At 64.6% G+C, this 110,225-nt stretch carries 119 protein-coding genes, 2 pseudogenes and 1 riboswitch (1 of these 122 running past the window's edge); of the genes and pseudogenes, 60 read left to right on the top strand and 61 right to left on the bottom strand.

Annotated features, from left to right (window positions below; translation table 11 throughout):
- From VGM61_RS09240 to VGM61_RS09230, 3 genes are all read right to left on the bottom strand, one after another.
- Positions 1-1,134, bottom strand: the beginning of a protein-coding gene (locus VGM61_RS09240; protein ID WP_331522491.1) for a ribonucleoside-diphosphate reductase subunit alpha. The gene continues 1,386 nt to the left of window position 1, outside the view; 1,134 of the gene's 2,520 nt are visible here — the first part of the coding sequence; its start codon is at positions 1,132-1,134; its stop codon lies beyond the left edge, outside the window.
- 156 nt (positions 1,135-1,290) lie between these two features.
- Positions 1,291-1,501, bottom strand: a riboswitch (cobalamin riboswitch).
- A gap of 27 nt (positions 1,502-1,528) precedes the next feature.
- Positions 1,529-2,464, bottom strand: a complete 936-nt coding sequence (locus tag VGM61_RS09235; RefSeq protein ID WP_331522490.1) for an alpha/beta hydrolase — start codon at positions 2,462-2,464, stop codon at positions 1,529-1,531.
- 38 nt (positions 2,465-2,502) lie between these two features.
- Positions 2,503-3,210: an SDR family oxidoreductase gene (locus VGM61_RS09230; protein WP_331522489.1), complete on the bottom strand. Its 708-nt coding sequence runs from the start codon at positions 3,208-3,210 to the stop codon at positions 2,503-2,505.
- 102 nt (positions 3,211-3,312) lie between these two features.
- Here VGM61_RS09230 and VGM61_RS09225 point away from each other — a divergent pair, with 102 nt between their 5' ends.
- Genes VGM61_RS09225 through VGM61_RS09215 form a run of 3 tightly spaced genes read left to right on the top strand, consistent with a single transcriptional unit; the run spans position 3,313 to position 7,354 of the window.
- Positions 3,313-3,912 carry a TetR/AcrR family transcriptional regulator gene (locus tag VGM61_RS09225; protein WP_331522487.1) on the top strand — a complete coding sequence of 200 codons (600 nt, stop codon included), beginning with the start codon at positions 3,313-3,315 and terminating at the stop codon, positions 3,910-3,912.
- 47 nt (positions 3,913-3,959) lie between these two features.
- Positions 3,960-6,584 carry a bifunctional lysylphosphatidylglycerol flippase/synthetase MprF gene (mprF, locus tag VGM61_RS09220; protein ID WP_331522486.1) on the top strand — a complete coding sequence of 875 codons (2,625 nt, stop codon included), beginning with the start codon at positions 3,960-3,962 and terminating at the stop codon, positions 6,582-6,584.
- Positions 6,581-7,354, top strand: coding sequence for an AcvB/VirJ family lysyl-phosphatidylglycerol hydrolase (locus VGM61_RS09215; protein WP_331522485.1), 774 nt, complete (start codon positions 6,581-6,583; stop codon positions 7,352-7,354). Before mprF ends, VGM61_RS09215 begins: the two co-directional genes overlap by 4 nt.
- On the opposite strand, the gene VGM61_RS09210 is transcribed toward VGM61_RS09215, so the two are convergent.
- The gene (locus VGM61_RS09210) at positions 7,355-7,885 is read right to left on the bottom strand and encodes a gluconokinase (RefSeq protein ID WP_331522483.1); all 531 of its coding nucleotides are present in this window, start codon (positions 7,883-7,885) and stop codon (positions 7,355-7,357) included.
- A gap of 148 nt (positions 7,886-8,033) precedes the next feature.
- Between VGM61_RS09210 and ltaE the strand changes: the two genes are divergently transcribed.
- Positions 8,034-9,053 (top strand): low-specificity L-threonine aldolase, encoded by a 1,020-nt coding sequence (ltaE, locus tag VGM61_RS09205; RefSeq protein ID WP_331522482.1) that lies wholly within the window; start codon positions 8,034-8,036, stop codon positions 9,051-9,053.
- Here the strand turns inward: ltaE and zapE are convergent.
- A complete protein-coding gene (gene zapE / locus VGM61_RS09200) occupies positions 9,050-10,159 on the bottom strand; it encodes a cell division protein ZapE (protein WP_331522481.1) in 1,110 nt (369 codons plus the stop codon). The two genes, ltaE and zapE, sit on opposite strands and share 4 nt — an antisense overlap.
- Positions 10,156-10,842 carry an alpha/beta hydrolase gene (locus VGM61_RS09195; RefSeq protein WP_331522480.1) on the bottom strand — a complete coding sequence of 229 codons (687 nt, stop codon included), beginning with the start codon at positions 10,840-10,842 and terminating at the stop codon, positions 10,156-10,158. The genes zapE and VGM61_RS09195 overlap by 4 nt, the downstream gene beginning before the upstream one ends.
- Positions 10,843-10,893: 51 nt before the next feature.
- On the opposite strand from VGM61_RS09195, the gene VGM61_RS09190 reads away from it, so the two are divergent.
- Positions 10,894-11,469, top strand: a complete 576-nt coding sequence (locus tag VGM61_RS09190) for an ACP phosphodiesterase (protein ID WP_331522479.1) — start codon at positions 10,894-10,896, stop codon at positions 11,467-11,469.
- A gap of 19 nt (positions 11,470-11,488) precedes the next feature.
- On the opposite strand, the gene aceA is transcribed toward VGM61_RS09190, so the two are convergent.
- Together aceA and aceB are read right to left on the bottom strand one after the other, a co-directional pair.
- Positions 11,489-12,781: an isocitrate lyase gene (gene aceA / locus VGM61_RS09185; RefSeq protein ID WP_331522477.1), complete on the bottom strand. Its 1,293-nt coding sequence runs from the start codon at positions 12,779-12,781 to the stop codon at positions 11,489-11,491.
- A 34-nt stretch (positions 12,782-12,815) separates the two neighbouring features.
- The gene (gene aceB / locus VGM61_RS09180; protein ID WP_414694839.1) at positions 12,816-14,414 is read right to left on the bottom strand and encodes a malate synthase A; all 1,599 of its coding nucleotides are present in this window, start codon (positions 14,412-14,414) and stop codon (positions 12,816-12,818) included.
- Between the two features lie 111 nt (positions 14,415-14,525).
- Here aceB and VGM61_RS09175 point away from each other — a divergent pair, with 111 nt between their 5' ends.
- Entirely contained in the window at positions 14,526-15,533 is a 1,008-nt protein-coding gene (locus VGM61_RS09175; RefSeq protein WP_331522476.1) for a LysR family transcriptional regulator, read from the top strand.
- Between the two features lie 3 nt (positions 15,534-15,536).
- On the opposite strand, the gene VGM61_RS09170 is transcribed toward VGM61_RS09175, so the two are convergent.
- Positions 15,537-16,124, bottom strand: coding sequence for a 1-acyl-sn-glycerol-3-phosphate acyltransferase (locus tag VGM61_RS09170; protein WP_331522475.1), 588 nt, complete (start codon positions 16,122-16,124; stop codon positions 15,537-15,539).
- Entirely contained in the window at positions 16,121-16,543 is a 423-nt protein-coding gene (gene arfB / locus VGM61_RS09165; protein WP_331522474.1) for an alternative ribosome rescue aminoacyl-tRNA hydrolase ArfB, read from the bottom strand. Before arfB ends, VGM61_RS09170 begins: the two co-directional genes overlap by 4 nt.
- Positions 16,544-16,699: 156 nt before the next feature.
- Between arfB and VGM61_RS09160 the strand changes: the two genes are divergently transcribed.
- Both VGM61_RS09160 and VGM61_RS19525 read left to right on the top strand, forming a co-directional pair.
- Positions 16,700-17,401: a hypothetical protein gene (locus VGM61_RS09160; protein WP_331522473.1), complete on the top strand. Its 702-nt coding sequence runs from the start codon at positions 16,700-16,702 to the stop codon at positions 17,399-17,401.
- Positions 17,322-18,224: pseudogene (locus VGM61_RS19525) on the top strand (EamA family transporter); the annotation flags it as partial. The gene VGM61_RS09160 and the pseudogene VGM61_RS19525, both read left to right, overlap by 80 nt.
- 40 nt (positions 18,225-18,264) lie before the next feature.
- Here the strand turns inward: VGM61_RS19525 and VGM61_RS09155 are convergent.
- The 6 genes from VGM61_RS09155 to VGM61_RS09130 form a co-directional block, all read right to left on the bottom strand.
- Positions 18,265-18,963 (bottom strand): pseudouridine synthase, encoded by a 699-nt coding sequence (locus VGM61_RS09155; protein WP_331522472.1) that lies wholly within the window; start codon positions 18,961-18,963, stop codon positions 18,265-18,267.
- Positions 18,964-18,967: 4 nt separating this feature from the next.
- A complete protein-coding gene (gene ubiB, locus VGM61_RS09150; protein ID WP_331522471.1) occupies positions 18,968-20,623 on the bottom strand; it encodes a ubiquinone biosynthesis regulatory protein kinase UbiB in 1,656 nt (551 codons plus the stop codon).
- Positions 20,620-21,267 (bottom strand): ubiquinone biosynthesis accessory factor UbiJ, encoded by a 648-nt coding sequence (locus VGM61_RS09145; RefSeq protein WP_331522470.1) that lies wholly within the window; start codon positions 21,265-21,267, stop codon positions 20,620-20,622. The genes ubiB and VGM61_RS09145 overlap by 4 nt, the downstream gene beginning before the upstream one ends.
- Positions 21,268-21,289: 22 nt before the next feature.
- Positions 21,290-21,754, bottom strand: a complete 465-nt coding sequence (gene trmL, locus VGM61_RS09140; RefSeq protein WP_331522469.1) for a tRNA (uridine(34)/cytosine(34)/5-carboxymethylaminomethyluridine(34)-2'-O)-methyltransferase TrmL — start codon at positions 21,752-21,754, stop codon at positions 21,290-21,292.
- A 7-nt stretch (positions 21,755-21,761) separates the two neighbouring features.
- Positions 21,762-21,950: a hypothetical protein gene (locus VGM61_RS09135; protein WP_331522468.1), complete on the bottom strand. Its 189-nt coding sequence runs from the start codon at positions 21,948-21,950 to the stop codon at positions 21,762-21,764.
- Between the two features lie 205 nt (positions 21,951-22,155).
- Positions 22,156-23,331, bottom strand: a complete 1,176-nt coding sequence (locus VGM61_RS09130) for an ATP-binding protein (protein WP_331522467.1) — start codon at positions 23,329-23,331, stop codon at positions 22,156-22,158.
- 192 nt (positions 23,332-23,523) lie between these two features.
- Between VGM61_RS09130 and VGM61_RS09125 the strand changes: the two genes are divergently transcribed.
- From VGM61_RS09125 to VGM61_RS09100, 6 genes are all read left to right on the top strand, one after another.
- Positions 23,524-26,376 carry a pitrilysin family protein gene (locus tag VGM61_RS09125; RefSeq protein ID WP_331522466.1) on the top strand — a complete coding sequence of 951 codons (2,853 nt, stop codon included), beginning with the start codon at positions 23,524-23,526 and terminating at the stop codon, positions 26,374-26,376.
- Positions 26,377-26,423: 47 nt separating this feature from the next.
- Positions 26,424-26,828, top strand: a complete 405-nt coding sequence (locus VGM61_RS09120) for a DUF4156 domain-containing protein (protein ID WP_331522465.1) — start codon at positions 26,424-26,426, stop codon at positions 26,826-26,828.
- A gap of 140 nt (positions 26,829-26,968) precedes the next feature.
- The gene (locus tag VGM61_RS09115) at positions 26,969-27,463 is read left to right on the top strand and encodes a MarR family winged helix-turn-helix transcriptional regulator (RefSeq protein WP_331522464.1); all 495 of its coding nucleotides are present in this window, start codon (positions 26,969-26,971) and stop codon (positions 27,461-27,463) included.
- 16 nt (positions 27,464-27,479) lie between these two features.
- Positions 27,480-29,609, top strand: coding sequence for an FUSC family protein (locus VGM61_RS09110; protein WP_331522463.1), 2,130 nt, complete (start codon positions 27,480-27,482; stop codon positions 29,607-29,609).
- Positions 29,599-29,796: a DUF1656 domain-containing protein gene (locus tag VGM61_RS09105; protein WP_331522462.1), complete on the top strand. Its 198-nt coding sequence runs from the start codon at positions 29,599-29,601 to the stop codon at positions 29,794-29,796. The genes VGM61_RS09110 and VGM61_RS09105 overlap by 11 nt, the downstream gene beginning before the upstream one ends.
- 11 nt (positions 29,797-29,807) lie before the next feature.
- Entirely contained in the window at positions 29,808-30,812 is a 1,005-nt protein-coding gene (locus tag VGM61_RS09100; RefSeq protein ID WP_331522461.1) for an HlyD family secretion protein, read from the top strand.
- Here the strand turns inward: VGM61_RS09100 and VGM61_RS09095 are convergent.
- On the bottom strand, positions 30,784-31,398 hold the full coding sequence (locus tag VGM61_RS09095; RefSeq protein WP_414694837.1) for a GNAT family N-acetyltransferase: 615 nt from the start codon (positions 31,396-31,398) through the stop codon (positions 30,784-30,786). The genes VGM61_RS09100 and VGM61_RS09095 overlap by 29 nt on opposite strands.
- Entirely contained in the window at positions 31,391-31,597 is a 207-nt protein-coding gene (locus tag VGM61_RS09090; protein WP_250625864.1) for a YdcH family protein, read from the bottom strand. The genes VGM61_RS09095 and VGM61_RS09090 overlap by 8 nt, the downstream gene beginning before the upstream one ends.
- A gap of 111 nt (positions 31,598-31,708) precedes the next feature.
- On the opposite strand from VGM61_RS09090, the gene ttcA reads away from it, so the two are divergent.
- Positions 31,709-32,563, top strand: coding sequence for a tRNA 2-thiocytidine(32) synthetase TtcA (gene ttcA, locus VGM61_RS09085; protein ID WP_331522458.1), 855 nt, complete (start codon positions 31,709-31,711; stop codon positions 32,561-32,563).
- Positions 32,564-32,613: 50 nt separating this feature from the next.
- Positions 32,614-33,810, top strand: coding sequence for an amino acid aminotransferase (locus VGM61_RS09080; protein WP_331522457.1), 1,197 nt, complete (start codon positions 32,614-32,616; stop codon positions 33,808-33,810).
- A gap of 46 nt (positions 33,811-33,856) precedes the next feature.
- Here the strand turns inward: VGM61_RS09080 and VGM61_RS09075 are convergent, their stop codons facing one another.
- On the bottom strand, positions 33,857-35,269 hold the full coding sequence (locus VGM61_RS09075; RefSeq protein ID WP_331522455.1) for a PLP-dependent aminotransferase family protein: 1,413 nt from the start codon (positions 35,267-35,269) through the stop codon (positions 33,857-33,859).
- A gap of 79 nt (positions 35,270-35,348) precedes the next feature.
- Here VGM61_RS09075 and VGM61_RS09070 point away from each other — a divergent pair, with 79 nt between their 5' ends.
- From VGM61_RS09070 to VGM61_RS09060, 3 genes are all read left to right on the top strand, one after another.
- Positions 35,349-36,392 (top strand): hypothetical protein, encoded by a 1,044-nt coding sequence (locus tag VGM61_RS09070; protein WP_331522454.1) that lies wholly within the window; start codon positions 35,349-35,351, stop codon positions 36,390-36,392.
- 91 nt (positions 36,393-36,483) lie between these two features.
- Positions 36,484-37,395 carry a recombination-associated protein RdgC gene (locus tag VGM61_RS09065; protein ID WP_331522453.1) on the top strand — a complete coding sequence of 304 codons (912 nt, stop codon included), beginning with the start codon at positions 36,484-36,486 and terminating at the stop codon, positions 37,393-37,395.
- An 87-nt stretch (positions 37,396-37,482) separates the two neighbouring features.
- Positions 37,483-38,247: a SprT family zinc-dependent metalloprotease gene (locus VGM61_RS09060; protein ID WP_331522452.1), complete on the top strand. Its 765-nt coding sequence runs from the start codon at positions 37,483-37,485 to the stop codon at positions 38,245-38,247.
- 554 nt (positions 38,248-38,801) lie between these two features.
- On the opposite strand, the gene VGM61_RS09055 is transcribed toward VGM61_RS09060, so the two are convergent.
- From VGM61_RS09055 to VGM61_RS08915, 29 genes are all read right to left on the bottom strand, one after another.
- Entirely contained in the window at positions 38,802-39,803 is a 1,002-nt protein-coding gene (locus VGM61_RS09055; RefSeq protein ID WP_331522451.1) for an alpha/beta hydrolase, read from the bottom strand.
- 2 nt (positions 39,804-39,805) lie between these two features.
- Complete coding sequence (locus tag VGM61_RS09050; protein WP_331522450.1) at positions 39,806-41,671, bottom strand: M1 family metallopeptidase; 1,866 nt, start codon at positions 41,669-41,671, stop codon at positions 39,806-39,808.
- Positions 41,672-41,960: 289 nt separating this feature from the next.
- Entirely contained in the window at positions 41,961-42,404 is a 444-nt protein-coding gene (locus tag VGM61_RS09045; protein WP_331522449.1) for a hypothetical protein, read from the bottom strand.
- Positions 42,405-42,480: 76 nt separating this feature from the next.
- Positions 42,481-43,230, bottom strand: coding sequence for a bifunctional demethylmenaquinone methyltransferase/2-methoxy-6-polyprenyl-1,4-benzoquinol methylase UbiE (gene ubiE, locus VGM61_RS09040; RefSeq protein ID WP_331522448.1), 750 nt, complete (start codon positions 43,228-43,230; stop codon positions 42,481-42,483).
- 35 nt (positions 43,231-43,265) lie between these two features.
- A complete protein-coding gene (gene plsB, locus VGM61_RS09035; RefSeq protein WP_331522447.1) occupies positions 43,266-45,863 on the bottom strand; it encodes a glycerol-3-phosphate 1-O-acyltransferase PlsB in 2,598 nt (865 codons plus the stop codon).
- Positions 45,864-45,895: 32 nt separating this feature from the next.
- Entirely contained in the window at positions 45,896-46,867 is a 972-nt protein-coding gene (locus VGM61_RS09030; RefSeq protein ID WP_331522446.1) for a hypothetical protein, read from the bottom strand.
- Between the two features lie 220 nt (positions 46,868-47,087).
- Complete coding sequence (locus tag VGM61_RS09025; RefSeq protein WP_331522445.1) at positions 47,088-47,990, bottom strand: 5'-nucleotidase, lipoprotein e(P4) family; 903 nt, start codon at positions 47,988-47,990, stop codon at positions 47,088-47,090.
- Between the two features lie 159 nt (positions 47,991-48,149).
- Positions 48,150-48,503 (bottom strand): Mor transcription activator family protein, encoded by a 354-nt coding sequence (locus VGM61_RS09020; protein WP_331522444.1) that lies wholly within the window; start codon positions 48,501-48,503, stop codon positions 48,150-48,152.
- On the bottom strand, positions 48,503-48,970 hold the full coding sequence (locus tag VGM61_RS09015) for a regulatory protein GemA (protein ID WP_331522443.1): 468 nt from the start codon (positions 48,968-48,970) through the stop codon (positions 48,503-48,505). Before VGM61_RS09015 ends, VGM61_RS09020 begins: the two co-directional genes overlap by 1 nt.
- Positions 48,954-49,187 carry an ArsR family transcriptional regulator gene (locus VGM61_RS09010; protein WP_331522544.1) on the bottom strand — a complete coding sequence of 78 codons (234 nt, stop codon included), beginning with the start codon at positions 49,185-49,187 and terminating at the stop codon, positions 48,954-48,956. Before VGM61_RS09010 ends, VGM61_RS09015 begins: the two co-directional genes overlap by 17 nt.
- A gap of 2 nt (positions 49,188-49,189) precedes the next feature.
- Positions 49,190-49,873: a DUF7168 domain-containing protein gene (locus tag VGM61_RS09005; protein ID WP_331522441.1), complete on the bottom strand. Its 684-nt coding sequence runs from the start codon at positions 49,871-49,873 to the stop codon at positions 49,190-49,192.
- On the bottom strand, positions 49,870-50,079 hold the full coding sequence (locus VGM61_RS09000; protein WP_331522440.1) for a hypothetical protein: 210 nt from the start codon (positions 50,077-50,079) through the stop codon (positions 49,870-49,872). Before VGM61_RS09000 ends, VGM61_RS09005 begins: the two co-directional genes overlap by 4 nt.
- 137 nt (positions 50,080-50,216) lie before the next feature.
- Positions 50,217-50,432, bottom strand: a complete 216-nt coding sequence (locus tag VGM61_RS08995; protein WP_331522439.1) for a hypothetical protein — start codon at positions 50,430-50,432, stop codon at positions 50,217-50,219.
- Positions 50,429-50,617 carry a hypothetical protein gene (locus tag VGM61_RS08990; RefSeq protein WP_331522437.1) on the bottom strand — a complete coding sequence of 63 codons (189 nt, stop codon included), beginning with the start codon at positions 50,615-50,617 and terminating at the stop codon, positions 50,429-50,431. Before VGM61_RS08990 ends, VGM61_RS08995 begins: the two co-directional genes overlap by 4 nt.
- A gap of 89 nt (positions 50,618-50,706) precedes the next feature.
- Entirely contained in the window at positions 50,707-51,321 is a 615-nt protein-coding gene (locus VGM61_RS08985; RefSeq protein WP_331522436.1) for a DUF3164 family protein, read from the bottom strand.
- A 107-nt stretch (positions 51,322-51,428) separates the two neighbouring features.
- Positions 51,429-51,725, bottom strand: coding sequence for a hypothetical protein (locus VGM61_RS08980; RefSeq protein ID WP_331522435.1), 297 nt, complete (start codon positions 51,723-51,725; stop codon positions 51,429-51,431).
- Between the two features lie 209 nt (positions 51,726-51,934).
- Positions 51,935-52,237 carry a hypothetical protein gene (locus VGM61_RS08975; RefSeq protein ID WP_331522433.1) on the bottom strand — a complete coding sequence of 101 codons (303 nt, stop codon included), beginning with the start codon at positions 52,235-52,237 and terminating at the stop codon, positions 51,935-51,937.
- The gene (locus VGM61_RS08970) at positions 52,234-52,581 is read right to left on the bottom strand and encodes a hypothetical protein (protein ID WP_331522431.1); all 348 of its coding nucleotides are present in this window, start codon (positions 52,579-52,581) and stop codon (positions 52,234-52,236) included. The genes VGM61_RS08975 and VGM61_RS08970 overlap by 4 nt, the downstream gene beginning before the upstream one ends.
- Before the next feature lie 25 nt (positions 52,582-52,606).
- Entirely contained in the window at positions 52,607-52,900 is a 294-nt protein-coding gene (locus VGM61_RS08965) for a hypothetical protein (protein ID WP_331522430.1), read from the bottom strand.
- Entirely contained in the window at positions 52,897-53,115 is a 219-nt protein-coding gene (locus VGM61_RS08960) for a hypothetical protein (protein WP_331522429.1), read from the bottom strand. The genes VGM61_RS08965 and VGM61_RS08960 overlap by 4 nt, the downstream gene beginning before the upstream one ends.
- Positions 53,112-53,339 carry a hypothetical protein gene (locus VGM61_RS08955; RefSeq protein ID WP_331522428.1) on the bottom strand — a complete coding sequence of 76 codons (228 nt, stop codon included), beginning with the start codon at positions 53,337-53,339 and terminating at the stop codon, positions 53,112-53,114. The genes VGM61_RS08960 and VGM61_RS08955 overlap by 4 nt, the downstream gene beginning before the upstream one ends.
- Complete coding sequence (locus VGM61_RS08950; RefSeq protein WP_331522426.1) at positions 53,339-53,806, bottom strand: hypothetical protein; 468 nt, start codon at positions 53,804-53,806, stop codon at positions 53,339-53,341. Before VGM61_RS08950 ends, VGM61_RS08955 begins: the two co-directional genes overlap by 1 nt.
- Positions 53,806-55,068, bottom strand: coding sequence for an ExeA family protein (locus tag VGM61_RS08945; RefSeq protein ID WP_331522543.1), 1,263 nt, complete (start codon positions 55,066-55,068; stop codon positions 53,806-53,808). Before VGM61_RS08945 ends, VGM61_RS08950 begins: the two co-directional genes overlap by 1 nt.
- 2 nt (positions 55,069-55,070) lie before the next feature.
- Positions 55,071-55,361 carry a hypothetical protein gene (locus VGM61_RS08940; RefSeq protein ID WP_331522425.1) on the bottom strand — a complete coding sequence of 97 codons (291 nt, stop codon included), beginning with the start codon at positions 55,359-55,361 and terminating at the stop codon, positions 55,071-55,073.
- 36 nt (positions 55,362-55,397) lie between these two features.
- A complete protein-coding gene (locus VGM61_RS08935) occupies positions 55,398-55,850 on the bottom strand; it encodes a hypothetical protein (protein ID WP_331522424.1) in 453 nt (150 codons plus the stop codon).
- Between the two features lie 25 nt (positions 55,851-55,875).
- On the bottom strand, positions 55,876-57,639 hold the full coding sequence (locus VGM61_RS08930) for a hypothetical protein (RefSeq protein ID WP_331522423.1): 1,764 nt from the start codon (positions 57,637-57,639) through the stop codon (positions 55,876-55,878).
- A gap of 3 nt (positions 57,640-57,642) precedes the next feature.
- Positions 57,643-58,488 (bottom strand): hypothetical protein, encoded by an 846-nt coding sequence (locus VGM61_RS08925; protein WP_331522422.1) that lies wholly within the window; start codon positions 58,486-58,488, stop codon positions 57,643-57,645.
- A 17-nt stretch (positions 58,489-58,505) separates the two neighbouring features.
- Positions 58,506-58,820 (bottom strand): helix-turn-helix domain-containing protein, encoded by a 315-nt coding sequence (locus VGM61_RS08920; RefSeq protein WP_331522421.1) that lies wholly within the window; start codon positions 58,818-58,820, stop codon positions 58,506-58,508.
- A gap of 193 nt (positions 58,821-59,013) precedes the next feature.
- Positions 59,014-59,481 (bottom strand): hypothetical protein, encoded by a 468-nt coding sequence (locus VGM61_RS08915; RefSeq protein WP_331522420.1) that lies wholly within the window; start codon positions 59,479-59,481, stop codon positions 59,014-59,016.
- Positions 59,482-59,595: 114 nt separating this feature from the next.
- Here VGM61_RS08915 and VGM61_RS08910 point away from each other — a divergent pair, with 114 nt between their 5' ends.
- Positions 59,596-59,985 carry a hypothetical protein gene (locus tag VGM61_RS08910; protein ID WP_331522419.1) on the top strand — a complete coding sequence of 130 codons (390 nt, stop codon included), beginning with the start codon at positions 59,596-59,598 and terminating at the stop codon, positions 59,983-59,985.
- 38 nt (positions 59,986-60,023) lie between these two features.
- On the opposite strand, the gene VGM61_RS08905 is transcribed toward VGM61_RS08910, so the two are convergent.
- Positions 60,024-60,698, bottom strand: a complete 675-nt coding sequence (locus VGM61_RS08905; RefSeq protein WP_331522418.1) for a hypothetical protein — start codon at positions 60,696-60,698, stop codon at positions 60,024-60,026.
- Between the two features lie 370 nt (positions 60,699-61,068).
- On the opposite strand from VGM61_RS08905, the gene VGM61_RS08900 reads away from it, so the two are divergent.
- The 20 genes from VGM61_RS08900 to VGM61_RS08805 all read left to right on the top strand — a co-directional run bounded on the left by VGM61_RS08900 (position 61,069) and on the right by VGM61_RS08805 (position 75,469).
- Complete coding sequence (locus VGM61_RS08900; protein WP_331522417.1) at positions 61,069-61,656, top strand: helix-turn-helix transcriptional regulator; 588 nt, start codon at positions 61,069-61,071, stop codon at positions 61,654-61,656.
- Positions 61,657-61,683: 27 nt separating this feature from the next.
- Positions 61,684-62,115 (top strand): hypothetical protein, encoded by a 432-nt coding sequence (locus VGM61_RS08895; RefSeq protein ID WP_331522416.1) that lies wholly within the window; start codon positions 61,684-61,686, stop codon positions 62,113-62,115.
- 181 nt (positions 62,116-62,296) lie between these two features.
- Entirely contained in the window at positions 62,297-62,650 is a 354-nt protein-coding gene (locus VGM61_RS08890; RefSeq protein ID WP_331522415.1) for a hypothetical protein, read from the top strand.
- A gap of 146 nt (positions 62,651-62,796) precedes the next feature.
- Positions 62,797-63,102: a putative holin gene (locus VGM61_RS08885; protein WP_331522414.1), complete on the top strand. Its 306-nt coding sequence runs from the start codon at positions 62,797-62,799 to the stop codon at positions 63,100-63,102.
- Positions 63,099-63,791 carry a transglycosylase SLT domain-containing protein gene (locus tag VGM61_RS08880; protein WP_331522413.1) on the top strand — a complete coding sequence of 231 codons (693 nt, stop codon included), beginning with the start codon at positions 63,099-63,101 and terminating at the stop codon, positions 63,789-63,791. The genes VGM61_RS08885 and VGM61_RS08880 overlap by 4 nt, the downstream gene beginning before the upstream one ends.
- Positions 63,788-64,240, top strand: a complete 453-nt coding sequence (locus tag VGM61_RS08875) for a hypothetical protein (protein ID WP_331522412.1) — start codon at positions 63,788-63,790, stop codon at positions 64,238-64,240. Before VGM61_RS08880 ends, VGM61_RS08875 begins: the two co-directional genes overlap by 4 nt.
- The gene (locus VGM61_RS08870; protein WP_331522411.1) at positions 64,134-64,457 is read left to right on the top strand and encodes a hypothetical protein; all 324 of its coding nucleotides are present in this window, start codon (positions 64,134-64,136) and stop codon (positions 64,455-64,457) included. The genes VGM61_RS08875 and VGM61_RS08870 overlap by 107 nt, the downstream gene beginning before the upstream one ends.
- A 1-nt stretch (position 64,458) precedes the next feature.
- The gene (locus VGM61_RS08865; RefSeq protein ID WP_331522410.1) at positions 64,459-64,863 is read left to right on the top strand and encodes a hypothetical protein; all 405 of its coding nucleotides are present in this window, start codon (positions 64,459-64,461) and stop codon (positions 64,861-64,863) included.
- Complete coding sequence (locus tag VGM61_RS08860) at positions 64,863-65,159, top strand: hypothetical protein (protein ID WP_331522409.1); 297 nt, start codon at positions 64,863-64,865, stop codon at positions 65,157-65,159. The genes VGM61_RS08865 and VGM61_RS08860 overlap by 1 nt, the downstream gene beginning before the upstream one ends.
- Before the next feature lies 1 nt (position 65,160).
- Entirely contained in the window at positions 65,161-65,745 is a 585-nt protein-coding gene (locus VGM61_RS08855) for a DUF3486 family protein (RefSeq protein WP_331522408.1), read from the top strand.
- Entirely contained in the window at positions 65,742-67,391 is a 1,650-nt protein-coding gene (locus tag VGM61_RS08850; RefSeq protein WP_331522407.1) for a hypothetical protein, read from the top strand. Before VGM61_RS08855 ends, VGM61_RS08850 begins: the two co-directional genes overlap by 4 nt.
- A 136-nt stretch (positions 67,392-67,527) precedes the next feature.
- On the top strand, positions 67,528-68,913 hold the full coding sequence (locus tag VGM61_RS08845) for a hypothetical protein (protein WP_331522406.1): 1,386 nt from the start codon (positions 67,528-67,530) through the stop codon (positions 68,911-68,913).
- 3 nt (positions 68,914-68,916) lie between these two features.
- Positions 68,917-69,783 (top strand): hypothetical protein, encoded by an 867-nt coding sequence (locus VGM61_RS08840; RefSeq protein WP_331522405.1) that lies wholly within the window; start codon positions 68,917-68,919, stop codon positions 69,781-69,783.
- An 85-nt stretch (positions 69,784-69,868) separates the two neighbouring features.
- Positions 69,869-70,192 (top strand): hypothetical protein, encoded by a 324-nt coding sequence (locus VGM61_RS08835; RefSeq protein ID WP_331522404.1) that lies wholly within the window; start codon positions 69,869-69,871, stop codon positions 70,190-70,192.
- Positions 70,189-72,783: a hypothetical protein gene (locus tag VGM61_RS08830; RefSeq protein WP_331522403.1), complete on the top strand. Its 2,595-nt coding sequence runs from the start codon at positions 70,189-70,191 to the stop codon at positions 72,781-72,783. The genes VGM61_RS08835 and VGM61_RS08830 overlap by 4 nt, the downstream gene beginning before the upstream one ends.
- A 61-nt stretch (positions 72,784-72,844) precedes the next feature.
- Entirely contained in the window at positions 72,845-73,528 is a 684-nt protein-coding gene (locus VGM61_RS08825; protein ID WP_331522402.1) for a hypothetical protein, read from the top strand.
- Positions 73,528-74,040, top strand: a complete 513-nt coding sequence (locus tag VGM61_RS08820; protein ID WP_331522401.1) for a hypothetical protein — start codon at positions 73,528-73,530, stop codon at positions 74,038-74,040. The genes VGM61_RS08825 and VGM61_RS08820 overlap by 1 nt, the downstream gene beginning before the upstream one ends.
- Positions 74,037-74,498, top strand: coding sequence for a hypothetical protein (locus VGM61_RS08815; protein ID WP_331522400.1), 462 nt, complete (start codon positions 74,037-74,039; stop codon positions 74,496-74,498). The genes VGM61_RS08820 and VGM61_RS08815 overlap by 4 nt, the downstream gene beginning before the upstream one ends.
- Before the next feature lie 16 nt (positions 74,499-74,514).
- Complete coding sequence (locus tag VGM61_RS08810; RefSeq protein ID WP_331522399.1) at positions 74,515-74,709, top strand: DUF7210 family protein; 195 nt, start codon at positions 74,515-74,517, stop codon at positions 74,707-74,709.
- 4 nt (positions 74,710-74,713) lie between these two features.
- A complete protein-coding gene (locus tag VGM61_RS08805) occupies positions 74,714-75,469 on the top strand; it encodes a hypothetical protein (protein ID WP_331522398.1) in 756 nt (251 codons plus the stop codon).
- Positions 75,470-75,561: 92 nt separating this feature from the next.
- On the opposite strand, the gene VGM61_RS08800 is transcribed toward VGM61_RS08805, so the two are convergent.
- A complete protein-coding gene (locus VGM61_RS08800) occupies positions 75,562-75,879 on the bottom strand; it encodes a hypothetical protein (RefSeq protein WP_331522397.1) in 318 nt (105 codons plus the stop codon).
- Positions 75,880-75,911: 32 nt separating this feature from the next.
- On the opposite strand from VGM61_RS08800, the gene VGM61_RS08795 reads away from it, so the two are divergent.
- On the top strand, positions 75,912-76,427 hold the full coding sequence (locus tag VGM61_RS08795; protein ID WP_331522396.1) for a DUF6631 family protein: 516 nt from the start codon (positions 75,912-75,914) through the stop codon (positions 76,425-76,427).
- Between the two features lie 180 nt (positions 76,428-76,607).
- Here the strand turns inward: VGM61_RS08795 and VGM61_RS08790 are convergent, their stop codons facing one another.
- Entirely contained in the window at positions 76,608-76,871 is a 264-nt protein-coding gene (locus VGM61_RS08790) for a hypothetical protein (RefSeq protein WP_331522395.1), read from the bottom strand.
- Positions 76,872-76,912: 41 nt separating this feature from the next.
- On the opposite strand from VGM61_RS08790, the gene VGM61_RS08785 reads away from it, so the two are divergent.
- The 10 genes from VGM61_RS08785 (at position 76,913) to VGM61_RS08740 (ending at position 89,814) form a co-directional block, all read left to right on the top strand.
- The gene (locus VGM61_RS08785; RefSeq protein ID WP_331522394.1) at positions 76,913-80,251 is read left to right on the top strand and encodes a phage tail length tape measure family protein; all 3,339 of its coding nucleotides are present in this window, start codon (positions 76,913-76,915) and stop codon (positions 80,249-80,251) included.
- Entirely contained in the window at positions 80,251-81,450 is a 1,200-nt protein-coding gene (locus VGM61_RS08780; RefSeq protein WP_331522392.1) for a hypothetical protein, read from the top strand. The genes VGM61_RS08785 and VGM61_RS08780 overlap by 1 nt, the downstream gene beginning before the upstream one ends.
- On the top strand, positions 81,440-82,258 hold the full coding sequence (locus VGM61_RS08775; protein ID WP_331522391.1) for a phage BR0599 family protein: 819 nt from the start codon (positions 81,440-81,442) through the stop codon (positions 82,256-82,258). Before VGM61_RS08780 ends, VGM61_RS08775 begins: the two co-directional genes overlap by 11 nt.
- Positions 82,259-82,262: 4 nt before the next feature.
- Complete coding sequence (locus VGM61_RS08770; RefSeq protein WP_331522390.1) at positions 82,263-82,478, top strand: hypothetical protein; 216 nt, start codon at positions 82,263-82,265, stop codon at positions 82,476-82,478.
- Complete coding sequence (locus VGM61_RS08765) at positions 82,475-82,699, top strand: hypothetical protein (protein ID WP_331522389.1); 225 nt, start codon at positions 82,475-82,477, stop codon at positions 82,697-82,699. Before VGM61_RS08770 ends, VGM61_RS08765 begins: the two co-directional genes overlap by 4 nt.
- Positions 82,686-85,355, top strand: a complete 2,670-nt coding sequence (locus VGM61_RS08760; protein ID WP_331522388.1) for a hypothetical protein — start codon at positions 82,686-82,688, stop codon at positions 85,353-85,355. The genes VGM61_RS08765 and VGM61_RS08760 overlap by 14 nt, the downstream gene beginning before the upstream one ends.
- Positions 85,352-85,774 carry a hypothetical protein gene (locus VGM61_RS08755; RefSeq protein WP_331522387.1) on the top strand — a complete coding sequence of 141 codons (423 nt, stop codon included), beginning with the start codon at positions 85,352-85,354 and terminating at the stop codon, positions 85,772-85,774. The genes VGM61_RS08760 and VGM61_RS08755 overlap by 4 nt, the downstream gene beginning before the upstream one ends.
- Positions 85,771-87,501, top strand: coding sequence for a hypothetical protein (locus VGM61_RS08750; protein WP_331522386.1), 1,731 nt, complete (start codon positions 85,771-85,773; stop codon positions 87,499-87,501). The genes VGM61_RS08755 and VGM61_RS08750 overlap by 4 nt, the downstream gene beginning before the upstream one ends.
- 225 nt (positions 87,502-87,726) lie before the next feature.
- Positions 87,727-88,746, top strand: coding sequence for a hypothetical protein (locus VGM61_RS08745; protein ID WP_331522385.1), 1,020 nt, complete (start codon positions 87,727-87,729; stop codon positions 88,744-88,746).
- Between the two features lie 48 nt (positions 88,747-88,794).
- Positions 88,795-89,814 carry a hypothetical protein gene (locus tag VGM61_RS08740; protein ID WP_331522384.1) on the top strand — a complete coding sequence of 340 codons (1,020 nt, stop codon included), beginning with the start codon at positions 88,795-88,797 and terminating at the stop codon, positions 89,812-89,814.
- Between the two features lie 225 nt (positions 89,815-90,039).
- Here VGM61_RS08740 and VGM61_RS08735 read toward each other — a convergent pair whose 3' ends face one another.
- Positions 90,040-92,034 (bottom strand): UvrD-helicase domain-containing protein, encoded by a 1,995-nt coding sequence (locus tag VGM61_RS08735; RefSeq protein WP_331522383.1) that lies wholly within the window; start codon positions 92,032-92,034, stop codon positions 90,040-90,042.
- Positions 92,035-92,177: 143 nt separating this feature from the next.
- Between VGM61_RS08735 and VGM61_RS08730 the strand changes: the two genes are divergently transcribed.
- Together VGM61_RS08730 and VGM61_RS08725 are read left to right on the top strand one after the other, a co-directional pair.
- Positions 92,178-92,831, top strand: a complete 654-nt coding sequence (locus VGM61_RS08730) for a thymidine kinase (protein WP_331522382.1) — start codon at positions 92,178-92,180, stop codon at positions 92,829-92,831.
- On the top strand, positions 92,828-93,601 hold the full coding sequence (locus VGM61_RS08725; protein ID WP_331522381.1) for a hypothetical protein: 774 nt from the start codon (positions 92,828-92,830) through the stop codon (positions 93,599-93,601). The genes VGM61_RS08730 and VGM61_RS08725 overlap by 4 nt, the downstream gene beginning before the upstream one ends.
- A 13-nt stretch (positions 93,602-93,614) precedes the next feature.
- Here the strand turns inward: VGM61_RS08725 and VGM61_RS08720 are convergent, their stop codons facing one another.
- The 6 genes from VGM61_RS08720 to VGM61_RS08695 all read right to left on the bottom strand — a co-directional run bounded on the left by VGM61_RS08720 (position 93,615) and on the right by VGM61_RS08695 (position 98,823).
- The gene (locus tag VGM61_RS08720; RefSeq protein WP_331522380.1) at positions 93,615-94,526 is read right to left on the bottom strand and encodes a hypothetical protein; all 912 of its coding nucleotides are present in this window, start codon (positions 94,524-94,526) and stop codon (positions 93,615-93,617) included.
- Positions 94,527-94,670: 144 nt separating this feature from the next.
- Positions 94,671-95,483: a bifunctional DNA-formamidopyrimidine glycosylase/DNA-(apurinic or apyrimidinic site) lyase gene (mutM, locus tag VGM61_RS08715; protein ID WP_331522379.1), complete on the bottom strand. Its 813-nt coding sequence runs from the start codon at positions 95,481-95,483 to the stop codon at positions 94,671-94,673.
- A 38-nt stretch (positions 95,484-95,521) separates the two neighbouring features.
- Entirely contained in the window at positions 95,522-96,007 is a 486-nt protein-coding gene (locus VGM61_RS08710; protein ID WP_331522378.1) for a hypothetical protein, read from the bottom strand.
- A 1-nt stretch (position 96,008) separates the two neighbouring features.
- Positions 96,009-97,355 (bottom strand): GldG family protein, encoded by a 1,347-nt coding sequence (locus tag VGM61_RS08705; protein WP_331522377.1) that lies wholly within the window; start codon positions 97,353-97,355, stop codon positions 96,009-96,011.
- Positions 97,355-98,110, bottom strand: coding sequence for an ABC transporter permease (locus VGM61_RS08700; protein ID WP_331522376.1), 756 nt, complete (start codon positions 98,108-98,110; stop codon positions 97,355-97,357). The genes VGM61_RS08705 and VGM61_RS08700 overlap by 1 nt, the downstream gene beginning before the upstream one ends.
- Positions 98,107-98,823: an ABC transporter ATP-binding protein gene (locus VGM61_RS08695; protein ID WP_331522375.1), complete on the bottom strand. Its 717-nt coding sequence runs from the start codon at positions 98,821-98,823 to the stop codon at positions 98,107-98,109. Before VGM61_RS08695 ends, VGM61_RS08700 begins: the two co-directional genes overlap by 4 nt.
- A gap of 249 nt (positions 98,824-99,072) precedes the next feature.
- On the opposite strand from VGM61_RS08695, the gene VGM61_RS08690 reads away from it, so the two are divergent.
- Positions 99,073-100,266, top strand: a complete 1,194-nt coding sequence (locus VGM61_RS08690; RefSeq protein WP_331522374.1) for a DesA family fatty acid desaturase — start codon at positions 99,073-99,075, stop codon at positions 100,264-100,266.
- A 241-nt stretch (positions 100,267-100,507) separates the two neighbouring features.
- Here the strand turns inward: VGM61_RS08690 and rpmG are convergent, their stop codons facing one another.
- The gene (gene rpmG / locus VGM61_RS08685) at positions 100,508-100,672 is read right to left on the bottom strand and encodes a 50S ribosomal protein L33 (RefSeq protein WP_036109728.1); all 165 of its coding nucleotides are present in this window, start codon (positions 100,670-100,672) and stop codon (positions 100,508-100,510) included.
- Between the two features lie 12 nt (positions 100,673-100,684).
- Positions 100,685-100,921, bottom strand: a complete 237-nt coding sequence (rpmB, locus tag VGM61_RS08680) for a 50S ribosomal protein L28 (RefSeq protein WP_036109731.1) — start codon at positions 100,919-100,921, stop codon at positions 100,685-100,687.
- A gap of 304 nt (positions 100,922-101,225) precedes the next feature.
- On the opposite strand from rpmB, the gene secB reads away from it, so the two are divergent.
- The 4 genes from secB to VGM61_RS08660 all read left to right on the top strand — a co-directional run bounded on the left by secB (position 101,226) and on the right by VGM61_RS08660 (position 107,231).
- On the top strand, positions 101,226-101,717 hold the full coding sequence (secB, locus tag VGM61_RS08675; protein WP_331522373.1) for a protein-export chaperone SecB: 492 nt from the start codon (positions 101,226-101,228) through the stop codon (positions 101,715-101,717).
- 3 nt (positions 101,718-101,720) lie between these two features.
- Positions 101,721-102,755: an NAD(P)H-dependent glycerol-3-phosphate dehydrogenase gene (locus VGM61_RS08670; RefSeq protein WP_331522372.1), complete on the top strand. Its 1,035-nt coding sequence runs from the start codon at positions 101,721-101,723 to the stop codon at positions 102,753-102,755.
- 125 nt (positions 102,756-102,880) lie between these two features.
- The gene (locus tag VGM61_RS08665; protein WP_414694835.1) at positions 102,881-105,889 is read left to right on the top strand and encodes a DEAD/DEAH box helicase; all 3,009 of its coding nucleotides are present in this window, start codon (positions 102,881-102,883) and stop codon (positions 105,887-105,889) included.
- Positions 105,890-106,217: 328 nt separating this feature from the next.
- Positions 106,218-107,231 carry a hypothetical protein gene (locus VGM61_RS08660; protein ID WP_331522371.1) on the top strand — a complete coding sequence of 338 codons (1,014 nt, stop codon included), beginning with the start codon at positions 106,218-106,220 and terminating at the stop codon, positions 107,229-107,231.
- A gap of 133 nt (positions 107,232-107,364) precedes the next feature.
- Here VGM61_RS08660 and glk read toward each other — a convergent pair whose 3' ends face one another.
- On the bottom strand, positions 107,365-108,405 hold the full coding sequence (glk, locus tag VGM61_RS08655) for a glucokinase (RefSeq protein ID WP_331522370.1): 1,041 nt from the start codon (positions 108,403-108,405) through the stop codon (positions 107,365-107,367).
- A 212-nt stretch (positions 108,406-108,617) separates the two neighbouring features.
- On the opposite strand from glk, the gene VGM61_RS08650 reads away from it, so the two are divergent.
- Together VGM61_RS08650 and VGM61_RS08645 are read left to right on the top strand one after the other, a co-directional pair.
- Positions 108,618-109,712 carry a sn-glycerol-3-phosphate ABC transporter ATP-binding protein UgpC gene (locus tag VGM61_RS08650; protein ID WP_331522369.1) on the top strand — a complete coding sequence of 365 codons (1,095 nt, stop codon included), beginning with the start codon at positions 108,618-108,620 and terminating at the stop codon, positions 109,710-109,712.
- An 89-nt stretch (positions 109,713-109,801) separates the two neighbouring features.
- Positions 109,802-110,225 (top strand): annotated as a pseudogene (locus VGM61_RS08645) (porphobilinogen synthase); the annotation flags it as partial.

Below are 110,225 nucleotides of genomic sequence, written 5' to 3'. Positions count from 1 at the left end.
GAGGTTGTGCGTGCGGCGCGCATCGTCGCCGGTGTTCTCGCGCAGCTCCAGGAATTCCTCGATGTCCGCGTGCCAGGGTTCAAGATAAACGCAGGCCGCGCCCTTGCGCTTGCCGCCCTGGTTTACCGCGGCCACCGAAGCATCGAGCGTTTTCAGCCAGGGCACCAGTCCATTGGAATGGCCATTGGTGCCGCGGATCAGCGAGCCGCGCGAACGGATGCGCGAATACGAAAGGCCGATGCCGCCGGCAAACTTCGACAGCTGGGCTACATCGCCGTACTTCTGGTAGATCGATTCGAGCGCATCCTGCGGCGAATCGAGCAGGAAGCATGAGGAAAGCTGTTCGTGCGAGGTGCCGGCGTTGAAAAGCGTGGGCGAACTTGCCAGGTATTCCAGCGCCGAGAGCATGCGATAGAGTTCCAGCGTCTCTGTGATGTCATTGCCGCCAAGCGCGCAGGCGATGCGCATGAAGAAGTACTGCGGAGTTTCGATCACCAGGCGCTTCTGCGGATGGCGCAGCAGATACCTGTCGTACACGGTGCGCAGGCCGAAGTATTCAAAACGGCGCGATGCCGGGGCATCGATGGCGTCGTTGAGCTTGCGCGCATTGGTGGCCACGAAACTGCGCAGCCGCTCGTTCAATATCCCCAGTTCCGCGCCGCGCCCGATCGACTGCGAAAAGCTCTGGATTTCCTGGCCCGACACCTCCTTGTCGATGAAGGCCGACAACAGGCGCGCAGCGAGCTGGCCGTACTCGGGCTCTTCGGCGGTGAGCGCGGCGGACGTACGGATGGAAAGCTGGTCGAGCTCCTGCGTGGTGGCGCCGTCATACAGGCCGCCAATGGTCTTCAGCGCCACGCGCATCGGATCCACGCCGAACAGGCCTTCGGCGCTGCGGGTGACCGCGCGCACGATCTTGTTCACGTCCACGCTTTCGGTGCCGCCATTGCGCTTGGTCACGCGCATCTGGCCAGGGCTGTGGGGAGGCGTCAGGTTGAAATCAGGCGGCGTGGCCCCGGACGGCGCCGGGCTTCGGTATGGAGCCGCGAGCGGTCGGTCGGTGGTGGAGGTGGCGTTGGCGGCGACGATGGGGTCGGCCGCGCTTTCGCGCGTGGAAAGATCAAGTGGCTGCATGGCAAGGCCCTGGCAAGACGTTCGATGGCCTGCTCCCGCGCGCAGGGACCGCAACGTGGCGAGAAGCAACACGCGGAAGGGACGCGCAAGTGCAGGCAACGGCGCCCGCCTCGCAACGCGCTTCCCCGCGGAAGCCGTCACCACTAACCATCGCCGCTCTGGCGCTGGTTGCTGGCAGGTCTTCGGACTCGTGGCGGGCCCCTTCAAGGGGTTTTCCTAGCCGTCGCTTCCCGATCCGATCGCGGACCAGTGCTTGTGACGGGTTCGTTTCCACTTACCGCTGCGGGGCAGTCCCGGATTCACACCGGATTCCCTATTAAGCCATGGCCGAGAAACTGGACAGGGCACCAACGGATCACAAGATATAGGTGACCGATGGTAGGGTCAACACAAGTTATGGTGTTTTTGCGCCGCGCGCCGGAGGTGCTTGATGGATAAAGGAAACCACGTCGCCGAGTACCGGCTTCTTCGCCTGCAGAGGGGTAGACAACGCCAGTACGAGGCCCGAGTGACTTATCCCCGGATATAATTTCAGCAATACCGGCTCCCCATGGGCCTTCATGACATCGGCCAGCGAGTTGGAGTTGTGTACGTCCACTTCCTTATCGGCCAGGCCATGCAGGAGCAGCATCGGCGGTTCATCTCCGTCCACGAAATCGATCGGCTGGGCGCGATGCTGCTCAGATGGCAAATGGCCGAACATGCCCAGCATGTCCTTCTCGTTTGACGCGATGGGCACGAAGTCGTACACCCCGGCCAGGCCGATGAAGCCGGCCAGCTCCCGCGTGGTCATGCCCTGCGCCTGTAACCAGTGGCCATCGGTGGCAAGCAATCCGGCGATGTGTCCGCCAGCGGAGTGGCCCATGATGAACAAGCGCGAGGCGTCGCCGCCGAATTCCCCGGCATGGGCATGCGTCCATGCAACGGCGCGGGCTGCGTCAGCCATGAAGCCGTCCATCTTCACCCGGGGATATTTCCGGTAATCGGGAATCACCGCGACGATGCCGCGCGAGGCCAGCGCCGTACCGACGAAGCGATACCACTGCCGCTTGCCGCCGGTCCAGCTTCCGCCGTAGAAGAACACCACGACCGGTGCATTGACCGCGTCGGCCGGCCGATAAACGTCCAGCTTCAGGCCAGTGGACGGGTCGAAGGTAATGTCGCGCGTGGGCTCAATGCCATGACGGTGGTCGGTAGCGTTGAGCCCGGCGAAAAGCGTTGCCTCGCAACCGGTCAGGCAGGCGAGGAACACAAGGAGCATTCCTGCGCGCAAGAAAATGCCGCTTGCGCGGTGGCAGGTGGGCATGGCGTCACGCGCGATAGGCTTCATCCACCGAGCATGCCCGGTCACGCGTAGGCCATGCAATGTCAGCTGAGCTTTTCGCCCAGGTATGCCGCACGCGGGGCGTTGAAGCCGGCCTTGACCTGGCGGGCGGTTTCATCGATCAGCACTTCTTCCTCGCCCGCTTCAAGCGCCTTGAGCACCGCGTCTACTACGACCTGCGGATGCGTCTTGGGAGCCGTGACATTCTTCACCATGTCGGTATCGATGTAGCCCACATGCACGCCCAATACCTGCACACCGTCGGCATGCAGCTCGCTGCGCAGGCCATTGGTCAGGGCCCAGGCGGCGGCCTTGCTGACCGAATAGACCAGCGAGGTCGGCAGCGAGATCCAACTCAGCGCCGAAAGTACATTCACCACGGCGCCGTGGCGCTTGCGCAGCGACGGTGCGAAGGCCTGGCTTACCGAGAGCACGCCGAACAGGTTGGTGGCGAACTGGGCATCCAGTGCCGACCGTGCGCCGTCATCGAGCAGGCTCGACTTTGGCTCGGAGACGCCGGCATTGTTGATCACGATATCCACGTCCGGGTGGGCGCGGGCGGCTGCGGCGACGGTGTCGGGGTCGGTGACGTCCAGCCGCACCGGGATGGCGCCGGGGAGGTCCACCGTGGAGGGGTCCCGAGCACCGGCATAGACTTTGGCGGCCCCCAGCTTGAGCAGGGTCTGGGCGAAAGTGCGGCCGAGGCCGCGGTTGGCGCCGGTGACCAGGACGTTCTTGCCTTTGATTTCCATGGTGGTTCCTTCAGTTGAATGATGACCATCATTTAATAGGGCGCCCTGCCGGTTCTTCAACCCCCTTGCGCAGGTATTGCTTCATCTGCGGCATGCCATCATATGTCAGGTGTCATCCAACAGGCGTTCGCCATGCGTTACGACAAGGGACATAAAGAAGCCACTCGGGAGAAGATCCTGGTCGAGGCCGCCCGCCGCTTCCGTGAGGAGGGTATCGATGCGGTGGGTGTGGCCAACCTGATGGGGGGCATCGGCCTCACCCAGGGCGGCTTCTATAACCACTTTGATTCCAAGGACGCCCTGGCCCGCGAGGCCATGGCCAACGCCCTGGAGGCCACCAAGGCCCGCTTCGAGAAAGATGGCTCACTGGTGGCCCTGGTCGAGCGCTACCTGTCCACCGCCCACCGGGACCACCCGGGAAGGGGCTGCCCGGCGGCCACCCTCTCGCAGGAAATTGCGCGCGCCTCCGATGAGGTGCGCGAAGGCTTCACCGACGAGCTGGGTGAGATCCTGGCAACTATCCGTGGCGCCCTTCCTGATGCGATGTCCGCCCGGCAGAAAAAGGCAATCGCGATGGCAGCCTTCAGTTCCATGGTGGGTAGCATGACGCTGGCGCGGGCCGTCAGCGATCCGGCCTTGTCCGACGACATCCTCGCCGCGGGCCGGAAAGCCGTGCTCGCCATGCTGCAGAACCCGGCCTGATCCCACGTGGTGACGCTATTGGCATGGCGCCTGTGGCACCCTATCGCGTGAGCGACGGGTTCGGGAGCAATCGCCAGGTGGTGGAGCAGGTCGGGCAGGACGCATTGGTGGTGCGTTCGAGCCATTTCATGGCGGTCATGCGCCGTCTGGCGGGGCCGCTATTGTCGGCGGTGTTGCTGTGCCTGGCACTGTGGGCGCTGCATAGCCTTGCCAGCGAAGTCAGCTATAGCGAAGTCTCGCATTACGTTCACGACCTGCAGGGCTGGCAGATCGTGGTGGCCATGGCGCTCACCGCCGTCGGCTACATGGTGATGACTCTCTACGACTGGTATGGCCTGAAGTCGGTGGATGTCGCCTTGCCCCGGCGTGAGGTGTCGCTGATCTCATTCATCAGCTATGCCTTCAGCAATGTGCTTGGCATGTCGCTGCTGATCTCCGGCTCCATCCGTTACCGCTACTACATCCAGGCGGGCCTCACCAATACGCAGATCGCGCGGGTGGTGTTGTATTGCACCGGCGCCTTCTGGCTGGGCCTATGCGCACTTACCGGCGTCACCTTGCTGCTGGTGCCGTTGCCGGACGAACTTCCTTTCGCCAATTTGCGCATCCCTGTGGCGATCGTGTTGGCGCTGGTGCCGCTCACCTGGATTTTCGGTAGCCGGATCATCCGCCGGCCGATCAAGCTGTGGCGCTGGCACGCGATATTGCCCAAGCCTGGTCCTGCCTTCCGCCAGGTGGCCATCGGCGCGGTGGACTGGTGGCTGGCAGCGAGCGTGCTGTACGTGCTGATGCCCGATGATGCGAACTCCGGCTTCGGGCATTTCCTTGCGGTGTTCGTGCTGGCGCAGATGGCCGGCCTGATCAGCCACGTGCCCGGCGGCCTGGGCGTGTTCGAGGCGGTGATGCTGGCGGGCTTCGGCGCCGCCGGTAATGAAGGCCTGGAAGCGCCGATCCTGGGCGCGCTGGCCGCTTTCCGCGTGGTTTATTACCTGTTGCCGCTATGCGCCGCCACCTTGATGGTGCTGCTGCGCGAAGCGCGGACGCTGACCAAGAAAAGCATGGTGCCGCCCTGGTTCGCTGGTCTCCTGCCACCGTTCTTCGCCGGCCTCACCCTGGTGTCCGGCGCGGTGCTGCTGTTCTCCGGCGTCACCTCCGCCTCGCCCGGCCGCATGGACATGCTGCGCGGCGTACTGCCTTTGCCGGTGCTGGAGGCCTCGCATTTTCTCTCCAGCGTGATCGGCATGATGCTGCTGATCCTGGCCCGCGGCCTGCAGCGTCGCCTGGACGCGGCCTACGTGCTGACCCTGGTGCTGCTGGTGATCGGCGCGGTGCTCTCGGTGCTCAAGGGCGTGGCCTATGCCGAAGCGGCACTGCTGAGCCTGCTGGCCCTGGCCCTGGCGCCGGCGCACCGGCATTTCTACCGCCGCGCGTCGCTTTTCACCAGTACGTTCTCGGTGGGCTGGATCCTCGCCATCATCGGGGTGCTGGGCTGCACCACCTGGCTTGTGGTGTTCAGCCTCAAGCACGTGGAATACAACAGCAACCTGTGGTGGGAATTCTCCTTCCGCCACGGCAACGCGCCGCGGGCCCTGCGCGCCCTGGTGGGCGCGGCGGCGGCGGGCCTGATATTCGCCCTGGCCAAGCTGATCCGTCCGATGCGTACGCGGCCGCTGCCACCGAGCGATGCCGACATCCAGCGCGCCCTGCCGCTGGTGAAGTCGTTCAACTCATCCCAGGCCCACCTGGCCCTGATGGGCGACAAGACGTTGCTGTTCGCACCAGACGACAAAGCCTTCGTGATGTACGACATCGAAGGCCGCAGCTGGGTGGCGATGGGCGATCCGGTAGGCATCGATGAGGCGGCCCGACGCGAGATCGTCTGGAGCTTCCGCGAGTTGTGCGAGCAGGCTGGCGGATGGCCGTTGTTCTACCAGGTGCGGCCGGACGACCTGGACCTGTACCTGGATATGGGCATGCACCTGATGAAGATAGGTGAAGAGGCGAGGGTAAAACTTGCCGACTTCAACCTCGATGGAAAATCGCGCAAGAGTTTGCGCAACATCGTCAACAAGCTGCATCGCGATGGCCTGACCTTGCAGATCGTGCCACCTGAGGGTGTGGCCGCCCTGCTGCCGCGGCTCAAACCCGTGTCCGATGCCTGGCTGCATGACAAGCACGTGCGCGAGAAGGGCTTCTCACTTGGCGGTTTCGACGAAAGCTATCTGGTCCGCACGCCGATGGCGGTAGCATGGCTCGATGGCAACCCGGTTGCCTTCGCCAACCTGTTGCTGACAGACAGCAAGGAAGAGGCTTCGGTGGATCTCATGCGCCATCTTCCCGATGGACCGGCCGGCATCATGGATTACCTCTTTATCGAACTCATGATCTGGGCCCGCGGCGAAGGCTACTGTTGGTTCAACCTCGGCATGGCGCCGCTGTCGGGCCTGCGCAACCGGCGCATGGCACCGTTGTGGAACCGCTTCGGTGCCATGGTGTTCGGCCGTGGCGAACGCTTCTACAACTTCCGCGGCCTGCACCAGTACAAGGAAAAATTCGGGCCCGAGTGGGAACCGCGCTACCTGGCGGTATCCGGCGGCATCGGCCTGCCGGTGGCGCTGACCAATGTGGCCAGCCTGATTTCCGGCGGCCTGACCGGCGTGGTGCGTCGATGAGGCGAAGTACCCGCTGGAGCCTGGGCGTAGTCGGGCTCATCGTGGTTGCCGGTGTGCTGTGGTGGCAGCCGTGGAGGCATGTGTCGCTCGATGAAGCAGCCGTGGTGCTGGACGGCGCGCGTGGCATCACGCCGCCGCCGGAGCTTGCCGATGTGATGGTGGTGTTCTACAGCGGCGACGGCGGCTGGTCGGACCTGGACAAGGGCCTTGGCCAGGCGATGGTCGATCGCGGCGTGCCGGTACTGGGCATCAATTCCTTCAAGTATTTCTGGCGCAACAAGCCGGTAGAAATGGCCGGACCTGAGCTCGACGCTGCCGTGAAACAGTACCTGGCGCGCTGGCACAGGAAGCGTGTGCTGTTGATGGGCTTTTCCTTCGGTGCGGACGTGGCGCCATCCATCCTGGAACAGGCTTCGCCGGAAACCCGGGCAACCGTGGCGCAGATCGTGCTGCTATCGGGCAGCCGCGATGTGAACTGGGAGATCGAGATGGAGGACTACATGGTCGCCAACTGGTTCACCACCAAGGCGCGCATCGTCACCCAGTGGGTGAACCCGATCCCGCATACGCCGGCCATGCCACCCATCGCGGCCCTGGACGGCAAGCCACCGGTGGCCTGCTACTGGGGCGCGGACGACTTCGACGATTCGATCTGTACGGACAAAAGCCTGCCGACATGGGTGGTGGTACATCCGATGCCCGGCACGCATCACTTTGACGAGAAATATCCGGCGCTGGCCACGCGCATCATCAACGACTTCCCGAAATAATCAGCTAGGCCGGTGGGTGAGCCAGGCCAGGAAGCCGTCGACGATGTGCGCGGCGGTCTGGTCGATTTCCGCACGGTAAACGTCATCGCCATGGGGTTCTTCCAGCGTTGCCAGCTGGCTGTCGAGCAGGTGCGGATCGAAGAAATGACCCTTGCGGGTAGCCAGGCGCTCACGCAGCAAGGCGGGTGTGCCATGCAGGAACAGGAATACCGTGCCCGGGCCTGAGAGGCGTTCGCGATAGACGGCCTTCAATGCCGAGGCCGCCAGCACCAGGTCGCGTCCGGTGTCGCGGTGTCTGTTGATCACACCCTCGATGGCCTCGAGCCAGGGCTCGCGGTCGTCGTCGGTAAGGGGGATGCCCTCGCGCATCTTCGCCACGCTTTGGGGCGTATGCAGCTGGTCGGAATCGACGAAGTCGCGTTCCATCCGCGTGGCCAGCAACTGACCGATGGTGGTCTTGCCGGAACCCGAGACGCCCATCACCACGACGATGGGCGTGCCGGTATGGCTGTTGGATGATTCTGTCGTCATCGAAAGCATCCCTGGGGAAGCCCGGCCAACGTACACCCTAACCAATTCGCCAGGCACGATAAATATCCCTGGTCATGAAGTCTGTTTGCGTTGTGCCGATGGGTGGCCGGCCGTAACATCGACTGTTTTCAGCGATCAGGGCCCCGCCATGGCGATCATCGACCTGCGTAGCGACACCGTCACCCGGCCCACCCGGGCCATGCGCGAGGCCATGCTCGATGCGCCCGTGGGCGACGATGTGTATGGCGAGGATCCCACCGTCAATGCCTTGCAGGAGCGCCTGGCTGCCGACCTCGGTTTCCAGGCGGGGCTGTTCGTGCCCAGCGGTACGCAAAGCAACCTGCTCGGCCTGATGGCGCATTGCGAGCGGGGCGATGAGTACCTGGTAGGCGCCGATGCCCACACCTATAAATTCGAAGGTGGCGGCGCGGCCGTGCTTGGGTCGATCCAGCCGCAACCGATTGCGCACCAGCCCGACGGTTCGCTTGCCATCACCGACCTGGAAGCGGCGGTGAAGCCGGTGGATCCGCACTTCGCCCGTACCCGCCTGCTGGCGCTGGAGAACACCTGGCATGGCCGGGCATTACCGCGCCCCTATGTGCGCGAGGCTCAGGATTTCGCCCGGCGCCACGGGCTTGGCGTGCATCTGGACGGCGCGCGGCTGTTCAACGCCGCCACGGCGTACGGTGTAACGGCACGTGAGGTGGCCGACGGCTTCGACAGCGTATCGGTGTGCTTCTCCAAGGGCCTGGGTGCACCGGTGGGCTCGGTGTTACTGGGGAGCACCGCCTTCATCGACCGCGCCCGCCGCTGGCGCAAGGTTGCCGGCGGGGGCTGGCGCCAGGCAGGCATGCTGGCCGCTGCATGCCTGCATGCGCTCGATCACCACGTGGCGCGGCTGGCGGACGACCACGCGCGTGCGGCGCGGTTGGCCGAAGGCTTGCGCGGGCTTGAGGGCATGACGGTGGATGCACAGCACACCAACATGGTGTTCGTCCGCGTGCCGGTGGAGCGCCTGCAGGCGCTCGACGCGCACCTGCGTGCCGCCGAGGTGCGCGTAAGTATCGGCTACCTGCCTACCGTGCGCCTGGTGACGCACCTGGACATCGACGACGACAGTGTCGAACGCTCCATCGCCGCGTTCGCTGGTTTCTTCGGCCGGAACTAAACCGGGCGATGCTCGCGCGCGAGGTATTCCTCGCTTTGCATTTCGATCAGGCGTGATTCGGTGCGGGCGAACTCCGCACGTACGCGCTCGCCATCGTAGAGCTCGGTAATGGGCGCCGCGGCCGACAGCACCAGCTTGACCTGGCGATCGTAGAACTCATCCACCATCATCACGAAGCGCTTGGCCTCGTTCTCGGTATACATGGTGAACTGCGGCACGTTGGACACCATCACCATCGGATAGCGTCGCGCCAGTTCGATGTAGTCGGCCACGCCACGCGGCCCTTCGCACAGGGCGGCGAAATCGAACCAGGCGATATTCGCCGCGCTCTTGCGCATGGGAATCTGGCGGGCGTGGATCTCAAGCGTGCCGCCATCGACGACATCGCCCGTGGCCTGGGCGCTGAAAATGCGAGCGAGCGAGCGTTCGGCTTCGGCGCCCGGCGGAACCAGATACACCGGCGCCTGGGCGAGGGCGCGCAGGCGCCAGTCGCGCGGGGAGATCATCTCGTGCACCTTGCAGTGCTTCTCGATCAGGGCGATGGCGGGGAGGAAACGCGCACGTTGCAGCCCGCCCTTGTACAGGTTGCCAGGCGGGGTGTTGGAGGTGGTGACCAATGACACGCCGCGCTCGAACAGTGCCTCGAGCAGGTTCGCAAGGATCATCGCATCGCCGATGTCGTTCACCAGGAATTCGTCCAGGCACAGCACGCGCGCCTTCCCGGCGATGCCGGCGGCCACCTCCACCAGCGGATCGGAGCGCTCGCCTAGCGCGCGCATGGCCTCGTGGGTTTCGCCCATGAAGCGATGAAAGTGACGTCGCAGCACCATGCCCTGGGGCATGCTCGCCACGAACATGTCCATCAGGAAGGTTTTGCCGCGGCCGACGCTGCCCCACAGGTACAGGCCCTGCACCGGCTCGGGGGTTTCCCCGAGGAGGGTCTTAATCTTCCCGAAGAAGCCGCCGTTATCCTGCTTCTGGCAAAGCGCCGCGTGCATGCGATCGAATTCGGGCAGCACGCTCAGCTGCGCCGGATCGGATTCCCAGCGGTGGCCGGTCACGCCCTCGCGGTAACGAAGGCTTGGTGTTACGTCGTTGCAACTCATCCCTGGCGCGCTGGCGGCAGCCAGTCCTTCACCCCGTGCTTCACCGCACCTCGCAGGTCCATCAGGCGGCGGTGGAAGAAGTGGCTGGTTTCGGGCATGCGTACCAATGCCGGCTCGGCATCGAGGCTGTCGATCCAGTCGTAGACGGTTTGCGGGTCGACGATTTCGTCTTCCTCGCCCTGTACGATCAGCCAGTGGCAGGTGGGTGTGCGCAGGCTGGAGAAATCCCAGCGGCCAGCGGGCGGCGCGATGGAAACCAGGGCGTCCGCGTGCAGGCGCACCGCGTTCGAGATCGACACGAAGCTGCCGAAGGAGAACCCCGCAAGCCACAGGGCATCGCCTGGATGAACGCGCCGCGCCCATTCGACCACGGCGGCGAGGTCGTCGCCCTCGCCCAGGCCATTGTCGAACTCGCCCTCCGAAGCGCCGACGCCACGGAAGTTGAAGCGTACGGTGTCCAGGCCCGATTCGCGCAGGGAGCGCTCGAGCATGGTCACCACCTTGTTGTGCATCGTGCCGCCCTGCAGCGGGTGCGGATGGCAGATCACCACGGTGCCGCGCCGGGCTTCGGCGGGGTCCGCAGGGTCGGCGGCCACTTCGAGCTTGCCGGCAGGCCCGGGGAGGGCGAAGCTCAGGGCTTCGGCCGGGAAGATGTCCGGTGCATCGGCGAGAGGTTCGTTCATGGCGCCCATTCTACTAGCTGCGGCCGGATCCTTCCGGCCGGATGCGACACCGTGAACATCCTTGCCCATGCCTTCCTTGGTGGCGCCAACGACGACCTTCGCCTGGGCGGCATGATGGGTGATTTCGTGCGGGGCGTACCCGATCCTTCGCTGCCTGAGGCCGTGCGGCGCGGGATCGTGCTGCACCGGGCCGTCGATACCTTCACCGACCGTCATCCGCTGGTGGTCCAGGCGCGCGGATGGTTCCATGCGCCGTTCCGGCGTTACGCCGGGATCCTGCTGGACATGTGGTTCGACCATTGCCTGGCGCGGGATTTCGCCGCGTGGAGCGATATTCCGCTCGATGAGTATTCCGACGGGGTGCACCAATTGCTGCGCCAGCGCCACGCGCTCATTCCCGAGCGCATGCGCGGATTCATCACATACATGGAACGGGAGGGCCTGCCCGCCGCCTATGCCGACCGCGACACCCTGGGCCGCGCTTTCGTCGGCATGTCACATCGCCTCAGCCGCGAGAATCCGCTGGCCGAGGCGATGCCGGTATTGCTGGCACTGGAGGAGGAGCTATGGCGGTGCTTCCGTGGCTTCTTCCCGGACTTACTGGCCTTTGCCAGGGGCCATGGATGAAGGCGTTGCCGCGTCTTCTTCAGGCCGCCGTGGCATGGGGGTGGAACTGGTCTTCCTCGGTGGATCCCGAGAGCGCCGAGAGCGAACTCAAGCCGCCCGCGATCACCTGGTTCACCTGGTCGAAGTAGCCCGTGCCCACTTCGCGCTGGTGCTTGGCGGCGGTATAGCCGTCTTTTTCCGCCGCGAACTCGGCCTCCTGCAGTTCCACATAGGCTTCCATCTGTCGGTCGCGATACCCGCGGGCCAGCTGGAACATCGAATGGTTCAGCGCGTGGAAGCCCGCCAGGGTGATGAACTGGAAGGTGTAGCCCATCGCGGCCAGGTCCTTCTGGAAAGTGGCGATGGTGTCGTGGTCGAGGTTCTTCTTCCAGTTGAAGCTGGGTGAACAGTTATAGGCAAGCATCTTGCCGGGAAACTTCGCCCTGATCGCTTCGGCGAACTGGCGTGCCTGGGCGAGGTCCGGCGTGGAGGTCTCGCACCAGATGAGGTCGGCGTAGGGCGCATAGGCCAGGCCACGGGCGATGGCCTGCTCGATGCCCTGCGTGCTTTCGTAAAAGCCTTCCACCGTGCGCTTGCCGGTCAGGAACGGTTTGTCGTGGTCGTCGATGTCACTGGTCACCAGCGAAGCGCCCATGGCGTCGGTGCGGGCCACGATCAGGGTGGACACACCGGCGACGTCTGCGGCCAGGCGCGCGGCCACGAGTTTCGGCACCGCTTCCTGCGTGGGCACCAGCACCTTGCCACCCATGTGGCCGCACTTCTTGGCGCTGGCGAGCTGGTCTTCGAAATGCACGCCGGCGGCGCCCGCCTCAATCATGTGCGACATCAGTTCGTACGCATTGAGCACGCCGCCGAAACCTGCCTCGGCGTCGGCTACGATGGGCAGCATCCAGTCGATGTCGTCCTTGCCTTCGGCGTGATGGATCTGGTCGGCGCGCAATAGCGTTTTGTTGATCTTGCGCACCACGTTGGGTACGGAGTCCACCGGGTACAGCGATTGATCGGGATACATGGTGCCGGCCGTGTTGGCATCGGCCGCCACCTGCCAGCCGGAGAGATAGATTGCCTTCAGACCGGCCTTGGCCTGCTGCATGGCCTGGTTGCCGGTGAGAGCGCCCAGTGCGTTCACGAAGGGCTCTTTCTTCAGGCTATGCCACAGGCGTTCGGCGCCTCGGCGGGCGAGCGTGTATTCCACCTGCACGTTGCCGCGCAGGCGCAGGACATCATCGGCGCCGTAAGGGCGCGTCACGCCTTCCCAGCGGGCATCGTGGTTCCAGGCCTGGTTGATTTCAGCGGCGGTGTTCTTCTTCATGAATGGCTCCTGGAAAGAGTTTTTCCGGCGGTGGTCAGGCGAGCTGGTCGTAGGCGGGCAGGGTGAGGAAGTCGGCCAGGGCATCGGCGTGGGTAAGTCGGCCGATCAATCCGGCAGCTTCCATGGCGTATTCATGGCCCGGGTCGTTACTGCTGGCCAGCAAATGCGCGTGGCGGTTCAGGGCGTGGTCGAACAGGGCGAAGTCGATCACCGCATGGTCGGAGAATTCCACAGGACCGCGATGCAGCCACTGCCACAGCTGGGCGCGCGCGATCTCCGCGGTGGCGGCGTCCTCCATCAGGTGATGGATGGGCACGCAGCCATTGCCACCCAGCCAACTGGCCGTGTAGCGCAGGCAAACCTCCACGTTGTTGTCGAAGCCCGCGCGGGTGACCGTGCCGATCGCAGGCACGATCAGCTGGTCGCGGGTGACCTCGACGTTGCCACGCAACACATGCAGCTGGTTGGGTGTCGGCATATGGGCATCGAAGATTTCCTTCGCCACCGGCACCAGGGCCGGGTGCGCCACCCATGTGCCGTCATGGCCGGCCATGACTTCGCGCAGTTTGTCGGCGCGTACTTTGGCCATCGCCGCTTCGTTGGCAACGTCGTCGTTGCGAATGGGAATCTGCGCGGCCATGCCGCCCATGGCGAACGCGCCGCGGCGATGGCAGGTACGGATCAGCAGTTCCGAATAGTGCTTCAGGAACGGCACCGTCATCACCACCTGGCCGCGCTCGGGAAGCAGGCGGTCGCGATGGTCGCGGAAGGTCTTCAGGTACGAAAAAATATAATCCCAACGGCCGCAATTAAGCCCGACGACACGCGTGCGCAGTGCATGCAGGATTTCATCCATTTGAAACACGGCCGGCAGCGTTTCAATCAGCACCGTGGCCTTCATGCTTCCGCGCGGCAGTTCCAGCTCGCCCTCGGCCAGGTCCATCACGGCGTTCCACAATGCCGCTTCTTCCATCGACTGAAGCTTCGGCAGGTAGAAATAGGGGCCGCGGTCGCGTTCGTGCAGGGCGCGGGCGTTGTGGAAGGCGAACAGGCCGAAGTCGAAAAGGGCGCCGGCAATCGCCGTGCCGTCGATCTTCAGGCTGCGCTCGGGCAGGTGCCAGCCTCGGGGACGGATGACCAGAACGGCGGGGTCCGGGCCCACGCGGTAGGCCTTGCCCTCGGGGCTGGTGAATTCGATGCTGCCATCCACTGCGTCGCGCAGGTTCGCCTGGCCGCGCACCTGGTTGTCCCAGGTCGGTGAGCTGGAATCCTCGAAATCGGCCATGAACACCTTCGCGCCGGCATTGAGCGCGTTGATGATCATCTTCCGCTCCACTGGCCCTGTGATCTCAACGCGGCGGTCCTGCAGCGCCGAGGGAATCGTTGCCACTGACCAGGCGCTCTCGCGAATGGCCCGGGTGTCGTCGCGGAAGTCGGGCAACTGGCCCTGGTCGAAGCTGGCCTGGCGGCGGATGCGCTCGGCCAGCAATTCCCGGCGGCGACCGTCGAAACGGCGATGCAGGGTGGCCAGGAAGGCCAGGGCGTCGGGGGTCAGGATCGCCTCGAAGCCATCCTGCATGCTGCCCTTCAGTTCGATCGATTCGCTGGCGATGTATTCGGCTGCTGCGGCCATGGCCCTTGGTTCCGTGTCGTTGCGTTGACTGGCACGCTACGATCAAAAGAGCTAAGTTGACAAAGCAAATGTTTCAATTCGTTACATTGATGCTGTTAAAGTAATAGGCAAATGCCAGAATCTAAAAGGAAAAAGGTCACCGGTTCGCGCCTGAACAAGGCAACGGAGGATGTCGAACGCCTGTACTACAAGGGCAACCGGCAGAAGCAGCTGCGTGCTTTCGTGGCAACGGTGAAGTTGGGAACGCTCAGCCGCGCGGCGGAGTCGCTGTTTCTGTCCCAACCGTCGATAAGCCTGCAGATCAAGGCGCTGGAGCGAGAGCTGGGCACCCGGTTGCTCGAGCGAACCCGTCGGCGCATCACTGTCACCGATGCCGGGGAGATCCTCTATGACCTGGCCCGGCCCCTGATCGAAGGCATGGACACGCTCGACCGGGATTTCCACGCCCGCACTCGTGGCGTACAGGCGGGCAAGCTGACGGTGGCGGCAGGCACGTCTACCATTCATTACCTGCTTCCGGACATCGTGCACGCCTACCGCGAACAGTATCCGGCCGTGCAGTTGCAGCTGGCCAACGTCACCGGCCGCGATGGCCTGGCCATGCTCCGCGCGGACGAGGCGGATTTCGCCATTGGTTCGATGCTGGACGTGCCCAACGACATCGCGTGGGCACCGGTGTACCACTACGACCCGATGCTGATCATGCCACTGGGCCACCCGCTGGCGGCGAAGGAAAACATTCGCCTGGAAGATCTCTCACCCTATGGCTTGATCCTGCCGCCGCAACGCCTTACCACCCACCGCATGGTCGACATGGTGTTCCAGCAGCGCCAGGTGCCTTATACGGTGGCGATGGAAGTGGGTGGGTGGGACGTGATCAAGCAATACGTGGCCAAGGGCATGGGCATTTCCATCGTCACCAGCATCTGCCTGTCCGAGGCCGACAAAGCGAACCTCGCCATCCGCAACATGCGCCAGTTCTTCCCGCAGCGGAGCTACGGCGTGGTGATGCGCAAGGGGAAATACCTGAGCGACGAAGCCCGGGCCTTCATCGACCTCATTCGCCCAGGCCTGCTCGGCCACCGCGACTACGACGAGCCCGGCCACTCGCAGCGGTAAACCTTACTCGGTGTTGCGGTGCTTGCCGATGTAAGGGCGGAAGAGCGCGCGGATAGTCGCCATGTCGGCTTCCTGATTTCCCGTCGGGTAGAAGGGTTCGCCCAGGGTGAAGCTCTTGGACGGGTAGTCAATGTATAGCGGAAGCAGCGGCACGTTGGCGGCCTCGGCGATGCGAAGGAATCCCGACTTCCAGTGGACGACCTTCTTCCGCGTGCCCTCCGGTGTGATACCCAGCCACATGCGCTCGTGCGTGCGGAAGCGTTCCTTCATCTGGTCCACGATATTGGTGGCCGCCGAGCGGTCGATCGGCACCGCTCCGAGCGGACGGAGGATGACCCCCAGCGGGCCGTCCACCACTTCGCGCTTGATCATGATGCCGATGTCGATGCCGTGGTAGACCTTCAGCAGCACGCCCCACACACCGTCCCAATAGGACGAATGCGGTGCGCCGATCACGATCATTTTCGGCAGGTTGGGGAACCTGCCTTTCAGCTCCCACCCGCTAATCGACAGGATAAAACCGCACACGCGCCGCCAGAAGTTGCTGCGGATCCGCGGCACGTTGTCCGGTACGGTAGGTAAGGGTTTCACTCGTCGCCCTTGGGCCGCGAACGACCGGCCTTGACCTGCCCGCGCTGCTGTTTGCCAGCCAGGCGGCGTTCCTTCGAAGCGCGGGTCGGCCGAGTGGCCAAGCGTTTTTTCGGCACGATCGTGGCGCCTCGGATCACCTCGGCCAGGCGCTCCCGGGCATCGTCGCGGTTACGCCCCTGATCGCGAAAGCGACGTGCCTGGATCACCAGCACGCCCTCGGTGGTAAGCCGACGGTCGGCCCGTGCCAGCAGGCGCTCTCGTACTTCATCGGGGAGGCTGGGCGAATGGACTACGTCGAAGCGCAACTCCACCGCACTCTCTGTGCGATTTACATGCTGCCCGCCAGGGCCGTCGGCACGCAGGAAGCGTTCGACCAGCTCTGGTTCGGGAATGACGATGGAACGCGTGACGGAGAGCATGGGGCGGGATTCTAGCAGGGCGGTTGTAGGGGCGTCTCCCGGCGGGTTGTATCGATTCCGGTGTCTCCGCCCTGGATCTGGGTGGATTCTTACAGCGCGTCGGAAACGGCCCTCCTACGGTTGGAACTCTTCAAGCCGAGGGATCGGAACTTGCCTATGACTACATCCGAATTCAATCTCTCGAAACATGCTCGTGCTTACCAGTACGACTACATGACAGTGATCGACAACGTAATGCCCTCGACCCTATGCGATGTCCTGCGGTGCAGGATCAACAAAATTATCGAGGATGGGAAGGTCGCATGGGTAAGCCACGAGGGCAAAGGTAACGCCGACGTCTCTGATGCAGGGGGTCGCTATTTGCATCATATCTTCCAGGGAGATGATGTCAGGGAGCATCTTCCAGAACTAACCACGCTGTATCACGCGGTTCTACCCCTGGTTACTGCGATCACGAATCAGGATGTCGTCGTGTCTCCCCATCGACGGTCCGATGTGAACATCAAGGTTTACCCGGCAGGTGGTGGCACGCTCGGCGAGCACTATGATTCGAATGGAATTACAGCCTTGCTTTTCCTGACAAGCAACAAGGAAGCTCCGCTGCGCGTGCAACTTCCCCGCGCCCATCCGAGCAAGCAGAACCCATGGGTCGAACGTCGGAATGTGTATGCGACTGCCGGCTCATTGCTGTTGATGAAAGACAGGGAGGTTCTGCACGACTGCGAGCCCACCGTCACGGAGCAGAAGATCACGGCGGTACTGAATTTCTATACCAGGGATGACACCTGGCGCCATGAGAGATTCGATGCGTTCGTTTATGAAGGCGCGAACCCGGCTGGGACGACTTATGCCGATTAAAAAAGCCGACCTCGCGCTGGGAATTCTGGTAACGCTGATGTGGGGAAGCAATTTCTCTGTCATCGGATTTGGGCTGAGGTACATCGACCCGTACATCCTGACTGCGCTCAGGTTCGTCCTTACGGCATTCCCATTAGTCTTCTTCTTCAAGAGGCCAAAAAATATACCCATAAGGATCCTTGTGATCTACGGAAATATTTTTGGGCTGGGGTTGTGGGGAGTGGTAAATATAGCCATGTCGGCCGGCCTGTCTGCCGGCCTGTCGTCTGTTCTCCTGCAACTTAGCGCGTTCTTTACCATCATCCTGTCAGCGCTGCTTTTTCGAGAGAGGATCAGTGTACCCAGCGCTATCGGCATGCTGGTCTCGCTTATTGGACTGATCCTGGTCTTTCGGACGACAACCGAGGCGTCAGGCTTACCCGGGATAGGCCTTGTGCTCCTGGCAGCTTGTAGCTGGAGCGTCTGCAACATCATTGTCAAGAAGAACAAGCCGGGCGATATGGTTGCATTTATCGTGTGGTCGAGCGCCTTCTCCGTGCCTGGCTTACTCGCGCTTGCATACATCGCGCGTGGTGGGCAGGCATTTTACGAAGCTGCTGCGAACTTCGGCTGGCCCGCAGCCTTTTCGATCATTTTCCAGGCGTACATTACGACGATTCTCGGGTATATGACCTGGAACAACCTGATCAAGAAATATCCAGCGTCAACCGTGGCTCCGCTATCGCTGCTTGTCCCTGTCACGGGAATACTTACATCCTGGATCTTCTTGCATGAACGGATGTCCGCACAGATGCTGTTGGCGATCACGGTCGTCCTTTGTGGGGTGGCGATATTCGTCAACTCAACAAAAATATCAGCCGTAGCTAGCCGGGTGCGTTCCAACCAAACCGCTCCATCAAGGCTACCCAAGTCCCGTCCAGCCCCGCTTTCACCACCATCCTCTCCCCACTCAACGGATGGTCGAATTCCAGCGCCATCGCATGCAACAACATCCGGTGACACGAAAAGTACTGCTTGAACAGCCGATTATGATCCCCACGACCATGCTGGCTGTCGCCAATGATCGGGTGATGGATATGCGCGAAGTGCTTGCGTATCTGCCGGAAACGCCCTGTGCGCGGTGACGCCAGCATCAGCGCATAGCGCTGGCTTTCATACCGCCCAAGGGCAATCGGTACTTCGATCACACCAAGCCGCTGATAGTCTGTCACCGCGTCCTTCCGCGGGCCGGTATCGCGCGAGCCGGGCAGCGCGTAGTCGATACTGCCGCTCTCTGGGTCCGGCCACCCGCGCACCACGGCCAGGTAGCGCTTTTGCACGCTGCGCCCCATGAACTGCTCACCCAAAGCCCCGGCGATTTCCTTGCTGCGCGCAGAGAGCAACACGCCACTGGTGGCTCGGTCCAGCCGATGCGCCAGGTACACGTCACCGCCGACCTGCTCACGCAGCATATCAATCAGGAACGCATCATCAGGCCCGACGAACTTCGACCGGTGCACGGCAAGGTTGGCAGGCTTGTTGACGGCGATGATCTCGTCGTCCTGGTACAGGATCTCAAGCACTGCTTTAGCGCCGCCGGCGCGGCCAGCCCACCACGAAGGCGAGCACGCCAGCCACAGCGGCAACCGCCGCGGGCCAGCCACCGTTCTGCGGCTTCAGGCCGAAGGCGAGCGTGGCGCAGACCAGCAACACGCCACCGAGCAGGCAGAAGGCCATGCTGCGCCGCGTACGCTGGCTGTCATCGGCACGCAGGGCCAGTTCGGCGGGATCGGCCACCATGCGATGCGTGCCGCGGCCGCCCTCGCGCAGGAATGCGTGGACCAGTTCGGGCAGTTCAGGCGCGGTATGCAACCACTGCGGCGCACGGCGGCGAAGCTGCTTCAACGTGTTGCGCAGGCTGTAGCGCTCGCGAAGGATGCGCTTCAACACCGGGTGCGCCACGGCCCAGATATCGATGTCCGGATCGAGCGTGCGACCCACGCCTTCGATATTCAACAGGGTCTTCTGCAACAGGATGAGCTGCGGCTGCAAAGTCAGTTCAAACTGCCGCGCGGTCTGGAACAGCTTCACCACGAGCTCGGCGATCGATATCTGTGAAAGCGGCCGGGTGAAGTAGGGCTCGCACACCGTGCGCACGGCGGCTTCCAGTTCGTCCAGGCGCACATTGGCGGGCATCCAGCCGGCTTCCACGTGCAGCGATGCAATGCGCGCGTAATCGCGTTCGAACAGCGCGATGAAATTCTCAGCCAGCCAGTACTGGTCGGCTTCGGGCAGCGAACCCATGATGCCGAAGTCCAGCGCGATGAAGCGCGGTTCACCCACGCGAGCGGTGTCCACCCAGATATTTCCCGGATGGGCATCGGCGTGGAAGAAGTTGTCCCGGAACACCTGTTCGTAGAACAGGCGCACGCCTTTTTCGGCCAGGCGCTTGCGGTCGATGCCGGCAGCGTCGATGGCGGCGATGTCGTCGGCGCTCACGCCATACACGCGCTCGAGCGTCAGCACTCCCTGGGTGGTGAATTCCCAATGCACCTCGGGCACGTAGAGGTCGTCGCCGATGATGAAGTTGCGGCGAAGCAGGCTGGCGCTTGCGCCTTCGCGCTGCAGGTCCAGCTCGTTGGCCAGCATCTTTTCCACTTCCGCCACTACGTCCAGTGGACGGATCTTGTCGGCGTTCGGATGCCAGCGCTGGGCCAGTTCGCCCAGTGCGCGGATCAGGTTCACATCACGGGCGATCCGCTTCTCGATGCCCGGGCGCAGTACCTTCACCACCACGGCGCGGCCGTCGTGCAAGGTGGCCGCATGCACCTGGGCGATCGACGCCGAGGCCAGGGCGGTTTCGTCGAAGGATGAAAATGCCTCAGTCACCGGCATGCGCAGTTCGCGCTCGACGATGGCGCGGGCCTCACCGCCGGGGAAGGGCGGTACCTGGTCCTGCAGCAGGGACAATGCGTCGGCGATGTCGGGCGGGATCAAGTCCCGCCGGGTGGACAGCACCTGGCCCGCCTTGACGAAGATCGGCCCGAGTTCGGTCATGGCCAGGCGCATGCGCGTGCCACGGTCCATGCCTTCGATGCCCGAAGGCGGCTTACCTGCGAACGGACGTAGCCACCGTAGCGGAGCGAGCATGCGGTCGCTGCCGCCGCCGACGTCATCCAGGCGGTAGCGGAACAGTACGGCGATGACGCGAAGCAGGCCCGGTGCCAGGCGCACCGGCATCATGCGGCGGGCTTCCCGTGGCTGCGTTCAAAGCGGGCCAGGCGTGCCTCGAGGCGGTCGCTGCGCTCGCGCAAGGCATCCACGCCATCGAGGAATTCATCCAGCTCGCCCGGTGCCACGGCCACGCGGGTTTCATCGCGCAGCCATGCCGCGGTGTCTTCGGCGAATTGCGCCGCACGCTCGCGGCCATGGTCGAAGGCGCCGCGGAAGGCCCGTGCCACCTGTACCCCTATGACATCACCGAACACGCCGGTGAAAGCTTCTTCAACGTCAGGGGAATATCCGCCGATGAGTTTCTCCAGCCGGCGGGCGAGGTCGGCGTCGCCGGCGATATCCACCTTGCCTGGCGCCACGCTGTCGTCGTTCTTGCGCATGGCCATGGCCAACAGGCTTCCCGGGCTGGCGGACACGCGCAGCGAGGAGGTTTCCTCGCCCGGTCCCACCACCAGTGCACCGTCGGCGACGGTAATGCGGAAGGTAAGTTCGGGCCCCGCCAGGTGTACCTGCACGCTGCGCCCATCGAGCGCACGCAGGCGCAGGCCGGTTTCGGGATCCAGCGAGACGGCGCGGTTCAATGCGCGCTGCAGGGCGGTTCCGGCGAGCTTGCGCAGTGGCCGGGGCAGGAAGGACGGGGCGGCATCGGTCATGCCAACGATTGTAGCGCGGCGGCTAGCTGGAACCGGCAAAGCCAAGCTGGCGCCAGGCCTCGTACACGGCCACCGCCACGGTGTTGGACAGGTTCAGGCTGCGGCTATGCGGCTGCATGGGCAGGCGCAAACGGTGATCTGGGGCAATGGCGTCCAGGACCTCGGCGGGGAGACCGGCCGTTTCGCATCCGAAGAGCAGGGCGTCGCCTTCCTCGTAGCGGGCATCCACATGCCGGACGGTGCCGCGGGTGGAGAAGGCAAAGACGCGATTGGCGTCAATCTGGCCAAGGCAGTGGTCCAGGCTGTCATGGACCTGCATGCGGGCGTATTCGTGGTAGTCCAGCCCGGCGCGGCGCATGCGCTTGTCGTCGAGCTCGAAGCCGAGCGGTCGGATCAGGTGCAGCGTCGCGCCGGTATTGGCGCACAAACGAATGGCGTTGCCAGTGTTCGGTGCGATTTCGGGGCGGAAGAGGATGACATGCAGCATCCGTCCATTATGAACGGACTTGCGGGCAGATCAGGCCATCAGCCGGCAACACGCAAGCGGACGGGACGGTGGCGAGGGCGGTACCGGCGACGCCGTTGGCGATCGGGTGCGAGAACAGCATGGAGCCGAGGATCAGGCCACTGGCCATCAGGCAGGCTGCGAACAGGCCACGGAGAAGGAGCATTTCGTATTTCATGGGGGTGAACCTTTTTTGGAAGTTGTCCGGGCTTTCTTTCCCCGGGCATGACTACCAATGCATCCGCCGTGCCAGCCTCCCGTTCTATCATAACAAATTGAAATTAAATGAGAAAAATACTCGTCATGGCATGTAAGTGGCTGTCCGCGGACAACGGTCCCAGCGACCGGACATTGTCCGGACGGATGCCCATCGTGTCGCGGACTCAGCCGGGCATCACCCGATGCATAAAGGCATCGAATAGCGGCACGGTAAACGCCACCAACCCGTGTTCCGGCGAAAAGATCATGCCTTTCTTGATCAGGCTATCCCGGATCGTACCCAGGCTTCGCACCGTCTTCTGCGCGCGGGCGGCTACGTCGGACGTGCGTTGGGGACCTTCGCCAAGATCCGCCAGATGCCTCATGTATTCCCGTTCAGAGGGAGTGAGTCGATCAAATCGCACGCGGAAAAATGATCCATCAAGCTTGGCAATGGAACGCGCGGTAGCGCGCCGGGCAGCATCCAGGGTGATCCCATCGAAATCTGCCAGGTTCCAGGCGTTATAGCCCCATTCCTGAAGGAAATACGGGTAACCGCGAGTGTGCGTGAACACTTCGGCGAGCGCTTCGTCCGTGATGGTCGCCAACTCGCTTTCGACGGGACCTCGAATAGCCGCGTAGGTGTCTTCTTCGCTTAAGTGATCGAGCGGAATGAATTCGAAGAGGCGCTCGGCATAGCTTTTGGCTTCGCCAGACTGCCCGGCCAACTGGGGCAGGCCTGCACCGAAGAAAACGAGAGGGAGTTCTTCCTGATTGACGGCGTGGATACCCCGGAAGAGTGAAGCGAGATCTTCCTTGGCTAGATACTGCATTTCATCGATCAGGATGCTCACGGGCTTGCCAGCCGCTTTTGCCGCCTCCCCCACCGACAGAAGAAGATCCGCGATGTCCTGCTCAAGGTTCCCCGAATCGGCTTTGCCAGGTTCGGGGTCGACATCGAGCGAGACGCTGATGGCGCCAGCGTCGATCTCGATGCTTCCCATGAAGCTTCGAAGTACCCGCAGACTTCGTTTGACGGCCTCTACCGTCCTGGAGGCCCGGTCGATCTCGAGCAGTGCGCTACGGATCGCCGGAATCAGCAGGTCCGCCAGTCGTTGGCCATCCCGGGCTTCGAGCATGTTCGCCTGGTAGCCCATCGCACGCGCCTTGTTGCGTATCTCGCGCAGCAGGACGGTTTTTCCCACACCTCGAAGGCCGGTGTAGACGAACGATCGCTCATATCGGCCGCGTCTGATGCGATTGAGCGTCAGGATTGCTCCTTCAAGAGCGTCGTAGCGGCCCGCCAATTCGGGTGGCATCACCCCTGCGCCTGGATTGAAGGGGTTGCGGTTGGGATCCACGGCTCGGGCAAGGTATAGGAAGGTATAGCGAAGTATAGCCGTGTATAGCAAGATGGGGCTATACATGGGTATATATATCTATATTCGGGCCGCCAGATGCGGTATCCCGAGGCCCGCCCACCAGCATTTGCGTCCCCAACCCCGCGCGGGCTAACTTCGCAGGGGTATACCCAAGGACAGGATGCACCCCCCATGAAGAAATCCGTTGCCCTGCTTGCCGCCGGGCTGCTCGGGCTAGGCGTTGTCGCCAGCCCCGCCGTATTTTCCGCACCCGCCACCCAGGCCGTGCCGGACATTCCCTTCCAGCGCTTCACCCTGCCCAACGGCCTGACGGTCGTGGTGCACGAGGATCACAAGGCGCCGGTGGTGGCGGTGAGCATCTGGTACCACGTGGGCTCCGGTGACGAGCCGGCGAAGAAAACCGGCTTCGCCCACCTCTTTGAGCACCTGATGTTCTCAGGCTCGGAGAACCACAAGGGCACGTACTTCACGCCTTTTGAGCTTGCCGGTGCCACCGATCAGAACGGCACCACCTGGTTCGACCGCACCAACTACTTCGAGACAGTACCCACCACCGCGCTGGACATGGCGTTGTGGATGGAGTCGGACCGCATGGGCCACCTGCTTGGTGCCATCGGCCAGAAGGAACTCGATACCCAGCGTGGCGTGGTGCAGAACGAAAAGCGCCAGGGCGAGAACCGCCCCTACGGCCGCACGGATGAAAACATCCTTCTCAACACCTACCCGGCCAACCATCCCTACCACCACGACACCATCGGATCGATGGCGGACCTCGATGCCGCGTCGCTCGCCGACGTGAAGCAGTGGTTCCACGATTACTACGGCGCCGCCAACACCACCCTGGTGCTCGCTGGCGACATCACCCCGGCGCAGGCCCGCGCCAAGGCCGAGGAATATTTCGGCGACATTCCCGCAGGTCCCCCGGTGCCGCGTCAGCAGCCGTGGATCACGCCGCTGACCAAGAGCACGCGCGGCGTACAGCACGACCACGTGCCGCAGACCCGCATCATCCGTACCTGGGTCGTACCGCAACTGGGTACCGACGACGCCGTGCAACTGGACCTCGCCTCCACCGTGCTTGGCAGCGGCAAAACCTCCCGCCTGTACCAGCGCCTGGTCTACAAGGACAACCTCGCCGACGACGTCTCGGTCACCATTGCGCCCTTCGCACTGGCTAGCCAGTTCCAGCTCACGGTCGACGTGAAGGACGGCGTGGACCCGGCCAAAGTGGAAGCGGCCGTTGCCGACGAATGGAAGCGCTTCCTGGCCGATGGCCCCACGGCCGATGAACTTGAGCGCGCCAAGGTCGGTAGCCGTGCCGGCTTCATCCGCGGTCTTGAGAAAGTGGGCGGTTTTGCCGGCAAGGCCGTGATCCTGGCCGAGGGCCAGGTCTATCGCGGCGATCCGGCCGCCTACAAGAAGGACTTCGCCCGCATGGAGGCGGCGACCCCCGCCAGCGTCAAGGCGGCTGCCGACAAGTGGACCTCGAAAGGGGACTACACGCTCACCGTGCTTCCTGCCGGCAAGGATTTCGATCCTGCGGTGGAAGACAAGGCCGTTGTCGGCCTGGGTGATGCGCCAGGTCGTCCGAAGGCCGTCATGCCACAGGCGAAGACCTACACCGTAGACAAGTCGACGGTCGACCGCGCCAAGGGCGTGCCCGAAGTCAACACCTTCCCCGACTTGAGTTTCCCCAAGGTGCAGCGCGGGAAACTTAAGAACGGCATCGAAGTGGTGCTGGCTGAGCGCCATACCATCCCGGTGACGCTGGTGAACCTTCAGTTCGATGCCGGCTTTGCCGCCGACCAGGGCCGCAAGCTCGGTACCGCAAGCTTTACCGCCGCATTGATGAACGAAAGCACCAAGTCGCTCGATTCGGTGGAAGTGGCCCAGCGCAAGCAGCGCCTTGGTGCGTCGCTGGGCATGGGCTGCGGCATGGACGCCTGCTCGGCGGGCCTGGATGCACTCAACAGTGAGTTGAAGCCGTCGCTCGAACTCCTGGCCGACGTGGTCCGCAACCCGGCTTTCAGCAGCGCCGACATCGAGCGCGTACGTGGCCAGTGGCTGGCCGGCATCGCCCAGGAGAAATCGCAGCCCGTAGGCCTTGCCCTGCGCACCTTGCCGCCGCTCCTGTACGGCAAAGACCACGCCTATGGCATCCCTGCCACCGGCACCGGTACGGAGGCTTCGATCAAGTCGCTGACGGCGGCAGACCTTGCCAACTTCCAGAAAGATTTCTTCCGTCCGGACAACGTGCGCATCCTGGTCACTGGCGATACCACGCTGGCGGCGATCATCCCGCAGCTCGACGCCGTGTTCGGTGACTGGAAGGCGCCGACCTCGGCCATTCCGAAGCGGAACCTGGCCCACGTGGCGCCGCAGTCGAAGCCGCGGGTGTACCTGATCAACCGACCCGATGCCCCGCAATCGCTGATCCTGGCGGGCTTGCTGGCACCCTCGTCCAAAGCCGCCGACTACATCGACCTGGACGTTGCCAACGGTGCCTTCGGCGGCAGCTTCACCTCGCGCCTGAACATGAACCTGCGCGAGGACAAGCGCTGGGCCTACGGCGCCGGCAGCTTCATGCGGGACACCATCGGTCAGCGTCCCTTCCTGATGTATGCACCGGTGCAGACCGACAAGACGGCCGAATCGGCTGCCGAGATCCAGAAGGAAGTGGAGGCAGTCGTGGGCTCGAAGCCACTGACGCAGGCGGAGATCGACAAGATCAAGGCCTCCAACGTGCGTAGCCTGCCGGGCAGTTTCGAAACCTCCAACGCGGTGCTTGGTGCGTTGACTGAAATCGTCCGTTACGGCCGTCCGGATGACTACGTGCAGACGCTCAAGGCCAAGACCGATGCGGTAAGCCAGGCGGCCGCCGAGAAGGCGATCCGCGAAGTGATCGTGCCCAAGGCGCTGACCTGGGTGATCGTGGGCGACTTCCGCCAGATCGAGAAACCCGTGCGCGCCCTGAACCTGGGCGAGGTACACGTGATCGACGCCGACGGGAATCCGGTGAAATGACCGACGGAAGGATTAACATCGCCAACCACCACCACCGGAGCCCCGCCATGCGTCACGCCCTTCTCTTCGTGCCTGTGTTGCTGCTGGCTGGCTGCACCTGGGGCATCAACCTCGACGAGGGGGCGAAGAACGTGCGCACCGCGTGGAATGGCGATGTATCGAGCTGCCAGAACGTAGGCAAGATGACGGTATCCGTGCAGAGCCGCGTGGGCCCGATCGACCGTAACGACATCAAGGTGCGCGACGAGCTGGAAGTGCTCGCCCGCAACCAGGCGGCGGAGTTGCACGCCGATACCATCAAGCCGCTGGGCGAGCCCACCGATGGCAACCAGGCCTGGGGCGCGTACAAGTGCGGCGGCGGTCCACTGCCCTCGTCCGGCCAGCGCCAGGCGCCACGGCAGGACAACCCGCCGGCCGCCAACGGCGTGGAGACTTTCCCGACCAAGGGCTAGCCCATTCAAGCGGGGGAATTTTCACGGGAACAAGAAGGGACGCCCAGTGGCGTCCCTTTTTTTGCCAGGAAGCCAGGTCTATTTACAAATAAATATTACATAACTAAACTATATCGGTCAACCCACACGGCCCCAAACCGATGACTTCCAGCTTCGCGCCCACCGAACGCCGCCTCGCCGTCACCTGCGAGCGCTACCCCGCGTTCCCACGCGAGCCGGCCGTGCTGGTGCGCCTGGTCAAGCACATCTACAAAGTCGTCCACGACGACGCCAACGCCACGCTCAAGCCCTATGGCGTGAATCATCCGGAGTACAACCTCTTGATGATGATGTACGGCACCCCGGGCGGGGAGATGACCCCTTCGGACCTGGCCGACGCCGCCGGTGAGAAGTCGGCCAACATCACACGGCTTACCAACCAGCTGTGCGAGAAGGGGCTGATCCATCGCAAGGGCAGCAATGATGACCGTCGCAAGGTGGTACTCACCCTCACCGCCGGAGGGGAGGCGCTGATCGAAAGCTTCCTGCCGGAGATCTGTGGATTGCTCGGCCGGCAGACCGACAAGCTTGGCGTCGACGATCAGCATCAGCTTGAGCGGCTGCTGAAGAAAATGCTCGACGGCTTGACCGACTGAACGGGACGCTTGGCCGATGTCCATGACCGATACAGGCACACCGTTGCCGCCGGCCGCCAGCAAGGTGGTGATCGACACCCTGCAGGAGGAAGCCGGCACGTGGCTGTTCGTCTTCAAGACCCTGCTGGCGTTCTACATCACCGGCTGGCTCGCCATGCGGCTGAGTTTGCCGGCCCCCACCAGCGCCATGCTCACCACCATCATCGTGGCCAACCGGCAATCGGGCCAGGTGCTGGCCAAGAGCTTCTACCGGGCCATCGGCACGGTGGCCGGCGCGGTGGTGGCCCTGCTCATCTTCGCCGCGTTTCCCCAGCAGAGGGAATGGTTCCTGGTGGCGATGTCGCTCTGGCTGGGGATATGCGCCGGCGGTGCCACGCTCTACCGTAATTTCACCGCGTACGCGTTCGTGCTGGGTGGCTACACCGCGGCGATCGTCGGCCTTCCGCTGATCAACAATCCCCTGGGCGTGTTCGATTCGGCCGTGGCACGCCTGAGCGAAGTGCTGCTGGGCCTGCTGGTAAGCGGCGTGGTGAGCGACCTCATTTTCCCCTCGAAGGTGCGCGACCTGCTTCGCCGCACGGCACGTGACCAGTTCGTGCACTTCATGGCCTTCGTGCAGGGCGTCACCTGCGGCGCCATTGCCCGCGAACAACTCGAGCGTGCCCACCTGCGCTTCGTGCGCGATGCGGTGGCCCTGGAAGACCTGCGCAGCTCGGTGATCTTCGAAGATGCCGAGGCTCGCGCCCGCAGCGGTCAGATGGAGCTCTACAACCAACGCTTCATGGCAGCCTCGACCACGTTCCAATCACTCCATCACCTGATCAATCGCCTTGTGAAGGCGGGGCGCAAGGCGTCGTCGGAGGCGTTGATCGGCCTTTATGCCCCCATCGGTACGGCCCTGGCCGCGCCGATCGAAGCCGGCGCGGCGGCGAAGGTATTCCTGCCGCGGCTCGTGCAGGCGCGCGAGGCGATGCAAGCCAATACACCGGCGTTACGCGAGGCGATCACCGACTCCGCCGACCGCCGCGACTTCGATACGGGCGCCGCGTTGCTGCGTCGATTCTGCGGCGAACTGCATGCCTTCGTTGACGCCGCAGCCGCGCTGCAGGCGCCGCGGCTTGTAGCCAGTTCCGCCGAGCGCGTCCGGTTCGTGCGTGGCAACGACTTCGCCGGCGCACTACTGGCCACGGCGCGTACCACCGCCACGATGTTGATCCTTGGCACGTTCTGGATCGAATCGGCGTGGCAGTCGGGACCCAGCGCGATGCTGCTGGCCACGGTGTTCGCCGGTCTCTTTGCCGCCATCCCCAATCCCGTCGGGGTCACGCGTTCGGTGCTGCTGGGCTACATACTGGGCGTATCCATGGGCTTCGCCTGTGTGTTCTTCGTCCTCACCCAGGTCGACGGATACGGCCTGCTGGTGGCGGGAAGCGCGCCGTTCGTGATCGTTAGCCTGGTGATGATGGCGCGACCGTCGATGGCCTTTTTTGGGCTGGGTTGCGCTTTCGGCTTTGTCAATTTCCTGGCCCTGAAGAACCCCATGGTTTTCGATCCGGCGGGGCTGATCAACGACGGGATCGCGCAGCTCGCCGGCGTGGGCGCCGCCGCGATAGCCTTCATGATCGTGCCACCGGCCGTCGGCAGTGCGTGGCTGCGCCGGCGACAGCTGGAGCGGCTGCGCCGGCAGGTGGCGCTGGCTGCCGAAGCGGCGCTGCCGGGGCTTCGTAACCGCTTCGAAAGCATCAACCATGATCTCTTCAGCCAGGTGGTATCGCAAACGCAGCCGGGCAGCGCCGACTCCCGCGCGCTGATCGCCTGGGCTTTGGCAGTGCACGAGACCGGCCGCGCGATCATCGAACTGCGCTACGCGATGATGGAACTGCACATGTCGGCCAACACGCAGCGCATCATGGATGGGGCGGTGCTGGCACTGGCCCGCTTCTACGAACGTCCCGATACCGAGCGCTATCTGATGGCCCGCGATACGGTGGCCACCGCCATCGCCGCCACCAGCGAGGTCGAGCAGACCTGTGTGCTGCTGGATCACCTGCACCTGATCCGTCTGGCCCTGCTGGATGGTGAATCGGTATTGGCCGCCTATATGCCGCAGATGCCCAACCCCCGGGAGATTGCCCATGCCCCGTGAAATCGCCCTTGGCGACGCGCTGGTCCCCAGTCTTCTGCTGGTGTTCCTTGGCTCCATGGCGCTGCTATGGGCGCTGGACTGGGTGGCCGGCCGCTATGCGCTGTACCGCCATGTGTGGCACCCACCACTCTTTCGCATCGCCGCTTTTGTCTGTGTCTTCGGCGGCCTCGCGCTGCTCCTCCTTTAGGTCACGTCGCCATGAAACTCGCAAGTCTCGTTCGCCTGGCCATCACCGCGGTGGTGGTGGTGCTGGCCATCCTCATCGGTCATGCGCTGTGGAAGCATTACATGTACTCGCCGTGGACGCGGGACGGCCGCGTGCGTGCGGAAGTGGTACGCATCGCACCGGACGTCGCAGGCCTGGTCACCCTGGTGAATGTGCGGGACAACCAGACGGTAAAGAAGGGTGACCTGCTGTTCGTGATCGACCGGGCGCGCTACCTCAACGCCGTGGCGCAGGCCGAAGCGAACCTTGCCGCCGCTGAAGCCGCGGCACGCGCCGCCGGTGCCAGCATCAACGCTGCGTCGGCCGGTGCCAACCAGACCAAGGCGAACTACGACATGCTCGCCGCGCAGTCCGATCGCCGGCAGAAGTTGATCAACAACGTGATTTCGGTAGAGGATCGCGCCAATGCTCAGGCGGCCGCCAACGCCGCGCGCGCCGCCTGGCAGCAGTCCCAGGCCAGTACCAAACAGGCCGGCGCCGGCCAGCAGCAGGCGCTGGCCGCCGTCACCCAGGCGCAGGTGGAACTGGCCGCCGCACAACTGAACCTCGATCGCACCGAAGTGCGCGCACCGGTGGATGGCTATGTGACCAACCTGGACATCCGCGTGGGCGACTATGCCAGCACCGGCACCCCGCGGCTGGCCCTGATCGACAGCCATAGTTACTGGATCTACGGCTACTTCGAGGAAACCAAGCTGCCCACATTGCGCGTGGGCGACAAGGTGGACATCCGCCTGTTGGCTGGTGGTGCGCGCCTGACCGGCACCGTGGAAAGCATCGCCCGCGGCATTACCGATGCTGACAATCCCACCGGCACCGATTTGCTATCGGATGTGAACCCGACCTTCAACTGGGTACGCCTGGCCCAGCGTGTGCCTGTGCGGGTGAAGATCGATACCGATCACATGCCCCAGGGCACGGTGCTCGCCGCCGGCATGACGGCAACGCTTATCGTGCACCCGAGCCAGGTGCGGTAAGCCGCTCCACGCGAAGCTCGAGCGATCGCTTCACGCCGTCCCATTCGCTGGCCAGGATGCTGAAGCAGACGGTATCGCGCACGGTGCCGTTGGGGCGCTTCTGATGAGCACGCAGGATGCCCTCCTGCGTGGCGCCCAGGCGTGCAATGGCCCGCTGGGAATCAACGTTATAGCCGTCCGTATGAAATTGAACGGAGGCGGCGCCGACGGTTTCGAAGGCGTACTGCAACAGCAACCGCTTGCAGCAGGTATTGAGATGGGTCTTCTGCCAGCGCACGGCATACCAGGTGTAGCCAATGGCCATGCGCGGGACCGTGGCCTCGATATCGTAGAAGCGCGTACTGCCGACGATCTGGCCGCTGCTGGCCTCGCGGATCACGAAGGGCTGCATGCGGCCTTCCGCCTGGGCGGCAAGGGCTTTCTCCACGTAGGTGTTCATCTGGCCCGGCGGTGGCACCGAGGTAAACCACAGGTTCCATAGTTCCCCATCGGCGGCTGCCGCTTCCAGGGCCTGGATATGGTCGATGGCGAGCGGCTCGAGCGCAACGTATTCGTCACGCAGGGTCACGGGCATGATGTCAGGCATCCAGGTCGGGGATGAGGCGGCTTTCGAGCCGGGAAATCGCATCTTTCAACGCCAGCCTTCGCTTCTTCATGCGCGTCAGCTGCAGTTCGTCGCCCGCGCGGGCGGCGATCAGCTGGTCGATCGCCGAGTCGAGGTCACGATGCTCGCTACGGAGTTCGGCCAGTCGGCGGGCAGTCTCGGCGGGATCCTGGACCTGCATGCGAACCACGGCGGCTAAGGGGGAAGCGTCGAGTGTAGTCCGCTGAACGTGACACGGGGAAGCTGGAGCGAAGGCGCTGTTACAATGCGACGTCCAGCCCGCATCGCACCCATGCCAGCCCCTGTCCCCGTCCCCCGCAAAGAAGCCTACGAGGCCGCCAAACTGGCACGGCGGTTGCGTCGCCAGGTGGGGCAGGCGATCTCGGATTTTTCCATGGTGGAAGCCGGCGACAAGATCATGGTGTGCCTGTCCGGCGGCAAGGATTCCTACACCCTGCTCGATATCCTGATCCAGCTCAAGGCCAGGGCCCCGGTGCCGTTCGAGCTGGTGGCGGTGAACCTGGACCAGAAGCAGCCGGATTTTCCCGCACACGTACTGCCTGGCTATCTGCAGTCGCTCGGCATCGCATACCACGTGATCGAGCAGGACACCTATTCGGTGGTCACCCGCGTGATCCCGGCCGGCAAGACCATGTGCAGCCTGTGCTCGCGCATGCGCCGTGGCGCGCTGTACAAGTGGGCAGGCGAGAACGGCGTGACCAAGATCGCACTGGGCCATCACCGCGATGACATCCTGGGCACCTTCTTCCTGAACATGTTTTATCAGGGAAGCCTGAAAGCCATGCCGCCGAAGCTTCGCTCCGATGACGGCGCACATACTGTGATCCGGCCCCTGGCTTACTGCCGCGAAGACGACATCGCAGCCTACGCTGAGGGTCGGCAATTTCCGATCATCCCGTGCAACCTGTGCGGTTCGCAGGAAAACCTGCAACGCAAGGCCGTGAGGCGCATGCTGGACGACTGGGAGCGCCAATTCCCCGGCCGCGCCGAAACGATCTTCCGGGCCCTGGGCAACGTGGTGCCCTCCCAGCTGGCAGACCGCGCATTGTTCGATTTCTCCTTCGGTGCCACGGCCGGCGCCGATGCCCATGCCTGGCTTGCCGGGCAAGACGATGCCACGGTGTAAACCAAGTGTTCCCCATTCCTCAAGTTCCAGCAGCTGAAGGCTTTGATTCCATGACCCCGTTCACCCACGTCGAAATGGCTCCCCGCGATCCCATCCTGGGGCTCAATGAGGCCTATGGCAGCGATACTCGCGAGCACAAGGTGAACCTTGGTGTAGGCGTTTATTACGACGCCGACGGCCATGTGCCACTGCTGCGCGCCGTGCGCGCGGCCGAAGAGGCGCGCCTTGGCTACCTCACGCCCCGGGGATACCTGCCGATCGATGGCATCGCCGCTTATGACGCAGCGGTACAACGCCTGCTTTTCGGCGCGGATTCACCGCTGATTACCGAGCGCCGCGTGGTAACCGCGCAAGGCCTGGGCGGCACCGGCGCGCTGAAAGTAGGCGCGGATTTCCTGAAGTACCTCAACCCCGGCGCGCCTGTTGCCATCAGCAACCCCAGTTGGGAGAACCACCGCGGGTTGTTCGAGGCGGCTGGCTTCAAAGTGGTGAACTATCCCTATTACGACGCCTCCAGCCACGGCCTGGATTTCGCCGGCATGCTGTCGTCGCTGTCAGGCCTGCCACGGGGTGCCGTCGTCGTGCTGCACGCCTGTTGCCATAATCCCACGGGTGTGGACCTGGATACTGCGCAATGGCGCCAGGTGGTGGAGGTGGTGCGCGACAAGGGCCTGCTTCCCTTCCTGGATATTGCCTACCAGGGCTTTGGCGACGGTATCGAGGAGGACGCCGAGGCGGTACGCCTGTTCGCCGATGCTGGCGTGCCTATGCTGGTGGCAAGTTCCTTCTCCAAATCGTTCTCGCTCTATGGCGAGCGCGTGGGCGCGCTGTCGATCGTGGCGGCGAGCCACGAAGAAGCCTTGCGGGTGCAGTCGCAAGTCAAGCGTGTGATCCGCAGCAACTACTCCAACCCGCCCACGCACGGCGCGTCGGTGGTGTCAGCGGTGCTGCATTCAGACGAACTGCGCGCCATGTGGCACGAGGAACTGGGTCAGATGCGCAGCCGCATCCGCGCCATGCGCCTGGGGCTGGTCGAGCGCCTGAAGGCCCATGGCGTGCAGGCCGATTTCGATTTCATCGTGCGCCAGCGCGGCATGTTTTCGTATTCGGGCCTGTCGTCCGCCCAGGTCGACCGCCTGCGCGAGGAATTCGCCATCTACGCGGTGGGCACCGGGCGCATCTGCGTGGCGGCCCTCAACGACCGCAACATCGATGCCGTGGCCGTGGCCATCGCTGCAGTGTCCTGAGTTGCGCGAACCGACGACGGGTCAGATTGATCCGTCGTCGCTTCGATCAGGGATGGGAGGCAATCGCTCGCTTCAGGGCAGCGACGTGCTTCGCCGCCTCCTGTTCCGGGATGTTCGCAAATCCCAGCATCAGGGCATCACCTGCCGGATGAACCGTCGACTGTGCCGACAAGGCTGATACCCATAGCCCGCTGGCCCTGGCCCTGGCCATGATGTCGATATCCGCGCCATGGCCATGGAACTGGGCGATGAGGTGAAGGCCACCGCCCTGGTTTCGAATCTCTACCGTATCGCCGAAGGCCGACGTCAATGCCGTCGCCAGGGCGCGGCGACGTGCGTCGTACCGGGCGCGCATGCGTCGCAAATGCCTTGAAAAATGCCCCTCCGCGATGAAGGTGGCCACGACTTGCTGCATGAATGCCGCCTCGCCGCGGTGCATCGCCGTCGCCTCCTCCCCGGCGGCGGCAATGAAAGTTTCAGGGACGACCAGGAATCCCAGGCGCAGGCTCGGTAGCAAGGTTTTGCTGAAACTTCCGGCGAAGAACACCCGGTCGGCGGCATCGATGCTCTTAAGCGCTGCAGGCCTGAACCCTGCGTAGTGGAACTCGCTGTCGTAATCGTCTTCGACGACCCAGCTACCGGCGCCCTCCGCCCAATCCAGGAGCAACTGGCGGCGCGCCTGGGACATCGTTACCGTCAGTGGGCTCTGGTGGGACGGTGTGACGATGGCAAGTCGAGCCTGGGGTGCCAGGGCGATGCCGTCATCCACGCGCAAGCCCTCCCCGTCCACGGGGACGGGAACCACCCGTACGGGTTTTGCAGCCAGGGCATCCCGGGCGAACGAATAACCAGGATCTTCGAACCAGACGCTGTCCTTCTCCCGAAGGACCAGACGTGTCGCGAGATCCAGGGCTCCCTGGTAGCCGGCGGTGATGAAAACCTGGGCTGGATGGCAGGCGAAGCCCCGGGCCACGGCCAGATACCCGACGATGGCCTCTCGCAACGCCGGCAACCCGGCCGGGTTGGGATGATGCGGGCCGATCGGTGAAAGCTTCCTGGCGTGTTGCGATACCAGTCGCGCCCAACGGGTGTAGGGAAAGAGATCCAGCGAGGGCAGGCCGATATGAAATCGTATCGGCATGGCTGCCGTGATAAGCGAACCTGATGGTGGCGATACGGGCGGTGCGCTTCTTCGCATGACAACGGTTGGCGAAACGATCGTGCCCGCCGAGCCGCGGCCGACGATGTATCCCTCGCCCGTCAGCCGGGCATAGACGGCGTCGACCGTTCCCCTCGCCACGCCCAGTTCAGAGGCCAGGCTTCGGGTTGAAGGCAGCCGCGCGCCTGGCGCCAGCCGACCGGCCTGGATCGCCTGGCGAATGTCGTTGTGGATCCTGGATTGGAGCGAGCCTTCCCCCTGTCTGCTGATGGCAAAGGGAAGACGCCGGAGGGTGCTCATGGCCCAATCCGCGTATATGAAAATGGCCCAATACTATAGGCCAAGCACATGCTTTACTGGCACCAGGGAGGATCGCCAAATGACCAGTACCGTAGCTTTAAAGGCCAGACCATTCATCGCTCCCCGAGCCACGGTGGCTGTGGTCATCGTCGCGATGTTGCTGTACCCGGTATGGCTTGAGCTGTTCCACTTCGCCGGTCGGGTGGCGGTGGGGGCCGGAACCGTATCGGCCCAATCGCTGGCGTGGGCCGGTGTCGTGCTGTTCCTGCTACTCGCCTTCGCGCTGCCGGTGCTCGGGTTTGTCCTGGCGCGCGCCAACAGCAAGCTGCCTTTGTCACGGAGGGAGCTCTTCAGCCGCAGGATCGCGCACCTGGCCTTCGCTACGCCGTCGCTTTACGTGGCGGCCGGCGGGTACCGTGGCCTTCTGGGGCTCAAAACCCAGGAGCTGATCCTTTGGGCGATCCTTTGGCTTGCCTTCGCTGCGATCGCGCTCATGAGGGTTCCGTCCCACGAACGCCCCGCGGTGGTCCCGTCCACTCCGGCATGGCTTGCTGCCCTCCACGGTTCGGTCGCCGCGGGCCTCGTCCTGGTGTTCCTTGGCTGGCACCTGGCCAACCACCTGAGCGCCCTGCTTGGCTCCGAGGTCCAGCACCGGGTGATGACCGAACTGCGGCTTTGGTACCGGTCGGCCGTCGTGCAACCGGTGCTGATCATTGGAGTGGTCTTCATGATGGGCAGCGGCCTGGTTCTGGCACGCCGCGCCACGGCCACCCGTACGGATGTACTGGGAACGTTGCAGACCCTCACTGGCGCCTACCTGGCGGCTTTCCTCTTCTCGCACCTGACGTCCACCTTCTCCACGCGATCGCGGGGTGTGGACACCGACTGGCTTTGGGCAACGTCGGCTCCCGAGGGCCTTTTTGCCGGCTACGTGAGGCTGATTCCGCACTACGCGCTGGGTGTCGCCTGCCTGGTGGCGCATTTGGGGTGCGGCCTGCGACTCATTCTTCTCCAACACCAAGTGTCGCAGGGCACGGCCGACAGGGTCGCCTGGACGATCGCCGGCGGCGGGGTGCTCCTGGCCACCGCGATCATGGCCGGCATGCTCGGACTGCGGTTGTAGTCGAAGGTGGCGTCTCGTCAGGGCCGAGACCCCGAACAGGCGGCGGGTCGGTATCATTCGTCGTTTGCCCACGACGCAATCCAAGGCATCCATGTTCTTTCGTAACCTGACGCTGTTCCGCTTCTCCGCCACTGTTGCCGACGACCTGCAAAAACTCGATGAAGCCCTGGCTGAACATCGCCTTCGGCCGGTCGGCCCCATGGAAATGTCCACCCGCGGTTTTGTCTCCCCATTGGGCCGCAACGAGGAAGCCCTCACCCACACGGTGAAGGCATCCACCCTGGTGATGGTGGGCAGTGAGGACAAGCTGCTGCCGTCCTCGGTGGTCAATGACGAACTTCACAACCGCGTGCAGAAGATCGCAGAGGAAGAAGGCCGCAAGGTCAACGGCCGTGAGCGTAAGCGGATCAAGGACGATGTCCTGAACGAACTGCTGCCGCGGGCCTTCGTCCGCAGCTCCCGCCTGGCCACGTACGCCGATCGTAAGCACGGCTGGCTGGTGGTGGATAGCTCCAGTCGCAAGTCGGCCGAGAACGGCGTGACGCAGATCCGCGAGGCCCTGGGTAGTTTCCCGGCCGTCCCATTGGCCCCGGAGGAATCCCCCCGGGCCCTGATGACCGATTGGCTGGCTACCGGCAACCTGCCCGCGGGGCTGGCGCTGGGCGACGAAGTGGAGCTCAGGGATCCGGCTACCGCCACCGGCGCCATCGCCCGCTGCCGCCGTCAGGACCTGGAGACAGAGGAAGTCCGCGAACACCTGCGAAACGGTAAGCAGGTATTCCAGCTTGGCCTGACCTTCGACGACCGCATGACCTTCGTCCTGGGGGAAGACCTGGTGGTCAGGAAGCTGAAGTTCCTCGACGTGGTACTGGACGAAATGGGCGATAGCCCCCACGATTCACCTGCGGCCGAGATGGATGCCCGCTTTGCCCTGCTGACGCTGGAGCTGGAGCGCCTGTTGGGCAAGCTCGACGAATGGTTCAAGCTGCCCCGCCCGGATTGATCGGGCGGCGGGGAATCTCAGTCGCAGCATCCGCGACGGCCGTGGCCGAAACTCAGGTTCCACGGTGGCAACGGGTAAACGACAGCAATGTTCGAGCAGGGCGACTGGCTAGAATTGCCTACCGCCGCGGGGGCAACGATCCGCGTGCTGAAGTCCGTGCATCCGCGTGCCCGTCGATTGCGGCTCACCGTGACCGCCAAGGGCGCGCGCATCACCTGTCCACGCGGCACGCATCCTTCGCAGGTCAGTGCTTTCCTGCGCACCAATGTCGACTGGCTCGAACGCAAGCTCGACGAGCTCAATCTTGATGGGGAACGTCCGCCACCGTTGCGCGTGGGCGTGCCCACCACGTTTCCCTTGCGTGGACAGGAGACCGACCTCTTCTGGGCCGATGGCCCCTATCCGCGTATCGAGCACGTGGGCGAATCACTGACCCTGGTGTTGCCGCGTCCGTCCAGCCGCACGATGCCGGTGGCGCGTGGGCTTATCGCTTCCTTCCTTGAAGCGCAGATTCGCCGTGATGTCTCACGCTGGCTCGCCACCTTGGTGCCACTGGTGGGCGCCGCGCCCACGGGGCTGCGCGTGCGTCCGCTCAAGAGCCTGTGGGGCAGCCTGGATGCGCGCGATCGCGTGAATCTCGACCTTTCGCTGGCGCTGGCGCCGCCCGCCGCGCTCCGCTACGTGCTGGTGCACGAACTATGTCACCTTCGCCAGCGCAACCACTCGCGCAAATTCTGGGCCTGGGTGGAATCCATCACCCCCGACTGGCGCGACCAGCGCGACTGGCTGCGTGCGAACGGGTCGGGGTTGAAGGCGGAGCTTGAGCGGCTCGTAGCGGACGTTGCGGACTAGAAAGAAATAGATGGGCGGCTCAGATGGCGTCCCAGGGATAGCACGTATTCGATAGCGACAAAGCTGTCGACGTCACGCACCCATTGAGATGGTCACATCCCAGTAAATAGCCGGCTGCCTGGTTGCCGGCGTTCAACCGACAATCGTGTGCCGCTTCCATCAAGCCGTCGGCATACCCCGCGTTATAGCCCTCGCCCCAGAATCGATAGGCCATGGTCGATATCGACGTCACCATATACGCCGCGACGAATCGAGGATCCTGGAAGGTGTTGCGAATGGATTCAAGCGCCGACGCAAGAACCCCGCGTGCTGAATAGTGGCGGTCGTCCTGGCGCGGTGTTTCAGCCGGTCCCTGAGCTACATCGTGAGGAGTGAATGGAGTGAAAGTAAACGGAGGGGCGGGCTGAGGTGGCGTAGGTGGTGCACACATGTCGAGATCTCCGGAGGAAAATCCCAGCCTAGCCACGATGCGACAGGAGCGCTTCAAGTTCCCGGTCATCTCAAAAAAAAGGGTCCCAATGGGACCCTTCTCGTGCCTGGGTTAGGCTACCGGATCAATGCGCCATCACGAATCCGGTAATGACCTTCGAGAACTCATCCGGCTTCTCCATCTGCGGCATGTGATTGCAGCCGTTCAGTATGGTGCTGCTGATCGCCTTGGCGTTGGTCAGGCCATTGCGCAGGGTATCCAACGCTGAGATGTCGATCACCTTGTCGTCGTGGCACCACAGGCCAAGCACCGGCACGGTGAGTTTCGACAGCCGTGAATCCAGCGCCAGCGATTGTGACTCTGGCTTCAACTCATCGAACGTATGCTCGATGAAGGCGCGGTTGTCCTTGTTCTGCTGCACGTAAGCATCGGCGATGCGGCCGGGTACCTTCGGTGGATTCAGGAACACCAGCTTCATCATCGCCTCGAAACCGGCGCGGTCGTCGAATACGAACGGATCCTTGCCGTTCAACGCCGCCTTGGCGAAGTCGTTGGGTTTAAAGGTAAGGCCCAGCGAATCCATCAATACCAGGTTCGACACGCGGCCCGGGTGGTCCGCAGTGTAGGCGCCGGCAATCGCGCCGCCCATCGAATGCCCCACCAGGGTAAAACCGCGCAGGCCCATGCGGTCGAAGAACGAATCAAGCCGCGCCACCTGGCTGTCCACGTCGTACCGGCCACCTTCCACGCGTGATGAATCACCCCAGCCGGGAAGGTCGGGGGCAATCACGTGGAAATTCTTGGTCAGTTCCTTGGCCGAATCCAGCCATACATCCTTGTTGGCCGCGAAACCATGCAACAGCACCAGGGTAGGGCCGTTGCCGCCTTCGTAATACGACCACTTGGTGTCGCCGGCTTCGATGCTGTGGGTGTCGAGGTTGGCCGCCATCGCCTTGCGCATCGTGTCCATGCGCAGCAGCCATTGCGGCTCGAACAGGTAGGCGAAGCCGAAGCTGAGCACCAGCACGCCGACGATGCCGCCGATGAATTTCAGGCGGCGATAGAGCAGGCGCTTCCATAACGGTCGCGGGTCATTGGAAACAGGACGGGGACGAAGACGTGACATGGTCAGTTGGCCTTGCCCTGGCGGGCTTTCGCCTTGGCGAAAATGCCTTCCACCGCTTTCTGCGTCATCGGGTGGTAGGCGTCCCTGGCACGGGCATAGACGCCTTCAGCAAACGCCAGTCCATCGGGCGTAGCGGCGAAGGCCCGGTACACCGGGGTGGTCAGGTACAGCCGGCCGATGCGCTGCATGTGCTCACCCGCGGCGTTCCACACGGCCTTGTCGCCAGCGGCGATGGCATGGGCGTACCAGCGCATGCCGATTTCTGCGTTGGGGGTACCGGTGAGGTGCCAGGCGGCGTCGAGTTCCTGCATCCTGGCCAGCGGCGGTGCGTCGGGCAGGCGGTCCAGGAAGTACATCCATTCCTGGGTATTCCAGCCCTTGGCATCGAGCTTGTCGGCGGTGAGGGACCCTGCGAGGAATTTCGTGCGCTCTGAATCGATGTTGTCGAAGCGCGCCACGGTGGGCAACGGGGCGTCCTTCGGAACCCCGGGTTCGTACACCCAGGCGTGCACTTCCGCTTCGCTCATCTTGCCGGGGTATTTATCCAGAAGGTTCGTCTTCATGTAGGCAAGCATGGTTTCGGTATCGATGCTCTGGAAGGCGAAGTGTGCGAAATAGCCCTTTAGGTAAGCGTCGAAGTTGTCGCGGCCGAAGCGCTGTTCCAGCGTGCGCAGGAACCATGAACCCTTGTCGTAAGCCACATCCGAAAGCGCGTCGTCCGCACCGACACTGCGCGGATCGGGCGTGAGTTTCTGCGAGTTCAACGGCATTTTGGCCAGGCCCTTTTCCAGTGCACGGGCAGACAGCAATGCCTCTTCATCGGCCTGCGTCTTGCCGTACACCGCTTCGGTGATGCGACCCTGCACGTAGGTGGTGAAGCCCTCGTTCAACCAGATGTCGCGCCAGGCGGCGCTGGTGACCAGGTTCCCCGACCACGAATGAGCCAGTTCATGCGATACCAGCGACACCAGGGACTTGTCGCCCACCAGCACCGTCGGCGTGGCAAAAGTCATATTGGGGTTTTCCATGCCGCCGAAGGGGAAGGAGGGCGGCAGCACCAGGATGTCGTAACGCGTCCACGCGTAGGGGCCGTAAAGTTTCTCGGTGGTACTGATCAGCTTTTCGGTGTCTTCGAACTCGTGCGCCGCCTTCGCCACCACGCCCGGCTCGGCGTACACCGCGCTGCGGGGACCCGTCTCGCGGACCTCCAGGCCGCCGGCGGCGATCGCCAGCAGGTACGACGGAATCGGGTGCGGCTGGTCGAAGGTGAAGTCGCCATCGAGCGGGTGCTTGGCGTCGTTGATCGCGCTCATCAGCACCCGGACGCCCTTCGGCGCCGTGATGTGGGCGTCGTAGGTGAAGCGGATGGCCGGGGAATCCTGCAGCGGCACCCAGGAGCGCGCGTGGATGGATTCGGACTGCGAGAACATCAACGCCTGCTTCTTGTCGGCGGTCTGCTCCGGAGTGAGCCACTGCAGGCCCGAGGCGGTGGGTACGGTGGAGTAGGTAATGCGTACCTGGGAGGGATGTTTCGGCGCCTCGATGGTGAGCTTTTCGCCCAGTTCCTTGTCGCTGGCCGCCAGCGTGAATTTAAGCGGCGAGATGGCGCCGCCGGCGCGGAGCGCCTCGACCTTGGCAATTTTCAGGTCCCGGGTGTCCAGTACCAGGGCCGGGGCCTTGGGATCCTTCCAGTCCAGCTTCAGCGTGGCCGTGCCCACCAGGGCCTTGTGGTCGAAGTCCACGGCCAGGTCCAGATCCAGGTGGGTGACGCGGACCACCGACGGTTGGGCATAGGAGTCGGGATCCGCGGCAAAGGCCGACAACGGCAGCGCGAACGCGGCAAGCGCGACGGCGGGCAGGTAACGCATGGTGGGGCTCCGGGGATGGGGCGAAACCCGGAGTATGCCACCACCTTGTCCGCCGTTCAGGTGCGGGATGGGCCAGGGTGTGCTGCCAGTGGCACGTACACGTCTCTCACTGCGGTGTCCCTCGGTAACCCGGGTGGCCTGAGCGCGTTCGTCGAAGCGAAGTAACGCCATCGGGTTGGATGCGAAGAAATGACGTTAGCAATGCGGCGTACAGGGCTCATCGGTTGCGGGTCGTCTGGCAGCTTGGTGTACGCCGTGAGCATTGGCGTTCCCCGCTCGGCTTGGTCGATCACACGAACCTGTCCTTCTGTGCGACCAACAACCGCATCTGAGTCTTGTGGGCATTCCTCAACGTGTTGCCGAATCCCGACTTCGCCAGGTTCAGATAGGTTGCTTGCCTTTGATCCATAAAGTCATCTGTTGTGCTGTCCACGGCGTGCTCCTCGATGACCTGGTTCAGAGCATCAAGTGCGGCGAGTTCCTGTTCCGTCAATGGATTATCTTTCAGAATGACCCTCGAGCCGGGCCATTGGTCATGGAGCCAGCTGCCTCCAGCATCGCAGCACGTCTTCGAGGTTGATTGCGGGATTGATTCGCCGCCACGACGAGCTGGACGTGCCTGCTGGTCATTGGCGTTGGCGACCAGTGAGGGGCGAGGAGCCGCTATTGCATGCTGATGTGGAACTGACGTCGGCTGGTTCGAAGGCGCGATAAATTTCTGGACTACGGGCACAATCCATCTCCAATCAAAGGAGATTCATTTTCACGCGTGACAGATCTAATGGCTTGCAGCAATCGCGCGAGTCGGACTAGAACTTATACGCCCGATGGATCGCCACGATGCCATTGGACAGGTTGCGCACTTCCACCCTTCCGAAGCCGGCCCGCTCCATCATGCCCTTCAGGGTTTCCTGGTCGGGGTGCTTGCGGATCGATTCGGCCAGGTACTGGTAGCTGTCGGCGTCGCCGGCGAACAACTGGCCGAGCTTCGGCAGCACCTTGAAAGAATGGAAATCGTAGAGCTTGCTGAAGAGATCGCTCTTGACCTTCGAGAACTCCAGCACCAATGCGCGGCCGCCGGGTTTCAGGATGCGGCACATGTCGGCCAGGGCCTTGTCCTTGTCGGTGACATTACGCAGGCCGAAGGCGATGGTGACGGCATCGAAGCTTGAGTCCGGGAAGGGCAGGGCTTCGGCGTTCATCTGCGCCCAGCGCAAGCCGGCCACCAGCCCCCGATCGGTAAGGCGGTCGCGGCCCACGCCCAGCATGGCGGCGTTGATGTCGCCCACCACCACTTCACCCTCGTCGCCCACCACGGGCTTGAGCAAGGCTGCGATGTCGCCGGTGCCGCCGGCCAGGTCCAGCACGCGGTCGCCGCGGCGCACGCCGCTCACCGCCACGAAGTGGCGTTTCCACAAACGATGGACGCCGAACGACATGAGGTCGTTCATCAGGTCGTAGTTGCGCGCCACCGACGTGAACACCTGGCCGACGAGCTTCTGCTTGTCGGCCATCGGGACGTCACGAAAGCCGAAGTGGGTGGTTTTCTCGTTTTCCATGGCGTGATGGTACTCGTGTTGCCCCGCAGGGGGCGCTAGTGGTGTTTTTCGTGCCGCTCGCGCTCGTTCGCGACGTGGCGGTCGTGCAGCGATTCGCCGGCGGAGCCGTCGTCGGGGTCCACGGGCGGACGGGCGTCGTAGTCGCGGTCGTTCTCGCCGCCCGGGGTGATCTTCAGGATCGAATGGCGTACCTCGCGGGCGAGGATCACACGCGCATCGCGCACCATGTCTTCCAGCGCGTCGCTGAAATCCAGCTTGCCGGCCGGATCGGTCCAGACGACCTTCACCTCGCGCAGCTTCTGGATGAAGCCTCGGAAGAGCGCCTTGTCGAAGAATTCCGGTGCGGACAACTCGTTGAGCAGGCTCAGGCGCTGCGCGGTGAGTGTGCAGGCGGTTTCCAGTTCGCCGGAACTCATCGTGTGCGGGCCGTTTTTCACCAGCGCGGCGATGGCGATGTAGTAACGCTCGAAGGCCTGCAGCATGCTGCGCGCGATGACGCGCAGCTGATAGGCGCCGTCGTCCTGGCCCGGCCCGCGCTCGAGCACGCGGCCTTCCCCGCTGGCCTCGAGGATGCCGCGGCGAACGAAAAATTCAATGGTGTCCTGCACCTGCGCGGCGAAACCGTCCGCGTCCCAGGGCAGGAACAGTTCGCCCTGGATGAAGGGATAGATGAGGCGCCCGAGACGCAGCACCGACGAGCGCGACATGCGCCGGTTGTTGAGGAAGCACGCGGCTACCCACGCCGCGGCGGCGTTGAGGTGGAGCACGTTGTTGCGGAAGTAGGAAAGCAGCACCGCCTGCTCGCCGTCGGTGACCAGCACGTCGCCGAGCGGGTGTCGCACGCGGCGGATCCAGCCCATCTGCTCGCCATAGGCAACGATGCCCTGCGGGTTCATGGGTGTGATGGTGACGCGGTCGGAATAGGGCAGTTCCTGGAACATCGCCTTGCTCAACTCGAGCTGCGCGAGCAGGTCGTTCTCCGCCATCGCGTGCTTGGGCGTCGCCAGCAGGGCGAGGGCCAGCAGGTTGATGGGGTTCACGTCGGCCGCGCGGTTGATGTTCACCTGGATGCGTTCGGCGAGGTCGTCGACCAGGCCGCTCATCCATTCCGGCTTCACGTCCGGATCCGCGGTGGTCTCGCGCCAGTTCGCCGCGGCCTCGTCGAGTATCGGCGTCAGCAGGATGGGCTCGCCGAAGTTGAGCGTGACGTGGCCGTAGCGGTGACGCAGCAGCTTGAGTCCGCGGACGAGGGCGATCAGCGATTCCTTTTCCTTGGGCTTGCCGGTCAGCTCGCCGATGTACGACTTGCCCTCCATCAGCTTCTCGTAGCCGATGTACACGGGCTGGAACATCACCGGACGGCGGGGCGCGCGCAGGAAGGCGCGCACGGTCATCGCGAGCATGCCGGCGCGTGGCGCCAGCAGGCGGCCCGTACGCGAGCGGCCGCCTTCGATGAAGTATTCCAGCGGCACGCCGCGATCGACCAGCTGGGCGAGGTATTCGTTGAACACCACCGAGTAGAGAGCGTTGCCCTTGAAACTGCGGCGCAGGAAGAACGCGCCGCCGCGGCGAAGGATAGGACCCACCCCCGGCAGGTTGAGATTCACGCCCGCCGCGATATGCGGTGGCACCACGCCGGAATGGTGCAACTGGTAAGACAGCAGCAGGTAATCGGTATGGCTTCGGTGGCAGGGCACGTACACCACTTCGTGTCCCGGCGCGGCGGCGCGGGCCTTGTCGAAGTGGTGCATGGCGATACCGTCGTAGAGCTTGTTCCAGAAGTTCGACAGCAGGAACGACGTGGAGCGCACGACCGGATGTGAGTAGTCGGCGGCGATCTCGAGGGCGAAGTCGCGCGCGCGGCGCTGCGCCTTGGCCAGTGTGATGTTTTCCTTGCTCGCCGTGGCGGCGATGGCGTCGCGCACGGGTTCGGTGTTGAGCACGGCGTCGACCACGGTGCGGCGATGGGAAAGATCGGGTCCGATCACGGCGGCGCGGATACGGCGGAAATGCGTGCGCAGCACGCGGGCGATCTTGCGCGTCAGCCGCTCCGGCGTCAGGCCGCGTGACTCCTCGAGTACCGTGCGCAGCGACACTGGTGCGGAGAAATGCACTACCGTGTCGCGGCCGTTGAGCAGTAGCGCGAGCATGCGGCGGAACCGGCCGACCACCAGCCAGTTTTCCGCGAACAGCACGCTGAACCAGCCGGTCTCGCGATTCGGCGCGCGGCCGACGTAGATGGACACGGGCACGACCTGGATGTCGCGCGACGGGTCGTCCTCGATGGCGCGGATCAGCTGGCCGATCGGCTCGCGCGGTCCACGGGCGTCGGTGCGGCCGAACAGCCAGCCGTGCCGGCGACTGAGCGAGAACACCGAGCGCCGGCGGCGGCCCGGCAGGTCGAGAAGCTGCATCGGGCTGGGCAGGCCCGCCTCGCGGCAGGCGCGCTCCAGGATCAGTGCGTCGGAAGTGCCGTCGCGCTCGATCGCATAGCAGACTGCCGCGCCGCTGACGAGCAGGGCGGTGGGCTCGGCCGGATCGCGCTTGATCCGGACCCAGGGTTCGAGCATGCGACCCAGCAGCTTGAACCACCAGGGCGATCGGGCGACATGGACGTGCGGATCCGCACTCATTGGAATTTCGGACATCGTGGGATTGTACGGCTTCAACGGCCCCTGGCGTCCGGCATGGGAGCGCGGGAAGCCTGGATCCGGGGTGGCGCGGCCGTGGAGGAAGGCGGGGGCGTGCTGGTCGCAGGCGCAGGAGGCGCCAGGCGGGCGTGCTCGTCGCGGACCCGCTGGAGAAGGTCGCTGTCATACCAGCGGCCGTCCAGGAGGACCAGGGTGGCATCGGTCTGGATCGGCTTGTCGAGCAGCGTGTAAGCGATCTTCACATGGGCCGAGCCGCCGTTGCTCTCGATCGTATCGATGCTCACCGACTCGAAGCTCTTGTCGATCGAAAGCCCGTATACGTCGAGGAGGCGCTTGAAGCCCAGCCACGCCACGGACCATGTGGCCATGGATTGTTCGAAGGTCATCGCATGCAAGGCTTCCGGCGTGGACAGGTTCGCCTTGCGCGCGGTGTCGATCACGATCCCGATGGCCTCTTTCGCTTTGAACTGGTCGCCCCAGCCCACCGTCTGCGTCCACGGCGCCATCACGTTCACCGCTTCCCGCAGCTGACGCTTTTGCGACAGCGTGAGGTCCTTGTCCTGGTCGATGGCGGTGAGCGCCATCGACTGGCCGACACCGGAAACGAGCGGCATCTGGTCCTTGTAGTCGCGATCGAAGCGGACGAGGGTGGGACGCAGCTCGGCGAAGAGTTTCTTCTCCGCATCCGGCTCGGTCAGCCGCTTCACGCCTGCCTCGAACTTTGCCTCGTCGTCGGGGTTGATCGGCGCCTGTGCGGCGTTGCGGCGCGGCCAGTCGGCACGCAGCGTGGCGAAGTCCGCTGGCGGCAGCGCATGTTTCCAGAACAGGTCGAACTTGCCGTCGCGCAGCAGGGCCAGCGATTCGCGGGTAGCGTCTTCCGGCGATCCGCCGCCCGGCGTGCCCGGTGCTTCCTTCTGCCGGTTGCAGGCGGCAAGCAGCGCGATGACCAGCAGGAGTACCCAGGTGGCGGAGGAAGAGCGGCGCATGGGGAAGGGTCGGCGGCGCGGTCGGCGGGGAGGTGGAGGATACACGCCCAAGAAAAAACCCCGGAGACGCGAGGCCTCACGGGGTTATCCAGCCCGAAGCCGGAAAGGGAAATGGCCTTGCCTGCATTGCTTTGGGCGCTACAGGTTTCGGCGAGGAGAATGATAGTTGGATGATATTGCTAAGGCAACATCTCATATACTATCAACTAACTATTTGATCTTACTTGACTTGAAGCGACTCGACCTTCTTCTGGCGCCGTTCCGCACGCGGCAGCGTGTAGTCGTTGTCGAACAAAGTGCTCTCCCACGCGCCGTAGGTGGGATTCGGCAGCACGAACCAGCGCTCGCCGATCCATGCGGTATAGGGCGTCATCGCCTTCTCGCGGCCCTGGGCCGTGTTGCCCGGCACGTTCGCGAAATCGGCGATCTGGTCGCCGAACTGCATCAGCACCCGATAGTCCTTCGCGACGCGCTGGCGCCGGCAGCCCTTCTCGCTGCCCACCTGCTCGCATCCCTCGACGAAGGTGCCGAGGCCGAGGAAGGAATCCTTCCCCGCGACAGGGAAGCCGGCCGAGCGCAGATTGGCGAGGGTGGCCTCGTCGAGGTCCTTCGCACGGTTGGAGATGTAGATCACCGCGATGCCGTGGCCGGCCGCGAACTTCGTGAACTCCACCGCGCCGGGCATCGGGCGGGCGATGGCTTCCTTGCACCAGGCAGCCCAGTCGGCTTCGTTGAATTCCCCGCCGGAACGGATCAGGCGCGCCTGGTACGGCGAGTTGTCCAGTGCGGTTTCGTCGATGTCGAGGACCACGGCAGGCTTCAGGCCTTTCAATGAGGGATGGGCCTCACGGTCGTCTTTCGGCAGCGCGTCCCAGGCGGGGTCTTTCTTCGCCTTGAGAAGTTTCTCCTGGGCGTCCCGGAAGGTCTGCAGGAAGATGAAGTCGTGCTCGCTGGCGTTCTGCGACCAGGCGACGGCATTGAGGTTGTCGTCGGCACCGGGACCGGCGGGTTCGGCGGGTGTCGCAGCCTGCGCTGCCGTGGCGGGTGCGGCCGCGCGTGGCGCATGGGCGCAACCGGCCAGGGACAGGACGGCCACGAGCGCGGACGGAACAAACTTCATCATGGAAACCCCTTGGGGGACGCATCGCCCCGAGGTAATCCCTGTCTTGATATTCCAGGGCTAGACCGTTTGATAAACCGGGAAATAGAGGGACGACAAGGGTAATAACGGGAAGCCAAACTGAAAACGACTTGCAGGGGATGAAAGGCAGCGAGGCTGCTATCAATCGTCCGCGAAGAGCGTCTGCTGACGCTCGGCAAGCTCAGCGGCGGCAACGCGCCGGCAGATGGCATAAACAGTAGTGAGGTGCAGCTGGTAGGTCTTGGCGACCGCGTCAGGGCTGCGGCCAGAAGCGACCTCGGTGGCAATCTTACGGTCACGCTCCGTGATCCGCATCGCCAGCCACACGGGCATATAGAACTGCTGGCCAGCGTAGGCCTCACACACGCGGCGGACGACCTGCAGGCCAAGCTCCTGGGAGCGCTCCTTGCCCACACCAGAGTCAGCCAGCACTTCGGCGGCAATCTCCGCCCAGTCGCGGATCAGCTCGGGGATGCGGGAGGCCGGCTTGCCCATTACCGGTCCACGTCCGCACGGTCGCACCACTGCTTGAGGTGCTCGATGACCTTGCCAGCCACCCAGGCCGGCAGCAGGTTGGGATGGTCCCACCCGGACTTGCCGGGATGGTATGGAGCCGACTGGCCGCGGACAAAAGCACGAAGAGCCTGGTCAGAACCATCCTGCACCTCGCCGGCCTCGGCCAGACGAGTCCACAGATGACGGATGAGCGCCGCCTGGGAGCCCCTCTTATATGTAGGGCGCTGGCCAGCGGGTCGACGTGCGTCTTTCCAGCCGCAAGCGGCCAGGTGTTTGAGCACGGCCTCTCGGCCAGCCAGGTCGAGGTCCTTGGCGGACCGGACGCGGGCGATCGACCACAGCATGTCGCGGTACGTCGAGTCGTCCATGCCGACCTGCTGGGCCGCGATGTGAATCATGGCCAGCTGACCGTTGCGGACAGGCTTGGCCTTAATGGCTGGCGTCATTACGCATCCCTTCATCCACGATCGACCAAAGAAACCGCACCAATCGGCCGGGAGCCGGGAACCGTTTCCGGCTCACCTTGCCGGCCAGATGCAGGTTTTTCAGGTGGGCGCATGTCAGATGGACGTTCCAGCCCAGTTCTGCCGCCACCTCGCCCGTCGTGGCCGGGCCTTCAGCGAGCACCCGCAGCACCCGCGAAGCCTTGCTGTCGGGCGCCATCGTCACGGGAGCTGCTCCAGGCCGAGCGTCGAAGCGCCCTTGACACCCCGGTGCAGCTTGGCCTTGGTGCCGGCGATGAACCCGGCCTCACGGTCTCTGTCTCCGGCCTTGCCCTTCATGGACAGGTCACGGCCAGGGCCCACCGATGTGTTCGGGTGACGCTGTTTGAACATATCGTCGATGGCGAGGCGCTTGGGTTCAGGCACCTGGGCCTCGGGGAAGAGGCGCTCGACCGCGGCGACCCAGGCGAGCGCAAACTGTTCGCCACGGGCTTCGCGGTTGCCGCGCTTCCGGACGCGGGCCGTGTGCTTCGTGCGATCGGCGTCGAGCTGGCGGCGGAGCACCGTATAGGCGAATGCCGAGATCTCAGACGCCCCATCGGTGCCGTAGAACCGAAAGATCGTTCGAAGCGATCGGCCAGCCCGCTCGAAGTCGATGATCATCCGGCACCCGAAGCCTCGGGCAGCCAGGTACGCCAGCTGGCATAACGAGTTCGGTGGCGTGGTGCCGCGACAGCGTGTGCCGACCGCGGCGTCGTCGACGTCCATTGCCTCGGCGTGCGTGACGCCGTGCGCGCGCATCATGGCCTGCGCTTGGCGCAGCGCGGCGGCGGCTTCGTTCGGGTTCGACGAGGCCGCCAGACGCAGGCAGGCCTTGATCTTCCGGAGAATGTTGTCGCGGCTCATCGGCTGGACTCCTTGAACTGGGCGATGCGCGAACGTTCGCGCATCCACTTGCCGACCGATGGGCCCTTGCCGAACGGGAGCCCGAAATAGATCGACCAGCACAAGGCCATCGCGAACCCGAACGCCCCGGTCAGCTGGAAACAAAGGACCAGGTAGGCGACATTGAGGACTATTGGCAGCACGACGTGCCGAAGGATCTGCCGCATCAGTCGACCTCCCGTTGAGTGCTGTTGCTCCGACGGGTAACACGCACTGCAAAGGTCGTCCGCAACCCACCAGCAGCCGCCCTCGCAGGCCGAGGTCTCCGTGCAACCGCATTTACGGCATGTACGCACTTCACCGATCATGGCGTCCGCTCCTTTGAAAAAGCTTCGACCAGCGAGTTCTGGAGCCATTCGCGGCGGCCGCCGTCATGAACGAAACACCACTTAGCGCTGGCACCGAGCGCAGCAGAAAGGCCAGAAACGGCCTTGCGAACTTCGGGCGCACGCGATGCGTCGAAGGTGATCAGGTTCTTCCACGAGCCCGAGACGTTGATCTGGAGGGTGACCTCGCTCATGCCGTAGCCCTCATGCTGTTGACCACAACGCCCGCGACTGAACGCTGACCGAGCCATGCCATATAGCGAGCGAGTGCATCGCCGGCCAGCTGCTGGTCAGGCGCTTCGGGCACACCGGGAACCAGGAGGGTTTCGTTGTCATAGCCCAACCGGGCGGAAGCGGCGATGTACTTCTTGAGCGACATCGCCGGTCCATGTGCGATCTCGATCGCTCCCTTGGGAACGGAGCGACCGAACTTAATTTCGCCAGACGCGTAGCAAAAGGCATACATGGTCACACCCCCGCGATGTCGAGGCTGAGCGCCTGATACTCGCCGCTGGCATCACGACGGTGGAAACGGACGTAGCTCCTGCTGCCGACGACCTGGACCGCGTCGGCGATCGCTTTCATGGCACGCAGCCAGCGCTCGTCGGTAATGTCCAGGCGACGCAGCGCAAGGATCGAGCCGGTCCGCAACTTACCAGCGGCGTCGACGCGGAACGCATCCTGCACGAGCGTGGAGACCTCCGGGCGGGCACCGATCGTCCACTCATGGAGGCATTCGTCGATCAGTTCCTTCGCCGCCTGCAGGCGCTCGTCGAACTGGATGTATTCAGCCACGGCGCGCTGCACGCGGATCTCGCCGTCGAAGCTCAACAAGGTGATGTTGCCCTTCTTGCCGCCCAGGCTGACCTGGTATTCCTCGGCACTCATCTGGGCGAACGTGTCGATCGCGCTGAACGCTTCCAGCTTGAAGGCGGCGATCGCGTCGTGGAGCTTCTCCGCTTTGGCGTACAGCTCGCGCACGAGCTCGTCGCGCAGTCGATCGATCGGCTTGATGTTTGCCTCCGGGACGAGGCGGCCTTGGCCGTCGCGACGGTGGCCAGCAGGGATGGTGTCGTCATTCATGGTCGGTTTCCTGGTCGTCGAGCTCTGCCTCAAAGGCGGAGCGGTGAATGTCATAGGTGGTTTGGCGGAAGCTTTCGCCCACGCATGGGGGAAGTCCGTCGTCATCCTCAATGCGGGGTGACATCGGGCACCTCAACGCCGTCTTCGGCAGAGTCTGCGAAGCACTCGATGGCTTGCTTTAGGGCATCGTGTGCGGTCCATAGGAACGTATTGAGCTGCCCTTCGACAAAGCCGAAGTCGGGCCCGAAGAACGCTTCCCCAGGAGTCGCCGGCGGTGCCGGGTCGGCGACTTCCTTGACGGTCAGGAAAGCGCTCGTGAGCGCATCGACCGCTGCCTGCTGGCGGGCAGAAAGCGATTTCTGATCGCCTTCCGAGGGTATTGCTTGCTTAGCTGCCTTTGGCATGGGTCAGTCCTCGTATCTCAGGCCGCAGAATGGGCAATGAGTGGCGACTGCGACTGGCTGCAGCCGATTCGTAGGATCGATGTACGTGGTGCGCACCAGGACACGCGAGGCACCGGCTGCCTGGTGATCGCCGCGACGCGGCGTGAGGGTCATGAGCCTCGCCCCGCTGACGCGCAGCTGGCGGTTGACGTTCCGAATGCACGTGCAGCTCATGCCGGGCACTCCGCGTCTTCCCGGCGGGTGATCGATTCGGGCTCTGCCGGCGGATCGAGCTTCCTCAGCTGCCAATCCAGCGGGCACGCCGCTAGGCCATTGGCGAACACCACGACGTAATCACCGTCGGCATCGACGAAGCATGGGTTCCCCTTCACCGGGTGCGGCAGGATCTGTCCCCTGGCGTACGGCCCGATCATGCGGACGATGCATTCCCGGTCGATGAAGCGATTGCTGTCGGAGCAACGCGCGACCGCGAACACGGCGATATCGCCGATGCTGAAGCGCAGGCCCTTCATGACGGCATCCTCAGCTGGCCCATCAGGTCGGGGATGGACACCCGCTTCATGGCGGCGATCTGTTCCAGGCCGGACATCGAGCGCGAGCGCAGGAAGGCGCAGGTCTCTTCCAGTTCCTCAGCGCTGTCTGCAAGGAAGTAGCCGTCGCGCGGGTGGGCGCACACGTGATGCCCGGCTTTTCGCAGCTCCACGACCAGCTCGCGCAAGTGGCGCTCGGCACCACCGTTCGGCTGGCCACCGAGCACCTCGCGACAGAGCGCCGTGGCGGTGATGCCATGCCGGCGGCCGATATGGCGCCGAAGCGCGGCAAGCAAGGTGTCGCGGGTCAGTTCTTCGTTCGGCATGACACGCCTCCTGGTTAGGGTTGCTTCACTTACGGGCCGACTTCGGGACGTCATGGCGCCGGCCGTGACGACGACCACGCCAGAACTTCTGGATCAGGATTTCGCCGCGCATGTAGAGGGCGGCGATCGCACGGCGATCGCACCGATGCTGGACTGGCTCGCTATCCCGGCTGTGTGACACCTGGGTGCGGTCGACACGCGCGAGGATCTGCTCGGGATGCACCAGGAATTGATCCAGGGTGATGCCGTGGCTACGGATCTGCCGCGCGACATAGATGTCGCTCCAATGATCCAGGTACGCATCCGGATAGCGATTCATCGTGACGATCCCTTCTTCGTGGGTGGGTATTTGCCTTGCGATGCGTACCAGGCGTGTCGCCAGCGGTAGCCGGTTGCGATGCTGACGCCGAACCGCGCCTGGATCGCCTGCGCCGTGATCTCGGTGGGATGCGAGCGTGCCCAGTCGATGAAGCGGATGGCCGCCTCCATACCGGTGGCCAACTCGCCGCGGCCGCGAAGCGGCGGCGCCCTCATGCCGGCACCTGCTCGGGCCCGATAAGTGCCTTGGCCAGGCCCCGCGCTTTGTCACCGTCGAGGTTGCGCAAGAGGTCATCGACGCGCTGGCCGACGCTCCAGTTCGTGATGCCGGCGCTATTGCTGTACGCCAGCAGCTTTTCGGTCACGAACAGGGAAGCAATCTCCAGCTCGGCCAACAGGCACCGGATGTGCAAGCGCTGGTGGGGTGTTGAGCCGGCCATTACGCATCCCTCGTGATGTAGTTCGCGAGGACATTTCGCGTGTTGTCCCGTGCGTCGACCAGCGAGCGATAGATCGCGAGATCGCCTCCCACCGACGTGACGTAGGCTTCGATTGCATCGCTGGCGGCCATGTGGCTGACCACAAGCGACGCGCGTACGTTGTCGTCGGGCGTTGCCGCCGCCGTGGTGCGGCGTGCGCGGGGCTTCGTTGGCATAGCCCGAGCGGCATCAGTGGCCTCGGGCGAGGCGGCGAGATCCAAGCCGTCGCCGCCGCCCTGCCGGAGACTGAACACCGTCTGGCTATCCTCGACAGAACGCATGAACTCACCAGCGCGGCAGCGCTGGTGGCACATGGTGTTGACGTTGTTCCTGTCCGCGTCGTCGGGCAGAGCCTCGATAAGCTGATCCAGCGTCATACCGCCCGTGGTACGGAGCAGCTGGCGAACGCGTTCCGTATAGGTGCTCATCACACCCTCCCGACGAGCTCGCCGCTGATCTTGTCCAGGCCCAGCTCGACTGCCTGGTTCATGCACTTGATGATCAGGTTGTGGACCACCAGCGGGTAAAGCTGGGATTCGGTGTCGCTCGTGCCGGGGCGGCGACGGGTCAACCGGGCGCGGATCGCGTCATAGGCGTCCTTCTCGAACACGTCCTCAAGCTTCACGTCGAGCCGGTTGAACTTCAGCGTGAGATATTCCTCCAGGTTGCCGTTGAGCGGCTTCAGGATCGCCACCTCGCACCGACGGATCACCTCGCGGGCATCCGGGTTGCGGCGCTCATCGAGACGCTCGCCGAGCTCGGGCTGCCCCACCAGGACGATCGACAGCAGGCGCTTGTAGCCATCCTCCATTTCCCAGAAGCGCTTGAGGTATTTCAGGGTGCGGATGTTGAGATCGTGGGCCTCTTCGATCATGAGCAAGTGCGACATCCCGTTGCGCGCACTCGCGGTGAGGATGCGCTGGATCTGGCGGGCCTTCGCTTCGAGCGACTGCTTGGCTTGCTCGGTGCTCAGGTCGGCAATGATCGCGTCGCAGATATGCACTGCCGTCAGCTCGCGCTTATCGATGGTCTGCGGCTGGATGACGATGATCGAGTCGTTGTCGCGACGGATGCGATCGATCAGGTCACGACGGAGCGTGGACTTGCCGCTGCCGCTCTCTCCGACGACAGCAACGAAGCCCCCGTGTTTCGCGGCGTAGAACATGCTTTCGCGCACGTAGCGCTGGCCCGCACTCAGGTAGACGTCCTGCGGGCCCTTCACGTCATCCTGGAAGGGATGACGCGGGAGCTTGAAGTGGTCGCGTGCAGTCTGGCTCAGCATTTCTGCCTCCGGTAGTTCAATGGGGTCGATGACTTCGGCCTTCACGGCCGGCGCGCGGATGCGCTTTGGTGCGGGATCTGCAGGGATATGCCGCGGCGGCGGTACCGGCGCGTCATTGGAACCTTCGAAGTTCCAGGCCGTGGCGATATCGGCCTCGGAGACGCCATGCGACCGCAGGAAGGTGGCCGTCTGCTCGCGCAGCGTTTCGGGTAGCACGGAATTGGGCCAACGCTGGTAGAGCAACAGCGAGGACACCGTGCTGTTGGCGAGCGAGCGGCCCTTGCGACGACCGCCCTCGTAGGTGAGCGCACGGCAAAGCTCGCTTTGACGGATGTCGTGCTTCAGCAGGATGTTGCGCAATTCCAGCGGCGCGCACTTGTTCTCAACGGGGCGACCAGTGCGGGTCATCGTCACTGCTCCAGGGCGAAGACCGGGCCGCGGGCTTCGCGCACCGGGCGGACCAGCGCGCTGCGCTTCAGCTTGACGAGCTGGCCAGGGATGTAGCCCTGGGACTCGGGGTTGACCGCGACGACCACCGCCCAGGTGTACTCATCGCCGGACGTCGGCGCGCCGGCATAGCTGAGCGGCACGAGGACTTCGCTGGGCGACACCTGCTGGACGAAGTGCTGACCAGGGCGAACGTTCGAAGCGGCGATGAATGCCGGATTGATGGTGCGGGATGCGGTAGCGGTTGCGTGCATGACTGATCTCCAGATCAGGTGGGATGGGACGAAGGGTTAGAGGCGCGAGGCGAGTTCGGCGCGGGTGAGGTTTGCGCTACCCGCCCCGGCACTGCGGAGCACCTCATCGGGTGCCCACGGGTCCGTATGGATGGGCATCACGCGAACCGCGGACATGGCGCTGTTCGACGGCGTCGCAGCGAACTGCGCGGGGGCCGTCTGCGTGAGGAAATGGATGGGCGCCACGCTCGGCAACTCCATCGTGAAACCGGCCGGAAAGAACTCGGGCTCGCCCGGGCTGACACGGCAGGCGATCACCACCACCTCGATGGTGCCGCTGGCGTTGAGCAGCTGGCGGTTCGAGCGTGCATGCTCGATGCCCATGCCGTTGTCACAGCTGCGCACGGCGCAAACGCATTCGACCAGGTCGGGACCGACCGGCGTGAACAGCGAGCCCGGTGTTGCTTCGAGCAGGAGCGGGTGATCGACAACGCGGAAGGTGGCTTTCATGGCGGGTCTCTCGTTGGTGAGGGCATCAGCCCACGACGGACAGGCGCGGACGCGGAAGCGGAAGCACAGATGCGGCGATGCGCTGCACCAGGGCATCCAGCTCGATTTCGGGGACGCCGTCCGGGTACCACTCCCTGACGGCGACGGCTTCATCCTTGGTAATGACGCGATCCAGACGCGCCTTCAGCGCATAGAGCGCGTCGACGTGGCTGAGCGGCTTGAGCTCCACGTGCACGGGATTGGGCACATCGAGGTCGGTGCCGCGACGCTGGATGTGGCTAGGCGCGTTCTTCGCTGCCTCACGGATATCCTTGAACGGGTCAAGGGCGCCATTGAAGGCAATGCGGCCCTTCGTGCGTGCGGCAGCTGCATCGAGCGTCTCGCGCTCGCCGTAGACCAGTTCGTTGAGATCCTTGCGCGCGGTGTCCACGGGTGTATCGGGCTTCGCCGCATAGCTTTCGCCAAACGTCGGAGCGGTCACGAAGAACCCCGCCTGGTCACGGGCGATGGGTTCGCACTCGACGTACCGGGTGGAACCGTCCTCGTTCTCGCCCAGGACGAAGATGCATGGTGCGCGGTACGGATTGACCGCGACCATGACGCTGTCGCCCACACGCAGGTTAGGCACATGCTCCACCGAGTAAACGGCCGGCTCGTACCCCTTCGCCGCGAACTGGACGGTGAGGTTGCCTTTGACGCGGCGGGCTTCTGGTCGGCTGTGCAACAGCGTGCGGCACAGATCCTCTGCTGGGCACAGGCGAAGCTGCTCCTGGCGGATCGTCTGCCACATCCCGTCACGCGTGTGCTTGTGCCGGCTGTGGATGGCCGTGCCGTTGAAGGCGCGCAGCCAGATGTCCATTTCACCGTTCAACTGCTCGACGCTGTCGATGCGCGTGAAGGTGAGCCGACCTTCGAACTTGCGCTCGATGACGTTGTGCACGCCCTCGACCTGACCCTTGGCGCGCGGGTTGCCTGGCTTGTGCGCCCAGTGGCGGATCATGAGAGCCGTGAGCAACGCACCGATGGCGTGGCTTTGGTTAGCGCTGCCGGCATCCCACACGAGCATCCAGGGCACACCGCGCATGACGTGGGCCTCGCTGCCCTGCATGGCCCACATCAGGAACTCGAAAAGCGTCCGCTGGTCTTCGCCGCTGACGTTGTAGTAGCGGCACAGCACGTCGCCCGTGTAGTGGTCGGTGATCGCGTAGCGCAGCAGGCGCTGGTTGCTGACCTTCGCCAGGTCGCGGGGTTTGCGCACGTTGAACTTGCGCTCGTCCATCACACCCATGCGGCCATTGCGCAGGTAGTACAGAACGCACACCGAGGCGTCGAGCTGCCACACGTGGTTCGGATGCAGGCTGCGCATATCCACGTGTGGGTCGGGACGGGCCAGCTGACGCGGGTGGCAGTCGTGCTGACGCATGAGGCGCAGCATGGTCTCGGACGACACGCGCTCATTGAGCATGCCGTTGGCCAGCGCCATATCGATCGCGTCGGTGACCGAGAGCAGTTCCTTGCCGTTCTGGCGTTGCGCTGCCCGGAGAATACCGGCGACCGCCTTGATCTCGGGCTCACCGACGCGGCTGTCACCCTTGTCGGTGCGCACCTTCCGGCCGCTAGTCCAGCCGGCGAGTTCGCGCAGCCGGGCATACACCGTCGGGCGGGAGACACCGCCAAGCCAGTGCATTGCCTGGGTGACCAGCTCGCCCGCTTCACCCCGGCGCGCGCGGTCGAGCCGCGCGGCCAGGGCGCGGACGTAGTCGATCTCGGCGAGTTCTCCCGGCTGCATGGATTATTCGCCCGCCAATTCGGCGAGCTCGCTCAGCTGGGTGGAGGCCCAGTGCCCGTTCGATTCGAGGCGCTCGGCAACGTCGGCGTCGACCTGCAGGCCGGCGTCGGCGTACAGCTGATTGACGTCGTCAGCAATCTTGCGCAGGCGGGCAAGCTGCGAGGTCGCTTCGACCACGGCCTCGTCGGCGTCGCGCAGCAGGTCCTCCGCCTGGCGGCGCAGCTGCTGCTCACTGTCGTTCTTGCGGCGATCGCGGGTGAGCTTGTTGATTCGCTCGTCCTTGGCGCGGATGATCTCTTCGTCCGTGGCCTTCTCGTCCTCGCGCTCCTGGCGCTCCGCGCGCAAGGCCGCTTTCAGTTCACGCACCGTCATCTGGTCGAGTTCGTCGACGGTGTAGCCGGCGAGCGTGCCACCGCTCTCCAGCTCGACGAGTGTGTCGTCGTCTTCGGAGAGCAGCTCCAGCGCCTTGGAGATGCCGAGATTCTGAAGGCGCGGCAGGTCGTGCAGCTTCGCCGCTGTCTGCATCGCGCGCTGAGCGAAGCGTGCACCCATGCCAATCTGGTCCAACGCCTTCAGCCAAGTACCCGGCGCTTCGCGTTCGCGGATCTGGATCAGCATCAGACCGATCTCGATCAGGCGCTGGGCGCTCTCGGCCGCGTTCTGCTTGATGCGGTCGATGTAGGCATCGAGGTTGTAGCGAATGGGAAGGCTGAACTGCTGGTCGATCGCGGTCAGCCGCGAGGCGTCCGCGGCAAGGGCTTTGCCTGCCTCAACCAGCGCGTCGTGGTTGACGCTGTTGTCCGGTGCCGTGATGACCTCGGGCGTCCGTGCTTTGGGGGGACGTGCCATGTGGTGCTTCTCCAGGGTTAACGGTGGGCTTCGCCCATGCCGAAGCGACGGCGGACTTCGTCCACACGCGAGGTCGCGTCGTTCAGGGCGTTTAGGATCTTGATGGCCTGCTGGCCGAGGCGTGGCGTGACGCGCCACTTGCCACTTTCCAGTGGCTCCGCCAGGCCGGCCTCACGCAGGTTGGCCAGGTCCCGCGTAACGTTGCTCGCGCTGGTGCGCAGCGCCTTGGAGATCTCGCCGGGCGCCAGGCCCATGATCTCGTGCCCGCAGAGCAGCAACAGCGTGTTGAGCACGCGCTGCTGGGCGGCATTGATGTAATTGCTGGTGCTCATGCCGACCACCGCGTCGCATCCAGCGTGGACCGACCGAAAAAGCCCGACCACCTCTGTTTGCTCAGGTTGATCGTCCGGCTCAGCGCCTTGAATCGATGAGGGCCGATTCGATAGCGGCGTGTGCGTCCATTACGCATTACGCGGACGATCGCACCGCCAGGTACGCGGTAAGCCTTGATGATTGCTTCGGGGGTCATGACAGATCGAGCTCCGGTTGAACGTGGCGCTGCACCTGGGCGCGCTCGTGGGCGAGCAGCGTCATCGCGGCGGTGAGGTGGTCGGTGGTGTCGGCGGCATCTGCCTTGCCCTGGGAAAACGCCAGGAGTGCCCCGATCGCGGCAGTGCAGGCTTCCTGCAGCGCGTGGATGTCGCTGTCACCCGGCATGCGGCCGGTGGGGATATCGATCAGCAGCTTTCGCGCGCTGGTCGCGAGGTATTGGGTGATGAACGCGCGGCCGCAGGCATGCTCGAAGCCCGCGATCTTCTTGCCCGGCACCGAACCACCCTGCATCCACTTGTAGACCGTCCACTTGTTCTCGCCGACCAGATCGGCGATGCGCTCGACGGACAGGCGATGCTTCTCCTGGGCAAATAGCACGCAGCCCTCTACCGCTTCCTGCAGGCTCGTGGGCGCCCAGGTCTTCCAATGGCGGCGGCTCATTGGCCACCCCGCAACGGCGCCGCGCGGGTGCTATTCCAAACGCGACCGATCTTTGCCCTTGCGAAAGCGGCTTTCAGAGGGTGAAATGTCGAAAGACCCCGAGAGCACCCCACGATGGAATCCCAGATCGCCGAGTTGACTAGTCGAATCGAGACCCTGCAGGCGCAGGTGAACGCCCTGAACGACTGGGATGGTGGCCTTTGGCGTGCCCTGTTGGATGTTGTGCTGGTGCTCCGCGAACGAGATCCGGCATCTGCCGAAGCACTCCTACACAAGTGGGCTGCGCTTGACGATGAGTACAGCCGCGGACGCGACGGGGAGACGATGGCGCCCGGCGTCACGGTCGGCTTCCTGGAGCCGCGGGTGACGATGGCACGTGTCGTTGCGCAGCTTTCAGCAGCGACTCAACACATACGCTCAGACGCTGTAGATAGGCCTCAGCGCGCTCGCCCGGACGGCGCGGCGAATGCTCGCGAGCCAGCTGAAAGGCATCCGGAACCGTGAGAAGCGATTTGCTAGCGGAGAGAGACATGACGTACCCCTCACGCCAGGTGCAAGACGGGCCGTTCATCGAGTACCGGGCCGCTGGCCAGCGGCACCAGGGAGAGGCTCGAATCGGTCTGCGGGCGTCCCCCGCTGAGGATCTCGGCGGCGAGCGAGCGCAAGGTCTTGGCGTGCAGCTCCTCCGGCACGCCAAGGAATCCCTTGGTCAGGAAGGTGTTGAGCGGCGTGCCACGCTCAGCGGCCGATGCCACCAGCTTGCAGGCCGCCTCATCGCGGCGAGCGACATAGGCGTCGATGGACTCGCCGCTCATGCGGGTAACCAACACATTGCCCAGCTGAAGCGCATGGGCGTATCCGAACGATTCGCGTGCAGACATGGCGTTCCCCTGTGGTTCGCGGACGCTGGTGTCGACGAACGTTTCGCCGTGAGGCTGGCTATATGCAGGATTGCTGGGCGCCGGAGCGCCTATGAGGATGAAATTGACGTCAGCGCCGGCTTTTGCGAGCCAATACAGCAAGTTGAGACTCGGACGCTTTTCGCCCTGCTCGTTCGCGAGCAGGATTGTGTCGAAACGTTGGCAACCGAGCGCGACATCAGAAAGAGTGAAACCAAGCAGCTCACGCTGCTGGCGAAGTCGGACACCTATGTCGCGCAACTCCTGCGGACCGAGACGTGCTGCACCAATCAGAAAGAGGGTCAGGTCGGGTTCCATTTAAATTCCTCAGGCGGCGCCGGCTATAGCGCGAATTGCCGCAGCAGTTGCGGCGCGGTTGTGTTTCGGACGCGCCACGTCCGCTCCATGCCACTGTGGCCAGAGGTCCGCCAACGGCAGCTTCGTTATCGAGGCGATTCGCAGTTCGATCCGTCGGCTTCGACTGCGACCGTGTATGACCTGGTAAACAGCCGTCGCAGTCACATGACCGCATTGCGCCGCCACGTCCCGGTGCGTAAGGCCCTGCATTTTCAGAGCTGCGTTAATCAGCGCGGGGTGCATCGAGCTTAGGTTCCTTGGCTAAAGCGCAATGTCTGCGCATCGAAAATCAACTTACGAACACAACTTTAGTTGGAAAGGTATGGCAACTATGGGTGCACGTCAAGTGCCGATTTCATCGGCCCTGGAAGTCGGGGCACGGTTCGAGCAAGAGCGGGAACGCCTGAACCTGTCGCGGGCGGAGCTCGCCTTTGCGGCCGGGTATAGCTCCGAGCAAATCAGGAAGGTTGAGAAGGGCGAACGGATGCCAGGCGGCGAGTTGCTGGCCGCGCTCTTGAACCTCACCGGAAACATTGAGTACGTGCTGAGAGGCTCAAACCCTCAAATGGGCAGCGTCAGAAACCAGGAGGATCGACAGCTGCTAGACATCGATTCCATTGAGGCTGCGCGCTATCTCGAGCTTGTTCGCAGGGAGGCCCGTGAGTGGTCCCGCATGCAGTCCGATCGGCGAAAGAAGGTGCTCACCGACGAGGAAGCCGACTTAATCGAGGCTTTTCGGGACCTTAGTCGCCTCCAGAGGGAGCGCGCGCTGCAGCTGTTGCAAGCGGTTCGCCGTGGCGAATCGGACCTGACAGCACCTTCAGTTTCGCAAGAAGCTGCCGATATCTCTTTGGTTGGAGACGGGAACCGTGTGGCAGGCCGTGACTTTCATGAAGGGAGCGGCGACAAGAAGAAGTAACGGGCATCGGACGCAGAAAGGGACTGCATGAACATCCACAGCAATGGCGACAACAACCGCTTCGCTGGTCGTGACTACCATGAGCACAGGCCCGAGATTCGCGAAGACGAACCGGAGTGGAAGCCGCCGCCGTACAACTCCGGCTTGATCCTCTGCCCGGGCTGCAAGCGGCGGCACATCGCGCGCAACGCCATTGCCTGCACCCGCTGTGGCTATCCCCAACGCGAGGTCATGCAGGAGGAACACCGGCGCTCCCTGCTGCGGATCAACCATGAGCAAGCCAAACGGCAGGCCTATGGGGTCTTCTCGGGCACGGGCGGCCTACTCGTGGGTTTGTTCCATTACGACCTGGTCGGCATATACCTGATCGCCCTCTGGATACTGTCGGGCATCCTTGGATATATCGCCTTGCCCGTGCTCGAAGCCTCGGTGCGCGACTGGCTCAGCGATCGACGGTAGCCCGGTCCTGATCGCCGGCCGTGAGACGGCGGTGGGCGATCATGACCCGATGGACGAGATCAACTCCCCACCATCCCTCATCGACGACGATGTTCGGTGGCTGATGGTCCGCACGGCAGCGTCGCTAGCACGGCTATGGGCGCGCCTTCGTCGGTACTCGATACTGCCAGGGCGCCATCCCATGCATCCCCTCTGCGCACGCGACATCGATGCGACCGAGCCTTGGCTCGACCAGGTGCCGGGCAACGTCGCGCTGAGCGGCTTGATCGACGCCGCGATGCTCGCCGAGAGCCTCCTGATTGATGAAGCCGTGCGGCGAGGCCCGATCGACCGGCGCCGTGTCTGTCTCATCGTCCAGCACGTGGCCTGTGGTGCGAGCGAGTGGACAGCGGCGACGCGTCGCATGGCGGACAAGCTCGACGTGAAACTCGCACCCACCGTGCGCGAGGAAATGAACGGTGCATCACTGCATCGCGAGATCGGCCAGCTCGACGGCACCTATGCGGAATCAACACGTCCTCGCGACGCGTCGTGAGTCCAAGATGGACTGCGATGCCGCGGCCATCATCGGCCTGCATGCGCGATGCGCTTTAGGTACTATGCTGATTCCCCGTCCAGCGCTGGCCGTTACTAGCAAGCGCTAAAAGACCCCAGGGGGTGTCCACCGGCACCTTGTGCCACATGGACCTCCCTCGCATCTTCCGCATTTCTCCCCGTGTGCGCGATCTGTTCCGCGCCACGCCCCTCCTGTTGCTGGGCGCGATCACCTTTGCGGTGGTCCTGGTGCTCAACCCGGCGAAGGTCGGCCTGCTCATCTGGGGCGCCTCGCGCATCGGCCTGTACGCCTATCTCGGCTACTGGGTCGACCGGATCATCTTCCCGTACGCACGACCGCATGAGCTGCAGGGCATTGCCCAGGGCACCGCGTGGAAGCGCCGGGCACTTATCGTGGCCGCGGCTCTCCTGGCGGGAGCGCTGCTACCTTGACCATCTTGCTGCTCATCGCCGTGGCGCTGTGCATTCGCTGGGTTGCTGTACGGCGATCGCCAGCGGTCTGGTTCATGGCCTGCGCGTCCGTTTTCCTGCTCGGCGTGTCCATCTGCCCTGCAGCTGATATGCCGGCATCGGTGCGCATCCCTTCTGACTCGGTGCGCTACCGGATGCAACTGGAACGCGCTGCCGGCGAACGCTTCGGGATCGATGCGCCGGTGGCAAGGCTGGCCGGTCAGCTGCACCAGGAGTCCGGTTGGAACCCGTCGGCGCGCAGCGCCTACGCCCAGGGCCTTGCCCAATTCACCCCACCGACGGCAGCGTGGATTCCCGAGATCTGTCCGGACCTGGGCGACCCCGATCCCTGGGATTCCGCGTGGTCGCTCCGCGCCATCGCGTGCTACGACCATTGGCTCCACGAACGCGCCACCGGCGCGACGGAATGCGACCGCTGGGCGATGACGCTCAGCGCCTACAACGGCGGCGAAGGCGCACGCGACCGCGAACGCCGCAAGGCCTATGAAGCTCGCGATGACCCGCTTCGATGGTTCGGCCAGGTCGAGCGGTACCAGTCGCGTGGAGCCGCCGCCTGGCGCGAGAACCGAACCTACGTACGCCGGATCTTGCTCACGCTGGAACCGGCGTATGCGTCGGCCGGCTGGCCCGGCAAGGTGGCATGCACATGAAGCTGGCGATCGTCGCCTACGGACTGCTTGGATTGGCCGCCCTCTTTGGCCTTGGTGAATGGCATGGCCATCACCGCGGCTATACCGATGGCGTCTCTGCCACGAAGAAGGACGCCGACAAGAAGGTCGACGATGCGCACGTAGAGAGGGACCGCTACCGGGACGAGCGCGACGTGGTCAACAGCACGCTTAACCAGGTCAAGGCATCGCTACAGGCACAGCGCTCCCAGCTCGACGCAATACGCAACATGGCAAACGCAGCACTCGATGCGCGCGACGCCCTGCAGCACGACCTCGACGTAACGACCCAGAAGCTCAAAGCTGCACTGACGAAAGCCGCCCATGAAGACCCGCAATGCGCTGACCTGGCTCGCCTGCCTGTTTGTCCTACCGTCGCTGACAGGCTGTGGGGAAACCCGGCACGAGATCAAGGCGCCCCAGATCATTGAGGTCCCGGTACCGGCCTACCAGCCGCTCGATGCGCGGCTGACCGATCTGATCCCGGAACCACCGCCGCCGGCCGTGCACTGCTTGTTGGCAGGCGCACCGGCCGTATGCGTACTCGACGGGTTGGCGACCATCGAAGAATGGCGCGGCGCCTTGCGCAAGGCGAATGCCGACCGGGCCACCGCAGCCAAGGTAACGAAGCAACCAGGGGAACCTTGAGATGTTTGCATGGAACGATCTGCAGCCTATCGCCGCGATGGTCTCCGCGGTGTGCTCGATCGTGGCCGCGACCGTGGCCGTAACGGTTTACCGAAAGTCGCAGGCCTCCGACCTCAGCACCAAGATTGCCCAGGGCGATCGCGTCATCCGCAAGCACACCGATCGCGCCATCGGCGAAGTGAAAAACCAGCTTGTCTCAGCGAACCATCGCCTCGCCGAGATGGAGGACGGTGTGGCCAGAATCGAGGAATCGCAGAAACACTTTCTCGTCGGCAAGGACCTTGGCCCGCTCCACGAGAAGATCAACGGCGTGTCGAATCAGGTCGCTGCCACCGCCGCCACATCCAATGCGCTCAAAGAGCAGCTGGGTGTAATCCACGAACTCCTGCTCAGAGGAAACCGCTGATGGGCCTTACCGAAGAACAGACGGCCTTCCGCCGCGGGCGCATCCTGCGGATCCTCGCCGAGAGCAACAACCAGGGCACCGGTGCGCCGATGATTCGTACCCTCGTGCGCAGCTGGGGCTACAAGGCCGACACGGACACGGTGGCGATCGACCTGGCCTGGCTCAGCCGTCATGGCTTCGCCACGGTGCGACCGATCGGCGAGGGCGAGTTCGACATAGCCAAGATCACGCAGGCGGGCCGCGACATCGTCAGCGGCGACCTGGATGTGCCTGGCGTTAAGCTGCTGGAGGATTGACGTGGGCCGGCGCTCCACCATCGACCAGCTGCCCCGCGAACTCGCGGACCTGTGCCATCGCCTGATTCGCGAAGGCCGCACGATCTACGAGATCACTGACGCGCTCAACCAGCTCGACGCCGAAGTCAGCAAGTCGGCCGTTGGCCGCTACGTCAAGGGCGCCCGTGAGCAGATGGACCACTACCGCGAAGCGCAGATGGTCGCGGGCCAGTGGGTGAGCCAGCTCAATGAGAACCCGGGCGGCGACGTCAGCGCGTTGCTGGCCGAGATGCTCAAGACCGTCGCCTTCCGCACCATCGCCGATATCGGCAGCGCGGACGGTCCGCTGGAGAAGGATGGGAAGCCGAAAGCCCCCAAGCCGATGGACATCATGCTGCTGGCCAAGGCCATCCGCGACATGGAGGCATCGACCAAGGCCAGCATCGAGCGCCGCGAGCAGATCGAGCGCAAGGCCCTCGAACGCCAGGCCAAGGCAGCCGAGAAGGTGGCAACGAAACAGGGCATGTCGCCGGAAGCATGGGCGCAGATCCGTGCCGAGTTCCTTGGCGTCAAGCCGGACGAAGCCGCGGCCGGTACCGGCGCATGACGCCGGAGGAACGCGAAGAGGCACTGAACCTGGTCGACGAGATCCAGGCCGAGCGTGCCGGCAAGCAGCTCGCGGGCCTGCCGGCCGCCGATATCCCGAAGATCCTCCTGCCGTACCAGATCCGCTGGCACCAGGACGATTCGCGCGTGCGCTTCTGCAGCAAGGGCCGACGGATCGGCTTCACCTTCGGTGCCTGGGCCGCGGAGGCCGCACTCGAAGCCGCCCTTTCCCAGGGCGGTATGGACCAGTTCTACATGGGCTACAACCAGGGCATGGCTGCCGAGTTCATCGGTGACTGCGCGACGTTTGCCCGTTGGTACGGTGCCGCCTGCAGCGCCATCGACGTCGCCTACGAGAAGGCCGTCATCGAGAACGAGAGACGCGACATTGTCCGGTACAAGATCCAGATGGCCAGCGGCCACAAGATCGAGGCGCTGTCAGCCATGCCGTACAACTGGCGTGGTCGCCAGGGCCATGCGCGCATCGACGAGGCGGGCCATCACCAGCATCTTGGCCCTGTCATCGACGGTGCAATGGCGTACCTGATCTGGGGTGGCCGTGTGTCGATCGGCGGCACGCACAACGGCGAAGACAACTACTTCAACGACCTGCTGAAGGATATCAAGGCGAAGAAACTGCCCTGGTCCCTCCACGAGGTCGCTTTCAGCCAGGCAGTCAAAGAGGGCCTGTATCGCCGCATCGCCCTGGTGACGAAGAAGGTGTGGTCGCCCGAAGCCGAGACCGCATTCGTCGACGAGGTGCGGTCGGCATACCGCACCGTAGAGGCTGCCGACGAGGAACTGGAGTGCATCCCCGCACGCGGAACCGGTGTGTACTTCAGCCGCATGCTCCTGGAGAAGTGTGGTGTCGATGGCCTGGTCGTGCTGCGGTATACGAAGAAGCCGGAGTTCGTCCTCGATCCCGATCGCCTGCGCATCACGCAGGACTGGATCGACGAAGTGCTCAAGCCAGCAGTCGACTCGCTGCCGCAGGACCGGCGCACCGTGCTCGGCCAGGACTTCGCCCGCGATGGTGACCTTTCGCCCATCGTGATCGGTCAGCCGGTTCCTGGAACGACGCACTGGCGGACACCGCTGCGCATCGAGCTGCGCAAGATCCCGTTTGACTGCCAGAAGCTGATCGTGGCCTGGCTGCTGCTCAATCTGCCGCTGTTCCACCACGGCAAGTTCGACGCGCGTGGCAATGGCCAGAGCCACGCCGAGGCCGCCATGCAGCTGGTTGGTCCGCAGCGCGTCGAATGCGTGCAGATGACAGGCGGTTGGTACGACACCTGGTTCCCGCGTTACCACCAGGCCTTCGAAGACGGCGACATCGAAACCTTCGGGGACGAGGACTGGATCGCCGATCACCGCAGCGTGGTGTTGGTCAAGGGTTCACCGCGCATGAGCGATGCGCGCACCAAGGGCATGGACGGTGGCTTCCGCCACGGCGATACCGCGGTGAGCGGCGTGCTCATGTGGGCCGCTGCGCGCGACGAAGTGCAGCCGGCCGCCGGCGAGTCGGTGGCAGCGACAGCAGGAACGTACCGGGCCACCGGCTTCGGCCGTGGTGGCGTGTCATCCATGTTTGGAAAGCGGGCCGACTCAGTTGGCCCTCAGAGCCGCTCCGGGCCCCCTGGGCGCTAGAAGGTTACGAAGGAGACCCCCGATGGGCGTTGCGAAAATTCAGGAAAACTCTCAGCCGGGTTTGATGGACCGTGTGCGGGCGTGGTGGACGGGAAATCCGTCCTCGGACCCCGAAAAGGTTCCGGAAACCGATCGCATGGTCGAGTCGGCCGGTGCGACCGTCGACAAGGATGACGACCAGTGGAAGCGTCTGACCGGCAATGGCCAACGCGATCTCTCGCCACTCACCCAGGAGCGCATGCAGCGCCTGGCCCACTACCAGTGGGAGACGAACCTGCTGGCGAACCGGTTGATCGAGCTGCCGGTCGCTTATCTGCTCTCCGGCGGCGTGCGCCTGACGATCAAGGACGATGCTGATTCCCAGGACGCTCTCGATGCGCACTGGGACGACGGCATCAACGCCTGGGACATGAAGCTGCCCAAGCGGGTGCGCGAGCTCGCACTCTTCGGTGAGCAGTGCTACCCCGTCTTCCGCAACGAGGTGAACGGTTTCGTCCGCCTGGGTTACCTCGACCCCGCGCTGATCGAAACCATCGTGACCGACCCGGAGAATCGCGAGCAGCCGATCGGCATCGTCACCAAGCGCGGCCGGGGCGGCGTGGCTAAGCGCTATCGCATCATCATCAATGTGCCCGAGTCGGCCTTCGCGACGCGCACGCAAGAGATCCGCGAGAGCTTCACCGATGGCGACTGCTTCTATTACCGGGTGAACGACCTCAGCAGCGCCACGCGCGGCCGCAGCGACCTTCTGGCCCAGATTGACTGGCTGGATGCCTACGACCAGTACCTGTTCGGCGAACTCGATCGGGCATCGTTCCTGCGCGCCTTCATGTGGGACGTCACCCTCACCGGTGCTTCGCCGGACGAGGTCATCGAGCGATCAAAGAAGATCACCGCACCGTCGCCCGGCAGCGTGCGCGTGCACAATGAATCCGAATCGTGGAAGGCTGAGTCGCCCGAGCTCCAGGCAAACGATGCCGCGGAAGGCGCGCGACTGTTCCGCAACCACATCCTGGGCGGTGCGACGCAGCCCGAGCATTGGTACGGCGGCGGTGGTGACGTCAATCGCAGCACCGGTGAAAGCATGGCCGAGCCAACCGAAAAGGTCCTGGCCATGCGCCAGCGGCTGATCGGCTACATGCTCACCGATATCGGACGGTACGTCGTGCGCAGCTCGTGGCAGGCCCTCGATCGCGAACTCACGCCGGCCGAGCTGAAGACCCTGGGCTCGGTGGTCGCCGCGTGGCCCGAGATCACCTCCAAGGACATCACCAAGTACGCCGCCGCGATCGTCCAGGTCGCCACCGCGGCCGCCACGCTGATCGACGAAGGGCTCATTACCCGCGAAACAGCGTTGCGCCTGGTGCAAGCCCTCGCCAATCGCCTGGGCGTGGAGATCGACGTGGAGAAAGAGCTGGACGCGGCGCAGAAGGAAGTCGGGGATCACGGTGGTCCGGATCTGTCGGGCCTCCCATTGCGCAAACGGCCGGCGCCGCCGTTGCCCAAGGACGAGGCGGCCTGACGCATGGATCCGGAGGAAAGCGCGCGACGCTTTGCCGAGGCCGCGGAGCTCGAAAGCGCCTTGCTGCCGCGGATCCAGAAAGACACGCTCGCCGAGCTGGTCAAGCAGCTGGAGATCGCCGAGCGCGCGATCCTCGATGCCCTGCAGAGCAGCACGAGCGTGTCGGCGCAGCTTCGGCTACGCCAGATGCGCGACGAGGTAGAGCAGGCCCTGGAGGACTTCCGCCAGGCGGCCGCGAGCTCGACGACCGCCGGCGCGCAGCAAGCATGGGATGCCGGCATCCGGTCGATCGTGGCGCCCTTCGACGCCGCGGGCGTCAGCATCCTCGGTCCGCAGATCGACGCCGGCGCGTTGATGGCCACCCAGCGGTTCCTGACCAATCGCATCGGCGATATCAGCCTTCGCGCGCTCAACCAGCTCAACGGCGCCCTGGTGCAGAACATCATCGGTAGCTCGCCGCTGTCGGACACGATCACCCTGGTGCAACGGATCCTCGGTGGCGCGCCCCGGGCACGTGCCATGACCGTCGCCTACACCGAGATCGGCCGTGCGCACTCGATCTCGCAGAACGAGTCACTGCAGCAGGCCGGCCATGTCGTGCCGAACGTGCACAAGCGCTGGCTGAAAAGCGGCAAGCTGCACCCGCGTGCAGCCCACGTGCATGCACATAACCAGATTCGGCGTTACGATGAGGCCTATGTGGTCGGCGGTGAGAACCTGATGTTTCCCCGCGACCCCGATGGCAGCGCCGAGAACACGATCAATTGCGGGTGCTTCTCCATCCCGGTGGTCGACGGTTCCAGCTTCGGCGCAAGCACCATCCGCATCGGTCCCAACGGGGGCGTGCGCAAGGTCGTCCTCCCTCGCTAGTCGTTACTAGCACGCGCTAAAAGACCGCCGCGCACCGATCCACGACATTGTCTCCACGCTGCGCTAATGCGAGCAGGAGACGACTGTGCCCCCGAAGCCGAAGAAGCCGAATTCCACCGCCCCCAAAGCTGCCACCAAGTCGGCTCCCGCTGACCAGGCCGCTGCCGACCAGGCCGCTGCCGACCAGGCTGCCGCCGACCAGGCTGCCGCCAACCAGGCTGCCGCCGACCAGGCCGCTGCCGACCAGGCTGCTGCCGACCAGGCTGCTGCTGACCAGGCCGCTGCCGACCAGGCTGCTGCCGACAAGGCTTCTCCGAAGAAGATCCAGGTGCTGTCCGAAGCCAAGCGCGACGGCGCGACCGTGCGCGTCCTGACTGACGGCGTCCGCGTCTGGAAGGAAGCCAAGTGAAGCGCTCGCGGCTTTCCACCAGCATCGCGACGCTGCTTGCCGCGGGCCTCGTGCCGGCACGCGGCATCATCGGCCAAGCTGCACTGCGTGAAGCGGCAGCCACGGAGTTCGGCCAGATCCGCGACCTCCTGCAGGCGTCGCTGCGCAAGAACTACGGCCTGTCCGAGAACGACTGGGTCTGCGTCGAGGCGATCTATCCCGATCGCGTGGTCGTCGAACGCGATGGCAAGAACTACGAGTTCACCTATGCCATCGACGACGCCAACAATGTCACGCTCGGTGCCGCGGTTGAGGTGGTCATCACCACCACGGCCGTGACCGACACGACCGTGCGCGAGGCCGCGGCCACCGACGCCGATGCACGCCGCCGACTGGTGTACGCGGCGGTCCGCCAGGTCGACCCGAATATCTGGGATTTCATCGCCGTCTACCCCGACAGCGTGGTGGTCGGCAACGGTGATGGTCGCCAGTACTCCTATCCGTACACGATCGACGATAACAACCAGGTCACCGTGGGCACCCCCAACGAAGTGGTCTCCCAGCATGTGCCTGCCTCCAGCGCGAAGCCGCTGCGTGAGGGCGCACCTAACAACCCGACGGCAGTGGGTGCGGCGGGCGGTGGCAACAAGACCAACAAGGCCACCGCCCTGCACGGCGACGTGTTCATCGAGGCGATCGATGCCGGCGCCGGCGACAAACCCACCCGTTACCTGGTCCGGGTTATCCGGGCCGGTACGTCACTCAACAACGTGACCTACCCGCGCGACGTGCTGCGCGAAGCCGCGCCACTGTTCGATGGCGTGCGCGTGTTCGTCAAGAGCGACGCCGAGCACATCAAGGGTGGCGGCAAGGATTTCCGCCAGCTGGTGGGCAAGCTCAGCGATCCCAAGTTCATCGAGGCAGGCGTGGGCGAGATCCAGGCCACGCTCGATGTGCTGGAGAGCAGCGACATCGCCGCCAAGCTTCGCGAGGCGGTGGCACGTGACATGACCGATCTGTTTGGCCTGTCGATTGACGCCAGCGGCAAGAGCAAGAAAACCGGCAAGTTCCGCGAAGCCATCAACCTCACGAAGGTCGATAGCGTGGATCTGATTATCGAGCCCGGCGCCGGCGGGCAATTCATTCGGTTCGCCGAAGCCCACCAGGAGAGCGACACCATGCTGCGCGAGCAGATGATTTCTAAGATCCGTGCCCGCGATGCGAAGCGGGCTGACGCCCTGGCCAATGCCAGCGATGACGATGTGTTGACTGCCTACCGCGAGGCGGTGATCGATGCCTCCGGTACCGGTATCACCGAGGACCAGTTCGAAGCGCGTATGCGCATGATCGAGGCCCGCGCCTCGGCGCGCGTGATCATCTCCGAAAGTCGACTGCCGACCGTCGCCCAGGAGCGCCTGACGGCGCGCTTCGCCGAAGCCGCAAGCTTCACGGAAGATGACGTCCGCACCGCGGTTGATGCCGAGCGGACCTACCTCGGCCGTTTCGCCGAGGGCGCGCAGGTGCGTGGCCTGGGCGTCAGCATCGAGATGGGCGAAGGGCGCGCCGAGAAAGTCAACAAGATGCTCGACGATTTCTTCGACACGACCAAGCGCTCGATGTCGTTCCGCGAGTGCTACAAGGACATCACCGGCGACCAGTTCGTTACGGGCCTCTGGCACGACGTCGACCAGTCCCGCCTGCGCGAAGCCGCCGGCGATACGTATCGCGAAGCGATCAGCTCGGCGACCTTCAGCAACATCCTGGGCGATTCCATCACCCGGGCGATGATCCGTGAATACGGAGCGCTGGAGGCCTACCAGGACTGGCGCTGGTTGTGCGACATCGTGCCGGTCAGCGACTTCCGTACCCAGGAGCGCACGCGCCTTGGCGGCTACGGCAACCTTCCGGGGGTGGCCGAGAACGGCGCCTACAATGCGCTCGCCTCGCCGGGCGATGAGAAGGCGACCTACGCCGTCACCAAGCGCGGTGGCATCGAGACGATCTCGCTGGAGACGATTGCCAACGATGACGTCGGCCTGATCCGCCGCCTGCCCAAGTCCCTGGCCACCGCGGCGGGTCGCACGTTGTACGAGTTCGTCTACGAGTTCCTGAACTCGAACGCGGTGATCTACGACACGCTGGCGCTCTTCGTGGCCGGCCATAACAACCTGGGCACCGCCGCTCTGGACGCGACCGCGTTCGCCGCCGCTCGCTTGCGCATGAAGCGCCAGGGTGAGCTGTCGAGCAACAAGCGCCTGGGCATCACGCTGCGCCACCTGGTCATCCCGTCCGACCTCGAAGAGACCGCCTTCAATCTCTTCCAGCGCGGGACCAACAACGACCAGACGTTCGTGCAAAGCCGCGTGCCGACCATCCACGTGGTCGATCACTGGACCGATGCGAACAACTGGTATGCCGCGGCTGACAACAGCGTGGTGCCGCTGATCGAGATGGGCTTCTACGGCGGCAACGAGGATCCGGAGCTCTTCGTCCAGGATCTGCCGACGCAGGGTTCGCTCTTCAGCAACGACCAGATCAAGTACAAGATTCGGCACATCTACAGCGGTGCCGTCCGCGACTACCGCGGCTTCGACGGCTCGATCGTCGCCTAACCTGCCGCGCCCCGAGCGTGCAACCCGGCCAAGGATGGCCCCCTTCTTTCGAATCCCGCCCATGACGCTTGCCGACTACCAGACGCTGGTCGCTGACCTGGTTCGCGATCGCGACGCCGTGATCACGGATGCGCAGCGCGACGCCGCGATCGACGCCGCGTTTGCCCGGTATTCGGCTGTCTTGCCGCGCAACGTTGTGGTGGATCTCACGTCGACCGGCGGCCAGCGCATCGAGCTACCCGCCGGCTTCACGATGGAGTCCATCGTGACGGCCGTCGAATTTCCCGTAGGCGAGATTCCCCCGGTCGAGCTGGAGCTTGCCGACGTGCGCGTGTACGCCGCGCCGACGCAGCGCTTCCTTGACCTTCCCGCGATCACCTTGACGGGTGACGTCCTGCGCATCACCTATACCGCGGTGCACCTGGTCGACGGCGCGGACGACACCGTTCCGCCGGCGCATCGCCAGGCCGTGGCCAGCCTTGCCGCCAGCAACCTTTGCGGGCAGCTGGCCAGCTACTACTCCAGCGAGCTGGAGAGCACGATCTCGGCGGACGCCGTGAACTACAAGGACAAGGCGCAGCGGTTCCGGCAGCGCGCCAAGGACCTGGAAGCCGATTTCACCGAGGTCGTTGGCGACGCGCCCAGCGATCGGAACAAGGCCGCCAGCGCAACGGTCGCGCTTGAACGGCGTAATGCCCTCGGTGGCCACCGCCTGTTCCATCCCACCCGCAGCTGGCCACGCTGATGGATATCACCATCGATACCAGCCAGCTGACGGCGCTCGTCGACCTGTGGAACCAGTCGCCCGAGATCGCGGGTCAGGAGATGTTCCGCGCGGCTACCGAGATCGATCTGCTCATCCAGGGCGAACTGATGCAGGTGATGCCGCGCGGTGCAGGCGGCTTGCATGGCGCAGGCCTGACTGGCGCCGTATTCCACCAGGAGCAGCTGCTCACCGACGGCGTCACCGGCATGGTGGCCACCTCCCAGCCGTATGCCGAATACGTCGAGGTCGGCACCAAGCCACATGCACCACCGATCCAGCCCCTCAAGGATTGGGTCGAGGCCAAGCTGGGCATCCGTGGCGAAGAGGCGATGGGTGTGGCGTTCGCGATCAGCCGAACGATCGCCAAGCGCGGTACGCGCGCGCAGCCGGTATGGCAGCAGACCTATCAGCGTCTTATCCCGACGATCCAGGCGAAGCTGGACGAGGGCCTAGCGCGTATCCAGGCACGGCTCGTGGGAGGTGCCGCATGAGCGCCCTCCGCGATGCCATCGTCGCAAAGATCAGCTCGGTGCCCGAGGTGGGCGTCGTGCATGCCTACGAGCGTTACGCCACCGCGATGGACAAGCTCAAGGCGCTATACGTCGTGCCGGGCTCCGGCGTCCTCCGCGGCTGGTTTATCCGGCGCCTGGCCCTCTCTGAGACCAGCGCCAACAGCCGCGCCAGGATTGTCGAGACCACCTGGCGCCTCCAGGGCGTCATGGCGCTCAACGACGCGGATGGGAGCGAGCTGGTCTTCGATGACCTGATCGAGCAGCTCCGCACCGCGTTCCGAACCGATCCCACGCTGGGCGGCCTGTTGAAGGCCGCCACGCCCGAGGGCGAGCCCGCGGGCTTGCAGCTGCTCGACACCGGCGCGGTGATGTTCGCCGGCGTCCTTTGCCACGGTGCGCGCCTGGCGCTGCGTACCCGCCAACTCATCACCGCCTGACACCACGGAGCGATCCATGAACCCCGCCGACAACGCGAACGAGAAGAAAGTGAAGGTCAAGCTGCTGAAGGATGGCCATTCCCACGCTGGCAAGCCGTGCGCCAAGGGCGACACGATCAGCGTGACCGAGGCCGATGCCAAGTGGCTGGCCAATCCGAAACGGGGCCTCATTGCCCCCACGAAGGCCGGCGCCGCCGGCGGCGAGGCCTGATCCCATGTCCAAGAACACCGAGTACTTTTCGATGCAGGGCAAAGTTGCCCTGGGCATCCGCAACACGGACGGCTCCCGCCAGCCGGCAAAGTGGGTCTATGACGCGAGCACCCTGGAGTGGGGTTTCAGCGTCGACAAGGACGAGAAGAACGAGAACTACAGCGGCAGCCGCGGCTTGGCCGCGGTGCTGCAGACGAAAAAGTCCATGACCGTGAAGCTGACCCTTGGCCAGCTCAACGACACCAACGCCGCGCAGGCTGTCGCCGGCACGACGGTGCAGATCGCTGCCGGGTCAGCCACGGCCGAGCCGCTTGGCATCCTGACGATCGGCGACATGGTCGCGCTGGATTTCGCCAAGGTCTCGGACCTCGAAATCACGGTCGGCGCCGCCACGCTCGTCGAAGACACCGACTACACGCTCAATGCCAACACCGGCGTCCTCACGGTACTGACGACCCAGGCGACGGCTGCCAGCGCCGCCTACTCGTACGCCGCCCACTCGCTGATCACCGTCTTCAGCAACAACAGCCCGGACATGTACGTCTTGTTCGACGGCGAGAACACTGTCGACGGTGCCACGGGCCTGTGCATGGGTGAGGTCTACCGCATCACGTTCGATCCGGCCTCGGCACTCGCGCTGATCAATTCCACGTTCGGCGAAATGGAGCTCAACGGCTCCGCTCGTGTCGATCCGGTGCGCCTGGCCAACAGCCAGTACGGCGGCTATGCGCGTCTGAAGTTGATCGATCCGGAAGCCTGACGTGGGCGGCACTCATGTCAAGGTCTTGGGCATCGAGGACTTCGCTGAAGTCTTCGATGCCTCCGCCGGCGAAAGGGCTGTGCTCGATGCCCTCAGCCATCGTCCTGCATTAGCTGCTGCAGGAGGCCCGTCCAAAACCCCGATCGCCGCGCCTTCTCCGCCTCGGCCTCGGCGAAATCCGATCCGCTGGCTTGTGCGAGCAGCGTGCCGGGCAGGTACTGCGATGACATGGCTTTCCATTCGTCGAACACGTCAGTCAGGTTCGGATGGGATTGCAGTAAAGCGCCGATGAGCATGGTGTCCACGTCCGCCCGGGCATGTACCAGTAGAAGGCCGCGCTGCAGCGTAACGAGCATCTCAAACGCCTTGGCGAGTTTCTCTTCGCCTGGCCCGAACTGAAACTGCTCCATCGCTTCATCTCCCAGTGATTCAGGAACCCATCATGGCACGCAAGGTCACTCCCCCCGCCACCAAGCAAAAGGCCAAGCCGGCACCGGCCGTGGCGCCGCCCGACGACGGCGCCAATGACGCCGCGATCCTGCATCCGGACCTGACGTTCACCCTGGGCGGGCGCGAGCTCACGGTGCGGGAATACAGCTTTGTCGCCGGCCTGCGCGTCCGCGCGAAGGCGAAGTACCTGGTCCAGGACCTTCACCAGCAGATCGTGACCGGCGAAGCGCTCACGGAAGACGTCATCAACGTGCTGGCAGTGCATAGCGACCTCGTGCGCGAGCTCGTGATCGAAGCCACGGTCGGCGCCGACGGAGATTGGTACGACTCGCTGGACGAGCCCACCGGCACGCAGCTGCTGCTCACCTGGTGGAGTGTCTGCGGCCCTTTTTTTATTCGGCAGATCGCCAGCCGGATCGGCCAGGCGATGAAGCTCAAGGAACAGCTCGTTGGGCTGACGTCTTCGATGTCCTCGCGCGCGCCGGCCACGGACCGGCCGACGAGCTAGGGCATCGCTACACGCTCCGCCAGCTGGAACTGCTTTACAACGCGGCGAAGCGCCACGAGGCCCGCCAACAGGCGGACCTCACAGAGGCCACGATGATGGGTTTGGCGGGGTCGCAGTCTGACAAGGGCAACCGGAACACCCGTCAGTTCATCAAGGATCTGCGAAAGGGCTGAGTACGTCTCAGCCGTGGCGCCACCACCGCTGGAACGACGCCAGCACATAGATGGCCAAACCGGCGGCCATCACGTAAAGGCCGGGTTCCAGCAACAGCACAAACGCCACTACTCCCACTAAAAAGACCACGGCGCCCATGATCTTCAGCTGCTTGATGTCCTTACTCGTTTGCTCGATCACGGTGGCAGCAACCGGGCGGCCGCAGTGCGGGCACGCCGGCGCGGCGTCGGATACGTTCTCGCCGCAGTCGCGGCATGCGATCAGTGCCATGTCCAATCTCCCCTCCTGTTGGGCGAAGGAAGTCTAACCCGATGGGAGCCAACGACCGCAACGTCGCCATTGCCCTTCAGATCAAGACCGATCTGAACAAGGCCCGGGCGGATCTCGATGCCCTCGACCAGGCCGTGTCCGATATCGGCGCAACCGCCGAAACGACCGGCACCGCGCTCGATGACCTGGAGCAGGCCGTCGACACCCTCGGCGAGACCGGCCGATCGACCGGTGCTGCCGTCGACGAGCTGGGCCAGGCGGTGGACGATCTCGGTGACACGGGTAGGTCGACGGGCGCTGCCGTCGAGGGCCTTGAGCAGGCCGTCGACGGTTTGGGAGAGACCGGTCGCTCCGCCGGCGCAGGCATCGAGGACGCTGACCAGGCCGTGGATGGGCTGGGTGAGAGCGGGCGCGCGACCAGCGCTGTCGTCGATGGTCTCGACAGCGCGGTCGATGGTCTGGGCACCAGCGGTCGATCGACGGGCGCCGCCGTCGATAACCTTGGCACCCACGTCACTGGGCTGGGCACCAGCGGCCGTGCCACCACCGCTGCCATCCGCGATCAAACGGCGGAGTTGTCGAAGCTCTTGGGTGAAATCGACCCGACCATCGCCGCACTGGAGCGTTTGGACCAGCAGGAAGCACAGCTGCAGAAATACCGCGCAGCCGGCCTCCTGGATGACGAAGGATTTGCTCGGTTCCAGGGCCAGGTTACCCAGAGCCGTGCGGCTCTCGGCAACCTCGGACAGACGGCCGGACAGACGCGCCAAGCGATGCGTCAGTTGCCGATGCAGATCACCGACATCGTCACCGGTCTGGCCACTGGCCAGCCCGTGCTCTCGGTGGCACTGCAACAAGGTGGCCAGTTGCGTGACAGCTTCGGCGGCTTCGGCGGCGTCCTGAAGGGATTTGCCAGCCTGATCAGCCCGACCGTCGTTGGCATCGGTGCGCTGGTCGCCGTCGTCGGCCTGCTCGTCGCCGGCACGGTAGAGGGCTTCGAGGAACAGCAGCGATTCAACAACGCACTCAACGAGACCGGCGGCTATGCGGGGAAGACCGGGGGGCAGCTTTCGCAGCTTGCGGTGACCATTGGTGCGACGACAGGATCGTTCGGTGATTCGGCAACAGCCGTCGCCCTGTTGGCGGAATCGGGTCGTGTGACAGGCGATGCACTCGATACTGCGGCGCGCGGTGCCGTCGCGTTCTCCCAGGTCACGGGCAAGAGCATCGACGATGCCGTGGCCAAGTTCGTCGACCTGTCGAAGAATCCCGTCACGGCGATCAAGGCACTCGACGACCAGTATCACTTCCTGGAAGCCAGCATCTACGCGCAGATCCAGGCGCTCCAGGCCCAAGGTCAGGAGACGCAGGCCGAGGCGCTCGCGCAGCGTACGGTCGCGGATGCATTCGAAGAGCGGCGTGTGCGCGACGTCCAGAACCTCGGTCTGATTCAGACGGCCTGGCGGTCGCTAAAGGCTGAGGTTTCGGGTGTATGGGAAGAGATCAAGCAGGGTGGCGCGCTGATCGCCAGCCTGGGCTCGCAGGTCACCCAGCAGCAGCTGGATAACCTCTATTTCCTGCGCGGGTACTACCAGTCGATCGGCTTCGGCCTGGGCGACAAATACGTCGCCGGCGTCGACCAGCAGATCGCCGCGCTCAAGCAACAGCAGTCGGCGGAAGAGGATGCGGCCAAGGCACAGGCCCAGCACCAGCAGGTTCAGTCCGAAGGCACCGCAGCCCTCGACCGCATCGCGGCGTCGACCAACAAATACGCAAGCGCCGCGGACAACTACAAGAAAGAGCTCGACGACATCAACAAGAACTTCGACGCCGCGATCAAGGCGATGCCGGAGAAGGCCGACGAGCTCAATGCCCAGCGCGGCACGCAGCTACGCGCGGCCGTCAGCAACTACTCCGACAAGCTCCTGCAGCAGTCGAAATCGGGCGAGGCTGCCAAGCGCGCCGCCGAGCGCGAGGCCGAAGCCCAGGCCAAGGCGGCCGCCACCGCAAATGAGGGCCTCCTGCAGTCCTTGTCGCAGATGCAGGGCGAACTCGATCCGACAGCCGCCGCGTGGGTCCGCTACAACGACGCCGTCACGAAGGCGAATGCGCAGGCCGACCAGGCGAAGAAGGCGCCGGGCGCCAACGTCACAGCCATCAATGCCGAGCGCGACGCTGTTGTAGCTCTCGCCGGGACGATCCGCGATGCCGCGATCGACAAGCTGGCCGACAAGGGCCGTCAGGCGTGGGAGACCCTGCGCGAGTCACTGCGCACGCCAACCGAGGTGAAGGTCGAGACGGCGCTGGACCAGATTAAACAGCTCAACGCGTTCTTGGCCAACGGCACGATCAACGCCCAGCAGTACCACGACGCCCTGCAGCGAGTGGGCCAGAACAGCGTCGTGGACGCGCCGAAATACCAGGGCGTGGATGCGGCCGTGGGTGGCGCCGCTGGCGAGCTGGGCAAGAACATCAAGGCGTCTCAGGATCTCGAAACCTGGCACACGCAGCAGCTCGCCGCCAACGAGGCGTTCCGCCAGCAGGACACGGCCAACGAAGAGGTCTACCAGGCACGCAAGGCCGAGATCGCGCAGCAGTATGCAACCCAGACGGCGGCGATCACTCAGGCGCAGCAGGCACTCGCCCTGGGCGCGGCGAGCGAGGGTTTCGCCAATCTCGCAGGCATCGCCAAGTCCGCCTATGGCGAGCAGAGCGCGCAGTACCGTGCGCTTTTCGCCCTGAGCAAGGCCTTTGCGATCGCACAGGCTGCGATCTCGCTGGGCGTCAATGTGGCAAAGGCGAGCGAGACTGGCTTCCCATACAACATCGGCTTCATCGCCGGCGCCATCGCCCAGGGCGTGCAGATCGCCAGCATCATCGCCGGCGCGACGTTCTCCGGTGGGAGCACGGGCGGTAGTTCGGGATCCGGCTCCGGTTCCGGCTCGAGCAGCGCAGGGTTTGCAGAGGGCGGCTATACCGGCTCGGGCGGCAAGTACCAGCCCGCCGGCATCGTGCACGCCGGCGAAGGTGTCCTCAATCAGCAGGAGATTGGCGCCCTTGGCGGACCGGGCGGGTTCTACGCACTGCGTAACGCCATCCGCACCGGCGCCCTGCAGATGCCCGGATACGCCGATGGTGGCCTTGTCAGCCCGATGCGCGACGCACCCCGCCTCGCCAGCCCCGGCACGACTAAGGCACGCCTGCCCGATGGTACGGAGGGCAGCTCTGCTCCCCGGGTGGACAACAACTTCACGTTCCTCACCGCATTCGATCTGAACGACCTGGCGCAGAAGATCCTCAGCGCACCCGCGGCCGAGCAGCTGGTCGTCAACCACGTGGTGGCCAACGGCTCCCAGGTGAAGTCGGGGATCGGCGCCTGATGGTCGGCTTCGTACTCGGCGACGTCGTGCCCTGGACGGTCCCGCCGGATTGGAGCAACCCCGTACGCGAGACGCTCACCTGGCTCACCGATTACATGAGCGCCCGCAACGGCGCCCGTCAGAAGCGGCAGCTGCGTCTCGCCCCGCGTCGATCGTTCCAGTTCCAGGTGCTCGCGATCGACGCAGAGCACCGCCTCATCGACGCGTTGCGCTTCGATCAGGGCGCACGGGTCTGGGCGCTGCCGATCTGGCCGGACGGCCAGTTCCAGGCCAGCGACGTGGCCCCGGGCAGCAACGAGATTGAGTGCGCCACCGCGGGCCGCGACTTTGCCGTCGGCGGCAGCGCGCTGTTGTGGACCGCCATCAATGAGTGGGAGGTCGTCTCGGTGGCCACCGTGGAGGACGGCGGGCTGACGTTGAACACGCCGACGCTCGGGACGTGGGGCGCCGGCTCGCGGCTGTACCCGCTGCGCAACGCACGCGTGCCCGCCTCGATCGCCGCGAACTATCGGACCGATGCCGCCACCTCGATGCAGGTAACCATGCAGGTCGACGAGCCATGCGATTGGACGGGCGTGGCACCGACCGCCGTCTATCGCGGGTTCCCAGTGCTTGAGTTGCGCCATGACGAAACCGAGGATCCCACCACGAAGTTCGATCGCTCCATCCAGCAGGTGGACGGCGACACGGGTGTGATCGCCTATCTGGATCTGCCGAATCGCTCGTTTCGTCAGCAGAGCCACAGCTGGAAGCTCCACGGCCTGGCCGAACATGGCGCCTTCCGCGACCTCGTGTATTGGTTGCGTGGTCGCATGGGCACGCTGTGGGTGCCAAGCTTTGCGGCCGACCTGTTGCTGACCAATGACGCTTCAGCAGCTGACAACGTCATCCACGTGGAGTGGGCCGGCTACACCGTCTTCGGACGGCAGCAGAGCAACCGTCGTGATGTCCGTATCGAGCTGCTAACTGGCACGGTCCTCTATCGCCGTATCACCGCTAGCGCCGAGGCAGGTGCGACGGAGACGCTGACGCTGGACACCGCCCTCGGGGTCGCCTTGCCGCGGCGCCTGGTTCGCGCTATCAGCTTCCTGACCCTCGCCGAGCAGGCCACCGATACCGTCACCATCGATCACATCACCGGCATCGAGGGCGTGGCGACCGCCACCACCAGCTGGGCGGGTATTCGCCATGACGTCTGAAGCGCGCGAAGCCAGCGCCGATCAGGGCCAGCCGATCAAGCTGTTCACGTTCACTCGCGGGACGAAGACGTGGCGCTATACCGATGCCGATCGACTCTTGTTCGTTGGTGGCAACGCTTACGCGCCGGCGCCGATCACGCACACCGCCATCCAGGACGGGGGCGAGCAGAACAAGATCAGCATCACGCTGAAGCTACCGAAGACGTTGCAGGTCGCGAATAACTGGCGCCCGTATCCGCCCTCGGACAACATCGCCATCACGATCATGACCCAGCACTACGGCGAGGACGATTTCCTCGTCGACTGGATCGGCAGGATCATCCAGCCGAAGTTCGACGACACCACGCTCTCGTTGACCAGCGAGCCGACGGCGACGACGGCGAAACGGGGCAACGGCGGCCGCACCTGGCAACGCGATTGCGACCTGATGCTGTATTCGGTGGGACTCGGCCTGTGCAACGTCGATCGCGCCGCTCATGCGGTGCCGGCCGTTCTGACGGTGGCGGGCGGATTGACACTGACGGCCGCAGCTTTCGGGTCGCTGCCTTCCGGGCGTCTGGCTGGTGGCGATATCGAGTGGGTTAGGCCGGACGGCCTCATCGATCACCGAAGCATCGACAGTCACAACGGCGACACCATCGTCGTGGACTACGGCAGCGCCGATTTTGAAGACGGCCTCAACCTGACGGCCTTCCCCGGCTGTGGTCAGACCTGGGACGACTGCGTGTACTACGAGAACAAGGACAATTACGGCGGGGAGCTCGACATCCCGGGCCGCAACTACTTCGACGGCAACCCGATCGGATGAGCATATGTGGGTACTAATCGCCGTCGTCATCGTCTCCCTCATCGTCGCTGTGGCGCTGCAGCCATCGGCGCCCAGGCAGCCGGGCGCGCAGAAGGGCACGGTGCCAGACGTGACGGATGGCAAGCGCGTTCGCCGGGTGTACGGAACGCTGTGGATCGATGATCCGATGCAGCTGGCAATGAAAGAAATGGGCGAAACGCCGATCAAGAAAAAGCCATGAAGATCACTCTCGAACACCTCGCCGGCGTGCGCGGCTTCAGTGTTACGCCGGGCCTGTGCCGCGGTGGCGCCCGGCTGTGGTTCGCCCGTCATCAGCTCGACTGGAACGCGTTCCGGCACGATGGCATCGATGCATCGTTGCTGGAAGCGATCGGCGACCCGTTCGCGATGGCTGTGATCGGTTACGCCAAGGAAATGGAGGCCGAGCGTGGGCGGAGCTAAAAAACAGACAGTCGGCTACTGGTACAACTGGGCCATGCTCTTCGGCTGGTGCAAGGGGCCGATCGACGCGTTCCTGGAGTTTCGTGCGGGTGGCCTGACCGCCTGGACAGGGCGGCTCACTGCGAGCGGCCGGCTCCACATCAACAAGCCGGATCTGTGGGGTGGCGAAGACACCTCAGGCCAGGGCGGCCTCGTCGGGGACCTCGACGTCATGTTCGGCGAGGCGACTCAGGTACCGAATGACTACATGTTGCAGACCTTCGGTGAGCGACAGAGTGCGCGGCGCGGCAAGCTGAGCACGTGCTGGCGAGGGGGGAAGTTCGGCGCCTTTGTCTCCAATCCGAAGGCTGTCAGCGCGAAGGTCGAGCGGATCCTGGCGGATTGGCAGGATGGTGTCGTGTGGTATCCGGAGAAGGCCGTCATCGAGCTCACTGATGGCTCCCCGTTGCCCGCCGATGCGGAGGGTTGGGAATACCAGACGCTCGCCGACGAAGCGGATCCGGGCAACACGAACCTGGTGCCGCCGGCGAGCGGCTGGCAGCCTGGCCAGGCGCCCTTCGCCGGTGGAACGCTTGCTGGCGACGGCAACACCGACTGGCCCATTCACACGGTCTTGTGGGCGCGCCGCACCGTCACGGTACCCAGCGGTGCCACCGGCACACGCCTTCGCGTACAGGCCGAGAACGGATGCGTCGTGTTCATCGACGGGGCGGTCGTCGGTGCGGTGAACCAGCCGAACGCCGACCTACCGAACAACCAGAACAACACGTTCTACTTCGATTTCGTAGGCGGCCGGACGTATCAGGTGAGCGTCAAGGCGTTCGACGAAAAGGTTGCTGGCGGCGGCACTTTCCTATCAGCAGGAATCGTCACGCTGCGCGCGATGAACCCGGCGCACATGATTTACGACAGCATCACCCATGCCGATATGCAGGGCGAGCCGGCCGGAATCATCAACGACGCCAGCTTTCGCGCGACCGCGGACAAGCTGTGGAACGAACAGTTCGGCCTGTGCACCGACTACGACAGCGATTCGGAGACGCCCCAGCAATTCCAGCAACGTCTGTGCAACGTCATCGGCGCGAGCCTGAGCCAGAGCCGGGTCGATGGGCTCTATTACCTCGACCTGATCCGTGGGGACTACGACCTCGACAGCCTGCCGATCATCGGCGAAGACGACGTCATTACCTTCTCGCAGGATCCCAGTGTCATCACCGAGACGGGAAACCGCCTGAGCGTGGAGTGGCTCGATCCGCAGGCAAAGGAAACCCGGACGACGGCGCCTATGTTCGCGATGGGCAACGTGCGAAGCGCAGGCCGGGTCATCCCCGCCGACACCAAGCAGTACCACGAGATCCCGGTCGAGAGCCTGGCGTTGCGCTGCTGCGCACGTGACCTCAAGGCAGTGGCTGTACCGTTCAATCGCCTTACGTTGGGAACGAAGGCCACAATGCGGGGCCTGCGTCCCGGGCAAAACGCGCGGGTGCAGCTGCCCAGCGAGGGCATCGGCGACATGGTCGTCGTGGTCGGCAGCGTGCAGCACGGGACGGCGACGGACGGCCAGATGAAGCTGGTGCTGGCCGAGAACATCTACGGTATGCCCGATACGACGTATATCAGCGGTCAGCCGGGTTCCTGGACGCCGCCGGACAACACGCCACTGCCTTCGCCTTTGCAGCTCGCCATCGAGGCGCCGTATGTGGAGCTGGTGGCCAGCCTTTCTGACGCCGAGCTGGCGGCAGTCACGCCGGACGCTGGGTACCTGCTGACCATCGCCGGCCGTGCCCCTAACGGGCCGAATTACTTGATCGCGAGCGCTGCCGGCGGCGAAGACTACGTGACCTCCGACATCGCGGACTGGTGTCCTACGGCGGAAGTCGTCCCCTTGGCTGGCCCGTTGGACGAAGCCTTCGCCATCAGCGCCGGCGTCGACCTCGACAGGGTGGCGCTGGGATCGTGGGCACAGTGGGATGACGAGATCGTCCGCGTCGACGCGATCGACGTCGGGGCGAACACGCTGACGCTCGGAAGGGGCTGCGCCGACACGACGCCGCGACCGCATGCGGCGGGCTCCCGCGTCTTCTTCGCGGGCGAGTGGGGCGGTACCGACTCGCGCGCCTACGTTGGCGGCGATGCCGTCCGCGCGAAGCTGCTGACGCGTACACGCACGGGCACCCTCGCGCTCGATGACGCGCCTGAGTTGGATGTCGTTATGGCTGACCGTGCGTATCGGCCTTATGCGCCGGGTCGCCTGCAGATCAATGGCCTGGCGTATCCGGCCAGCCTGGTGGGCGAGCTGACAACGACGTGGTCGCACCGCGATCGCATCCTGCAGGCCGATCAGCTGATCGACACGACGGCTGCCGACGTGGGGCCGGAAGCCGGCACGACGTATACCGTCCGCTACTACCAGCCTCCCGGCGCCCTGGTGGCCACCGAGGCCGGTGTCGCCGGGACGAGCGCCGCACCCTACACCTTCCCTGGCGACGGCACCGCGGCGGTTGCCGTCAGCGCCGTGCGCGACGGCATCGAGAGCTGGCAGGCCCTGGCCGCCGTGTTCGCCTACACCGTCAGCCCTTCCGCCCTCCGTATCACCGAGGGCGGGGATATCCGCATCACCGAATCGGGCGATGCCCGTGCCCTGGAAAGCCCATGAGCAATCAGAAACTCAGCGACCTTCGCACTGCCCATCCCGCCGCTCCGCTCGACGGAAGTGAGCTGATTGAGTTCACCCAGGCAGGCCAGAGCGTGGCCGGTGTCGTCGGCGACCTCGTTGGGGCTCCCCTCGGCATCAACAGCCAGTTGGGTACCGCCTACACGCTCGTCCGTGCCGATGCCGGCGCTGATGTGGTGTGCAATAACGCCGCCGCGATCACGCTGACCATCCCAGCCGATGCGGACGTGGCGTTTCCGATCGGCACCGTCGTCCACTACTCGCAGGCCGGCACGGGCGTCGTGACTGCCGTGGGCGCCGCCGGTGTCACGGTGCGGGCCGCCAATGGCGCGTCGACGACGGCTCGCTACGACCAGCGCGACCTGGTAAAGAAGGCCGCCAACGTGTGGTGGGTCCTGTGACAGTGCTGCTGGCCAGGGCGACCGCCCGGCACCGTCTGGCGCCCGTGTACCTCGATAGCCTGGCCACGGCCCCAAGGGCAGTGCTGTCGCTGAAGAAGCTGGTCAGCACGGCGGCCAAGGCGATCCGGGTGCGGCGCCTCAGCGATAACGCCGAGCAGGACATCGGCTTCTCCCGGAATGAGCTCGATGTGGGCGCGCTGCTGGACTTTGTGGGCACGAGCTCTGGCTATGTCACGACGATCTACGATCAGACCGCCAATGCCCAGAACGCTGTGCAGGCGACCGCGGCCAACCAGCCGCGCATCGTCAATGCCGGCGCCTATGACCGGGCCATTGTGTTCGACGGCGCCACGAGCTTCATGAAGATCACCGCCCTGGCCAATGGCACGCCCTACCTGGGCCTGTACGCCCGTGTGAAGCAGTCGAACAGCGCAACCAGCAAGGTGGTCGTCGAGGCCTCGGCGAACTTCAATGCGGCTGCCCAGGCGTTCCTGTTCTTCACCGGGGTGACCTCAGGCACAGCCGTCTGGTCGGCCAACGCCAGCAACGCGGCCGGCCAGCAGCGGGCAAACCAGTACAACCTCTTTGGCGTGGACAAGGTGGCGCTGATCACCAGTCTGTGGAACCGGTCCGTGGTCGGTGCCGGCGAGATCACCATGTTCATGGATGGCCAGGCCCAGCCGGTAAATGCGGCCCCGTCGACGGTAGAGCAGACCGGCAACTTTGCCGCCTTCGATACGTACATTGGCGCCCGGGGTGGCACCAGCCTGTTCGCCGACATGACGCTCGACACGCTGGTCTTCTATGCCGCCGATACGGCATCGCTGCGGCCGTCGATCGAAGCTGTCGTGGGCTTTGGGGACTACACCTGGTCGGGCCGGATGAACGCACCCACCACGATCACGAAGCTGGGCGGGACGTACTTCATGGTGGATTGCTGGCATGCCCGAGTGATGTTCACGGACGACCTGTACAAGCCGGTCGCGACCTGGAAGACGCTCGATAACGCCCTTCGCGGTCCCCACTCGATCGCCACCGATGGGTACCTCTACGTGGTCGAGAACACCGAGGCAGGCGGTATTCGGACCTACAAGTCCGACGGCGCGGGCGGTTTTACAGCGGTCGCCACGATCAACGGCCTCGGCAGCCGAACCCACCGCGTCCACTACGATGCCGCCAGCGCCTCGTTCTACGTGCTCGGTGGCACGTCACAGAACATCTGCCGCTTTACCCGGTCCGGGGACGTCCTGACCCTGCAGAGCAACGTCGCGCTGCCGTTCCTGGGCGGACAGTACAGCCGCGGGTTTCGGATCTACGACGGGAAGATGTACTTCGTGTCGGAGCCTGGGAAGCTCTTCGAAGTGGCCTTCGACGGCGTCAGCACCTACACGCTGCTGAACACGTGGACGCTTCCGGCGGCGTTCTCGTCGCCCAACGACGTGTTCAGGGACAGCGCTGGCCGCTGGTACCTGACCGGGACCAACCAGGCCATGATCCGGTTCGCCTCGCTGGCGGACCTCGCTGCCGGCGTCTACGTGGACATGATGGCCACGTTCAAGCTGGCCGGCACGCCGTACTATCTGGTGGAGTTCGACGGCGCCCTGTGGATCCCCGAGATCATCCAGCGGAACGGTCTGACTCGGGTCGTGGACGACGTCCCCGAGCTCATTCACAACTTCGGCCCTGAGAACGCCAACGATCTGGCCAGGCACACCGCGGCGGTCTGAGGACATTCGTCGCGGCGTGGACTTTCACAGCGCGGCATTTAGTTTCGCCTCACGAAACTCTGGACGTGGCCTTTTATCAAGCCAGTTGGCCGCGATTTATCAAGGCGCGCGTTACCGAGGGCGGCGATTCTCTGGGGAGTTTACGACACTGTGAAGTCGGGGCGCCTCTGGCGCAGGGACCCCGCGTGCTGACAGACTGCGTCCTCATCCACGACGAGATCGTCCATGGAAGCCGCCCAATCGCGGACGCACGCCGTGCGCATCGCCAGCTGTATCGCCGCCGGTCTCGGCCTGTTCCTCATCCTCTACCTCCGTCTGTTGCCCGCGCTGCTGGCCGGGCTGCTGGTGTACGAGGTCGTGGTGTCGACCGCGCCACTCATGGGCCGGCGCCTGTCGGGCGACCGTGCGCGCGTGTTGGCCGTGGCGCTGGTCGGCGTCATCGTCGTCGGGCTGCTCACCCTTCTCGTGCTAGGCGGCATCAGCTTCTTCCGTACCGAAATCGGCAATCCCGAAGACCTCTGGCAGAACCGTCTCATGCCGCTCGTGGAGCGCGCGCGCCAGCAGTTACCCCCCGCCATCGTCGATCGCCTGCCCGAGAGCGTGGATGCCTTGCGCATCACCGCGATGGACTGGGCACGCTCGCATGCGGTAACGCTGCAGCTGGCCGGCAAGGAAGCGGCGCGCGTCGTGGTGCACATCATCATCGGCCTCGTGCTCGGCGCCATCGTGGCGCTCAGCCGCGCACGGCCCACGCACCAGGTCGGCCCCTTCGCCGCGGAACTGAGCCTGCGCAGCGCGCGCCTCGCCGACGCCTTCCACAACATCGTGTTCGCGCAGATCAAGATCTCGCTGTTCAACACGCTTTTCACCGCCATCTACCTGCTCGCGGTGCTGCCCCTGTTCGGCGTGCACCTTCCGCTGACCAAGACGCTCATCGTCATCACCTTCATCGTCGGCCTTTTGCCGGTCATCGGTAACCTTCTGTCGAACACCGCCATCACCATCGTCGGTCTGTCGGTATCGTTGTACGTTGGGCTTGGCGCGCTGGCCTTCCTCATCGTCATCCACAAGTTCGAGTACTTTCTCAACGCGCGGATCGTCGGCGGCCAGATCCGCGCCCGCGCGTGGGAGCTGCTGGTGGCGATGCTCCTGTTCGAGTCGGCCTTCGGACTGCCCGGCGTCGTCGCCGCGCCGATCTTCTACGCCTACCTCAAGGCTGAACTGGAAGCGGAGCGCTTGATCTAGCGTTCATCCGCCGGCTGCTGGAATCGCGCCATCCCAAGGAGTTCCCGAATGGTCGGTACACCGCAGGACACCCGAACCCTCCGCATCGCCACCTATATCCTGGTGGCGGTGGCGCTCTGGGCGATCCTCTGGCTACACCTGATCGCCGCGCTGTTGGCCGGATTGCTGGTGTACGAGGTGGTGGAAAGCCTCACGCCGCTGATCCGGCGCATCGCTCCGGGCGAACGCGCCAGGCCCATCGCCGTGGCGATCGTCACGGTGGTCGTCGTGGGCGTGATCATCCTGATCGTCGCTGCCGCGCTCGCGTTTTACCGGCACGACCTGGGCGATCCACGAGAGCTTTGGGATACGAAGTTGTTGCCTTTGCTGAGCAAGGCGCATGAGCAACTGCCGGCATGGCTCACTACGAACATTCCCGACAGCTTCGTGGATTTTCGCGCGCAGGGGATGACCTGGGTACACGACCACGCCGACGACCTTCGCCTGGTCGGAACCACGGCGGCTCGCGTGTTCGTGCATATCCTGATCGGACTCGTGCTCGGTGCCATCGTGGCGGTGTCGCACGGTGCCGGGGGTCGCGCGACGCGACCGCTGTCGTTCGAACTGTCGACGCGCACGATGCGCCTGGCGCACGCGTTCCACAACATCATCTTCGCGCAGTTGAAGATCTCGGCGATCAATACCGCGCTGGCCGCGTTGTTCCTCCTCGTCGCATTGCCGTCGTTCGGCGTGCATGTGCCGCTGGCGAAGACGCTGGTGATCGTCACCTTCGTCACCGGCCTCCTGCCGGTGGTGGGCAACCTTGTGTCGAACGTGCTTATCACCATCGCCGGGCTATCGGTGTCGCTTTGGGTGGGCGTCGCGGCGCTCGGCTTCCTGATCGTTGTGCATAAACTGGAGTACTTCCTCAATGCGCGCATCGTCGGCGGGCAGATCCGTGCGCGCACGTGGGAGTTGCTGGTGGCGATGCTGGTATTGGAGGCAGCGTTCGGTTTGCCGGGGTTGGTGGCGGCGCCGATCTACTACGCGTACCTGAAGAGCGAACTGGAAGCGGAGCAGCTCATCTAGGTTTTCCTGGTCGAATCCGGGAACCAGGCCGTGTCGTGTTCCTGCGTTGATGTAAGGCGCAGCGAACGTGTAGGAGCGCGCCATGCGCGCGCCAAGTTTTGAGGCCGTGACCTGGAGCTGGCGCCCCAGCGTCAGGACTGTGGCGACGAGCGGTCGCGCGCAAGGCGCGCTCCTACATATGCAAGGAGCAACCGACGGTACCCCAAGGGCATGAATGATCCGGCGTCAGGCGTTGCCCGCCAGCATGGCGCGGATGCGCGCCATGTGGGTCTCCGCGGTTTCCTTTTTCACTTCCGCGTCCGCATCGGGGTCCTTGCCGTCCCAGTGCAGGTCGTCCTGCGGCAACTCCTCCAGGAAACGGCTGGGGTCGTTGCTCAGTATCTCGCCGTACTTGCGCGACTTCGCCGCGAACGACAGGGTCAGCGATTCCTTCGCCCGCGTGATACCCACGTACATCAGGCGGCGCTCTTCGTCGAGGCGGCCTTCGTCGATGGCGCCCTCGTGCGGCAGCGTGCCGTCTTCGCAGCCCACGATGAAGACGAAGCGAAACTCCAGTCCTTTTGCCGAATGCAGCGTCATCATGCGCAGCGCGTTGCCCGGGTCGTCGCGGTCGGCATGGCTGAGCAGGGCCAGCTGGGCCGCGATGTCGCCGGTGCGGCCGCCATCCTTGCCCATGGCACGGAACCAGTCGATCAGTTCGCGCAGGTTGCCGAGGCGCCGTTCGCGCAACACTTCGTCGGGGGTGGATGCAGCGATATGCGCGCCGTAGCCGGATTTCTCGATCACCGAGTTCACCAGGTCCGCGGCGCTTTCGTGCACGGCGTGGCTGCGAAGCTCATCCATGAGCCGTGCGAAGCCGGCCAGGGCGGAAGCCGGTCGCGCCGATATGGTCTTCAAGGCAGCGTCGCTACGCGCAGCGTCCAGCAGCGACGCGTTGCGCGTCTGCGCGATCTGGCCCAGCTTCTCCAGCGTGGTGGCGCCGATCTCGCGCTTGGGCACGTTCACCACGCGCAGGAAGGCGGCGTCGTCGGTGGGGTTCGTGAGCAGGCGCAGGTAGCAGAGGATGTCCTTGACTTCCGCGCGGTCGAGGAACGACAGCGCGCCGCTCAGGTGATAGGGCACGCGCGCCACGCGCAGCGCCTTTTCGAGCGCGCGAGCCTGGAAATTACCGCGATAGAGGATGCAGAAGTCGTCCCAGCGAACGCCCTTGTCCTTGTACTTCTCATGCAGGTTGCCGGCGATGGCGGCGATGCGTTCCGCCTCGTGATCGCTGTCCTTGCACTCGAGCACGCGGATAGGCGGGCCCTCGAGATGATCGCTCCAGAGCTTTTTCTCGTGGACGTGAGGGTTGTTGGCGATGAGCTGGTTGGCCGCGCGCAGGATGCGCTTGGCGCAGCGGTAGTTCTGCTCGAGCTTGATGACGCGCAGCTGCGGAAAGTCGAGTCCGAGCTGGTCGATATTCTCGGGGTTTGCACCGCGCCAGGCATAGATGCTCTGGTCGTCGTCGCCGACGCAGGTGAAGCGTGCCTTCGGCCCCGCGATCGCCTTCAGCAGGCGGTACTGGGCGTCGTTGGTGTCCTGGTATTCGTCCACCAGCAGGTAACGCAGGCGCTCCTGCCAGATGGCCCGTGCGTGGTCGTCGGTTTCCAGGATGCGCAGCGGCAGGCGGATCAGGTCGTCGAAATCGACGGCGTTGAACGCGGCCAGGCGCTGCTGGTAGAGATCGTAGATCGTCGCGGCTTCGATCTCGCGCGGGCTGCGCGCCGCGGCCATCGCTTCCTCCGGTGTCATCCCCGCGTTCTTGGCGCGCCCGACAAGGTTGCGGATACCCAGGATGACTTCGGGCTTCACGCCTTTGGGCGAGAGCTCCTTCATCATGTTGGCGCTGTCTTCGGCGTCGAGCACGGAAAAGCCGCGCCGCAGGCGCGCGCGATCGTGCTCGATCTGCAGGAATTTCAGGCCCAGCGCATGGAAGGTGCAGACGGTGAGTGCTTTCGCGGCATCGTCGGAGATCAGCCGGCCCACGCGCTCGCGCATCTCCTTCGCCGCCTTGTTGGTGAAGGTGATGGCCGCGATCTTCTCGGCGGCGAGATGCCGGCGGGAGATCAGGTGCGAGATCTTCTCGGTGATGACGCGGGTCTTGCCGGAGCCGGCACCGGCCAGCACCAGCAAGGGGCCGTCGCAGTGTTCGACGGCCTCGTGTTGTTGGGGATTAAGCATGGGAACGACCGGGACGGGCCAGGCCCCGGATGGTAGCAGGTGCGGGCACGGGGCCGAACCGGTCGGCCCCCCTGTGCGTGACGCTCGGAGCCGCACCACGGTTTTCGTTACCATACGGGTCCACGATCCAACGAGCCCGGCATGTGGCCAAGCTGTACTTCTATTACTCGGCAATGAACGCCGGCAAGACCACGACGTTGCTGCAGAGCGCGCACAACTATCACGAGCGCGGGATGCGTACGCTGATCCTCACTCCTGCCCTGGACGACCGCTATGGGGAAGGCGTGGTGGCGTCCCGGATCGGCCTGCAGGCCCGCGCGATGCGCTTCGCGGGGGAAGAGGACATCTTCGCTGTGGTCGAGCGGGACATCAAAATGCGCGGTCCGCTGCATTGCGTGCTGGTGGACGAGGCCCAGTTCCTGGCCAAGGCCCAGGTCTGGCAGCTTTCCGACGTGGTCGACCAGCTGGGTATCCCCGTGCTCGCCTATGGCCTGCGTACCGACTTCCGCGGCGAGCTTTTCGAGGGCAGCAAGTACCTCCTGGCCTGGGCGGACAACCTCGACGAGATCAAGACGATCTGCCACTCGGGGAAGAAGGCAACCATGGTCGTGCGCGTGGACGAGCATGGCCGCGCCGTGACCCGGGGCCCCCAGGTTGAGATCGGCGGGAACGACCGCTATGTCTCGGTGAGCCGTGCCGAGTTCAAGAGCATCACCGGCGGCGACGGCCGTATCGAGTTGCAGCAATCCGTGCTGCCGCTCGGCGAGAGCGATACCGACGAAGGAACCTCCCCGTGACCGAGACGACGCCCACCCCCGCCGAATGGCCGCGCCCCTACTGGAAGCCCAGTGACGAGCAGGGCGTGCTGCTGTTCTTCGTGTTCGGCGCCTTCCCTGAAGACCTCGCCATTCCCGCCGCCCGCTATGGTAGTCCGGGTCTTCCTGAAGGCGTGGAACTGCAGCGTTTCCAGAATACGGTCCTGTCACGCTGGGAGGGGTATCCCCTGGCCGGCGCACTGGGCGGACTATTGCAAGAGGACAACCCTGCGACGTATGCCGAAGCCAAGGCCGCGCCGCACGTCGTCGTCATCCGCGGCCGTTTCCCGGATCGCGAAAGCCTCGATTACCTGCGCGATACGCTCGGCGTCGTGGCCGCGCTCACCGATGTCGGCGGCAAGGCCGTCATCGACCCGCAGATCCTGACCCTGTTCGATGCCGCCTCATGGCGCGAGCATTACGTGGTGTCGGGTGGCGCGCCTCCGCGCCATCATGTGCTGATCCTGTGCAGCCCTGAGGAAACCAAGGGTCGCTCGTGGATTCGCACGCGTGGCATGCGCAAGTTCGGCCGCCCCGACATCAGCCTGACCAACGTCCCCGATAACGAGATCGATCGCGCCGGCGCACTGTCCGAACGCTTCGTCGAGCTGGGTGCTCTCGGTGCCCACTTCGATCCGGAACAGGCGATCGAAGTGGACGGCGTGGCTGGCGGCCTGACCGTCACGCTGTCGGGCGACGAGGAAGACCCGCAATTCAACAACAGCCACGCGGCGATGCGCTGGCCTGACTGACGCTAACGGGTTTCTATGGTGCTTCGGCCGCGTTGAACTCGTCCGGTTGCACATCGAGCCATTCGACGAATCGATCCACATCGCCGTTTTCGTGGAAATCCACCGCGACGTAATTTGGTTTTCGCTTCGCGGCAGGCCTGCACCAGGCGTGATAGCGATCCTGGAGTGTCTCGAACGCGTTGTCTGTCGATGCATGCGTGGATAGCGGCACGCCGTGGAACTGGTTCATGGTGAACAAGGGACGCCAGCCGGGCATGCCATCGATTTCTGCTCGCGATAGCTCCTGGTTTTCCCAGCGGCTGTAACAGCGGTTGTCGTGCCGGAAGATCGTGGCGCCGAGGCTCCAGTAATTCTCCACGGTGAACTCCTCGCTCGGCATCACGTGGATTGCTCCGGAGCGTGACAGCAGTGTTCCGCTGTTGTCCGTCGTAAGGCTGAAGATCAGGATGCGCTGTCCGCTCCGGACGATGGCTTCATAGGTAGGCCAACCGGATGACGTCCAGGAATACGGGTCGAACGTCTTGCCCACCAGTCCGGGTGCCTTTTCCAGTTCAGCCATCAGCTGGGTGCGGCTGGTGAAGTCCTCCAGGTGAAGGGTGACGATCGCATCCGGCTCCTTTTCGAGGAAAGGCAGCAAGGTGGTGTTGGCAAAATCGGCAAAGGTCCGTGACTGCCCCCGGCACGTCTTGTGGCAAAGCCGCACCCGTCCCTGGTCGTAGTGCAGATCCAGCATCAGGCCGCGCACGCCCCCGGCGAGTTGCTCGTCGATGGTCTGGCTCTGGTTGGGAATGAGGCCATTGCTGGTGAAGGCGTTGTGCGTGGTGACCCAGCTATAACGATCGAAGGGAAGACCGGTGTCCTCGGGCGTTCCGGCCAGGGCCGTGCCCGAGCATAGGGCCAGGGCGGCTATGTATCGGCGATTCATGGGGATGGGCTATCGCGTGGGTAGGGAGGACCGAGTCTAGAAGTCCGCGCCCTGGCGCTGCTGTAGGGGCATTCGCTTACTGCCGTAGTCCATGGCTCAGGGAGCGGACGACTGCCCCGATGAAGCGAACCTTCGCGCTGCGAATCAGCGCTGGCAGCAAGGGCAGTAGAACGACGCGCGCTGGCCGAGAGTCACGACGCGAATCGGTTCGCCACAGACCTTGCACGCCTCGCCGGCCCGTCCATAGGCGAAGAGTTCCTGGTAGAAGTAACCCGGCGTCCCGTCGGGGGTGAGGAAGTCGCGCAAAGTCGTGCCGCCCCGCGTGATCGCATGGGCGAGGATGCGTTTCACCTCCTGGGCGAGTTTTGCATAACGCCCGCGCGATACCTTGCCCGCGGCGCGGCGCGGATCGATGCCCGCGGCGAACAGCGCTTCGCTCGCATAGATATTGCCCACGCCGACGACGACCGCGTTATCCATCAGGAAGGTTTTCACGGCGGCGGAGCGTCCGCGAGACAGCCGCCAGAGCCGGTCGCCGTCGAACGCGTCGGTAAGCGGCTCCGGGCCGATGCCCTCGAGCAGTTTGTGGGTTTCCCCCGGCATCTGCCAGAGCAACGCGCCAAAGCGACGTGGATCGGTGAAGCGCAGCACCTGGCCTGAGTCCAGCACGATGTCCACATGGTCGTGCTTGCCGATGGGCGTGTTCGCTGGCAACACGCGAAGTACGCCGGACATGCCCAGGTGCAGCAGCGCGGTGCCCGCTCCCGTACGCAGCAGCAGGTATTTCGCCCGCCGTTCCACGGAGTCGATCACTTGCCCGGGAAAGAGCGTCGAGATCTCCGGGGGAATCGGCCAGCGCAGGTCCGGCCGGCGGAGCACCACGCCCGTGACGCGGCGTCCCTCGATATGTGGCGCGATGCCGCGGCGGGTGGTTTCGACTTCGGGCAGTTCGGGCATGACGGGAAGATGGGGTGTTCCCGCGCGCCTGGCAAGCGTCAGGGCGCGCTGGCCGTCGTCGGCAGCGAAGCCATGCGCGGCGGCCTGGGCAGCGCCTGTGCCGGCACGATGGCGATGCGGTCACCCACCCGGGCATAGCGCTGCTTGCCCAGCGCGGTCATTTCCCCGAATTCCACGCGCGTGCCATCGAGCAGCAACACGGCCAGCGGTGGGGCGAGGCCAATCTTCGCGGGATCGAATTCGACGGCGGGGCGCCAGTCCGCGACGGGCGTGGCGGCGAGGGCGGCGAGGTCATCGGCGCGGCCCTCGTCGACGTGTGCGGCGCCGCTTGTCCAATGGCCGTCGCGGCGCTCGAAGCGCTGTCCAGGCAGGCCTCGCAGGGTCACTTCGATGTCCCGCACGGCATCCGGGTCAAGCGTGGTAAGCGTGTGTACGCGCGCCTGAGCCTCGTCCGCATGCCACTGCCAGACGACTGCGGCGATGAGGATCGCCAGCAGCAGTGCCCCGATAAACCGGCCCTTCATGTCAGCGCCGCCTCCGTCGCCACGCGATGCCGATGCCCAGGGCGAGCAATAGCAGCGGCAGGAAGACGAGGAAAACGAACGTGACGGCGTTGAGGCCATCCTGCGAGATCGATATCACGCGATCCGGCGCGCCGCGCGCCGGAAGATCCACGAGTACGTCGTCACCGAGCAGCCAGTCGAGGATGCGCTCGCCGAGTGCGCGGTTGCCGCCATTGCCGACATAGGTGTTGGAGAGGAAATCGCCGTCGCCGATGACGATGGCGCGCTGTTCGCTCTTCGCGGGACTTGGCGACAGGCGGTTAAGCGCGAAGCCGAAATCGAGCGGTCCCTTCAGTTCGCCCGCTTCCGGATGGAACGCGACGGTGGACGGGTTGTCGTTGTCGATGCCGCCGAACGCCGTCCAGCTTCGCTCGCCTGATCGCAGGAAGGGCACGACGGCCCACTCGTGGTCGGAGACCTGGGCCAGCGCCGACACCTGCGGGAAGAGCGTCGTGTCGCGGAAGGCGCGCGTGATCGCATGGAACGGGTAGTCGCCGAGCACCACGATGCGCGGGTCCTTCACGTTGAGCGTGCTGCCCTGGCCGTCGACGAGTACACCGGGCAGGACGCGGATGCCGAGCACATCGGCGAGCGCGCCGGTGCCGAGATCCTCGTTGTCCGGCTCGGTCAGCCAGAGCAGGTTGCCGCCACCGCGCACGTAATCGACCAGCGCCGCCACGCTCGCTGCCGGGAGGTGCGCCGCGGGGCTGGCCAGCACGACGAGATCGGTGTGCTCGGGCACGCCTTGCGTCTGGCTGAAGTTGAGCGGCACGGCGCGGATGCCGCGGCGCTCCACCTGGCTCATGAACGTACCGAGGTCGGCGTTGGCGTGGCCGTCTCCCTGTCGTTCGCCGTCGCCGGTAACGAAGGCGACGATGCGTTGGCCGCCGCGGGCGAGACGCTCGAGCGCGTTGGAGAGGTTGCGCTCGTTGATCGGGCTTTCCACGCGCTCCTCGCGCCCCTGGTAGCGCACGATCAATGCGCCCTCACCGGAAATGCCGAGCTGGCGCGAGGCGGCGGGATCGAGGTCCGGGTCAACGAAGGAAAGGCGGAGATCCTTCTTCTCCCGGACGTAGCGTTCCATCACCGCGACGATCTGCTCGCGCAGCGGTCCGGTGGGGGAGATGTAACCGACCACGTCGACCGCTCCGTGAAGCTTGTCGAGCACGGCGACGCTTTCGGGCGCCAGGCTGGCACGCGCGCCGCGCGTCCAGTCGAATGTCCACGCATGCCGCGAGCTCAGGAAGCCGATGCAGCCAGTGGCGAGGATGAGGCCAAGGAGTACGAACCAGCGATCGAGGCGCCGCATCACTGGCGCTCCCTGTCGGTGCCGAGGCGGCGGATGGCGAGGCCGAGCGACAGCGTGATGGCCAGCGCGAACCATATGACGTCGCTCGTGACGACGAGCCCGCGCAGCAGGTTCTGCAGGTGGGTAGCCATGCTGAGCCATTCGAGGAAGCCGCCGCTCACGCCGGCGGCCTGCGCGCCTCGATCGATGGTCCAGAGAACGAGCGTCACGATCAGCGCCATCGCCGCGGCGATCGCGGGGAAAGACGTGGCGGCGGAGCAGGCGATGCCGATGGCCGCCAGTGTGGCGAGCAGCAGCGCGGTGCCCCATGTGGCGGCTGCGAGCTTGCCCCAGTCGGCGGTGGATTCGGCACCGACAGCGAGCGGCATCGCGAGCGTCGCCAGCAGCCAAAGGCCGAGCCAGACGAGCACGGCGAGGTACTTGCCGGTCACGATCCGCCACGGCGACAGCCCGGTGGAGGCGAGGAGTGCGAGCGTTCCGGCGCGGCGTTCGCCGGCCAGTTGGGTCATCGTCATCAGCGGCACGACGAGGAACGCCAGCCTGGCGAGTTCCGCGAGCAGCGGAATGGCCACGAGGTCGGTGAAACCGGGCGCATCCGCCACGGCGGCAAGTTTCACCTGCGCGCCGAGGAACTGGCCCAACCCCAGCACGAAGGTCCAGGCCAGCCAGGCCAGGGTGAGCGCTGCCAGCGCCCACGCCAGCGGGCGCACGGCCAGACGGCGGAGTTCGAGTTGCGCGACGGCGGCGACACTCATGCGGCGGCCCCCGTGGCGATGGCGAAAAAGGTGGCTTCGAGGGCCGTGCCGGCTCCGTCGCCGCTTAGCGGTGCATCGTGGCGCAGCCGTCCTTCGTGGAGGATGGCGACGCGGTCGCACACGGCCACCACTTCCGCCAGCACATGGGTCGAAAGGATCACCGCGGCGCCCGCGTGCGCGCGCTCGCGGATGAGCTTGCGCAGTTCGCCGACCTGGATCGGATCCAGCGCGTTGGCCGGTTCGTCCAGGATGACGAGGGCGGGTTCGTGGACGAGCGCGCAGGCAAGCCCCAGGCGCTGGCGTTGGCCCTGCGAAAGCACCCCTGCCATACGGCGGCGCAATTCGCCCAGTTGCAGCCGGCCGATGATGGCGTCTGCTGCGCGCCGGGCGGCTGGGCGGTTCGCGCCGCGCAGACGCGAAAACGCCATGAGGTGTTCCTCGACCGAAAGCTCTGGCCACAGCGGCGCATTCTCCGGCAGCCAGCCGATCAGCCGGCGGGCCACCCCGGGACTTGCCACGAAGTCGTTTCCGCGCAGGTGGATACGGCCCACATCGGGCCGGAGGGCGCCGGAAAGCATGGAAAGGGTGGTGGATTTACCGGCGCCATTGACGCCCAGGAGGCCGAGGACTTCACCGCCGTTCAGGGTGAAGGACACGTCGGTCACGGCGGCGCGGCCTGCCCGGCGGCGAGAAACGTCTTCGACGTTCAGCAAAATGGTGCCGTTCATGCTGCTACGTCGGCGATCGACGGGCTACGCCGGGGATTCGGTTCCCATCGTGCGAAACGGCGGGGATCTGACTGAACGGGGCAGGTCGATGTCATCCTGCGATTGTGCGGAATGGGCTTGCGATCCCACAACAACCCTCTTCACAATTTGCCGATATCCATGCTGGTGGGTATGGCGGAGCCTCGCTAGACTGCGCAGGTAACCTTCCCTAACTACCCGTGCGGTAACGACTCGATGCTCGACACCTTGCTCGATTTCCTGTCCAACGGACTCACCCGCGCAAGCTGGGGTGAGATGCTGGTTTATGTGCTGGTGGTCACCCAGCTCACCATTTTCACGGTGACGCTCTACTACCATCGCAGCGCCACGCACCGCGGCGTGGATTTCCACTGGACGCTCAACGGCTTCTTCCGCTTCTGGGGCTGGCTGACCACCGGCATGGTGGTGAAGGAGTGGGTGGCCATCCACCGCAAGCACCACGCGAAGGTGGAAACCGAGGAAGACCCGCATAGCCCGCAGATCTTCGGCATCAAGAAGGTCTTCCTCGACGGCGTGTCGCTCTATCGCGATGCCAGCGAGAACAAGGAAGACATGGAGAAGTATGGCCGCGGCACGCCGGACGACTGGTTCGAGCGCACGCTGTTCGGACGCCACCCGTATTGGGGTCCGACCCTGATGGCGGTGATCAATATTGCGTTGTTCGGCGTGATCGGCCTGGCAGTCTGGGCTATCCAGATGGTGTGGATCCCGTTCTGGGCCGCCGGCTTCGTCAACGGCATCGGTCACTGGTGGGGCTATCGCAATTTCGAGAGCTCGGACACCGCGACGAACATCTCGCCATGGGGTTTCTGGATCGGCGGCGAAGAACTGCACAACAACCACCATGCATTCCCGAGCTCGGCGAAGTTCGCCCTGCGCAAGTGGGAATTCGACATCGGCTGGGCGACGATCTGCGGCCTTCGCTTCCTGCGCCTCGCCAAGGTGCTGCGCGTGGCGCCCACGCTCAACATCCGTCCGAACGTGCATCTGCCGGATGCGGAAACGCTGAAGGGCGTGCTGACCCTGCGCTTCCAGGCCACCACGGATTACTACCGCAACGTGATCCTGCCGACGATGCGCGAGGAAATGGGCCAGGCCGGCGAGAACATCAAGGCCGTACCGCGCCGCCTGCGTCGCGCCCTGGCCGACGGTGGCCGTTGGCTCGACAACGATGCCCGCGAGCGCCTGCAGGCCGCCCTGGCCAATCGCCCGGCACTGAACACGGTGTGCGATTTCCGGGCCCGCCTTGTCGCCCTGATGGAAGAGCGCGGCGCCGAGAAGTCGCTGAAGGCCCTGCAGCAGTGGATCGTCGAAGCGGAACAGAGCGGCATCCGCTCGCTCCAGCAGTTCGCCCAGCGCCTGAAGGGCTACTCGGCGGTCGGCGCGTAAGCAGTCTTCTCTCGGTCGACACAAAAAACCCCGCCGGGAGACCGGCGGGGTTTTTTTTGTGGGGCCTTTCTTATGCGGACCCTTTCTGTAGGAGCGCGCCCTGCGCGCGACATCTTTTCGCCAAGAGCATCAGGCCCTGCTGCTCAAGGCCCCAAAAGATGTCGCGCGCAAGGCGCGCTCCTACGCGCGGCTTTCGCCGCGCAAATAAAAAAGAAGCCGCCTTTCGGCGGCTTCTTCAAGATCACTTGATCTTGCCTTCCTTGTATTCCACGTGCTTCCGGACGACGGGGTCATACTTCATGAAGACCATCTTTTCCGGGGTGTTCTTCTTGTTCTTCGTGGTCGTATAGAAGTGACCGGTGCCCGCGGTGGAAATCAGGCGGTGCTTATCGCGCTTGCTTGCCATGGTTCGATCTCCTTAGATCTTTTCGCCGCGGGACCGGAGGTCGGCCAGCACAGCCTCGATGCCGTTCTTGTCGATGGTGCGCAGCGCGTGGTTGGAAACGCGGAGCTTCACCCAGCGATTCTCGCTGGCGACCCAGAAGCGGCGCTCGTGCAGGTTCGGCAGCCAGCGGCGGCGGGTCTTGTTGTTCGCGTGCGAGACATTGTTGCCGCTCTGCACGCCCTTGTTGGTGACTTGGCATCTACGGGCCATGTGGCCTCCTTTAGATTCGTTGGACCGCCCTTTGGCCAGGACGGCGACGGCCCAGCGGCGCACCGTTCGATCGGCCGCCACGCGATGGCTGGAGGGTGGAGCGCTTCCACCAGTGAAAGCCCGCATCGCGTAACGGACTTTCCCGACGAGTCGGGCTGGCGCAGGGAAGCCGGGCATTCTCTCAGAATCCCGGCCCCGCACGCAAGCCGGGGCTGTGCGGCGCGCGGGGTTGTGTGAAACAATCCCCGCTTTCGTGCCATTGGCACGCATTCAGCTCACACGAAGCCTTTTCGAGGACCACGCAATGGCAGAAATCACCGCCAACGGCCAGGCCGGCCAGCCGCAGCTCGTGCTGCAGAAGATCTACGTGAAGGATGCGTCCTTCGAAGCACCGAACGCCCCGCAGGTGTTCCAGGAAATGGGTGAGACCGAAGCCCAGCCGCAGGTCCAGCTCAACCTCGGCCACAAGGCCGTCGACCTCGGCAACGACCTCTTCGAGGTGGTGCTGAGCCTGACCCTCACCTGCAATCTGGGTGAGCGCACCGCCTACCTCGCCGAAGTCCACCAGGCCGGCATCTTCGGCATCGCCGGCTTCTCGGGCGACGACCGCGACGGCATCCTGGGCTCCTACTGCCCGAACCTGCTGTTCCCGTACGCGCGCCAGATGGTGTCGGCGATGATCCAGGAAGGCGGCTTCCCGCCGTTCCTTCTCCAGCCGATCAACTTCGACGCCCTTTACGCCGAACAGCAGCGCCAGCAGGTCGAGGGCGCAGGTGCCCATTCGCTCAACAGCTGAGCGATGAGCGCCACCTCCCGACCCACCGTCGCCGTCCTCGGCGCCGGATCATGGGGCACTGCGCTGGCAGCCCTGCTGGCGCGCAACGACGTCCCCACGCGCCTGTGGGGGCGCGATGCCGACGCGCTCGCGGCCATGGCCGCCGCGCGACGCAACCTGCGCTACCTGCCCGATCTGGACCTCCCGCCGGAACTCACGTACGAAGCCGACCTCGCCACCGTCCTGCGCGGCGCCGGCATCGTCCTGCTCGTGGTGCCGAGCCACGCCTTCGCGGCGTTGCTGGACCAGATCGTGCCGCTGCTCGATGCCGGGGCCAGGATCTCCTGGGCCACCAAGGGTTTCGAGACCGGCACGGGACGGTTCCTGCACGAACTGGTCGATGAAAAGCTTCCTGGCCGCCCAGCGGCCGTCGTCACCGGTCCATCGTTCGCCCGTGAGGTAACGGCCGGGCTGCCCAGCGCGGTTACCGTGCACGCCACGGACGAAGCGTTCGGCAAGGAACTGGCGGTATTGCTGCACGCGCCCAACTTCCGCGCCTACACGGGCAACGACATCCTGGGCGCGGAACTCGGTGGCGCGATGAAGAACGTGCTGGCCGTGGCCACCGGCGTGGCCGATGGGATGGCGCTGGGCCTGAACGCACGAGCCGGCCTCATCACCCGCGGCATGAACGAGATGCTGCGCCTTGGCGTGGCGCTGGGAGCGCGTGCGGAAACCCTCATGGGCCTCGCCGGACTGGGCGATCTCGTGCTCACCTGCACGGGTGATCTTTCGCGTAACCGCCGGTTGGGTCTCGCCCTCGGCCGGGGCATTCCGCTGACCGAAGCGGTCCGCCAGATCGGGCAGGTGGTCGAAAGCGTCGTCACCGCCGACGAGGTGGCTCGCCTGGCCGGCTTCCACGGCCTCGACCTGCCGATCTCGGCCGCCGTGCGCGCCGTACTCCACGGCGAAGTCACGCCAGAGGAGGGCCTGCGTACCCTCATGGGCCGCGAGCAGAAGGCCGAATACCCTGTCGACCTGTTTCCCGGCCGCGGCTGACAAAGCCTGGCGGGGTCCGCGCGGCTGGCTGAACCGGGCCGGTCCCTGGGTAAAAAATCCTACGGGGAACGCATCCGGGCTTTGCTAAGCTTCCTGTTTTGGTCGCGCGGGCAGGATCGCTACGGATGCATCAACCGGACGACAAGGGCAGACGGGAGGCTCCCGTGGGCACGCTGCCACAGGCGTGGCAGCGTGCGCTCGGCACATCGGTGCGCCCGGTAGCGTCCGAGCGCGCCGTGCTCGGCTTCTTCCTCGAGGGTGTCAACGACGACCACGAGCCGGCCGCCCGCCTCGACGTTGCCCCTGTCCTGCTGACGGTGGGACCCGACGGTCGCTATTCGCGCCCCCTCCCCCTGGATAGCCGCCACCTGCCGGATACCGCGCTCACGGTCCTGGAAAAGCGCCTGGCTTCCACCGTGCTTGGCCTGCCCCAGACACTCCGCAAGAGCCGCAGTTACGCCCGCTTCACCGGCGAACTCGGCGACCAGCTGCTGGCCGAGGTCCTCGATGGTGCGCCTTGTTTCTTCGGCGGCGTGGCGGGCCTGAAACTGTCGCGCGGCAAACCGCAATCCCTGCGCTGGCGCTGGAACCTCGAGAAGGACGGAAGCCAGAAGCTGCTGCCCGACGTCCCCGCCAGCCAGCGCTTGTTCCGCGTGGGTTCGCTGTGGTTCCTCGACGCGGAACACGCCGAAGTCGGTCCGCTCGAAGGCGACCAGGAAGAGAGCAGCTGGCTCGACCTTCCTCCGCTGCCGCCCGAAAACACGGCCGCGTTTCGCCTGGGGCTGGACGCTACACGCATGGGGCCGCGCGTGCCGGTACCGCAGGTCTTCGGCGAGGTGCGCCGTGCCGAAGTGTCGCCGCGCCCGGTGCTGGTCCTGCATGCGTTGACGCGCCACGCGCGGCTCGCCGCAGGCACGCCGCCACTCGCCTATGGGCGGCTCACCTTCGACTACGCCGGCGAGCGGCTGCCCGGCCGTGGCGGCGAGCCCCTCGTCCGCCGCGTGCGCAACGGCGCGCTGCTCGAGATAGCCCGGCGCCGAGCCGAAGAACTGGCGACGATGGAAACCCTGGAAACCGCCGGGCTCAACCCCGCGGTGGATACCGAGGGGCTGCCCTGGGACATGGCCGATACGCTTCCGGACGACGCGTGGCTGTTTCCCGGCAAGGGCTACGCGGGTGCGCTCGAGGTGAATACCCCCGCACGCTGGCTTGCCCTGCGGCCCAAACTGGAGGCCGACGGCTTTCTGCTCGAGTACGCGCCGAGCTTCCCGTTCGAGGTGCTGGAAGGCCCCGTGCGCTGGTACGGCCAGGCCCACGAGGACGATGCCGATCGCGCCTTCGACCTGGAAATCGGCATCGAGGTCGAAGGCAAGCGCGTGAACCTTCTTCCCGCGGTCGCGCAGGCCCTGGCCGAGCATCAGCTGAGTCTCAGCCCCATGCCGGGGGAAGCCGAGGATTCCGTCTGGTACGCGCCGGTCGACGAGCGCCGCCGCGTGCCGGTTCGCCTGAAGGAACTGCGCGGCCTGCTCGCGCCCCTCGCGGAATACCTGGAGAAGCCCCGCCAGCAGTTGCATTTGCCGCGCGTCCAGGCCGGCCGTCTCGAGGAACTTGTGCAGGCGTTGCCAACCGGTGGCTCGTTCGAGGCGCCCGAGCGTCTTCGCGGATTCACACGCCGGCTGCGTGAGGCCGCCGAGCGCGCGAGCGACGCGGTGCCTGAAAGCCTGCGCGCCGAACTGCGCGGGTACCAGCGCGACGGCCTGCGTTGGATGAACGCGCTAGCCGAAGCCGGCACCGGCGGTGTACTCGCCGACGACATGGGGCTCGGCAAGACGCTGCAGTTGATCACCCACCTGCTCGCGCTAAAAAACGCCGGCAACCTCACGGCGCCCGCGCTGGTGGTCGTGCCGACCAGCCTCGTACCGAACTGGATTTCCGAAGTCGCGCGTTTCGCACCCGACCTGACGCTGCTCGCCTTGCACGGCCCGCAGCGTGCGGAAACCTTCGCGCGCATCCCCGAGCACGATGTCATTCTTACCACTTACGCACTGCTGCCGCGCGATGTCGACACGCTCAAGAAGCAGGCGTTCTCGCTGGTCGTGCTCGACGAGGCGCAGCAGGTCAAGAACCCTCGCACGCAGGCGCGCCGTGCGCTGCTTACGCTGAAGGCGCCGCGTTGCCTCTGCCTCACCGGCACGCCATTGGAAAACCACCTCGGCGAGTTGTGGTCGCAGATCGATCTGGCGGTGCCCGGCCTGCTCGGCGACGAGGGCGCCTTCCGTCGCCATTACCGCCTGCCGATCGAGAAGCACCAGGACATGGAATGCCAGGAGCGGCTCAACCGCCGCATCGCGCCGTTCATCCTCCGCCGCACCAAGGCGCAGGTGGCGTCCGAGCTTCCGGCGAAGACGGAGATCACCCGTCGCGTCGTGATGGAGTCAAAGCAGCGCGACCTCTATGAGAGCCTGCGTCTTTCGCTCGCGGAAGAACTGCGCGAGGTCATCGCACAGCGCGGCATTGCGCACAGCGGCATCGTGGTGCTGGATGCACTGCTGAAGCTGCGCCAGGTTTGCTGCGATCCGCGCCTGGTGAAACTCGAAGCGGCACGTGGCGTGCGCGAGTCGGCGAAGTTCGAACTGCTGATGGACATGCTTCCCGCGTTGCTTGGGGAAGGCCGCCGCGTGCTGCTGTTCAGCCAGTTCACCGAGATGCTGAAGCTCATCGCCGGCGAACTCGACCGCCGCCGGATCACCTACGCCACGCTTACCGGCGAGACGCGCGACCGCGCCGAACCGGTGCAGCGCTTCCAGGACGGCAAGGTGCCGCTGTTCCTGCTCTCGCTCAAGGCGGGCGGTGTCGGCCTCAACCTCACCACCGCGGACACGGTCATCCACTACGATCCGTGGTGGAATCCCGCCGCCGAAGCGCAGGCGAGCGATCGTGCCCACCGCATCGGTCAGGACAAACCGGTATTCGTCTACCGCCTGATAGCCGCCGGCACGGTGGAGGAGCGGATCGAGGAATTGAAATCCCGCAAGGCGCAACTCGCGGACGCCGTCCTCGAAGGCGGCGGCAGCCGCGAACGCCTGAGCTTCGACGAAAACGACCTCGACGCGCTGCTCGCGCCTTCAGCGTAATGCTGGCTATCGTTAGCCGTTTCCGAAGATTCGCAATCGTGCGATGAGAGGGTAAGTCCTCGTCGACTATCGGGTCGGTTGCTGATCGTCGTTTAAATGTGAGGGTCGTCACAGTTCGGCATTGACGGCGAGGTTGTAGCCCGATTCTCAAGACAGGTGCTCATCCCATGGCGATCATTCGCGCCGGTCAACTTACGTCTGCGGGTTGATCGCGCACGAGGCGATGGCGACCTTGTAGCGTCATGGACAGACTCATGGGATGGAGTAACGGATGGAGCGTGACCAGTCGAGGTTGGCGTGCGGCACATGGAAGCACGCAGTGGCGTGTATGGCATTGGCATTGTCGCCAACAGTCTTTGCGCAGGATATCGCCTGCACCAGCCCTGGTGCGGCGAAATACGAGACGGGGTTAGGCGCGGAGATTGACGATATCGTCCATATACCTTCGCGATTTCGTTCGGAAACCCATAACGCGCAGAGGAATCAATGGACCTTTGAGTACGGCACTGCGGCATACGCGAATCGGAGCACGAAGCAAATCACTATTCGCCAAGGGGCCTCAGCGTTAAATATGGCCTCGCAACTGTCTCACGAAGTGGGGCATGCAAATTACGGCTACAGAGAAGACCTCAGTTCTCGAGACGCGTTCATCCGAAAGGCCTGTGTTGATGAAGGCTTCGGGCTCCTGGAGAACATTTTCGCCCATCGCGCACTGAAGAAATGTTCTGGCATGGACATGGGGTTGGTTACCGCAGAACCGGAATTTTTTCTGGCCAAGTACGAGGAATTGGCGCAGCGGCCGCCGGTTTACGCCAATGAGATCGGATACATGTTCTGCGAACGCAACAGAGTACCGACCGGGGAGAGCTATATCGACTACTACGGAAACTGGTACGACGCCAACTATGGTCTCGCCGTTGAGCCAAGCAACGCGGAAGTCGATCCCGTGTTGTGGGAGCGGGTCGCGGAAATCTCCAAGCGGGTGAAACTGGGAGCGGTGGCACTTCGCAAGGTGTGGCCCGGCGAGCCAGGGGGTGCGCGTTCGATTTCGTCATTGACCACAGTGGGGCATTCGGAAATCAGGCAAAGGCCCGACGATACCGTCGGAATTGCGTATATGGATCTAATGGGACGCTGCATCTCACGAGGCGAGGTTTTGCGACACTATCCTGACCTCCAGTTGACGCAGGTGCCGCGACCACACGATCCGCCCGGGACGACGAGGACCGTATGGTCGGCTTTCGGGGAATGGGGTGAGATGATGTTTGCCTTCACGGGCAGCACTCCGAACTGTCTCGAAGGCATCTCATTCGATCCACGCCCTCAGCCGTTCGTGGAGTGAAATTTAAGGTTCTTCACGCATTATCGGGGATCAGCACCCCCCTAGATGACGACCCTGCCGCTGGCCGGACGTCCGTGAAGAACCAAATTTAAAGATGCCCGGCATATGCCGGGCATCTTTAGCTATGACCGGCTCAGCGCCGCAGCGGTGTACCGCCGGCCTCGACGATGGCTAGCGCCGTACCGCCGATGAGGCCCGGTTCGGGGTTCATGATCGCCTGCGTGGGCACGGTTTCCATCGTGTCGCGGAAGCGTCCCTTCGCCTCGAAGCGCTCGCGGAAATGTCCCTTCTGGATCCACGGCAAGAGGATCGGCGTCATGCCGCCTGTGAGGTACACGCCATCCCACGCGCCGAGCGTGAGCACGAGGTCGCCGGCGACGCTGCCGAAGACGCCGGCGAACGTTTCCACAGCGCGGCTGCACATCGCGCAGCTTCCATCCGTGGCGCGGCGCGTGATGTCTTCGGGCGTGATCGCGTCGTTCGGTTTCTGCCCGGAAATCTCGCAGATGGCCGAATAGAGGTTCACGAGACCGGCGCCGCTGATGAGGCGCTCGTTCGACACGCGGCCATAGCGGAGGTTGAGCACCTTGAGAATCTCGATGTCCTCGGCGCTATGCGCGGCGAAGCCGGCGTGCCCACCTTCGGTCTGCAGCACGCTCACCTTGTCGCCGCGGATCAGAAGACCACCCACGCCGAGGCCGGTGCCGGGACCCACGACCACGAAGGTCTGTTCTTCCTTGCCGCCGATCTTCGGAATGGCGCAGTTGCCGACCCGTACCAGGTCCATGCGGCCCTCGGCGTCCGGCTTATCGCTCATCAACATGACCGCCATCGACTGGGCGGCGAAGTCATTCACCAGGTGCACCCACTCGAGGTCCAGTTCCTTGGCAAGTGCCTTCGCCGAGATGGCCCAGGGGTTGTTGGTGACCTTGACGGTCTCTCCATTGTCGATGCGGCCGGCGGCGGCAATGATGGCGCGTTGGGCCGGGTGGCCGGTTTCCTTGAAATACTGCTTGGCCGCGTCTGCCAGCGAGCCATAGTCCTTGACGTGGTAGCGCCGGATGCTTTCCTGGATAAGCGGTCGATCCTCGTCCGGATGGGCGATGCCGAAGCGCACGTTGGTGCCGCCGAGGTCGGCGAGCAGGGTCGGCGCCGGGGCGCTAACGTTGGCCATGTTGAAGAACCTGTCGTGTCACGGAAGCCCGCAAGGGTGCCTCGCGCGGGGTCTGGCGTCTAGTGAAGGCTTACCCTGGCGTCAGTGAGCGCCTACAGGCCACTAAGTACCGCCCGAAGCTTTGATGTAAACGATTACGTCGGCAGAATACCTTATTGCACCGGGCGATGGCAGGCACCGCCTCCAGCCCCGGACCCACGGGAGAGTACGAAATGGCAGCGGTTCGCCTCGACAAGGTGCGCAAGGTTTATCCGAACGGGCATGTGGCCCTGGAGGGGGCGAGCTTCGATATCGCCGACGGCGAACTGCTGGTGCTGGTGGGGCCGTCGGGCTGCGGCAAGACGACGCTGCTGCGCATGATCGCCGGGCTGGAATCGATCTCCGGCGGCACGATGACCATCGGCGACCGGGTGGTGAACGACGTGGCACCGAAGGACCGGGACATCGCCATGGTGTTCCAGAACTACGCGTTGTACCCACACATGACCGTGCGCGAGAACCTCGGCTTCGGCCTGCGCCTGCGTGGGGCGGCCCGCGAGGAGATCGAGAAGCGCGTTGCCCTGGCTTCCGGCATGCTGGGTCTGGACGAGCGGCTGGAACATCGGCCCGCCGCGCTCTCGGGCGGTCAGCGCCAGCGCGTGGCGCTTGGCCGCGCGCTTGTTCGCGATCCTTCCGTGTTCCTCCTCGACGAGCCGTTATCGAACCTCGATGCGAAGCTGCGCCTGTCCACCCGTGTGGAGATTGCGCGTATCCACCGGCGTCTCGGCGCGACCATGGTTTATGTCACCCACGACCAGATCGAGGCGATGACGTTGGGCCAGCGCATCGTCGTGCTGAATGCCGGTGTCGTGCAGCAGCTCGATACGCCGATGAACCTCTACAACAAGCCCACGAACCTCTTCGTGGCCGGCTTCCTGGGCAGCCCGGCGATGAATCTGTTCCGCGGCACGCTGCGCCGTGCCGACGGCCTGCGCCTGGAAATGAAGGAAGGCTCGATCGCCCTCGGCGCGGACGTGCGGGGTCTGGCGGGATACGTCGACAGACCGGTCGTCGTCGGTATCCGGCCGGAGGATCTGCTCACGGTGGACGACCATTCGGGGGTCGAGGAGCGCCTGGGCGCGCATGTCGACGTGGTCGAGCCCGTGGGTAACGAGGTCTTCCTCAACATGCGCCACGGGGATGCGGAACTGGTCGCGCGCGTGCCGCCCCATTCGACGGTCCAGGCGGGGTCCGACGTGGCCCTGGGCTTCCAGCCGGAGCGGCTGCACTTCTTCGATCCGGAAAGCACGGCGCGCATCGACACGTAAGCAGGGGAGGCTATGCGACGCCTTGTCCCCCCGGTGGCCGGGCCGGGAAGGGGTAAAATGGGCGGATCGCCCACGAACAGGCCCGTCCCATGACCTTTCCTGCCGTACGTATGCGCCGGATGCGCCGCGACGCCTTCTCCCGCGCGCTGATGCGCCAGACCGTTCTCACGGTGTCCGACCTCATCATGGTGGCCTTCGTGGTAGACGGCGAAGGCGTGCGGCAGCCGGTGCCCTCGATGCCGGGCGTGGCGCGCCTCTCGATCGACGAACTGGTGAAGCTGGCGGCCGAGTGTGTGGCGCTGGGCATCCCCGCGTTGGCGCTGTTCCCATCCGTGGACGGGTCGGTGAAGACCGAGGATGCGCGTGAGGCATGGAATCCCGACGGCCTCTTCCAGCGTGCCACCCGTGAGCTGAAACGCCGCTTCCCGGAACTGGGCCTCATCGGCGACGTGGCCCTCGATCCCTACACCACCCACGGCCAGGACGGCCTGATCGACGCCGACGGCTACGTGA

Origin of the sequence: Pinirhizobacter sp. (assembly GCF_036499745.1) — a bacterium.
In the GTDB taxonomy this organism is placed as follows: Bacteria; Pseudomonadota; Gammaproteobacteria; order Xanthomonadales; family Rhodanobacteraceae; genus Pinirhizobacter.
The sequence above is the reverse complement of the archived record's forward strand: the minus strand, read 5'-3'. Positions and strand labels throughout refer to the sequence as shown.

Bases quoted from the DNA above. Each gene is read 5' to 3' on its own strand.
- VGM61_RS09060 (WP_331522452.1), top strand. From the start codon at position 37,483: ATGTTCGAGCAGGGCGACTGGCTAGAATTGCCTACCGCCGCGGGGGCA.
- VGM61_RS09120 (WP_331522465.1), top strand. From the start codon at position 26,424: ATGCGTCACGCCCTTCTCTTCGTGCCTGTGTTGCTGCTGGCTGGCTGC.
- VGM61_RS08915 (WP_331522420.1), bottom strand. From the start codon at position 59,481: ATGAGCCGCCGCCATTGGAAGACCTGGGCGCCCACGAGCCTGCAGGAA.
- mutM (WP_331522379.1), bottom strand. From the start codon at position 95,483: ATGCCCGAACTGCCCGAAGTCGAAACCACCCGCCGCGGCATCGCGCCA.
- VGM61_RS08850 (WP_331522407.1), top strand. From the start codon at position 65,742: ATGACGCCGGAGGAACGCGAAGAGGCACTGAACCTGGTCGACGAGATC.
- VGM61_RS09020 (WP_331522444.1), bottom strand. From the start codon at position 48,503: ATGGGCAAGCCGGCCTCCCGCATCCCCGAGCTGATCCGCGACTGGGCG.
- VGM61_RS08995 (WP_331522439.1), bottom strand. From the start codon at position 50,432: ATGAGCGAGGTCACCCTCCAGATCAACGTCTCGGGCTCGTGGAAGAAC.
- aceA (WP_331522477.1), bottom strand. From the start codon at position 12,781: ATGAAGAAGAACACCGCCGCTGAAATCAACCAGGCCTGGAACCACGAT.
- VGM61_RS09105 (WP_331522462.1), top strand. From the start codon at position 29,599: ATGCCCCGTGAAATCGCCCTTGGCGACGCGCTGGTCCCCAGTCTTCTG.
- VGM61_RS08800 (WP_331522397.1), bottom strand. From the start codon at position 75,879: ATGGAGCAGTTTCAGTTCGGGCCAGGCGAAGAGAAACTCGCCAAGGCG.
- VGM61_RS08870 (WP_331522411.1), top strand. From the start codon at position 64,134: ATGAAGACCCGCAATGCGCTGACCTGGCTCGCCTGCCTGTTTGTCCTA.
- VGM61_RS08925 (WP_331522422.1), bottom strand. From the start codon at position 58,488: ATGGCACGTCCCCCCAAAGCACGGACGCCCGAGGTCATCACGGCACCG.
- VGM61_RS08945 (WP_331522543.1), bottom strand. From the start codon at position 55,068: ATGACCCGCACTGGTCGCCCCGTTGAGAACAAGTGCGCGCCGCTGGAA.
- VGM61_RS09135 (WP_331522468.1), bottom strand. From the start codon at position 21,950: ATGAAATACGAAATGCTCCTTCTCCGTGGCCTGTTCGCAGCCTGCCTG.
- VGM61_RS08955 (WP_331522428.1), bottom strand. From the start codon at position 53,339: ATGGCCGGCTCAACACCCCACCAGCGCTTGCACATCCGGTGCCTGTTG.
- VGM61_RS08780 (WP_331522392.1), top strand. From the start codon at position 80,251: ATGGTCGGCTTCGTACTCGGCGACGTCGTGCCCTGGACGGTCCCGCCG.
- ltaE (WP_331522482.1), top strand. From the start codon at position 8,034: ATGGCGATCATCGACCTGCGTAGCGACACCGTCACCCGGCCCACCCGG.
- VGM61_RS08990 (WP_331522437.1), bottom strand. From the start codon at position 50,617: ATGTCGCTCAAGAAGTACATCGCCGCTTCCGCCCGGTTGGGCTATGAC.
- ubiB (WP_331522471.1), bottom strand. From the start codon at position 20,623: ATGATGCCGGTGCGCCTGGCACCGGGCCTGCTTCGCGTCATCGCCGTA.
- VGM61_RS08860 (WP_331522409.1), top strand. From the start codon at position 64,863: ATGGGCCTTACCGAAGAACAGACGGCCTTCCGCCGCGGGCGCATCCTG.
- VGM61_RS08790 (WP_331522395.1), bottom strand. From the start codon at position 76,871: ATGGCACTGATCGCATGCCGCGACTGCGGCGAGAACGTATCCGACGCC.
- VGM61_RS08805 (WP_331522398.1), top strand. From the start codon at position 74,714: ATGTCCAAGAACACCGAGTACTTTTCGATGCAGGGCAAAGTTGCCCTG.
- VGM61_RS09090 (WP_250625864.1), bottom strand. From the start codon at position 31,597: ATGCAGGTCCAGGATCCCGCCGAGACTGCCCGCCGACTGGCCGAACTC.
- VGM61_RS09145 (WP_331522470.1), bottom strand. From the start codon at position 21,267: ATGACCGATGCCGCCCCGTCCTTCCTGCCCCGGCCACTGCGCAAGCTC.
- VGM61_RS08795 (WP_331522396.1), top strand. From the start codon at position 75,912: ATGGCACGCAAGGTCACTCCCCCCGCCACCAAGCAAAAGGCCAAGCCG.
- VGM61_RS08700 (WP_331522376.1), bottom strand. From the start codon at position 98,110: ATGAGTGTCGCCGCCGTCGCGCAACTCGAACTCCGCCGTCTGGCCGTG.
- VGM61_RS08930 (WP_331522423.1), bottom strand. From the start codon at position 57,639: ATGCAGCCGGGAGAACTCGCCGAGATCGACTACGTCCGCGCCCTGGCC.
- VGM61_RS09000 (WP_331522440.1), bottom strand. From the start codon at position 50,079: ATGCGGCAGATCCTTCGGCACGTCGTGCTGCCAATAGTCCTCAATGTC.
- VGM61_RS08820 (WP_331522401.1), top strand. From the start codon at position 73,528: ATGGATATCACCATCGATACCAGCCAGCTGACGGCGCTCGTCGACCTG.
- VGM61_RS09100 (WP_331522461.1), top strand. From the start codon at position 29,808: ATGAAACTCGCAAGTCTCGTTCGCCTGGCCATCACCGCGGTGGTGGTG.
- ubiE (WP_331522448.1), bottom strand. From the start codon at position 43,230: ATGGAAAACGAGAAAACCACCCACTTCGGCTTTCGTGACGTCCCGATG.
- arfB (WP_331522474.1), bottom strand. From the start codon at position 16,543: ATGCTCTCCGTCACGCGTTCCATCGTCATTCCCGAACCAGAGCTGGTC.
- VGM61_RS08900 (WP_331522417.1), top strand. From the start codon at position 61,069: ATGGGTGCACGTCAAGTGCCGATTTCATCGGCCCTGGAAGTCGGGGCA.
- plsB (WP_331522447.1), bottom strand. From the start codon at position 45,863: ATGAGTGCGGATCCGCACGTCCATGTCGCCCGATCGCCCTGGTGGTTC.
- VGM61_RS09225 (WP_331522487.1), top strand. From the start codon at position 3,313: ATGTCAGGTGTCATCCAACAGGCGTTCGCCATGCGTTACGACAAGGGA.
- VGM61_RS08710 (WP_331522378.1), bottom strand. From the start codon at position 96,007: ATGAAGGGCCGGTTTATCGGGGCACTGCTGCTGGCGATCCTCATCGCC.
- VGM61_RS09175 (WP_331522476.1), top strand. From the start codon at position 14,526: ATGCCAGAATCTAAAAGGAAAAAGGTCACCGGTTCGCGCCTGAACAAG.
- VGM61_RS08745 (WP_331522385.1), top strand. From the start codon at position 87,727: ATGGAAGCCGCCCAATCGCGGACGCACGCCGTGCGCATCGCCAGCTGT.
- VGM61_RS08765 (WP_331522389.1), top strand. From the start codon at position 82,475: ATGAAGATCACTCTCGAACACCTCGCCGGCGTGCGCGGCTTCAGTGTT.
- ttcA (WP_331522458.1), top strand. From the start codon at position 31,709: ATGCCAGCCCCTGTCCCCGTCCCCCGCAAAGAAGCCTACGAGGCCGCC.
- VGM61_RS08660 (WP_331522371.1), top strand. From the start codon at position 106,218: ATGGCATTGGCATTGTCGCCAACAGTCTTTGCGCAGGATATCGCCTGC.
- VGM61_RS08985 (WP_331522436.1), bottom strand. From the start codon at position 51,321: ATGAATGACGACACCATCCCTGCTGGCCACCGTCGCGACGGCCAAGGC.
- VGM61_RS08845 (WP_331522406.1), top strand. From the start codon at position 67,528: ATGGTCGAGTCGGCCGGTGCGACCGTCGACAAGGATGACGACCAGTGG.
- VGM61_RS09195 (WP_331522480.1), bottom strand. From the start codon at position 10,842: ATGAACGAACCTCTCGCCGATGCACCGGACATCTTCCCGGCCGAAGCC.
- VGM61_RS08975 (WP_331522433.1), bottom strand. From the start codon at position 52,237: ATGAAGGGCCTGCGCTTCAGCATCGGCGATATCGCCGTGTTCGCGGTC.
- VGM61_RS09025 (WP_331522445.1), bottom strand. From the start codon at position 47,990: ATGATGAAGTTTGTTCCGTCCGCGCTCGTGGCCGTCCTGTCCCTGGCC.
- VGM61_RS08810 (WP_331522399.1), top strand. From the start codon at position 74,515: ATGAACCCCGCCGACAACGCGAACGAGAAGAAAGTGAAGGTCAAGCTG.
- VGM61_RS09010 (WP_331522544.1), bottom strand. From the start codon at position 49,187: ATGGCGCCCGACAGCAAGGCTTCGCGGGTGCTGCGGGTGCTCGCTGAA.
- trmL (WP_331522469.1), bottom strand. From the start codon at position 21,754: ATGCTGCATGTCATCCTCTTCCGCCCCGAAATCGCACCGAACACTGGC.
- VGM61_RS08735 (WP_331522383.1), bottom strand. From the start codon at position 92,034: ATGCTTAATCCCCAACAACACGAGGCCGTCGAACACTGCGACGGCCCC.
- glk (WP_331522370.1), bottom strand. From the start codon at position 108,405: ATGGCCAACGTTAGCGCCCCGGCGCCGACCCTGCTCGCCGACCTCGGC.
- VGM61_RS08815 (WP_331522400.1), top strand. From the start codon at position 74,037: ATGAGCGCCCTCCGCGATGCCATCGTCGCAAAGATCAGCTCGGTGCCC.
- VGM61_RS09005 (WP_331522441.1), bottom strand. From the start codon at position 49,873: ATGAGCCGCGACAACATTCTCCGGAAGATCAAGGCCTGCCTGCGTCTG.
- VGM61_RS08970 (WP_331522431.1), bottom strand. From the start codon at position 52,581: ATGCCGAACGAAGAACTGACCCGCGACACCTTGCTTGCCGCGCTTCGG.
- VGM61_RS08935 (WP_331522424.1), bottom strand. From the start codon at position 55,850: ATGAAAGCCACCTTCCGCGTTGTCGATCACCCGCTCCTGCTCGAAGCA.
- VGM61_RS08910 (WP_331522419.1), top strand. From the start codon at position 59,596: ATGGAATCCCAGATCGCCGAGTTGACTAGTCGAATCGAGACCCTGCAG.
- VGM61_RS08920 (WP_331522421.1), bottom strand. From the start codon at position 58,820: ATGAGCACCAGCAATTACATCAATGCCGCCCAGCAGCGCGTGCTCAAC.
- VGM61_RS09095 (WP_414694837.1), bottom strand. From the start codon at position 31,398: ATGCCTGACATCATGCCCGTGACCCTGCGTGACGAATACGTTGCGCTC.
- VGM61_RS08875 (WP_331522412.1), top strand. From the start codon at position 63,788: ATGAAGCTGGCGATCGTCGCCTACGGACTGCTTGGATTGGCCGCCCTC.
- rpmG (WP_036109728.1), bottom strand. From the start codon at position 100,672: ATGGCAAGCAAGCGCGATAAGCACCGCCTGATTTCCACCGCGGGCACC.
- VGM61_RS09030 (WP_331522446.1), bottom strand. From the start codon at position 46,867: ATGCGCCGCTCTTCCTCCGCCACCTGGGTACTCCTGCTGGTCATCGCG.
- VGM61_RS08885 (WP_331522414.1), top strand. From the start codon at position 62,797: ATGGACCTCCCTCGCATCTTCCGCATTTCTCCCCGTGTGCGCGATCTG.
- VGM61_RS09080 (WP_331522457.1), top strand. From the start codon at position 32,614: ATGACCCCGTTCACCCACGTCGAAATGGCTCCCCGCGATCCCATCCTG.
- VGM61_RS09055 (WP_331522451.1), bottom strand. From the start codon at position 39,803: ATGTCACGTCTTCGTCCCCGTCCTGTTTCCAATGACCCGCGACCGTTA.
- VGM61_RS08960 (WP_331522429.1), bottom strand. From the start codon at position 53,115: ATGAGGGCGCCGCCGCTTCGCGGCCGCGGCGAGTTGGCCACCGGTATG.
- zapE (WP_331522481.1), bottom strand. From the start codon at position 10,159: ATGAGTTGCAACGACGTAACACCAAGCCTTCGTTACCGCGAGGGCGTG.
- VGM61_RS08665 (WP_414694835.1), top strand. From the start codon at position 102,881: ATGCATCAACCGGACGACAAGGGCAGACGGGAGGCTCCCGTGGGCACG.
- VGM61_RS09110 (WP_331522463.1), top strand. From the start codon at position 27,480: ATGTCCATGACCGATACAGGCACACCGTTGCCGCCGGCCGCCAGCAAG.
- VGM61_RS09065 (WP_331522453.1), top strand. From the start codon at position 36,484: ATGTTCTTTCGTAACCTGACGCTGTTCCGCTTCTCCGCCACTGTTGCC.
- VGM61_RS09125 (WP_331522466.1), top strand. From the start codon at position 23,524: ATGAAGAAATCCGTTGCCCTGCTTGCCGCCGGGCTGCTCGGGCTAGGC.
- VGM61_RS08720 (WP_331522380.1), bottom strand. From the start codon at position 94,526: ATGAATCGCCGATACATAGCCGCCCTGGCCCTATGCTCGGGCACGGCC.
- VGM61_RS08840 (WP_331522405.1), top strand. From the start codon at position 68,917: ATGGATCCGGAGGAAAGCGCGCGACGCTTTGCCGAGGCCGCGGAGCTC.
- VGM61_RS08980 (WP_331522435.1), bottom strand. From the start codon at position 51,725: ATGCCAAAGGCAGCTAAGCAAGCAATACCCTCGGAAGGCGATCAGAAA.
- VGM61_RS09235 (WP_331522490.1), bottom strand. From the start codon at position 2,464: ATGAAGCCTATCGCGCGTGACGCCATGCCCACCTGCCACCGCGCAAGC.
- VGM61_RS08775 (WP_331522391.1), top strand. From the start codon at position 81,440: ATGACGTCTGAAGCGCGCGAAGCCAGCGCCGATCAGGGCCAGCCGATC.
- VGM61_RS08895 (WP_331522416.1), top strand. From the start codon at position 61,684: ATGAACATCCACAGCAATGGCGACAACAACCGCTTCGCTGGTCGTGAC.
- VGM61_RS08690 (WP_331522374.1), top strand. From the start codon at position 99,073: ATGCTCGACACCTTGCTCGATTTCCTGTCCAACGGACTCACCCGCGCA.
- VGM61_RS08670 (WP_331522372.1), top strand. From the start codon at position 101,721: ATGAGCGCCACCTCCCGACCCACCGTCGCCGTCCTCGGCGCCGGATCA.
- VGM61_RS09015 (WP_331522443.1), bottom strand. From the start codon at position 48,970: ATGACGCCAGCCATTAAGGCCAAGCCTGTCCGCAACGGTCAGCTGGCC.
- VGM61_RS08950 (WP_331522426.1), bottom strand. From the start codon at position 53,806: ATGAGCACCTATACGGAACGCGTTCGCCAGCTGCTCCGTACCACGGGC.
- VGM61_RS08650 (WP_331522369.1), top strand. From the start codon at position 108,618: ATGGCAGCGGTTCGCCTCGACAAGGTGCGCAAGGTTTATCCGAACGGG.
- VGM61_RS09070 (WP_331522454.1), top strand. From the start codon at position 35,349: ATGACCAGTACCGTAGCTTTAAAGGCCAGACCATTCATCGCTCCCCGA.
- VGM61_RS08770 (WP_331522390.1), top strand. From the start codon at position 82,263: ATGTGGGTACTAATCGCCGTCGTCATCGTCTCCCTCATCGTCGCTGTG.
- VGM61_RS09230 (WP_331522489.1), bottom strand. From the start codon at position 3,210: ATGGAAATCAAAGGCAAGAACGTCCTGGTCACCGGCGCCAACCGCGGC.
- VGM61_RS08755 (WP_331522387.1), top strand. From the start codon at position 85,352: ATGAGCAATCAGAAACTCAGCGACCTTCGCACTGCCCATCCCGCCGCT.
- VGM61_RS08825 (WP_331522402.1), top strand. From the start codon at position 72,845: ATGACGCTTGCCGACTACCAGACGCTGGTCGCTGACCTGGTTCGCGAT.
- rpmB (WP_036109731.1), bottom strand. From the start codon at position 100,921: ATGGCCCGTAGATGCCAAGTCACCAACAAGGGCGTGCAGAGCGGCAAC.
- VGM61_RS09115 (WP_331522464.1), top strand. From the start codon at position 26,969: ATGACTTCCAGCTTCGCGCCCACCGAACGCCGCCTCGCCGTCACCTGC.
- VGM61_RS09210 (WP_331522483.1), bottom strand. From the start codon at position 7,885: ATGACGACAGAATCATCCAACAGCCATACCGGCACGCCCATCGTCGTG.
- VGM61_RS09050 (WP_331522450.1), bottom strand. From the start codon at position 41,671: ATGCGTTACCTGCCCGCCGTCGCGCTTGCCGCGTTCGCGCTGCCGTTG.
- secB (WP_331522373.1), top strand. From the start codon at position 101,226: ATGGCAGAAATCACCGCCAACGGCCAGGCCGGCCAGCCGCAGCTCGTG.
- VGM61_RS08905 (WP_331522418.1), bottom strand. From the start codon at position 60,698: ATGGAACCCGACCTGACCCTCTTTCTGATTGGTGCAGCACGTCTCGGT.
- VGM61_RS08940 (WP_331522425.1), bottom strand. From the start codon at position 55,361: ATGCACGCAACCGCTACCGCATCCCGCACCATCAATCCGGCATTCATC.
- VGM61_RS08705 (WP_331522377.1), bottom strand. From the start codon at position 97,355: ATGCGGCGCCTCGATCGCTGGTTCGTACTCCTTGGCCTCATCCTCGCC.
- VGM61_RS09160 (WP_331522473.1), top strand. From the start codon at position 16,700: ATGACTACATCCGAATTCAATCTCTCGAAACATGCTCGTGCTTACCAG.
- aceB (WP_414694839.1), bottom strand. From the start codon at position 14,414: ATGGCCGCAGCAGCCGAATACATCGCCAGCGAATCGATCGAACTGAAG.
- VGM61_RS08740 (WP_331522384.1), top strand. From the start codon at position 88,795: ATGGTCGGTACACCGCAGGACACCCGAACCCTCCGCATCGCCACCTAT.
- VGM61_RS08965 (WP_331522430.1), bottom strand. From the start codon at position 52,900: ATGAATCGCTATCCGGATGCGTACCTGGATCATTGGAGCGACATCTAT.
- VGM61_RS09215 (WP_331522485.1), top strand. From the start codon at position 6,581: ATGAGGCGAAGTACCCGCTGGAGCCTGGGCGTAGTCGGGCTCATCGTG.
- VGM61_RS08865 (WP_331522410.1), top strand. From the start codon at position 64,459: ATGTTTGCATGGAACGATCTGCAGCCTATCGCCGCGATGGTCTCCGCG.
- VGM61_RS08785 (WP_331522394.1), top strand. From the start codon at position 76,913: ATGGGAGCCAACGACCGCAACGTCGCCATTGCCCTTCAGATCAAGACC.
- VGM61_RS09075 (WP_331522455.1), bottom strand. From the start codon at position 35,269: ATGAGCACCCTCCGGCGTCTTCCCTTTGCCATCAGCAGACAGGGGGAA.
- VGM61_RS08890 (WP_331522415.1), top strand. From the start codon at position 62,297: ATGCATCCCCTCTGCGCACGCGACATCGATGCGACCGAGCCTTGGCTC.